The organism is Shewanella sediminis HAW-EB3 (assembly GCF_000018025.1).
Taxonomy (GTDB): domain Bacteria; phylum Pseudomonadota; class Gammaproteobacteria; order Enterobacterales; family Shewanellaceae; genus Shewanella; species Shewanella sediminis.
The window spans coordinates 3,690,973-3,806,315 of the sequence record NC_009831.1 but is presented as its reverse complement, the minus strand read 5'-3'; the positions used below and the strand labels follow the sequence as shown (position 1 = coordinate 3,806,315).

Genomic DNA, 115,343 nt, shown 5'->3' with positions numbered 1-115,343 from the left:
TGTCGAGATTGGTGATGATTGTTGGTTGAGCTCCCATGTGGTAGTTAAAGGGCCAACGGTTATCGGCAAAGGCAATAAAATTTTTCAGTTTGCCTCGGTAGGTGAAGATTGCCAAGATAAAAAGTATGCAGGCGAAGCTACGCGACTCATCATGGGTGATAATAATATCATTCGTGAATCGGTGACGATTCATCGTGGAACGACCCAAGATAAGGGTGAGACTCGTATAGGCTCAAACAATCTGTTTATGGCTTATGTGCATATCGCTCATGACTGTGTCGTTGGTAACAACGTCATCATGTCAAACAATGCGTCAATTGCCGGACATGTACATGTTGGTGATTGGGCTATTCTTGGTGGGTTAACGGGTGTGCATCAGTTTGTTCATATCGGAGCTCATGCGTTTACTGCGGGTTACTCTCTTATCCTTCAGGATGTTCCTCCGTTTGTGATGGCATCGGGTCAACCCGGGATCCCACGCGGTTTGAACAGCGAAGGTATGAAACGCCGCGGTTTCTCGAAAGAGAGCCAGATGGCGGTCCGTCGTGCCTATAAGACGCTATACCGTAAAGGCTTGACTGTCGATGAGGCTATCGCTGCCTTATCGGAAGAGTCAGATGATGAACAAGTAAAGTTTATGATTGATTTTGTCTCCAACTCCAGCCGCGGTATCATTCGCTAACAGTCGAATACCGGAGCCCGTTAAAAACGGGCTCTTTATTTTCCATCTCTTTTCTATGATTTAACCTAAGATCTGATCCTATGAGTGAAACTACACATCCCACTTTTGCCATGGTTGCCGGGGAGCTCTCCGGAGATATCTTAGGCGCAGGCTTAATTAAAGCATTGCAACACCAATATCCTGACGCACGTTTTGTCGGAATTGGTGGTCCACGTATGGAAGCGCTGGGTTTTGAGTCTATCTTCTCATTCGAAGAGCTTGCGGTAATGGGCATTGTTGAAGTGCTTTCTCGCTTACAGCGTCTGTTGAAAGTCCGTAAAACTTTGATCGATGAGATTTGCTCGATCGAACCTGCGTGTTTTATCGGTATCGATGCCCCGGATTTCAATATCGGATTAGAGTTAAAACTTAAAGCAAGAGGCATTAAAACGGTTCACTACGTTAGCCCCTCCGTTTGGGCCTGGCGTCCTAAACGTATCTTCAAGATAGCCAAGGCTACCGATATGGTGCTGTCACTGCTGCCTTTTGAAAAGGCATTTTATGACAAACATGATGTCCCATGTACATTTGTCGGTCATACATTAGCCGACGACATTCCATTGATTAGCGACAAGACCGCTGCCCGTAACTTGCTGGGCTTGGATGCTGATGCTGAGTATTTAGCCGTACTTCCCGGTTCCCGAGGTGGCGAGCTGAAGCAGCTGGCTGAGCCTTTCGTTAAGGCGGCGAGTCTGATTAAGAAGCGTTACCCGGATATTCGTTTCGTGACGCCATTGGTTAACCAAAAGCGCCGTGAACAATTTGAAGAGGCACTTAAACTCCATGCTCCCGATCTTGAGATCACCTTAGTCGAAGGTCACTCCCGGGAAGTGATGGCAGCCTCGGATTGTATCTTGCTCGCATCGGGTACCGCGACGTTAGAAGCTATGTTGGTTAAGCGTCCAATGGTTGTGGCGTATCGGGTGAGCCCTATCACCTATAAGATAGCCAAGGGCATGATGCAAATTGACCAATACTCCTTACCTAACCTGTTATCGGGTGAGACGCTGGTGACTGAGCTGATCCAAGAAAATTGCACCGAGTCTTTGATTGCCGACGCGATCTCTGAACAGTTGGACAGCGACTTCTCACCTTTGAAGGAAAAATTTATGCAGCTACACAAAGGGCTGAAGTGCAATGCCAGCGAACGTGCAGCTGAAGCCGTCATTAAGCTGATCCAATAGTCTTTAACCCTCGATATAAGTTGGTAACTATTTATGGCTGTATTCAAAGCTATCACTACCGAACAAGTTGAAATCTTAACTGCTGGACTCTATGCCGGGGTCGATGAAGTGGGCCGCGGCCCCTTGGTTGGTAATGTGGTTACCGCTGCGGTTATCTTGGATCCAACTAAGCCGATTACCGGCTTAAATGATTCAAAGAAACTCTCTGAAAAGAAGCGTGAAGCCTTGTTTACTGAGATCCACGAAAAAGCATTGGCTATCAGTATTGGCTACGCATCACCCGAAGAGATAGATGAGCTCAATATTTTACATGCGACCATGTTAGCCATGCAGCGAGCCGTTGCTGGTCTGGATATGGCACCGACAAGTGTTTTGGTGGATGGTAATCGTACTCCCGATTTTTCCCATGGGGAAGACACCGATAGGAATATTGAGAGTCATGCCATTATTAAAGGGGATGGGTTAGTTGCCGGTATCAGTGCCGCCTCTATCGTTGCCAAAGTGATCCGTGACAGAGAGATGGATCTACTCGATATGGAACACCCTCAGTATGGTTTTGCCAAGCATAAAGGGTATCCTACCAAGGCGCATTTCGAAGCATTAGCGTTACATGGCGTGTTGCCTGAACATAGAAAAAGCTTTCGTCCGGTCAAAGAGCGCCTCGCTAAAAATTAAGCGATTCTACAAATTGACTTTCTATATAACTGCAATTCATTTTTACTGTAACGAGTAAGCTAGCTTGGTGAGATTGACTCTGTTAATCTCACCTAAATCTGAGTTCTCCCCAATTTAAAAAGTAATAGGTACTATGTCTGATCCCCGTTTCGTGCATCTGCGTGTTCACAGTGACTTTTCTATGTCAGATGGTTTGGCGAAGGTTAAACCCATCATAGGGAAAGTAACAGAACTCGGCATGCCAGCTGTGGCACTGACCGATCAGACTAACCTGTGTGGCTTGGTCAAGTTCTATGGTGCCTGCCACGGAGCCGGGATCAAGCCGCTAATCGGCGCCGATTTTTGGGTCAAGGTGCCGGGATTTGATAAAGATCTGTGTTCTGTGACCGTTTTGGCTATGGATAACGATGGGTATTTGAACTTAACCTTACTTATCAGCGATGCCTATCTCAGAGGTCATATAGATGATAGAGCAGTCATAGACCATGGGTGGCTAGCTAAATACAGTAAAGGATTGATCTTGCTCTCCGGTGGCAGACTCGGGGATGTTGGGCGGGCACTGTTGAAAGGGAATCAGGCCCAAGTAGACTCATTAGTCGAGTTTTATCAGACACACTTTCCCGACCGATATTATCTGGAGTTATTGCGTACCGGTCGTCCCGATGAGGAGCGCTACCTGCATATGGCGGTAGAGCTTGCTACTGAGAAAGGTTTACCTGTCGTCGCCACTAATCAGGTGGTCTTTAATAGTCCTGATCTGTTCGAAGCTCATGAGATCCGTGTGGCTATCTCAGATGGTTTTACCCTGGCCGATCCTCGCCGTCCGAAGAAGTACAGCGCCGAGCAGTATTTCAAGAGCAGTGAGCAGATGTGTGAGTTGTTTGAAGACATTCCCGAAGCGATTGATAATACGGTTGAGATAGCTAAGCGCTGCAATGTTACCGTTCGGCTCGGCGAGTATTTCCTGCCTAACTTCCCTACAGGAGATCTGAGCATTGAAGACTTCCTGGTCGAAGTGTCTGAGAAGGGGCTCGAAGAGCGATTAGAGTTTCTCTTTCCCGACCCTGAGGTGAGGGCTGAGAAACGACCTGCGTATGATGAGCGTCTCGATGTCGAACTTAAGGTCGTTAACCAGATGGGGTTCCCCGGCTACTTCCTCATCGTGATGGAGTTTATTCAGTGGGGGAAAGATCAGGATATTCCTATCGGTCCGGGTCGTGGTTCCGGTGCCGGGTCCCTGGTTGCATATGCCCTCAAAATCACCGATCTCGATCCCTTGGAATATGAGCTGCTGTTCGAGCGATTCCTGAACCCGGAACGTGTTTCTATGCCGGATTTCGATATCGATTTCTGTATGGATAGGCGAGATGAGGTGATCGACCATGTGGCCGAACTCTACGGCCGAGATGCGGTATCTCAAATTATTACCTTCGGTACTATGGCCGCAAAAGCGGTTATTCGCGATGTAGGACGTGTCTTAGGTCACCCTTATGGTTTCGTTGACCGGATATCGAAAATGGTGCCAGCCGAGCCCGGAATGACTCTGGCGAAGGCGTTCGAGGTGGAACCTGCACTGCAGGAGTCATACGACGCCGATGAGGAGGTGAAAGACCTTATCGACATGTGCCGCACCTTAGAAGGTGTCACGCGTAACGCGGGTAAGCACGCCGGTGGTGTGGTGATCTCACCCACCACTATTACCGATTTTGCGCCAATTTATTGTGATGCCGAAGGTCTTAATCCGGTGACTCAGTTCGATAAGAACGACGTCGAGACCGCCGGTTTAGTTAAGTTCGACTTCTTGGGGCTGCGAACCCTGACGATTATCGATTGGGCGTTGCAGATGATCAATCCCAAACTGAAGAGGCTGGGCAAAGATCCTGTGCGTATCGAGTCGATTCCACTGGACGATCCTGCCAGCTTCAGGTTATTGCAGCGTTATGAGACGACGGCGGTATTCCAGCTTGAATCTCGTGGAATGAAAGACTTGATTAAGCGTCTTCAGCCGGATTGCTTCGAAGATATGATCGCACTGGTCGCCCTGTTCAGACCAGGACCGCTTCAATCGGGCATGGTAGATAACTTTATTGAGCGTAAGCATGGCCGTGAAGCCGTCTCTTATCCCGATGCTGAATATCAACATGAGTCGCTGCAATGGGTACTCGAGCCCACCTACGGCATTATCCTCTATCAAGAGCAGGTGATGCAGATTGCTCAGGTTCTCGCGGGATACTCACTGGGTGGGGCGGATATGCTTCGCCGTGCTATGGGTAAGAAAAAGCCCGAGGAGATGGCCAAGCAGCGTGGTACCTTCGAAGAGGGCGCGATTAATAATGGTATCGACGGTGAACTGTCGATGAAGATCTTCGATCTGGTGGAAAAATTCGCGGGTTACGGGTTTAACAAATCTCACTCTGCGGCTTATGCTTTGGTTTCCTACCAAACTCTCTGGCTGAAGACGCATTATCCGGCCGAATTTATGGCGGCGGTAATGTCTGCCGATATGGATAACACAGATAAGATCGTTATCTTAGTCGATGAGTGTGAGCGCATGGGCATGCCTCTGCTACCGCCTGATGTTAACAAGGGACTGCTAAAATTCAACGTCGATGATGAGGGGAAAATTGTCTACGGCATTGGCGCGATTAAAGGGGTGGGTGATGGGCCGGTAGAGTCAATTTTGTCGGCTCGAAAAGATGGTCCATTTAAAGACCTATTCGATTTTTGTGCTCGTGTGGATCTGAAAAAGCTCAATAAACGTATCATGGAAAAGCTGATCTGTGCCGGAGCCCTGGATAATCTGGGCCCTCACCGCGCCGCTATGCTAGCAACTTTACCCGAGGCGATTCGGGCGGCAGATCAAAATGCTAAGGCCGAAGCTATCGGTCAACATGATATGTTCGGTTTGCTCAATAGCGATCCTGAAGATGTGAAACAGCAATTTGTTGAATGTACCCCTTGGCCCGATAAGGTGTGGTTGGAAGGCGAGCGGGAGACATTAGGCCTGTATCTGACGGGCCACCCGATTAATCAGTACCTGAAAGAGTTAAAGCATTATACGTCGGGACGCCTTAAGGATGTGCATCCTACCGAGCGTGGCAAGACCATGAAGGCGGCGGGCTTAGTGGTTGCGACCCGTGTGATGATGACTAAACGTGGTTCTAAGATGGGGCTTGTGACGCTTGACGATAAGAGTGCTCGTTTAGAGGTGATGCTATTTACCGAGGCGTTCGAGAAGTTTAATCACCTGCTGGAGACCGACCGCATTTTAATCATCGAAGGTGAGGTGAGCTTCGACGATTTTTCCGGTGGGAACCGTATGACGGCCAGAAATATCATCGATATGGGTGAGGCCAGAAGCCATTTCGCCAAAGGTGTCGAGGTCGATATAGATGCAGAAGCTATCGATCTGCCCTGGTTGGAGACATTTAAAGAAGCCGTTGAGCCATGGAAAAATGGTGCCGTGCCCGTGGTCGTTAATTACGCGCAATCTCAAGCCAAGGCTCAGTTCAGGCTCGGTGAGAGTTGGCGGGTAAACCCGACCGATGAGTTGATGCTGGCGTTGGAGACCTTAACGGGGGCCGGTAAGGTGAGGATCCTTTTTTAAGATGAGTGATCGTACCCCTGTCCCGGAATTTGATGCCAGCAGTTTAATTGCCGACTGTGTCGCTAAGGCGTCTGTCGGTTCCGGCTCTCAGTTAGTGCTCGCTTACAGTGGCGGGGTCGATTCAGAGGTGTTGGCGCAAGGATTAGCCAGCTTTGCCAGGCACAACCCCCAATATCGTTATCTCTTGGTGCATGTTCATCATGGGTTGAGCTCAAATGCCGATGCTTGGGTTCGTCATTGTCAGTCACAGGCTGCTAAATATCAGTTACCTATCGAAATCAGACAGGTAAAGGTAAAAATGGGGCCCAGGCTCAGTATTGAGGCTCAGGCCCGTAGTGCCCGCTACGAGGCGATAACTTCCTTGATGGCACCGGGTGATGCCCTGTTAACCGCCCATCATTTAGATGATCAATTAGAGACCGTTTTGCTTGCACTCAAACGAGGACTGGGCCCTAAAGGCTTGTCGGCCATGGGCGAGGTGCAGGCATTCGATAACAACAAACAACTGCTCAGGCCGCTATTGTCTATTAGTCGCGAACAGATCGAGTCGTTGGCAACCAGTCAGGCGATCGCTCATATTGAAGATGAGAGTAATCAAGACACTAAGTATGACCGGAATTTTTTGCGTCTGGAGATCATCCCCAAGCTTAAGGCTCGCTGGAGTTCGATTGCCGTGACGGCGAGTCGAAGTGCCGCCTTATGTGCTCAGCAGCAAGCTGTTATCGATGAGGAGGTGAGTAAACGCTTACCTTCATATATTGTGCCAGTCAGCCAGGGAAATGGCACAGCTCTGGAACTCTCAGACTTAAGAGAACAAGGGGTTAATTGGCAGCTCTTGCTTCTCAGGGGCTATATCGAATATCTCGGCTTTGCGCCATTATCGCAAGTTCAACTGGAACAGGTGCTATATCAGTTACTCGATGCCAGAGTCGATGCTAAGGTCGAGCTCAGATTAGGTGATACCCTTGTCAGGCGCTTCAGGGGACGGGCTTATCTCTCCTCTGTTGAAGCTGAGCATGCTGAGCGAATAAACGCGCCGATACTCGAGTGGGATTTAACCCCCTTGCTATCACCCGATTGCGATGGGGCTGGGGGTGTCGTTCAAATAGAGAGTAGTGAAGCTGAGCTGCGCTTGTCAGTTTCAGAAATAAAATCGCTACAGGTTCGCATGTTATCTCAACTCGACAGGGTGCGTTTACCCAATGCTGATGAGAGGGTGACCGTTCGTTTCGCTATTGCGGGTAGTACGCGATGCTCTCCCCATAACAGGCAGAAGGGACGTGAGCTTAAGAAGTTATGGCAGGAGTCTGGCATTCCTCCTTGGGAGCGAGAGAAGGTGCCGTTTATCTTTTACAATAATGTGTTGGTCTGCGCCGTCGGTTATTGGATTGAGAAGGCGTTTGTGTGTCGGGATGCGAGTGCTGGTTTGAACTTTAAAATCGTAACTCGTAACTCAAGTTTCCCTTTTACTCACCATCAACCCTGAAACATTGTCGTCCGGCCGCCTTGGCTCTATATAGCGCCCTGTCGGCTCGTTCATACAGTGCCGATGGGACCTCACCGTTTATCCATTGAGAGACACCTAAACTGGTTTGGATCTCATGTTTTTCAAACAAAGGTAGCGATGACATAGAGGATAATATCCGTTCACATAAGATGCTGGCGGCCTGTTTGTCCCCGCGCACGACGACGACAAACTCATCCCCACCGATGCGAAATGCCTGATCGGTATTTCGGATAGCGCCGGTTAATAGTTGGCCAAATTCAGATAGCACGTTATCGCCAAATTGGTGGCCATAACGGTCGTTAAGCTTCTTGAAATTATCTAAATCAAGCACGATTAATGAGAGATCGTTACTATAGCGCTTGGCCGTTGCAATCGCTTTCTTCAGGCTCTCCATATAATAGTGACGATTACCTAGCTTGGTGAGAGAGTCGTACATGGCCTGCTGAGACATCTCATGGAACTGGGTTGCATTAAACAGTGGCAAGAGCACCAGAGTCTGCAGTAACTGTAATCGCTGTGCTTGTGACGGCGTTAACGGAGACTTCAAGCTGTATTGAAGAGTTGCCGCCTCACCGGAGCATTCCAGCTGTTGCTTAATAACTAGCCCATGAGGCCTTCCCCAACTAAACTGATAATGTTTGTAGTGGAGCTTTACACCATGCATAGGCAAATGTTGTCCCATGACTTTGCCGAAACAGGCAAAAACTGTCCTGGGATCTAAACTTTCGTGTAGTTGCTGAATAATTTCCACTAAATCGAGTTCAGTATTATCAACACCGTACAATTCAGGTTGATACTGATACTCTTCGGGATAAAACTCTGTCGCTAGGCCAAAGTCCATAATTAGTACTCCATCAATGCCAGTCTTGTTGAGGTTAAGAAACCTCTCAATTGAATGTTTACTAGCAATTAGTATGCCTAATATTTTGTTAATTAAATTTGTCTTTATTTGTCATTGAGTTAATCTTTCTGTAGTCAGTACTAAAAATGATGTGTCAGTTATTTGACTTGGAGCCAAAATTTAAATGGAACACAGTTTTCTTATTCAAATTCTTCTGATGCTTGTGGTGGCAATTATCTCGATTGCGCTGCTGAGACGGGCAGGATTGCCTGCTATCTTGGCCTACCTCCTCACGGGCGTTATCAGTGGTCCCTCTGGTTTCAACTGGTTTAGTCAACATCAGATGCAATCTGTTGCCGAGCTCGGCGTCGTGTTACTCATGTTCAGTTTAGGTCTGGAGTTTTCGCTTCCCAGATTATGGGCGATGAGACGCACCGTATTTGGTCTGGGTAGCGCCCAAGTTGTCGTGACAACGGTACTGGCCACCGGTATCTCATTTTTGGGGGGACTAACCTTAGTTGAATCTGTCGTGGTCGGCTCGGCCATCGCACTCTCTTCCACGGCTATCGTGCTTAAGTTACTTAATGAGCAAGGCTGGTTAAGGCGACGTCACGGTGAGCTTTCTGTCAGTGTCCTGTTATTTCAAGATCTTGCCGTTGTCCCGCTATTGATCCTATTGCCACTTCTGGCCTCTGGGGGAGAGGTGTTGTCGGCGAAAACCATAGCTTATGCCATGGTTGAAGGTGTCCTGGCCTTCGTTGCCTTGATGGCTTTCGGTAAGTGGGGCCTGCCGAGATTATTTGATGAAGTTGCCCGCTCACGCTCCAATGAGCTATTTATGCTCTCGACCCTGGTGGTTGCGTTGTTAACCGGAGCCTTGACTCAATGGCTGGGTTTGTCCATGGCGCTCGGTGCCTTTATGGCAGGTATGTTGCTGGGAGAAAGCCAGTATAAGCGGCAGCTTGAGGCGGATATCAGACCATTTCGTGATCTACTGATGGGGTTGTTTTTTATCTCAATTGGTATGTTGCTCGACTTCACGCTCGTTTTTCAGTTCTGGTGGCAGATCTTAATCTTGCTGGTGGCCGTGATTTTCGGCAAAGCCTTAGTGATTTTCGCTTTGTTAAGAGCCGCCCGTGAATCATTCCGAACCTCAATGTCGACGGCCTTGAGTCTGGCTCAGGTGGGGGAATTTAGTTTCGTGGTGTTGGCATTGGCGGTTAATTATCGACTTCTCGATATCGCCCTAAGCACTAAATTGGTTATGGTGGCGGTGCTGTCAATGGCGGTAGCTCCCTGGTTGGTGAGGCACAGCGTCGATGTCGCTCGTTACCTGCAGGGGGTTAGACCTAAAGCCGAGAAGCCGCCAGCCATTGAGCCGAATATAGAGCATGAAAACGATCTGGTATTAATCCTGGGCTATGGCCGCGTCGGGCAAACTATCGCCCGGTTCATGAAAACGGAAGCGGTACCATTCTTGGTACTTGATCTGGATCCCACCCGCGTATCTGAGGCGAGAAAAGCGGGGGAACCGGTTTATTTTGGCGATGTCTGTAATCGCAGCATTCTTAAACAGGCCAAAATCCGGGAGGCGAAGCTGATTGTATTGACCTTTAGTAATGGTCGAATCCTCGAGGAGGTGTTGCCCCTGTGTCGTCAACTGGCCCCGGATTCAAAAATATTGGTCAGAACCCGTGACGATACCGGGATGGAAGAGCTGGAGGCTGCGGGAGCCAGCCAGGTTATCCCCGAGACGCTTGAGGGCAGTTTAATGCTCGTTTCTCAGGTGCTGTATCAGTGCGGCGTTCCGCTGACCAGAATTTTAAAACGACTGGAATATGAGAGACGTAACCATTATCAGTATCTCCATGGTTTCTTTTCAGGAGCCGAGACCGACTTCACTCTTGAGCACCTGCACGCCGTTGCGCTGCCCAAGGGAGCAAACGCCGTAGGCTTGACCTTGGCCGACATTCCCTGGGAGAAACTTAGGGTCGAGCTCCGGGCCGTGAGGCGTTCAGGCTCAGAGGTTGAAAGCCCGGAGTTAGATTGGAAAATTCGTCCGGGTGATACCTTGATCATTCTCGGTAAACCGCGCCGAATAGAGAAGGCTGAGCATTTCTTGTTGCAAGGCTAGGGACTGAGGAATGGGCATGTTGCACAATGTCATCTTAATCTTGCTCGCCCCCCTGTTGGTATTACAGGGGCGATATGTTCGTCGGGTCACCCCAAAGCTACCGGAAGCCGCCGGTGGCCGCGGCGGTACTCTTGGTGAGGGGAGGCGACTTAGGGTGCTCGTGGTGGGCGATTCGGCTGCAGCCGGTGTCGGTGTCGATACTCAATCTCAAGCCTTGTCCGGCTGTCTGACGCGTGAGCTGGCCAGACAGTATCGGGTCGACTGGCTGCTTGTCGCTCAGTCCGGCAATAAAACTGAGGATCTTATCCATACGTTGAAGCAGTTGGACCCCAGCGAGTTTGATGTGGTGTTAATCTCTTTAGGGGTCAACGATGTGCTCAGTCCGTTATCGGTGAGCCGTTGGATAGAGCAACAAGAGAGTTTGATTGAGCTGCTAAAGACGCAATTTGCCGTGAAACACATTTTACTCACCCGCGTTCCCCCGATGAATCAGTTTCCGGCCCTGCCGCAGCCATTGAGATGGTGCTTGGGACAAAGGGCTAAGGCATTCAATACCCGTCTCGCTAAGCTAAGCCTGGGTGATGATGACTGCGAGCTGGTTAATATTGAACAGGCCTTAGAACGTCAGGATATGGCGGTGGATGGTTTTCATCCCGGTAGCAGGATATATCGGGTGTGGGGGGAGAACGCTGCGGGTTTGATCGTCCGGCGCGCCGAACTATAGCGCTGAACAGTTTTTGAGATCAGTTGCTGCTATCGGTTCACTACTGCAATCCATCGAGCTATCTATTCCAAACTAGCTATTCTGAACTAATTATCTATCTCAAAAAAGTCCCGGATCTCATCGATCTGACACATGGCATCCTGATAACCTAAATCGATAAGTGCACTGCAGTAAGCCTTTTCGAACAGCAGGTAAGAGACGATACTCGAATCGGTCTGTTGCTTAATCCCCAGGGGTCTCAGCATAGACTTAACCGCAAAGGGCATCTCATGATAATACTGGGATGCCAATTGACTGAGATCCTCACTGGGTTTAATCACTAAGGTTTCAATATTAGTCAGCGGGAGCTTCTCACAATCCTCTTTTGGGATGAGGGAGAGGGTGTTGTTGACCCGCTCGAGCCGCTCGAGATCGCTGTTAAGCGTATCTGAAAAGATGGTATCGAGTAGGTGGCCCGTAATCGTCGCGGTCTTGGGGTGATGCTCTAACTCTTGGGGCATCTGTTTATGAGGGCTCTCCAGATTGATCACCATGATTTTTTTTGCCCCTAAGTGAATAGGGCTGCTCAAGGGCGCGAGCTGGTGCACCGATCCATCTCCGTAATAACCCTGATTGAGCTTAATCGAAGGAAATATGAGTGGGATGGCACTGCTTGCCAGCAGATGCTCTGTATTAAGCTGGGTCCTCTCTCCTCTTCGTCTATCCCTGTGCCACTCCTTGATATCCCGGCTGGCTTGAAAAAAGGTGATCGATCGTGAGGTGTTATAGCAGGAAGTATCTATGCTCAGGGCATTAAGTGCACCGCTGGCAATATTTCTGTCTATTCGAATAAAATTGATCAGCTGATTGAGCTGCACTCGCAAGGGTTCGCTATTAAACAGGCTGCCCGCATTGGTGTTGACCCTATCTTCCTGAATACTCATCAGTAGCATCTTGCTTAAATGGGCCAAAATACCGGCCGCCGAGGAGCTGTAAACTTTACTTGTATGGAAGTTGCGCCATACCCATTCCAGTTTTCGAACGCCGAGGTGAAAGCAGGAAGCATGGGTCGCAATCGAGGTCCCGTTGATGGCCCCGGCTGACGTACCACAGATGATTTTAAATGGGATCCCATGATTTCTGGGGTAGAACTGTACTATAGCTTTAAGCACACCGACCTGATATGCCGCACGCGCACCACCACCGCCAAGAACTAATGCTGTTTTATCAGGCAAAGTAATCTCCTAATAGTCAATGCGTTGTGTTGAAAAACCGTTATGTTGAAAACTGTTATGTCGAAAACGTAGGAACCTCAATCCAGAATATGTGAGACTTTGTTAATGTACAAGTGGTTGTGGGAAATTTAATCAACTTCCAGGTAGTTGGATGCCTAACAACCACCTCTTCGAAGCCGTTATCGACGAGTCTTTTGACCCTAAATGGGTAGTAACGCCGACAAAACAGACCTGATTAGATATTCAGGACTAGTTAATAAGTCTATATCTCAGGCCTTTAACTTACTTTTATTTATCATCTTGGCTTACTTAAGTTGTTATAACAAAAGCCGTTTGTTTTTCTTTTTGCGAATATAACAACCCGTTGAGCCCGGTTGTTATTCTCAGGCGTTCCGTTAGACTGAATATCGCTCATTAACGAGGAGTTAACAATGTTACAGCCACTTAAAATAATAATAGCTGATGACCACCCACTGTTTCGCCAAGCCTTAATCAATATATTAGCGCCTAATTTCGATGATGTGATCCTCTTTGAGGCTGAAACCATTGTGGAGTTAGACACGTTATTATCCGAGCATGATGATGCGGATCTATTGTTACTCGATTTGAATATTCCTAAAGCCCATGGATTTAATACCTTGATCAGCATCCGAAACTGTTTTCCTCAGATGGGGGTGATCGTGATCTCGGGTCAGGAAGATAAAGTCACCGTGTCCAAGAGCATGTCTTTTGGCGCCGCAGGATTCATTCCCAAGTCGACAACGGCAGCGATGATGTTAGAGGCGATACAGAGCGTACTCGCCGGTAAGCAGTGGCTACCCGAAGGGTGCAGCAACTTCGATGCGGTAGAAGCCGATAGCATGAGCAGTAAGATCATGAGCCTCTCACCGCGTCAACATCGAATTTTAATGATGTTTGCCGATGGAATGTTAAATAAACAGATTGCTTACGATCTCGGGCTATCGGAAGCCACTATCAAGGCTCACGCCAGCGCGATATTCTTAAAGTTAGGGGTTCACACCCGTACTCAGGCGGTGATAGCCATGAGTCAACTTCAGCTGGATAAAGCCACTTTCTCGCTCGAAGCACAGTAGTTTTTGCGTAAGCTTTGAGCCAGTGTCGCACTCATTAATGCCCTCAATGCTATAGGCTTAATGATTTTGCGTAGGTAGCCATAACCCATAGCCTTCGTTTGCTGAACCACGGCCTCATCTATGGTTGCCGTGATCAAAATACCGGGCAGGGGCAGATCAGATAACCCTTGTAGCTCTGCCATCAGGGCGAGTCCATCCAGACTGTCATCGAGCTGATAGTCCACTAACATGATATCTATCTCACTGGCGTGCTTTTCAAATTTCCGCTTGGCCTGTTGCACTGAGTTTGCGCCGTAGACCTTACATTTCCAGCCACTGAGTAGCTCCGTCATGCCGGCGAGCACATTGGGGTCATTGTCGATACACAGCACATTGACGCCATGCAGAGTTAAGATGTCGGCTTCACTCTTCTCTATCTGCGCGGCAATCGGCGTGGCGATATCTAAGGTGAGACTAAAGATACTGCCTTGACCGAGACGAGAAGAGAGAGTCAGCTGCTGCTTTAATAGTGAGGTCAGTCCCTGAGCGATATTGAGGCCCAGACCCAGCCCGTTGACCCCCTGATGACCGGAGGGCTGCAGGCGGGTAAATTGTTCAAATATCACCGCTTGCTTATCAAGGGGGATCCCCGGTCCATTATCTACGACTTGAATCTTGAGTTTACTGCCATGTCGGCGGCAGCCCAGAAGAATTTTCCCCTCCCCGGCATACCTGAAAGCATTACTTATCAGATTTTGCAAAATTCGCCTTAACATCACCTTGTCGCTTGTGACCCAGAGCCTGGTATCGATATGACGGAACTCCACGTTAGCGCTCGCGGAAATTGCGGTGTATTCATCGACGATGGAGTCTAAAACCTCCTGAAGTGGAAAGCGCTCAATTTCAGGAACCAGGGTACCACTTTCGATGCGAGAAATTTCATTGAGATCCAGCAGTAACTCATTGGCCACTTTAAGGGAGTTATCGATGTAACCTATCTGCTGTTTCTGTTTTTCTGATAGCTGACTGCTCTGTACGAAGGCAGAGGAGAAGAGACGGGCCGCAGACAGAGGTTGCAACAGGTCGTGGCTGCAGGCCTTCAAATATTGACTCTTTTTCTGGTGGGCCTGCTCCACTTTTTGAATCGCATCGGCAAGCTCGGCATTGGTTTGTTCCAAGGTAAGGTTCGCCTTTTCCAGCTTCCTGGTGCGTTCATAGACCCGGGCTTCGAGATCCAGATTTTTCTCTTTCAGTAACTTTTCGGCTTCCCGGTACATGGTAATATCCGAGAATATCATCACAAAGCCGCCATCGGGAATGGGGTTGCCCTCGATACGAATAGTCTTGCCATCACCCTGGATCCGCTCGGTGCTATGGCGGCTACCTTGACGTAAAAACGTCAGTCGTCGTTCGACTTTCTGTTCGATATTCTTATTGAACTTGCCCCCATGACTCAGGTTGTATTGGATGAGCTGCTTCACCGGACAGCCGATATAGATGAGGTCATCCGGATAGTCGAACAGCTCCAGATAATGCTTATTCCAGGCAACCAATTTAAGATCGCTATCTATTACCGATATGCCTTCGCTGGCGTTTTCGATGGCGCTGTGAAGTACCGAGCGGCTGAACTCCATTCTATGGCTGGAGGCATCTTCGACAAGCTGTGCCACTTCGTTGATGGCGATATCTCGTCCATTGAGCGCACAGGAGATCACCAGACGGGCAGAAGCCGAGCCCATCACACTCGCCAGCATGTTTTCGGTATAAAAAATCAGTGCCTGATTATGACTGTTCCTGTCCGAGAGGAGTGATTCGTGCTGGCTGAAAAAATCCCTGAATCCCTGCTCGGCTCGCTCTTCACCCACAAAACGAGCGACCAGCAATTCGAGATCTTTAGGTTTTATATTTTTTTGGACCCCGGAGGGCAAATTATCGATATCCGGCCTCTGAATAAAGTGCTCGTTCTGCATCTGCTCATGCACGCTTTGGCGTGTGAGCAGTGAAACCAGCCACAGCATAAGGATGTTGACGAGTAGGCCTATCAGGGTTGCCATGGTCGTCATCGAATATTCGCTGCCGGCCAGTGGATGAGGGTAAAAGCCCAGCTGAGGGAGCATATTGAGTACAAGCCAGAGGCTGAAGCCACTGGAGATCCCTAAGATAGCGCCGACCAGCGTCACCCTTCGCCACAAAAAGGCGGCAAACAGGGTCGGTCCTATCTGGGCTATGGCACCAAATGCGACTTCTCCTAAGGAGGCAAGCGTGTCTGGTGGTGCCAGTAAAAACATGCCGTAACTTAAGAAGATGACAAGCAACACCAGCGCCTTACGTATACTCAACAGGTGCGAGCGAAAGCGGTGAAAGTTGGTACTTTGAATATTGCTGAATTTGAACAGGGTGGGGAACACCACTTCATTACTTAGCATGGTACTCAAGGCGATTGTGGAGATGATGACCATGGAGCTTGCCGCAGAGATAGCGCCCAGAAAGCTGAATAACCCCAGCCAGGCCTGACCATTGAAGGCCGGCAAAAACAGCACATAGGCATCACTCTTGAGTGAATCGCCATAGAGCAGGTTACCGGCCTGTCCCAGTGGGGTGGCAAAAAATGCGAATACTAAAATGTATATCGGGAAGGTCCATCTACTCCATATGGCATGTTTCTGCTCTTTCAATTCGACGATGAGTACCTGGAATTGCCGGGGCAGACAGAGAAATGCGGAGAGGACGATAAAGAGCAAGCCAAACATTGAGACCAGGTTCGGGTAATTAAACTCGGTTGATGCGGGTAAGCTCTCATTTGCTAAGTTCCAAATTTGCAGCGGAGAGTCGAACAGAAAAAATGAGACAAATATGCCGACAGTCAGGTAGGCGACAAGCTTGACGAAGGACTCGAAGGCGATCGCTAACATCATACCCGGGTGACGCTCGGTGACGTCGATGGCCCTAACCCCGAAGATGATGGTAAAACCTGCCAAAATAATACTCACCACGCCGCCTATCTGCCATGAAGACATGAGATGATCTTGCCGCAAGATCTCGTAGGAGTTAACGATGGCTTTCAGCTGCAGGGCAATATAGGGCAAGGTGCCAAACAGGGCGACCAGGGTCACGATGAAGGCCAGCAGTTGTGATTTTCCAAACCGGGCCGCGAGCAGATCGGCGATAGAGGTGATATTGAGTTTAAGGCTGACGCGGATCAGCCTCTGAATAAATGGCCAGGCAAAAATAAACAGCAGTATAGGGGCAATGTATACCGGCAGGTATGAAAATGAGTTACTCGCCGCCTGTCCGGCGGTCCCTAAAAACCCCCACGAGGTGCAATAGACTCCCAGAGAAAGCGCGTAGATAACCGTGTGTTGTCGATTGACCAGTCTGTCTCGGTATCTGTCACCGAGGAAAGCCATCAGAAAGAGTAAGCCGATATAGCTGATACTGATGGTGACTAACAGCCAGTTGGGAAACATACGCTTTAATGAGCCTTATTATGAGTTTCTGTCCATCGATACGAAGTCAAAAAACCTGTTTGTTATAAAATTTAACATATCATATTTCAACGGCTATTTATCGCTAATTAATATCGACTTAAGTATTAACCCCTTTGTCTTGCGACTTCCGTATTAAGACTGCTGCACTAATACCTATTCCCAATTGAGTCAATGCCGGGATTTCTTCATCTTGGCTGCAGACATTAAAGGGGATAGAAGATGCTAATTTCTAAAATTAAAAAAATTGCGATAGCGGGTTCCATGTGTGTTTGCGCAAGCTCTGCCTTGGCGGGATACGACTTCGAAGTGGGTGAAGATGGCAAGATTAGCTTCGGTGGTTACATCAAGGTTGATGCACGTTATGTCAGCGGTGATGTCGCCTATCGGGATTTTTGGATAGGTACGGGTACACCGCTGTCTGAGGACGCGTCGCAGTTCAGAATCTTTGCCAATGAGTCGCGATTCAATACTAAATATGTTCATGGGGATGTGACCGGCTTTATCGAGATGGATTTTCTCGGAGGCGGCGGTAACCAGGTGGTCTCGAACTCAGCCAACCCCCGTATTCGCCACGCTTTCATCAAATACAAAGGGATCACCGCAGGACAGACCTGGACCACCTTCATGAATACCAGTGCCATTCCTGAGAGCGCCGACTTTGCCGGCGCAACGGTAGGTTTGGCCTTCATTCGTCAGGGGCAGGTGCGTTTCGATGCAGGCAATTTCCAAGTCTCTATCGAAAACCCGGAGAGTGTCGGCGGCGATACCGCCAACGATGATCTGCCCGATGTTGTCGCCCGTTATAACCTAAAAGGTGATTGGGGCAACGTGTCGTTATCGGCACTGGGCCGTAGCCTCAATACGACAATGGGTAATACAGAAACGGCTTTAGGTGGATCGATAGCCGGACGTATTAAGACCTTTGGTAAAGATGATTTCAGATTTCAGCTCCATCTGGGCGAAGTGGGCCGTTATGTCGGCGTAGGTACCGCCTCAGATCTTATCGGAGAGGAGGTTGAAAGTACCACTTCTTACCTTGCCGCATACCGTCACTACTGGACAGATACTCTAAGAAGTACCGTCTTGTATGGCCGTGTTGAAACCGATATCGCCGATGCAGAGCGCACTCAATGGAGTGTCAACCTGTTCCAAAACCTGACTCCCCAACTTGCCGTCGGATTCGAAGTCGGCAACTTTGAAATGGGCGATAAGAATGTTGACTCTGATTATGCGCAGCTATCGATGAGATACGCACTCTAAACGCTCCATTTAGGGGTGGGGCAACCCACCTCTCTTTTTTTTAGATACATCGTTTTAAAAATGACTAGCGCAATTGCGAACGGGCTGACAAGAGTTAATTCATGTTTCTCATGCAATACGCGGCTAGTGCCAATCACCACTGTGACATCACTGTTGTGTCGTTAATGAATCGAACTGAAGTTCAAGGAGTACGGGTGTGACAGAAACTATCCTGAAAGTAGACCAGATATCTCTCGCATTTGGTGGTGTTAAGGCACTGACCGATGTGAGCTTCGATGTAAACAAAGGCGAAGTGTTTTCCATCATTGGCCCTAACGGGGCGGGAAAAACATCAATGTTGAATTGTATCTCCGGCCGTTATCGTCCCAATAAAGGGGCCATTCATTTTGATAATACCGATGTGACCAATTTAAGGCCCAATGACAGGGCCGACTTAGGTATCGGCCGCACCTTCCAGAACCTCGCCCTCTTCGGCCATATGTCGGTGTTGGACAATATCATGGTTGGCCGACATCACCTGATGAAGAATAACTGGTTAACCGGTCCCCTCTACTGGGCATCTCCGGCTCAAAGAGAGGAGCTGACTCATCGCCGTCAGGTAGAGGAGATCATCGACTTCCTGGATATCTCCCATGTGCGTAAGGCCGTGGCAGGCACACTCTCATATGGCCTTCGCAAACGCGTCGAGCTGGCCCGCGCCATCGCCCTAAAGCCCAAACTTATTTTGCTCGATGAACCTATGGCCGGAATGAACCTGGAAGAGAAGGAGGATATGGCGCGCTACATACTCGATCTCAATGAAGAGTTCGGTATCACTGTGGTCATGATTGAACATGATATGGGCGTGGTGATGGATATCTCTCATCAGGTCATGGTGTTGGATTTTGGTAAGAAACTGATCTGCGGCCTCCCCGATGAGGTGATGGCTGATGAACATGTGAGACAGGCTTACCTTGGATTAGAAGAGAACGAGCAGTTACAGGAGGTGGGCTAATGAATATGCCAAATGCAGCGTCATCCAATCGATTCGATATGGGCGATATGGATACCTTTCCTAAGATCCTCAGGCATAACGCCACACTCTGGCCCGATGATATTGCCATGCGGGAGAAAGAGTTTGGGATCTGGAGTGAATTTAGCTGGTTAGATTATCATAACCGAGTGAAGTGGATGACCCTGGCCCTGTCCTCTATGGGCATAGAGGCAAACAGCACCATCGCCCTGCTGGGAGACAACAGACCCGAGTGGGTATGGGGTGAAGTTGCGGCCCATGCCATGAGCTGTTTCTCTCTGGGGGTCTATCAGGACTCACTGCATGAAGAGGTGGCTTATCTTCTCAACCGAAGCAATGCCAGCGTGGTTATTGCCGAGGATGAAGAGCAGTGTGACAAGCTACTTGAGCTCGAAGATAGTATCCCCAGCGTCAAATGTATCGTCTATTGTGACCCACGAGGCATGCGCAAATATGATGACCCCCGCCTTATCAGTGTCGAAGAGATCTATGCATTAGGACAGCGAATCGACAGAGAGACGCCCAGGCTCTACGATGCATTCGTCGATGCGGGCAAGGCCGAGAATATCGCCATCTACTGCACCACCTCAGGTACCACTTCGAAGCCAAAAATTGTACTGCTTCAAGGCAGCAAGTTTATCGACCACTGCTGCTCATACCTGCGTGCCGACCCGCGTGCGCCGGGTGATAACTATGTTTCCGTATTGCCTCTGCCCTGGATCATGGAGCAGGTGTATGCGGTGGGTCAGGCATTGATCGCCAGGCAGATAGTCAACTTCGTAGAAGAGCAGGAGACCATGATGGCCGATCTGCGTGAAATCGGTCCCAGTTTTGTCCTGCTCGCCCCCAGAGTCTGGGAGGGAATATTGGCCGATGTGCAGGCGAGAATGATGGACTCTTCCCGTCTGAAGCAGGCGCTGTTTAATTTCGCCATGAACAGGGCGCAGAAAAGTTTACAGCAGGGCCGAAAGTCCCGTTTCGCCGACCTTCTGTTGATGAGGGCGCTGCGAGACAGACTCGGTTTCTCATTTTTAAAGTCTGCAGCAACTGGTGGCGCCGCCATGGGCCCGGATACTTTCCGGTTCTTCCAGAGTATCGGGGTACCACTGCGTCAACTCTATGGTCAGACCGAGATGTGTGGGGCCTACACGATACACATGGAAGGTGATGTGGATTATGACAGCGTCGGTGTCGCCTTCGACAGCGCCGAGGTTAAGGTTATCAACTGTGACAGCGAAGGGGTGGGCGAGGTGATCGCCAAAACCTTAGGTATGTTCAACGGTTACCTGGGTGATCAGGAGGCATTCGACGAAGATGTGAAACAGGGGTGGATGCATACAGGAGATGCGGGCTATTTCAAGCCATCGGGTCACCTTGTGGTTATCGACAGAATTAAAGATTTAGCTAAAACGAGCCAGGGTATTCAGTACTCTCCTCAATATATAGAGAATAAACTTAAGTTCTCCTCCTTTATCGGAGAGGCGGTGATCCTTGGCAAAGAGAGACCCTATCTGTCTGCCATCTTATGTATACGTTTCAGTATCGTCTCTAAATGGGCCGAGCAACGTGGCCTCGCCTTTACTAACTACACCAACCTGTCATCGCTGCCCGAGGTCTATGAAAAGCTGTCTGAGGAGATTGAGATAGTGAATCAGTCTCTGCCCGATGCCCAGAAGATCAGTAAATTTATCCTGCTCTATAAGGAACTCGATGCCGATGATGGCGAGTTAACCCGTACCCGCAAGGTCAGGCGTGGTGTGATAGCCGATAAATACGGCGACATCATCTCATCTATCTATAACGATAAACCTCATGTGGATATCGATACCGTGATCACCTTCCAGGATGGCAGTAAGTCCCGAATTCAGACCCAACTTAAGGTGGCAACGGTTATTGAGACCACAAGCGTATCCGAGACAGAAATAGAGCAAAGGAGAGCGTCATGAATTTTGAATTACTACTGCAACTCATCATCAACGGCCTGATTGTCGGCCTCTTGTATGGCGTTGTGGGTATGTGTTTTGTCTTGGTCTATAAATCGACACAGATTGTAAACTTCGCCCAGGGAGAGTTCCTGCTGGTGGGCGCCTGGGTGTGTTGGGCGTTCCTAATCTATATGGAGTTGCCGTTCGTGGTCGGCTTCCTGTTGACCCTCTGTTTTATGGCCCTGTTTGGTGTGCTACTGCAGATGATAGTCCTGCGTCCCATGATAGGCGAGCCGATTATCTCGGTCATCATGGTGACGATCGGCTTGTCGATATTCTTTCAGTCATTAACGAAATGGATATTTGGCGTTTCTCCGCAGAGTTACCCCAAGGTTTTCGATACTCACTCTATATCTCTCTTTGGCCTCAACGTTGAACTGGCCTATCTGATGAGTACTGTCATCGCACTGTGCATCATGGTGGGTTTCTTCTTCTTCTTTAAATACTCAAAGCATGGTCTGGCGATGCGGGCTACGGCGTTCGATCAGCAGGTTGCTCAGAGCCTGGGGATCTCCGTTAAGCAGGTCTTCGCCATGAGCTGGGGTATTGCGGCCACGGTTTCGGCAACGGCGGGCGTGGTGATAGGCATGGTTAATGGGGTCTCCGACTCATTGTCTGCCATCGGTATCAAGGTGTTCCCGGCGGTGATATTAGGCGGATTAGACTCCATCGTGGGCGCTATCGTGGGCGGTGTGATCATTGGCGTCTTAGAGAATGTTGCCGAGTTCTTCGATAGCCAGTACTTACACATAGGCAACATGTATGACATCGCGCCGTTTTACGTGCTGTTAGTGATCCTCTGGTTTAAACCCTATGGCCTGTTTGGTACCCGGGATATCGAGCGTATCTAGGCTCGTGTGAAGACATTCTCAGGTAAATTCAAGCTCGAAAGATAAACAGGCCCTAGCAGGCTGTAAATACAGTTCAAGGAGTTTTTTATGTCTAGTTTGGCAATGCGTCCATGCGGGGATTTCAGGACCAGTTACAAGAAAGACAACACGATTTTCGAAACCAAGACCATACGTTTGGTGGCCATCCTGGCCATCGCAGCCGCTTGTCTGGCACCGCTTGTCTTGGATGGTTACTTTTTAACCCTATTTATTCAGATCTCTTATCTGGGAATAGCGGCGCTGGGACTCAATATCTTGGTGGGTTTCACCGGACAGATCTCCTTGGGTCATGGTGCCTTCTTCGGCTTCGGCGCATTTGCATCGGCCTGGCTCAACACCAGCTTTAATATCCCGGTAGCCCTGTGTATCCCTATGGCGGGTTTCCTGACTATGGCGGTCGGCATGATGTTTGGCATGCCTGCTGCGCGTATTAAGGGGCTTTACCTGGCGATAGCTACATTGGCGGCTCAGTTTATTATCGAAGACTTTTTTGCTCGTGCCGAGTGGTTCTCCGGTGGTTCATCGGGCTCTATGGCGGCGCCGGTGAACCTCCTGGGGTTCGAGTTTGATACAGACCAAAGCTTTTACTATATCGCCCTGTTTGCCCTCGTCTTCATGTACATCTGGGGCTGTAACCTGATGCGCAGCCGTGATGGTCGTGCGTTTGTGGCGGTACGCGACCACTATCTTTCGGCCGAGATCATGGGGGTGAAGTTAAACAAGTATCGCCTGCTGTCATTCGGCATCTCCTCATTCTATGCCGGGATCGGCGGCGCGTTGTATGCGCACTATCTTGGCTATGTTTCGGCAGAAGGGTTCACCATTTTCATGTCGATACAGTTTCTGGCCATGATCATCATCGGTGGCCTGGGGTCAATCAAGGGAACTCTGATGGGGGTCATCTTCATGGTGTTACTGCCGGAGATGTTGGAGACAGGTGTCGGTCTGATGAAATACACCGACTGGGGCAACATCCCTATGGTGACCGATGGTCTGGCTTATATCAAGGAGATGGCGATCGGCCTGGTCATTATCCTGTTTCTTATTTTTGAGCCAGAGGGGCTTGCCCACCGCTGGGCGCAAATAAAGAACTATTGGAAATTCTATCCGTTCTCTTATTAAGAGCTAACCATTTTTTTATCAGCAATGAACATTAGGCAGGATCAGGCTCGAGGGGAGTGAGTAAGAGGGCTCCCCAAGAGGCTGCAGCAGTTCGTTTCAAGCAGTGTAAAAGCAAGCCGCAGAAGGACTTTGTTATGCAGTCGAAGCCATTTGCTAACGATTAACTCGTCACGACAAACGTCTAACTAAAAAAGTACCGGCTAACAGCCACTATATTGAAGGAATATGACATGTATAAAAAATTGATTATCGCCTCTTCTATCGCAAGCGGTGTGTTTGGCATCAGTAGTCAGGCCAATGCCGAAGAGACTATCTTCGTCGGTCATCTTGCCGATATGTCAGGCCCAACCGCTTTCGTGGGTAAACCCTATGCCGATGGTGTGAGAGACTCACTCGCCTACATCAACTCCCATGGAGGCATAAGCGGGACTAAGCTCGAATATGAGACGATAGATTATGCCTACAAGGTGCCTCAGGCTATCGCCTCATATAAGAAGTGGCAGTCACGTAAGAATATGGTCGCGATGCAGGGGTGGGGAACCGCCGATACCGAGGCACTTATCTCCTTTGCCGCTAAAGATCAGACGCCTGTCTTCTCCGCCTCTTATTCGGGTCACCTGACCGATCCTAAGGGGCTAAATCCCAACACCAAGAAACCTGCACCCTATAACTTCTTCTATGGGGCGTCCTACTCCGACTCCTGTCGTGGTCTGGTTCAGTGGGCCGCCAAAGACTGGCAGGCCAAAGGGGCCAAGGGCAAGCCAAAGTTTACCCATATTGGTGCTAATCACCCCTTCCCGAATGCGCCTAAGGCGGCTTGTGCCGAGTATGCGACCGAGCTTGGATTTGAAGTACAGCCAGCCGTCGTTATCTCCATGAAGCCCGGAGACTTTAAGGCGCAGTGCCTGAGCCTGAAAAGCTCGGGAACTAACTATGGCTATATCGGTAACTTAGGTGGCTCGGTACAGTCACTGATTAAATCCTGTAATACGGTCGGCACCGAGATCCAGTTTATGTCCAATATCTGGGGCGGTGACAAGCTGGTATTTAAAGCGGCAGGCGAGGGGATTAAAGATTATATCTTCCCGACCATGACGCCATTTTGGACCGATGAAGTGCCGGGTATGAAGCTGGTGCGTGAGATCTCGAAGATGTCTGACAGCTCAGGCAGTGAAGAGCGTCTGCACCATTACATTCGCGGGGTCTGCTCAACCTTCTTCATGAAAGAATCGATGGAGTGGGCCAAGGCAAACGGCGGTGTGACCGGTGAGAATGTTAAAAAAGGCATGTATGCCCAGAAAAACTGGGTACCTAAGGGACTCGAAGGAGTGTGTTTGGCAGCGACCTGGACTCCGGAAGATCACCGTGGCATCAACCAGGTGAATATCTATAAGGGGAATTTCAACGGCGGTGATATTCGCGTCGAGAAGGCCGATCAGGTGACCCTCGAACGTCGTGTTGACTGGTTAGGGTATTAATCTTTTTGGGCGTAACTTAGTTACGCCCCTCTTTTTTTAGGGGGTATGTATGACACAAGCAGCTCAGATCCAGCCATCGACACCCGTGTTATCCATTAATAATATCGAAGTTGTCTACGATGATGTTATTCAGGTGCTCAGAGGCGTGAGCATTGAGGTTCCAAAGGGCAAGATAGTCACCCTGTTAGGACCAAATGGCGCCGGAAAGTCCACTACGCTTAAGGCTATCTCCGGTTTACTGAAAACAGAAAATGGTGATGTTACCCGTGGCGATATTAGCTTCATGGGTCAACAGATAGATAAAAAAAATGCCGATGAGATCGTTCGTTCCGGCGTATTCCAGGTCATGGAAGGACGCCGTATCGTTGAAGATATGACGGTGATTGAAAACCTTAAATTAGGCGCCTATACCCGAAGTGATAATCAGATCAATCAGGATATCGAGATGGTATTCAGTTATTTTCCGCGCCTAAAGGAGCGGACGGGGCTGGCCGGATACCTCTCTGGCGGAGAGCAGCAGATGCTGGCTATTGGCCGTGCCTTGATGGCACGCCCTAAGATGATCTGTCTCGATGAGCCCTCAATGGGGTTATCACCTCTGTTGGTGAAGGAGGTGTTCGGGATCATAGATAAGATCAACAAGGAGCAGGGGATCACTATGCTGCTGGTGGAGCAAAATGCCAATTATGCCCTTAAGGCTGCCGACTACGGATATATCATGGAGTCCGGAAAAATCGTATTGGACGGCACCAGCGAGCAACTGCTGAGTAACGAAGATGTGAAAGAGTTCTACTTAGGTGGTGGTAACGATAAGAGAAAAAGTTTCAAAAATTTAAAGTCTTATAAGCGTCGTAAGCGCTGGTTGTAGCACTGGTTTTAACCTTGGTTTTATAAAAAGGATGATAAGAGGAAGGTGATATGAATAGCGTATATGATCCTAATGAGTTGCAGAGCCCAGCACAGCGAGAGTGTGATCTGCTCGCTCGTTTACCGACGTTTCTGGCTTATGCCAAACAGGAGTGTGACCACTATCGGCATATCCTTAATGATATCGATGTGACAGCTATTTCGAGTAGGCAGTCATTAACCTCTGTGCCTGTCACGAGAAAATCGGATCTGATTGGCCTGCAGGCTAAGAATATGCCCTTTGCCGGGCTCAATGCGTCAAGCTCGACGCCGAGTCGCATTTTTCAATCACCCGGCCCAATTTTTGAGCCCGAGCACGACAGCAAAGATTGGTGGCGTATGGGGGCCGCCTTCTATGGGGCGGGTTTTCGTGCGGGGGAGCGGGTGCAAAACTGCCTCTCTTATCATCTCAGTCCCGGTGGATTTATCATGGACTCGGGTGCCAAGGCCTGTGGCTGCAGCGTGATCCCCGCAGGTCCGGGGCAGACGGAGCTGCAGTTGGATATTATCGAGCAGCTCAGACCCGAAGGGTACAGTGGCACGCCCTCTTTTCTGAATATTTTACTGCAGAAGGGGAAAGAGCAGGGAAGAGATATCTCCTCGATGACTAAGGCGCTGGTGTCGGGTGAAGCATTGACACCGTCGCTGCAAGCCACATTCAAAGCGACCGGAATATCGGTAAGCCAGGCCTACGCTACCGCCGATATCGGTTTAATCGCCTATGAGACTTGCCCTGGCAGTGGATTGGTTGTCGCAGAAGATATACTGGTGGAGATTGTCAGGCCGGGTAGTCAGGAGCTGGTGGCAGATGGTGAGATTGGCGAAGTGGTGGTGACCAGCTTTAACCCGGATTATCCCCTTATTCGTTTCGCCACCGGCGATCTGTCATCAATCATGCCCGGAGCCGGCTCGTGCGGCAGAACCAATATGCGTATCAGAGGCTGGCAGGGACGCGCAGACCAGACCACTAAGGTTAAGGGGATGTTTATTCACCCCGAGCAGGTCGAACGGATCAGGCTATCTCATGGCGAGCTGGCTAAGGTGAGATTAGTGGTGACAAATATCGATGATAATGATCAGATGACGTTGCACTGTGAGGTGAGTGATGCCGGGCGCAGCGATGTTGATATGGCTCGAGTCGCTCAGACGATGAAGGCCATCACTAAGCTCACGGGTTATGTTGAGCTTGTCGCCCCTGGGAGTCTGAGCGATGACGGTATCGTGATTGAAGATCTGAGATAGCTCTTGGCGACCTGTGGTTATTTGAGCTAAATCCAGTCATAAAAAAACGCCCTCAGAAACCTGAGGGCGTTTTACTAATTCTTGTCTTCTGTCTTGCTTAAGTAAAGCTTCTTACTTAGCTGACTTAAGGAAGTCGATAATTTGATCGAATGGGATCTCTTGCTTCTCACCCGTGCGGCGGTTCTTATACTCGAACACACCGTTATCGATATTACGGTCGCCAATCACGACAACGTGCGGCAGACCGACAAGTTCCATATCGGCAAACATCACACCGGCACGCTCTTTACGGTCATCGAACAGTACTTCGAAACCTGCGTCCTGCATGTCTTGATAGAGCTTTTCAGCCATATCTTTAACACGATGAGACTTATGCATGTTCATCGGTAAGATACCCACTCTGAATGGAGCAATAGCATCCGGCCAGGTGATACCACGGTCATCGTGGTTCTGCTCAATCGCAGCGGCAACCATGCGGCTAACGCCCACGCCATAGCAACCCATCAACAGGGTTTGCGCCTTACCATTGTGGTCGAGAACGTTAGCGTTCATCGCCTCAGAGTAGTTTTTACCCAGCTGGAAGATATGACCCACTTCGATACCGCGAAGTAGAGCAATAGTACCTTGACCACAAGGACTGGCTTCGCCTTCGATGATGTTACGCAGATCGAATGCTTCAGCCTCTGGAAGATCGCGTTCCCAGTTGATGCCGAAGTAGTGCTTATCATCTTGGTTTGCACCTGCGCCGAAATCGCTCATCACTTTAACGCCGTGGTCGATATAGACAGGGATCTCGAGGCCAACAGGACCGATAGAACCAGGGCCTGCACCAACAGCCTTACGAATATCGGCTTCGTCTGCAAACTCAAACGGAGCCAGTACCGCAGGGATCTTCTCGGCCTTGACTTCGTTAAGCTCATGATCGCCACGAACAACGAGGGCGACCAGAGGTGTTTCTTCGGTTGCACCTTTAACGATAAGGGTCTTAACCGTCTTTTCGATGGCGATGCCGTGATGCTCAACCAACTCGGCGATGGTCTTAGCCTTTGGTGTGTTAACCAGGCTCATCTCAAGCGCAGGGGCTTGACGAGTCTCAGTTGGCATAGGCGCTTCGGCTTTTTCGATGTTGGCCGCGTAATCGCTCTCGGTAGAGTAGGCGATCAGGTCTTCGCCGCTGTTCGCCAGTACATGGAACTCGTGTGACATGCTGCCACCGATAGAACCCGTGTCTGCCATTACCGGGCGGAATGCTAAACCTAAGCGAGTCAGAATGTTGTTATATGCCTGGAACATTGTCTCGTAGGTCTCGTCCATGGTCTCTTGATCTAAGTGGAAAGAGTAAGCATCTTTCATCAAGAATTCACGTGAACGCATCACACCGAAACGTGGACGTACTTCATCGCGGAACTTAGTCTGGATCTGGAACAGATTCAGCGGCAACTGCTTATAAGAGTTAACCTCTTTACGCACGATATCCGTGATCACCTCTTCGTGAGTAGGGCCAAGAACGAAGTCACGGTTATGGCGATCCTGGAAACGAAGCAGCTCGGGACCAAATTTTTCGAAGCGACCCGTCTCAACCCAAAGATCAGCAGGCTGAACCATAGGCATCAGGATTTCAACAGAACCGGCTTTATTCATCTCTTCACGGACGATAGCTTCTACCTTGCGCAGCACACGAAGTCCTGTCGGCAACCAGCTGTAAAGGCCTGAAGCGTTACGACGGATCATGCCGGCACGTAACATTAATTGATGACTGATCACCTCTGCATCTGCAGGGGTCTCTTTTTGTGTTGAAAGCAGGTACTTGCTAACGCGCATTACCGATATCCAGTTGTTGAAATAAATAGGGCGACATTTTAGCATCTGTGGTGTTTCTGTCTACCAAGTTATCGGCCCTTGGAATGAAGGGGGGCATTTTTTTGGTTACTCTTGGTGTGTTGGGTATTGCGGAGTACGCTGAAGGTCGTACCTTCATTGTTATCTATCGCTTGCAGCGTGTGCCGTGCAGGGATGCACAAATGTCGTGAAGGCAGGATGCCGATGAACGACCTTATGTGTAAGTAACCTCTCAGAGCGTTGGTTCTTGATTTCAAAAAGAGTCATCCCTGGGCACTCTGCGATTTCAATCAACATCCTTGTTTAACTGCCAGTTCGGCATCCTTGCCTCTCGTTCGAAGAGCATCACCTTGTGATACCTCACCCTGAAATCGAAGCCCTCAAGCTCACTTACACCGATTATCTATGTTTCTTCGATTTCAGCTTTAAGGTGAGAAGTTGTGATTCTTACCAAATAAGACGTGATAAAAAGATGCTTAAATAAGTTACACAGTTCACATAAAGAAGGAGGTATTTTCTTCTCTGGTAACTCTTGTTGGGGGTTTTGAATTTCGTAAACTGATAATCCATTTACAACAAGCGCTTAGTGGTGTTGGTTAAGCCGTAATAACCAAGCAGACGGGAACGTTATCCTGCTGCTATTATTGAATAAGTTGTTAGTTGCAAAAGGAGTCTGCGCATGAGTCTATTTATCATTGTCTTTGGACTTTTGATTGTAATAGCTGGAACAATACTAACTATTAGTCCAAAGGTGATTATTGATTTTCTGGAGTCCAATAAAGAGAAGCTATGGATTCATATATTAGCTGTTGTCGTAAGAGTGATACTTGGTATCTGTTTAATATTGCAGTCAAATATATCCAAGTTTCCAATCATAGTTGAGATATTTGGTTGGCTTTCACTAACCGCAGCGATACTTATAACAGTAATTGGCCGTAGCAGCTTTCAACAGTTAATGAATTGGGTTATTACTAAGGTTAAACCATATGCTCGTTTGGGCGGATTAGTCTCCGCGGGATTTGGTGTTTTTCTTATTTATGCTTTTATCTAAAGTAAGAGTTTAGCAAGGTAACAAGATAATAAATAAGAATAAAAACAGTTCTATGTTTTCGTTCATCAACATTTTAGCAAACCATTTTTCTCCCATTATTAGGGCGTTGGTATGTTTAGACAAAATATGAGCGAAATCCCAGGTACAAAAGGTTACGGTAGATTTGTTAGTTGTTTTATCGAAAGTAGCCAGTCATTAAGCTTCAATGAAGCCTGCAAAGACTTCATTGACTTTTTGCCTCCCATCTCTGGGCTAGTTCTGGATGTAGGCGCGGGCGCAGGTCAAAATTCTGCAGCACTAGCAGAGTTAGGCTATTCGGTCGTGGCAGTTGAGCCAATGACTGAGTTTTTGGACGCTGCGCGTATTAAATATTCAGTTCTCCCAATAACATGGCTAAATGGTAGTTTGCCAATGATAGAGTGCCTGAGATCTGATCAAAGTAAATTTGATTTAATTCTCGTCATTGGAGTTTGGCATCATCTTAATGAAGCTGAGGGAGCACTGGCAATGAAACGGTTTGCATCTCTTCTGAACAGTGGTGGAATATGTGCTTTTTCACTTCGGAATGGTCCTCCCGGTATGGGGACGCACGTGTACCAAACAGATGCGAACCATACCGTAAAGCAAGCCAAAAAGTTGGGGTTGGAGTGTATCTTCATGTTGGAAGATCAGCCAAGCATCCTCAAGAACAAAGACGACGTAAAGTGGGCGCGTCTAGTGTCTCAGAAGTAGTAATGTCGATGTCTAACAATAAGGATTGGCCGCGCGCAGCCGCGACCTATCCCGAGTGTACTCTTTACCATTGAGAGTAGCCCGAAGTTGTACCTTCCGCTGTAAACCTCCCGTCTAATTTCTTAAGCCCTGTCTTTATACAAGTAGACTTATATTTCCAGCACTAGGCTGTGAGCATTGAGCTTGTCGGTCGACTCTCTTGTAAAGCATCGAGCTCCCTGTATTTCACAGAGCCGATGCTGCGCATCAACTGCTGGCTGCATGGGCTAAGGTATGAACTGCTATTTAATTAATGGGGAAGCCGGCACTTTTCCACTCGGGGAAGCCATCCTCGAGTCGTCGTGTTTGAAATCCCTTAGAACGCAAAAATTCTACTGCTTCAAAAGCCAGAATACAGTGTGCGCCGCGGCAGTAGGCGATAACCTCTTGGTTAGGTTCGATTACAGAAAACTGCTTCTTAAGCTCTTCGACTGTAAGGTTAATCGCTCCGGGTAAGTGCCCCGATGCGTACTCTACCGAAGGACGAACATCAATCACAGTGACGGAGCCTTCTGATGCCCTTTTTAACAGTTCTTCGCGGGGAATAGGCTCCATCTCATCTTTAGAGTATAAATAAGTATTAACTAATTCTTTTACCTCAGTAACATGGCTTTCCGCAACACGCTTCATGCTCGCCATCAGCTCTACAACACCATCTCCCTTCAAACGATAGAAGACGCGTTGGGCTTCTTTTCGAGAGGCAACTAACCCTGCGAGCCGCAGTTGCTGAAGGTGATGTGAAGTGTTGGCTACGCTCAACCCCATGACCTTTGCGAGATCATCGACGGAGTATTCACACTGGGCTAAAAACTCCAGCATCTCCAGGCGGTTTGGGTTACTCATAGCCTTGGCAATGACAGAAAACTGCTCATTGAGGGACTTCTTAAACTGGCTCATTTTATTTATCTCTTTAGTCATTGGCTTATTATATTCAAAAGAATACTTGAAGACAAAATTATTGAAGTGATAACCTTATTCAAAAGATCATTTGAATAAGGTTGCTATGAAAGCGCGTGAAAGTGGAATGCCAGAAGAAGATAGCTGGGCTAGCTTTTTTGAGGTGGACAAGGCTATAGAAAGGTTACTTCCCCAAGATACTCTTAACGGTGATTGGGTTGAATTTGGTTGTGGATACGGCACGTTTACATTGCCTGCAAGTCAACGTATTACCGGCACATTGAAGGCGCTGGATATCGAACCGGACATGATCCACAGAATAAACCAGTTAAGCGCGGAGCATTGCCTAAACAATATAGAGGCCGAAAAACGCGATTTTGTGCAGTTTGGCACTGGTTTATCCGATCAAACTCAATCAGGAGCCATGATCTATAACTTATTGCATCTGGACGACCCGGTCGATTTACTCAGGGAAGCGTATAGAACGTTAAAGGTGGGAGGTTGTCTCTCGGTGATCCATTGGAGAGGTGATATACCGACACCACGAGGTCCGGCCTTGGAGATCCGTCCCAGCCCGGAGCAGTGCTGCGAATGGATAGAGGCGGCAGGTTTTAAACATATTCAAGCGATTGATTTAGCTGATTGTTGCCCCTATCACTTCGGCTTGCTTGCATGGCGCTAATATAAAAAAATACAGGGAAACTATATGAAAAATCTTATCATCTTTAATCGTGAACCCTATGATTCTACCGATGTAACCTGGAATGGACTTCGGTTAGCCAACAAGTTAATTGAAGGGGGGGAGGAGTTGAGAATTTTTCTGATGAACGATGCCGTTGATATGGCTCGGGATGTCTGTAGGCCGCCAGAAAATTATGATCAAGATCTTGGACAAATGCTCAGGGAGTTAATTGTCAGTGGGGCGAGTGTAAAGGTTTGTGGCACCTGTATGGCGCGTTGTGGCATTTTTAAGAATCAACCCTATTTTGAGGGTGCAGAGCAATCAACAATGCAAGAGCTGTCTGATTGGGTTATAGATAGCGACAAGGTCATTAGCTTCTAAGCAACACCAGCTTATCGCATATTGATGAGCTGGTGTTGCCGAAACTAAATTTCACCTGATACCCGACAAGCCGACCTAAATCACTGTCGATTTCACCTCTCCATCGAGAAGTCGTGTGGTGATCGTATCGCCTGCCTGAGTGTCTTTGGAGCTCAGCAGTACCTTTCCGCTTTCATCTTGGGTGATACTGTAACCGCGACTCAGAGTGGCCAACGGACTGACGGTTTCCAGTTGATGGGCGCTGTTTTTAAGGCTCATCTCGACATCGTTGAGCTTCCCCTTTATGCCCTCATTTAAGCGCGCCGTAAGATAATCCAGGTGCTTCGACTCTAACGTTAACCTGTGCTGTGGGGACTGCTGATTAAGCCTGTAACTTAAACTCTGCTGCTGCAGCGTCGACTTGTGCAGTTTGTCGTTGAGTGCGGCGTTGAGGCGTATCTGTATCTCATCGAAGCTCTGCTGAAACTGCTCCAGTTTTCGCTTAGGATCTTGTCTGTGGAGTCTATTTTCCAGCGAGCGGCTGCGCTGCTCGGTTTTCAACTGGTAATGCTGCCAGCTCTGTTTAAGTCGTGCGATGAAGGTGGCGAGCTTTTCGGATTTATTCTCGGCATCCCCGGAGAGGAGCTCAGCGCCAGCAGACGGCGTTGGGGCTCTGACATCGGCAACATAGTCACTGATAGTCGTATCGACTTCGTGACCAACCGCAGAGACGATGGGAAGGGCGCTGTTGTATATCTCATGGGCAAGGTCTTCATTGTTGAAACACCAGAGATCTTCCAGCGAACCGCCACCTCGGGTCAGTAGCAGTACATCGACCTCCTGCCTTGCGTTGGCGGTTTGAATGGCCTTGCAGATGCTTTTAGAGGCCGAATCGCCTTGGACCTGAGTCGGGTAGATGACGACTTCGATACTGGAGTCTCGCCTTGCCAGTACATGGAGTACATCTTTTATTGCCGCGCCGGTCGCGGAGGTGATAACCCCAATTTTTTGAATATTTGTTGGCATTGGGCGCTTGGTGTCCGCCGCAAAGAGCCCTTCTGCGGCCAGCTTCATCTTGAGCGCTTCATATTGCTGCGCGAGCAGGCCATCTCCGGCGGGAAGCATGGACTCGATGATGAGCTGGTAGTCGCCTCTGGGTTCGTAGACGCTAATCGAGCCTTTTACCAATACCTGCTGGCCATTGACAGGCTTAAAGGTGACACTGCGGTTTCGGCCTTTGAACATGGCCGAACGGATCTGGGCAAAGTTGTCTTTGAGTGTCAGATACCAGTGCCCAGAACCGGGGGCGGCAAAGTTTGAAATTTCGGCATTGAGCCAAATTTTTCCCAATTCACCTTCGAGTAGTTGACGTACTTCGCCATTCAGGCGGGATACGGTATAAACGTTATTTTTTGGCATTTTCATACTAATTTGGCGTCTAATGGCACTTTTTTACCATTTTCCATTTACCAAGGTGAATATGCAAGGTATAATCCCGCCGCAATATTTCACCACCAATCCTACCTATATGGGGAGATGTTGCTAAATGCTACGTTTAAAGAAAGATGCGCTTACCTTTGATGATGTGTTACTTGTTCCTGCACATTCGACTGTACTCCCTAATACTGCCATTCTCAAGACTCGTCTGACCACTAAGATAGAGCTTAATACCCCAATTGTCTCTGCGGCTATGGATACCGTAACCGAAGGACGCCTGGCGATCGCTATCGCACAGGAAGGGGGTTTAGGCTTTATTCATAAGAATATGACGATTGAGCAGCAGGCCGAAGAAGTTCGTAAAGTTAAAAGCTATGAAGCCGGTATCGTTCAAAAGCCTGTAACTGTTACGCCTACAACGACACTCGCAGACCTTAAAGTGTTAACCCTGAAGAACGGTTTTGCCGGTTACCCTGTTGTTAACGAAGCCAATGAACTTGTCGGTATCATTACCGGTCGTGACGTTCGTTTCGTGACTGACTGGAGCCTTACCGTCGATGAGGTGATGACACCGAAAGATCGTCTGGTTACTGTACCTGAAGGAACTAAGTTAGATGAAGTTCAGGCACTGATGCATTCTCACCGTGTTGAGAAGGTTCTCGTTGTCGATGGTGATTTTAAGCTTAAGGGTTTGATTACCGTTAAGGATTTCCAAAAAGCCGAGCGTAAACCTAATGCATGTAAAGATGAGTTAGGCCGCCTGCGTGTCGGTGCTGCCGTTGGTGCCGGTGCGGGTAACGAAGAGCGTGTAGATGCCTTAGTTCAAGCGGGTGTTGATGTTCTGCTTATCGATTCCTCTCATGGTCACTCTGAAGGTGTTTTACAGCGTATACGCGATACTCGTGCTAAATATCCTGAACTACAGATTGTTGGCGGAAACGTTGCGACTGCAGAAGGTGCCTTAGCCCTAGTCGAAGCCGGTGTTAACGCTGTCAAGGTCGGAATTGGTCCTGGTTCTATCTGTACTACCCGTATCGTTACCGGTGTTGGTGTACCGCAAATTACTGCCGTTTCTGACGCCGCAGCTGCAATTAAGCACTTAGATATCCCTGTTATTGCCGATGGCGGAATTCGATTCTCTGGTGACTTGGCCAAGGCATTAGCCGCTGGTGCATCTTGCATCATGGCAGGTTCAATGTTCGCCGGTACCGATGAGGCGCCGGGTGAAACTGAGCTCCATAATGGTCGTGCCTATAAGTCATACCGCGGTATGGGTTCGTTAGGCGCAATGAATCAGAGTCAAGGTTCATCAGACCGTTACTTCCAGAGTGATAATGCGGCTGACAAGCTGGTACCCGAAGGTATCGAAGGTCGCGTCGCTTACAAAGGTAAACTTAAAGAGATCATTCATCAGCATATGGGCGGTCTGCGCTCTTGTATGGGCCTCACCGGCTGTGCAACTATTAAAGATATGAATGAAAAAGCAGAGTTTGTAAAAATTACCTCTGCGGGCATGGGTGAGTCGCATGTTCATGATGTGACCATCAGTAAAGAAGCTCCGAACTACAGTCCTGGTTCATAGAAACCGGTGATAATGGGCGACAGTGTGTCGCCCATTCTTTATCCCCCTTTTTATGCCAGTCTCAGGGGTTTTATCTAAACCTGAGATTGATACCAACAAATTAGATAGATGAAATAAAGGTTTCCCATGAGCAATATTCATGAGCATAAGATACTGATCCTGGACTTTGGATCTCAGTACACTCAGTTAATCGCCCGTCGTATCCGTGAAATCGGTGTTTATTGTGAGTTATGGGCTTGGGATGTTTCCGAAGCACAAATTAAAGGGTTCGCCCCTAACGGTATTATCTTAGCCGGCGGCCCTGAAAGCGTGACCGCCGATGAGTCACCTCGAGCACCTGAATATGTTTTCAATGCAGGCGTGCCTGTATTGGGGATCTGTTACGGCATGCAGACCATGTCAGAGCAGCTGGGTGGTAAGGTCATTGAAGGGATAGGTGAAGGCGAGTTCGGTTATGCCCAAATTGAAATTCAGGAACCCAGTGAGTTATTCAAGAGTATCGAAGATGCTATCAGCGAGTCTGGTAAGCCGCTACTCGATGTATGGATGAGCCACGGTGATAAGGTTTTAGATATTCCAGAGGGGTTCGTTACCGTCGCCAATACCGAGACTTGTCCTCATGCCGCAATGGCCAATGAAGATAAGAAGTTCTATGGCGTGCAGTTCCACCCTGAAGTGACACATACCCGTCAGGGTAAACGTATGTTGGAGCACTTCGCGCTGGACATCTGTGAGTGTGAAGCTAACTGGAAACCTACATCGATTATCGAAGATGCAGTTGAGCGTTTGAAGAAACAGATCGGCGATGATGAGGTTATCCTGGGTCTGTCTGGCGGCGTCGATTCATCGGTTGTGGCTATGTTGTTACACCGTGCTATCGGTGACAAGCTGACTTGCGTATTTGTCGACAATGGCTTGCTTCGTCTTAACGAAGCTGACCAGGTGATGGATATGTTTGGTGACCACTTCGGACTCAATATTGTTCATGTGAACGCTGAAAATCGTTTCCTAGATGCGATGAAGGGCGAAGCCGATCCTGAAGCTAAGCGCAAAATCATCGGTCATGTCTTCGTTGAGATCTTCGATGAAGAATCTAAGAAGTGCAAAAATGCTAAGTGGTTGGCGCAAGGTACCATCTACCCAGATGTGATTGAATCAGCCGGTAGTGCCACTGGTAAGGCACATGTCATTAAGTCACATCACAATGTGGGTGGCTTACCCGATGATATGGAGCTGGGTCTTGTTGAGCCACTTCGTGAGCTGTTTAAAGATGAGGTGCGTAAGATAGGTCTGGAATTAGGTCTGCCTTATGACATGCTCTACCGTCATCCGTTCCCCGGACCGGGTCTTGGTGTCCGTGTTCTTGGTGAAGTGAAGAAAGAGTACTGCGATCTGCTTCGTTTAGCCGATGCCATCTTTATCGAAGAGCTGCATAAAGCCGAGCTTTACCATAAAGTGAGTCAGGCATTTACGGTATTCTTACCTGTTCGCTCCGTTGGCGTCATGGGTGATGGCCGTAAATATGATTGGGTGGTTTCACTGCGCGCGGTTGAAACGATCGACTTCATGACGGCTCATTGGGCGCATCTGCCTTATGACTTCCTGGGTCGCGTATCGAACCGGATCATTAATGAAATTGATGGGATCTCCCGTGTTGTTTACGATATTTCAGGTAAGCCGCCTGCGACTATCGAATGGGAATAATTAATTTTAAGTAGTAGATTCATTAATTTTAAGTAGTAGATAGTGGGCTGACGTATCAATACGTCAGCCCTTTTTATTGAGCCATCTGTACGTAATCTCTGCCCGCAGCCTTTGCTTGATACAAGGCTGTATCGGCATGTTTGATCGCTTCGAATAGATAGAACTCCTCTGCAGAGTAGGTGCTTACACCGATGCTGACGGTAACCTTGATTGGGGTGGTATCATAACTAAAAGGGTGATGACCGATTTTATACTTGAGAGATAGTGCGAGATCTAAACACTCCTCCTTCGAATTGGCTCTGTGATAGACCAGAAATTCCTCTCCTCCCCAGCGCGCAATGATGCAATCATTTTGACTCTGTTGCTGCAAAAGACTCGAGATGTCACAGAGTAACTTGTCCCCTGCATCATGACCTAAGGTATCATTCACCCCCTTAAAGTGGTCTAAGTCCAGTATCATGACACAGTGTATCGGTTTGTCAGCTTCATGTTTGAAACTCCACTCCTTTGGGGAAGTATTGCCCGGCTCCTGAACGTCCTCTTTCCCATAAGCTTTAATTGCAGCTATGGCTGCGCGTCGATTGAGTAGGCCGGTTAGAGGGTCGATTCTCGACAGTTTCAATAAATATTTGATCTGGTTTTGATGATGCTGTGCCCATAAAGTGACTCCGACCAGTACGCTGATTAACCCGGCGGTTTCAAACAGGTCTTCGATAAGGGCGATTTGCGGTCGACCTAAATCATAAATGTCATCCAAAAAATTAAGCAGATTACCCAGGTAAAGCGCGCTTATGCCAAATAACAGAGGTGTGTAAATTTGTCGTTGGTCATTAGTGGATTCGATTAAAAACAGCATGACTAAGCAGATAATGACTCTGACAGCTTCCATGCCGGACTCGATAGTCATCACGTTATCAACTTGAGTCGTACCTTGGATAATAACCAGAGTCAGTATCGCTGAGAATACAAGTACAAACAATTGTCTACTATAGCGGGTAAGCATCGGGCTGCCATATGAGCGAATTTCTCTTATCAGTATAGTTAGAATTTATTCGTTCGATTGAATGGATATCATTGGTATAATGAGAGATAAGTTTTTTTGGAGAGTAAAGCTTGACTCAACTAGATAGAGATATCCATTTTATGGCACTCGCCATGCTGCAGGCTGCCGAAGCCGAGGCGAGGGGGGAAGTACCTGTGGGCGCCGTTCTGGTAAAGGACGATAAGGTGGTCGCGGTTGGCTCAAATGATTGCATTGGACAGCACGATCCCAGTGCGCATGCCGAGATGCAGTGTTTGCGTGAGGCTGGCAGGCTTGTTGAGAATTACCGCCTGCTCGATACGACCCTCTATGTGACGCTTGAGCCGTGCGCCATGTGCGCCGGAGCCATGGTGCATTCACGAGTCTCACGATTGGTTTTTGGTGCTAAAGATGAGAAGACCGGGGCAGCAGGCTCCGTTGTCGATCTGGTCAGGCACCCGAGATTTAACCATCAGCTGGAGGTAAACAATGGTGTACTCGAGCAGGAATGTAGTGAGCAGCTGAGTCAATTTTTCCGTCGGCGCCGCAAGGAGAAGAAAGAGCAGAAAAGGGAGCTGAAGCGGTTAGAAGCATTGAAAAATGATAGCAATGACCCGGCTAGCTAGCCCCTCGTGTTTGTGTGTTTGGCTTGAGTGCTTTACCTTTTAGCCGTCATTCTGAACTTGCTTCAGAATCCAGGGTTTTATGTTTGAGAGCTTTTGGGAGAGTGAGGCTGCGCGATCCGAGGCAGCCCGATTGGAGTATTTCACGATCCTTTTATTACCTTTCCCGGCTGAAGCCGATCCTACATGGCAGCGCATTAATTGTAGGAGCGGCTTTAGCCGCGAAGCCCGTAGCGTGTTTCAGAATCCATGGCTTTTAGGCTCAGCTCGATGGCTGAATAAATACGAAGAACTGCTTCTGTCTGTTCATCGTGCGAAGGTGTTTCGATTTGAGTAGTGTTCTGCGTCTCGACGACACCTTATTTATCAGTTTTCTTTTCATGACAATCATCCTTGTATTTATTGTTATTAGCTACTATTTATTGGGGCTGGGCACCCGATAGGTTCTCTTGCTTGCCTCCGATTTTCTCAGCGAGCTGAGACTCTTCGGCCGATGCTTTTTCATCTATCAAGAGTTGGTTCTGGTTATCTACCCAGACTAACGTATCATAATAGCGCCTGATACTATCGACATAGTGAACGGCCTCATTACCACGGGCATAGCCGTATCGGGTGCGTTGATAGTATTTACGTTTGTGAAGCAGGGGGAGGACCTCTTTCAGATCCCGCCAAGCGCTGGGATTCAGTCCCATCGATTGTGCCAGTTTACGCGCGTCTTCGACATGTCCATAGCCGATATTGTAGGAGGCTAAGGCAAACCACATTCGCTGATTTTCAGGGATAGAGTCGGGTAACCGGTTAAGAATATCATTGAGGTACTTCGCTCCTCCCTTGATACTCTGTATCGGGTCGAGTCGATTTTTTATACCAACCTGTTTTGCCGTCGGAAGTGTCAGCATCATCAAGCCTCTCACCCCGGTTGGCGAGCGGGCATTCGGATTCCAGTGAGATTCCTGATAAGCGGTGGCGGCAAGCTTTCGCCAGTCGATACCATTGGCATAATGTTGAAAACTTTCCTTATATTTCGGTAGCTTGTTATCGATAGCCCTGAGAAATGCACGGGTATCGACATAATCGAAGCGTTTGACATGGGCGAAATACTTTTCATTGAGGTGTGCAAGGGTGCCCGAGCGTTTCTCATAGTGCCAGAATGTGAGCAGATCACTCATGAGTTGATCGCTGTTTTTCGGTGGCAATAGCCAGACTATCGCCTGTTTCTCTTTAAGAATGGGGCCGGCCCTTAACTCTGGCAGGTAGCGCCTGTTGATCTCAAAGGTGCTCGAGTCGGCGATGGTATAGGTGATTTCGCCTCTGGCAATCATGGCCATTAGCTCTTCGCTGTCTTTCTCTTTCTCCTGCTCCCACACCAGTTCAGGATAGAGTTTTTGCAGTTGAGATAGAGTTTCAACAAAAGAGGAGTCGGTGATAACGGTAATGTTATCTTCCAGCGTCGAAACATCTTTAGGTATCGGGGTTCCTTGCTTATAGACCAAGACCTGATTAACCCGATACAGAGGTGGGCCTAAGCGGAATTTCTCCCGTCGAGTCGGGGTATCGGCAAGTCCTGCTGCAAGCAGATCGACTTCACCACTCTCGAGCGCTTGATAAAGCTCGCTGATATTGGAGTAAGGTTTCATCTTAAGTTCTAATTTAAGATATTCAGCAAATCGACTCGCCATCTCAAAATCGAATCCGGCCTCACCTTGCCCTGTAGTCACAAATATTTGTGCACCATAGAGGGTTCCAACATTAAGTGTGGTTTTCTTTATTGGTTCGGGTATCACCTTTGTTTGTTCCACACTTACCTTCTGGCAAGACGCCAGCAAGGTTATAGTGAGCAAGACAAACAAAAGTTTTTTCATAGCGAATTTTACGGACCTGTTTATTTATTCAGTGATTTTTATCGAGCAAGCCGGTGATTATATCATAATCAGTGCCAAGTGAATAAAAACTCCATTTTTGGCGGTGTTTGAGTGATTTAGGACGATATCTTGTGAAATGTTCTTTACTAATTATGGTCGATTTTATTGGATTGTTGGTATTAAGCTTAAAATTTTTAGCGCGACCTTTTTTGATTAACAGGAAACACTGTTTTCGATAGCGACTACGGATGATTTGTCATTCACATTTCCCTATAATAGCGCCAAATCTGACCCTGCAATTATAATATAAATCTATAAGGTGAAATGACGTGATGGAGATCATCCGCGGAGCCCCTGCTTTATCAGCGTTTAGAGTTCAAAAATTAATGGAAGCTTGCGATCATGCATCGCTTCCAGTTAGTGGAATTTATGCTGAGTATATTCATTTAGTCGATTTGTCTGAGTCATTAGATGAAAGTGAGACCCAGCAACTCGAGAAACTCCTCACTTATGGTCCCGCAATCGAAGCGCACGCACCACAAGGTTCACTTCATTTTGTTACCCCACGCCCGGGCACGATCTCACCTTGGTCATCCAAGGCTACCGATATTGCACACAACTGTGGCCTGGACAAGGTAAAGCGTTTAGAGCGTGGTGTTGCTTATTATGTCGAATCTGCAGCGCTTAACAGTGAGCAACAAAAGACGTTAAATTCACTCGTGCATGACCGTATGGTCGAAGTGATTTTGAGCAGTTTCGATAAGGCCCAGGTGCTGTTTGCCCGCACCGAGCCCGGTGAAGTAAAAAGCGTTAATATCTTAGGCGAAGGTCGCCGTGCACTGGAGTTGGCGAATACTGAACTCGGTCTCGCACTGGCGACCGATGAGATTGATTATCTGGTTGATAACTTTAATCGTTTAGGCCGTAATCCCAACGATGTCGAGTTGATGATGTTTGCTCAGGCGAACTCAGAGCATTGTCGTCACAAAATTTTCAATGCCGATTGGACAATCGATGGTGAGGTTCAACCAAAATCATTGTTCAAGATGATTAAGAACACCTTCGAAACCACGCCTGAAAACGTATTGTCGGCTTATAAAGATAACGCCGCGGTAATGACAGGCTCAACAGCAGGTCGATTCTTCCCGAAACAAGACGGTGTGTACGATTACCACAGCGAACCTATGCATATCTTGATGAAGGTGGAGACTCACAACCATCCTACCGCTATCAGCCCATATCCAGGTGCGGCAACAGGTTCGGGTGGCGAAATTCGAGATGAAGGTGCAACCGGCCGTGGTTCTAAGCCAAAAGCAGGTTTGACCGGCTTTAGCGTTTCAAACCTTAAGATCCCGGGGTTTGTACAGCCTTGGGAAGCCGATTACGGTAAACCTGATCGTATCGTTACTGCATTAGATATCATGACTGAAGGCCCACTCGGCGGTGCGGCATTTAATAACGAATTTGGCCGTCCGGCACTGGTGGGGTATTTCCGTACCTACGAGCAGGAAGTCTGCAGCCACAACGGTGTCGAAGTGCGCGGTTATCACAAGCCAATTATGCTTGCCGGTGGTTTAGGTAATATTCGCGAAGAGCATGTGCAAAAAGGCGAGATCACTGTTGGTGCTAAGCTAATTGTACTGGGTGGTCCTGCGATGAACATCGGTCTGGGCGGCGGTGCTGCCTCTTCGATGACATCGGGTGAGTCCAGTGAAGACTTAGATTTTGCTTCCGTTCAGCGTGAGAACCCTGAGATGGAGCGTCGCTGTCAGGAAGTGATCGACCGTTGTTGGCAGATGGGTGATGAAAACCCAATCCAGTTTATCCACGATGTCGGTGCGGGTGGACTATCTAATGCTTTCCCTGAACTCGTTAATGATGGTGAGCGTGGCGGTAAGTTTGAGCTACGTAAAGTCCCTTCAGATGAGCCAGGCATGAGCCCACTCGAGATCTGGTGTAACGAATCACAGGAACGTTATGTGATGTCAGTTGCGCCTGAAAACTTAGCAACATTTACCGCTATCTGTGAACGTGAACGTGCGCCGTTTGCGGTTGTTGGTGTAGCAACTGAAGAGAAAGAACTGCTCCTTAGTGATGAGCACTTTGAAAATCATCCAATCGATCTGCCTTTAGAGGTCTTATTAGGTAAAGCGCCTAAGATGAGCCGCGATGTTGTCAGCGCTAAGGCTAATTCGGCTGCGCTGGATCAGAGTGTGATTGAAGTGCAAGAAGCGGCGCATCGTATCTTGCGTCTACCGACGGTTGCTGAGAAAACATTCCTTATCACTATCGGTGACAGAACGGTAACGGGTCTGGTTAATCGCGATCAGATGGTCGGCCCTTGGCAGGTGCCAGTCGCCGATTGTGCGGTTACTGCGTCAAGCTATGATTCGTACGCTGGTGAAGCTATGTCCATCGGTGAGCGTACTCCGCTTGCGCTATTGGACTTTGGTGCCTCGGCACGTATGGCCGTTGCCGAGTCGATTATGAATATCGCAGGTACCGACATCGGTTCGTTCAAGCGTATCAAGTTGTCTGCTAACTGGATGTCACCTGCGGGTCACCCAGGTGAAGATGCCGGCCTCTATGAAGCAGTAAAAGCCATCGGTGAAGAGCTATGCCCAGAGTTGTCATTGACGATTCCTGTGGGTAAAGACTCTATGTCCATGAAGACGGCGTGGGAAGATAACGGTGAGCAAAAGACCGTGACCTCTCCGATGTCTCTGGTTATCACCGCATTTGGTGTGGTCCAGGATATTCGTAACACTGTGACTCCGGAGCTTCGCAGCGATAAAGGTGAGACAGATCTGCTACTCCTTGATTTAGGCCTTGGCCAAAACCGTCTTGGTGGCTCTTGTTTAGCACAGGTTTACAGTGAACTGGGTGATATTGCGCCGGATCTTGATAATGCTTCTACGCTGAAAGGTTTCTTCGAAGTCATCCAGCCATTGGTTGCTGACCAGTCAATTATCGCTTATCACGATAGAAGTGACGGCGGCCTCTATACCACATTGGTAGAGATGGCATTTGCGGGTCATACAGGACTGAATGTCGATATCAGCGCATTGAATGGTAACGATGTTGAGCGTCTGTTTAACGAAGAGCTTGGCGGTGTTATCCAGGTAAGCCGTGAAAAAGTCGACTCAATCGTTGCGAAATTTGAAGCTGTTGGTGTGCCGTGTCATAAGGTCGCAGAGCTTACATCTGCGGATCTGATCACTATTTGTGACGGTGAGCGTGAAGTATTAAGCGAGTCTCGCACTTCTCTGCGTACTATCTGGGCTGAAACAACCCATCGCATGCAGTCGTTGAGGGATAACCCTGAGTGTGCGCTGGAAGAGTTTAAGCTTAAGCAGGACACGACAGATCTGGGGCTAACCGTTGATTTAAGCTTCGATCCGAGTGAAGACCTTGCTGCGCCATATATCCTCAAAGGTGCTGCACCTAAGATGGCTATCTTGCGTGAGCAGGGCGTAAACTCACATATTGAGATGGCAGCGGCGTTTGACCGAGCCGGTTTTGAATCTCGAGACGTTCACATGAGTGACATCTTAAGCGGTCGTATTAGCCTGAAAGAGTTCCAGGGGCTGGTGGCTTGTGGTGGTTTCTCTTACGGTGACGTATTGGGAGCGGGTGAAGGTTGGGCTAAGTCTATTCTGTTCAACGAGCGTGCTCGTGAGCAGTTCAGTGGTTTTTTCGAGCGCAGTGATAGCTTCTCTCTTGGTGTGTGTAATGGCTGCCAGATGTTGTCTAATCTAAAAGAGATCATTCCGGGTACAGAGCTTTGGCCACATTTCGTGCGTAACCGCTCGGAGCGCTTCGAAGCTCGCTTTAGTCTGGTAGAAGTGCAGAAGAGTCCATCTTTGTTCTTTGAAGGCATGGAAGGTTCACGTATGCCTATCGCCGTTTCACATGGCGAGGGGCGTGCCGAGTTTGCATCACCCCAGGCATTAGCTGCAGCAGAAGCGTCAGGCACAATTGCATTGCGTTATGTTGATGGCAACGGCCAGATTGCGACACAGTATCCACAAAATCCAAACGGCTCGCCTAATGCAATTACCGCATTAAGTTCAACCGATGGACGAGTGACGATTATGATGCCGCATCCTGAACGTGTATTCAGAACCGTGGCTAACTCATGGCATCCGGATGAGTGGGGCGAAGATAGCCCTTGGATGAGAATGTTCAGAAACGTTCGTGTTAACGTAGGCTAATTTAACGTTTACTAAAGCCAAAATCATTAAAAAGAGCTTCGAAAATTTCGAAGCTCTTTTTTTTTGGAATTTTCATGGTGTAAATAACAATATTAAATAAGTGCTTACATCAATATTAGCAAATAATGGGATTCTAAAGTTGGAAAAATGAGTCATTCGGCATGCTATGGGGCTCAATAACAACAATTAGTGAGTTCACAGAAGTTAGAAAGAGGGCGGGGCTCCTTATCAGTGGTTTATTTTCTGGTAATACCGATAGGTATAAAGAGGGAGAGGACCTTGAAATGAAAAAGCCACCTGGCTTTTAGAGCTAGGTGGCCGTTTTGCGCTAACAAAACTTCAAGAGCAGTTGGGTAGCAATAAAGCCGGTTTATAGCTCTCTTGCAGTATAAAGTTCAACAAAAACACGCTGGTAGTTGCAAACTAGACGATCAAATAAGTTTTTCATATCGGTATCTCCACACAGTAATTAGATGATGTGAGCGGAGTTAGGCCTTGCCGGGCTACTTCACCGGGTTAACAAGCTGCCTCCTCAACACAGGACGTATAATATGCGGTATTGATTATCTTATCAAACTAGAAAAACTTGATTGTATGATTATAAAAACTAATCTGTTATTGTGTGGGCTTGTATCTGTACGCGATTATTTTTATTCTATACCGTATTAAATTAACAACTTATCCTTATTTGAAGGTTGATCGTAAATTGTTAAGGGTTAAGATAACTTATCTTTGATTTCATGTTTTCTTGTGTTTTTTGGTTTTGATACACAATATGGTTGAGTTGATTTAAAAATGCAAAAAACTTGGCGTAACGAAGACTCCTATCACGACTTTCTGCGTGGGTCAATGCTGCGCTGGGTGGAACTGTGTCCTTATCCACAAAATGCGCTTTGTCCAGAGTGATTGATTGATTTGAATCAATTTTGAATGGTATAAAATAGGGGTGAGAAAGGGCATGGGTTTGAGTTAAGTTTTTGATAAATAATATTTAGCTCACTTTTTAGATGTCTTATTTGTGTCTCTGTCACAAATAAAATAAATAGTGTGAAGTTCGTCGTAAAATCGTACCGGGTTTGGAATGTTTGTTTAATAACTCGGCTAATTAATAAAAAAATGATGTTTAGCCATTTATGTTGCTTAATTGCGTATAAATGTTACTAAAACAAAATTCCTAAATAGGCATTTATCATAATCGATGGGGATCTCATTATGATAGATGGATGCACCACCTAAGGAGTCACTAATGATTTTAGAAGAGGTTGTTGAGTTATCGCGCTTTCAGTTTGCGATGACTGCTATGTATCACTTCTTGTTTGTTCCCTTAACTTTGGGCTTAGCTTTCTTGCTGGCTATCATGGAGTCACTTTATGTGATGACGGATAAGCAGATCTATAAAGATATGACCAAGTTTTGGGGTAAGTTGTTTGGTATTAACTTTGCTCTGGGTGTGGCCACGGGCCTCGCCATGGAGTTCCAGTTTGGTACTAACTGGTCATATTATTCTCATTATGTCGGGGATATTTTTGGCGCGCCGCTAGCCATTGAAGGTTTGATGGCCTTCTTCCTTGAATCTACCTTAGTGGGCATGTTCTTCTTCGGATGGGACAGGTTCAGTAAGCGTCAGCATCTTGCGGTTACCTGGTTAGTCGCGTTAGGTTCAAACATGTCTGCATTGTGGATCTTGGTTGCTAACGGTTGGATGCAAAACCCGGTCGGTAGTGTATTCAACTACGAAACCATGCGCATGGAGATGACGAGTTGGGGAGATGTGTTATTTAACCCTGTTGCGCAAGTGAAGTTCGTTCATACCGTGGCGTCGGGTTATGTTGCCGGTGCCATGTTCGTCCTTGCAATCAGCTCATATTATATTATCAAGAAACGTGATCTACCGTTTGCACGTCGCTCGTTCGCGATTGCTGCAAGCTTTGGTATGGCATCGATTCTTTCTGTTATCGTCCTTGGGGATGAATCAGGCTATAAAGTGGGTGAGGCACAACGTGTTAAATTGGCTGCAATTGAAGCTGAATGGCACACGGAACCGGCTCCTGCAGCCTTCACTGCGGTAGGTTTCCCAAATCAAGAGACAATGGAAACTGATTTCGCCATTAAGATCCCATACGCTATGGGTATTATTGCGACCCGCTCTCTCGATGAGCAGGTAACAGGTATTCACGACCTTATCGAAGAACATGAAGTTCGTATTCGTAATGGTATGAAAGCTTACGCAATGTTGACTGAATTGCGTGCGGGTAATGTAACACCTGAACTACGTACAGCTTTCGATGAAGCAAAAGTTGATTTGGGTTATGGTCTGTTGCTGAAGCGCTATACCGATAAGGTTGTCGATGCGACTGAAGAACAGATTGTTGCAGCAGCTAAAGATTCGATACCTAGCGTTGCACCTATGTTCTGGTCGTTCAGAGTCATGGTCGGTGCTGGTATGGTGATGCTATTGGTATTCGCTGCAGCATTTTGGCAGAGCACGCGTCATCAAATCGATGAGAAACCTTGGGTCTTGAAAGCGGCGTTATTTAGCTTACCTCTTCCCTGGATTGCCATCGAGTGTGGTTGGTTTGTCGCCGAATATGGTCGTCAACCATGGACTATTTCAGAAGTCCTGCCGACCTTTATGTCAGCATCTAGCTTATCGGTAGGTGATCTTTGGTTCAGTATTATCTCTATCACCTTGTTCTATACCATTTTACTTGTGATTGAAGCTTACTTGATGATTAAGTTTGCTCGCCAAGGTCCAAGTTGTCTTAAGACTGGTAGATACCACTTTGAAAAGCTTGATGCCTAAGCGGGAGATCTGATTATGTTTGATTATGAAATGTTAAGATTGATCTGGTGGGCACTGATTGGTGTGCTATTCATCGGGTTTGCTGTAACTGATGGTTTCGATATGGGAGTTGGCGCACTTTTGCCTATCATAGGTAAAGATGACACCGAACGCCGTATCATGATCAACTCGATTGCTCCACATTGGGATGGTAACCAGGTTTGGTTAATTACTGCAGGTGGCGCACTGTTTGCTGCTTGGCCTATGGTTTACGGTGTATCGTTCTCAGGATTCTATGTCGCTATGATGTTGGTCTTGTTTGCATTATTCCTTCGTCCTGTTGGCTTCGATTACCGTTCAAAAATTGAAGATCCAAGATGGCGTAAGTCTTGGGATTGGGCGTTGTTTGTCGGTGGTTTTGTTCCTCCGCTGATCATTGGTGTTGCTTTTGGTAACCTATTGCAAGGTGTGCCGTTTAACTTTGACGAATACCTTCGTGCAACGTACCACGGTGGCTTCTTCGGTCTACTGAACCCGTTTGGATTACTGGCAGGTCTGGTGTGTGTCAGCATGTTTATGATGCAAGGTGCGACCTGGTTACAGATGAAGACTGAAGGTGAGTTGAGAGTTCGTGCTGCTAAGGCCGCTCAAGTATTATCAGCCTTGTTATTCGTCTTCTTTGGTGCAGCTGGTGTCTGGCTGGTTAATGGCATCGATGGTTATGTGATCACTTCAACCATAGATACTTATGGCATCTCAGATCCAACGCTTAAGACGGTTGCCGTCGAAGCGGGGGCATGGTTGGCTAACTACGACAAGTACCCTATTACTATGTTGTTCCCAGTCATTGGACTGGCTATGCCTATCTTAGTCCTGCTGTCGAGCCGTCTAAACCGTAGTGGTTTCGCCTTCTTCTTCAGTTCACTGGCGATTGCCGCCGTGATCTTAACTTGTGGTGCGGCTATGTTCCCATTTGTTATGCCATCTTCACTCGAGCCAAACGTGAGTTTGACTATGTGGGATGCGACTGCAAGTGAAATGTCGCTGACTGTTATGACTTGGGCTGCAATCATCTTCGTACCTATTGTACTTAGCTACACTGTGTACACTTATTTGAAGATGTTTGGTCGTCTATCTCGCAGCTTTATCGAGAATAACAAGACATCACTTTACTGATTAGGAGCCAACATCATGTGGTATTTTGCTTGGATTTTAGGTGTTTTGCTGGCTTGTTCTTTCGGTATTATCAATGCGTTATGGCTTGAAAATACTGAAAACATGGACAGAGAAGCAGATAAGCAAGACTAATGATAGTGTGATTTAGTTTTAGCTGAATAGCCCCGCAATGGTATTAACCTTGCGGGGCTTTTTTTGTGTCTCTTTTGTGTAGGAGCGTGCTTTAGCCGCGAAGTTCTTTCCTGCCTCATCGATAAAGCTAGATATACAGGGCGCTTTTGATTATGGCCGTTATAACTTCTCAAGCTCTCTGGCCGCATCGAGCGCCAATACAAGCTCTGCCTTGCGAGTCCGTGTAACCTCTTGCCAGTGAATGCCTTCTATCGCCCCCACAAGCGCATAGAGCATGTTCAGTCCGGGAGTTATACCAGCACGCTCCATCCTGACCATAATCGTGACCGGACCCGCTTTGATTAAGTCATCTCTCGTGTAGATGCCAATTTGATTAAGCCACTTTGCTGACCTAGGACCAAGTCCGGGAAGCTCTTCAACTTGCATATAGCGACTCCGATATAAATTGCTTGTCATTGGCCTATATTAACAGCATTGAGCGATGCAGCCCCATTGGAGCATTTACGACCCTTTGATTACTTTTCCCGGTTATTGTCTTTCCCGGCTGAAGCCGGTCCTACATGGCAGCGCATTAATTGTAGGAGCGGCTTTAGCCGCGAAGCTTGTTGCTGGTTCCAGAAGCCTGCTTGAATGTTCGAGGTTCGAGGTTTGAGCTGTCATTATGAACTCGTTTCAGAATTCATAGTTGTTCATGCTTGAGGGGGGAGGGAGGAGATGAGAGTTTGAGAGCCCAGATGCTTAACGCATTCAGGCCCTCTTAATAAAAATAGCTTGTTTACGCTTTAAATACGCTAATCTTCTGTTTTAGCTCTATGGCCAGATCCGATAAGCCCTGCGCTGCATCGACATTTTCACCGGCTCTCTGTTCACCTTCGCGGGCAAGCTCAGTTATCAGGTGTAGGTTACGGGTTATCTCATCGGCTACGGCACTTTGCTGCTCCGTTGCACTGGCGATACTGCTCGATGAGATGGCCAATTCACCGATACTCTCGGTGATCTGGTTCAGTTGAATGCCAGCTTCTTCCCCTTGAGTGGCTGATGCAATACCCAATTGATGGCTCTGTCCCATCTGTTCCGCCGTGGTCTTTACCTGAGACTGCAGTTGAGTGATGGTCAGGCCAATCTCATGAATCGATGTTTGAGTTCGCTGTGCCAACGTTCTGACCTCATCGGCGACGACGGCAAATCCACGCCCCTGTTCACCCGCTCGCGCCGCTTCAATTGCGGCATTCAGGGCAAGCAGGTTTGTCTGCTCGGCTATCCCATTGATCACTTCAGTGACCTGACTGATCGCTTCACTCTCTTTGGTCACGTTCTCGACGCTGACATGACTGTTATTGAGTTGATGACTGAGCTCTGCCAAGCCATTAACGACTTGAGTCAATTGGTCATGGCCTTGGCGTGAGGCGGTATCAACCTGCTGGCTCTTGTTGGCTCCCTCACTGGCATGGCTGGCAACATCACGAATGGAGGTCGACATCTCTTCGATTGCCGTGGCGATCTGGTCTGTCTGCGCCATCAATGACTGCGCCTCTTCGCCATTAAGCCTTGCGGTTTGCTGGGCTTCAGCGGCTTGGGTCTCTAGGGTGCTCACCGATTGCTGCAGCGCCATAATCAATTGTCTTAAACTATCGGCCATCTGAGAGGTACTGATGGTGATCATATCGACTTCATTCTTGCTGTTTGTATTGGGTCTGTTGAAGCTTTGTGAGAGATCGCCTTTTCCAAGCTGATCCAGCTGCTGTTGAAGCACTTTTAATGGGTGAAGTGTTTTCATTAGTACAATGAATAGCATTAAGGTGATTAAGATAATCCCTACTGCGGCCACAGAGACATTGATACTGAGTAATTTAAGACTCTCCTCATTAAGCTCGCTGACCTTAGCGAAGCCAACCAGTGCCCAATCCCAGCCGGGAATGTTGACACTATAGGCGTACATAGGTTCGTTGTTATTGTTGATGTATTCCCAGGACCCATCATTGGTTAATGCTTGCTCAATCGACAGGCCACCGAGCATCTGCTGAGTCATCTGTTCTCCCGAGTTGACACTGGGGTGGGCAACGACAGATTGATTACTCTTTCGCATGATCATGAAATAACCGGTTTCTTCAATCTTGAGTTTATTCATCGCCTGCTGGAGCTGAGTTAACGATTCTGTGATATCGAAGCCGATATAGAGGATACCGATAACTTCTCCCTGAACATCAGTGATCGGTCGATATACAGTCATGTAGTCTTTGCCGAATAACTTGGCGTAACCTTCATAAGCCTGACCACTCATTAATGCGGCATAACCCGGGTGGTTTTTACCCAGATAAGTGCCCAGAGCACGTTTGCCATCGGCTTTCTTCAAGGATGTCGAGATACGCAGGAAGTCATCGCCCTCTCGGACAAACACGGTTGCTGTACCGCCGGTGAGATTTGAGAAGCGATCAACTTTACTCTTCGAGGCGTTGATCTGCTCTTTTTCATGGGCGAGTGCGGGGGTTATCTTGCCTAATACTTTGACTGTTTTGTTTGGCTTTCTGAACTGGCCGGGATACATGGCGCGCAGGACATCGGCGCTGCGACGGGCAAGGGTCAATAGACTACCGTATTGCACCTCAATCAGATCTGATGTGCCATGCATCTGAGCCTGCATGGCGGTGACGGCTTTCTCTTCGAGTACATCGGCTGCGGTAAGGTATGAGATACTGCCGATAACTCCAAATACAATAACGGTTAATATCAGGGCTAATGTGCCTATCTGTTGTGAAATTGGCCAGTTTTTATAATTCATTTTTTGGTCCGCTTTTATTATGTTAAGCGATAATGTAAATCACATTAACTATCAATGATTTGATATAGGTCTAAAAGCGACATTAAATTGGGGGAAATACACATTTTCCATCAGTTTTTTTGCAAGTATGTGAGAAGAGTATGGAAGAGGTGAAGTAACTGGCACGTACGTACGCACTATATGTGCAGAACTATATGCACAGAACCATGAATATAAGAATGTGAGTGATGAAGCCCCCGAGCGAGCTTCATCACAGGTGTAAAGCTAGACCTCTATCTTAGCTTCTGTGCCCAATTGGGAAGGTGTTAACCGCTGTTTCTTTGCCGGTTTCATAATGAGTTGATACATGGTCGGCACCCAAACCAGCGAGAGCAATGTCGTCAGTAGTGTCCCGCCCGCAATGGCGATGGCAAAGGGGGGCCAAAAACCACCGCCGGCAATGATAAGGGGCAGGAAGCCACCAATTGTCGTGATAGTCGTGGAACCAATATGTCTGCCACAGCCGGAAACGACGCTGACAATTGATTCTATCTTGCCTGATCTCGCATCGGGCAGCTCTTCGAGTTCTGCCAGGATAACAATCGCCGCATTGATGGCCAGACCCATAAGTCCGAGCAGGCCGATGATCACGGTGAAACCAAATGGATAGCCAAAGGTATATACCGCCAACAGGCCAAGCCCCGCCGATTGAAGGGCACTGAAGAGAATGATGGCCGTTAATCTAAAGGAGTTAAAGGAGAGAACAACGGTGGCCAGCAGTAAGGTCACGACTAATACGACATTTGAAAGCAGGTTGCCCACGGCTTCGTTTCGTTTCGCACTCTCGCCACCCACCTCAATATGATAACCGGCGGGAAGCACCAGTTGATCTATGTTAACTTTGGCATCGTCGAGCACCTGTTGAGGCAGGACTCCACTGACCAGGTAAGCTTCGATGGTATTGACTCTGTGACCATCTCTGCGGGGGATTGCGCCGCGGCTGACTTCGATTCGGTTAGTGGACAGGGCTGAAAGGGGGATCTCAGAGCCCGAAGGCGAGACGAGATTGATTTCCGACAGTTTAGTTTGCTGCTCCCGCGTGCTGTCATGTAGTCGAACCCTGACTGGCAGAGATTCTGTCTGCTCCAGTATACTCCCGCCTTTAATGCCTGTGGTGGCCATCTGGATTTGGTTGGCTATCTCAGTTAAATTGAGTCCACTCATTAAGCTGGCATCTTCATTGATCTGGAACCACACCTTAGGTGCGCCGGCACTTAAGGTCGCTCGAGTATGAATAACATCGGCGGTATTGGATAAAATGCGTCTGACTTCATCTCCGATGAGCCTGAGTTGGTCTAAATTCGGGCCAAATACTCTCAACTCAACAGGCGCGTTGAAAGGGGGACCCTGTTCTAATTTTCTTACCAATATCTGCGCCTCGGGAAAAGCGAGATCCAGACTCTGTTGAAGCCGTGGAATTAATCGGTTTGCGGTATCAAAGTCTGTAACTTTAACCATAGCTTGGGCATAGTTACTGGCGCCTTGCTGTCGCTGTAACAGGTTGTAATAAAAAGAGGGGGTGTTACCACCTACGACCCAATCGATACGCTCGACTCCCGCTGTTTTTCGTAGCTGCTTATCAATCTCTTCAACGCGGCCTCGTGTGCTTTCTATACTCGCGTGCGGGGAGAGGTAAACCTCTATCTGGAACATGTCGCGATCCGATGGCGGAAAGAACTGTTCTGTCATCTGACCCGCAGCGATAAAACCTAAGATGGGGAAGATGCCGATTATGAGACCGGATAACAGCGGACGTTTCAGCGCGGTTCTTAAACTTAATTTAAACAGTTTGCTTACGAAGGGGAGGCGGATACCCGCCTGATACCATTGTTGCTGTTCACCTTCGACACCAAAGCGCCCGGCGAGGCCGGCAATCAAGGTGTGTGAAATAAGGTATGAACCCACCAAGGCGAACATCACAGAGATAGCGATTCCACCGACAAACTCACCGGCCGCCCCCGGCATCAATACGATAGGTGCGAAGGCGAGCATGGTGGTGATGGTCGAGCCCGCTAACGGTAACCAGAGGTGATGCAGCGTCTTACTCACCGCATCTAACCTTGTCATCCCCTGTTGTCTGCGCTGTGAAATGGCATCGACGATAACAATCGCATTATCGACCATGATACCGAGCGCCACCACTAAGCCAGTGACTGACATTTGATGGATTGGCAGACCGATATATTTCATGCAGGCGAGGGTAAAGAGGGCCGTGAGAGGCAGAGAAAGGGAGACGATTACCGCATTACGTAACCCCAGAGTCAGCATCAAGACAACTAATATGATGATGAAACCTAAGAGTAAGCTACCCACCAGATCGCCCAGACGCTCGCTGGTATAACTTTCTTGATCGAACAGCCATTGAATTTCGATGTTGGCCGGAATACTTGTTTGCAGTGCCTCAACTTCATCTCTGACCTTAGCTAACCAGAGATCGACGCGCGTGTTATTGAGCATGCGGGCCGCAACCATCACGCCTTGATCTTGCTCGATTAGGGCTATGGTACTTGCCGGGGTTTTGGCTTGCCTTGAGATGGTGGCAATATCCCCTAAGCGGATGATCTGTCCCTGTTCATCAATTTTAAGCGGGACTTGACGCACCCGGGATACCGAGTCTAACTCGCCGGATACTTCGATTAAGGCTCTGAAACTATTGTTATTGATTTCGCCGGCAGAGACTTTAGTGTCGGCATTGCCAAGAATTTGTGCCACTGCGGCCGGAGATAGCTTCAGGCGGTTAACTTTGTCTCCATCTAACTGGACTAAAATTTCTTCGGTAGGGGCGCCATAGAGTTTCACGAAATTGGTGCCGCTAAGCAGTCTTAATCTGCTCTGTAGCTCTTTAGCGTAGCGGTTAAGCATATCGGTGCGAGCTTCTCCGCCACCTTTCCACACGAGTCCCAGAATGGCAGTATTAGCATAGCCGACCTGATCGTCCAATATGGCGTTCTGAGCCGGCTGGGGTAACAAAGGTTTTGAGTCGGCAACGAGATCTCTCGCTCTTGACCAGACGGGATCGGTATCGATGACACTGTCCTTTAACTCGAGCTGTATCACAGATATTCCGGGGCGTGAGGTCGATTGCACCAGCTTGAGCTCTTCGAGCCGTCTCAGTTGATTTTCCAATACCTCGGTCACTAAGGCTTCGACGCGTTCGGCCGATGCGCCCGGATAGTGAGTGATCACTGATGAGAACCGATTGGTGATATCAGGATCTTCCATTCTCGGCAGGCTGGATATTGCGCCTAATCCGGCGACAATGAGTAGTGCAATGACTAAGCTTGCCAGACGTCCGTTTTCTACAAGTGCCTTTATCATTATCTACCTCGATGCCACAGTGGTGTTGCGCTTTACTTTTTGTCCCACAACAAGTTTATGCAGTCCCTGACTGATAAACTCTTCTCCACTTTTCACCGCCCCCCGAATATAAGCCTCATCATTTTTTGTATAGATAATTTCAACATCTCTGCGTTCTATGCTGAAACTCTCAGGTTTTTGTGCCGCTTCACCGGCTGTGATGACATACAGGTTCCACAGTCCCCTGATACCATCGGTCAGCGATGAGATCGGCACCCAATATCCTTCCTGTTCAATCTCATTCTCATAGGCCAGGTAGGTCAGCTCGCCATTAATGACACTCGCATCTTGAGGTAACGTTAGCCTTAATGGCACGGTGCGAGTGATAGGGTTAACTTCGGCTCCAATCCCCGCAATTTGAGCCGTGTAGTGGGTATCTGCGACCCTGAGTGAGATATCCTGTGCAGCCTTCAGGCTTTGAGCGACCTTAATCGGGACACCGACAAATGCTTGCGGATTGTTATTTTCAATGAGGGTAAATACCGGGGTGCCCAGTGCGATCACTTCACCTAAGTTGTTATTCCTTTTGCTTATCACGCCGCTAAATGGCGCAAGCAGTGACGATTTTTCGATTCTCAATGTATTGGCATAAATGGATGCCTTGAGTCTTTTTTGGGCCGCAAGCAAACTGGCCAGCTGGCCTTTGAGTTCATCGAGTTGTTGCTCAGAGGTGTAACCTTGCTGCTTTAATTTAAGGCTTCGGTTCAGTGTGTTAGTGGCCAGGTTAAGGTCGGCACTATTTTGTGACAAACTTGCGTCCAACTCCTGCTTCTCGGCTTCTAATAAGCGGGTATCCAGTTGGGCTAACAGCTGCCCCTCTTTTACCTGATCGCCGCTATCGACGGCAAGTCGCCTGATTTTTCCCGAAAGCTCGAATCCAATCCCCGTGGTGTTACCCGCTCGAATCGTACCCGTGAACTCTTGGGTATGCAGATATGAGGTTGAAGGAGTTAAGGTCATAGTTGTTACTGATTGCAACTCCGGCTGTGTTGCATGAGCAGTAACTTCCGCTTCGCATGCGCTGAGAAAGCTAACAAGCAAGAGACCTGTTAAGCCCTTTTTCCTGGAGTTGGTTCTGAAAATACTCATCCTGATACGCATTCCCTGGTTAATCATAAGTAACGAAATTGTTAAACTAGACTGCCTAGTCTATTTAGGGAGAACTAGACTGTCCAGTCTAGTTTGTGTTTAAATGTGTCTAAGTTATAGGTGTTATGTTACCAAGGGGTGAATGATGACCGCCGAACTCTCCTGTTTAAACTTGAGTCGTAGTGAACAAAAAAGGGCGCAGATCCTCGAGGCTGCGATAGAGCTATTTTGCGGGCATGGTTTTCCCAATACCAGTATGGATGAGGTTGCCAGAAAGGCCGGCGTCTCGAAGCAAACCGTGTATTCGCACTTCGGTTGTAAAGATGGCCTTTTCATTGCTTCTATCAAGTCTAAATGTGTTGTCAGCCAGTTAACCGATGAGCTGTTTGGTGATGCCAGTGAACCGGAAAGAACACTGACTAATTTTGGTGAATACTTCGGCAATATGATTGTGAGTCCTGAGGCGATAACCGTGTTTACTGCTTGTGTTGCACAAGCCGAAACACATCCTGAAATTTCTGCGCTGTTTTTCGATGCCGGTCCACAGCATCTGCTCGATATGTTATCTGGTTATCTGGAAGAGGTGGGTAAGCAGGGTTTATACCGTTTCGACAAGCCTCGTGATTGTGCGGTCCGACTCTGTTTGATGATGTTTGGTGAGATGCGAATGAAGCTGGAGCTGGGACTTCCTATTGACGATTTAATTGAAGGACGCTCTGGTTACACTCAAGAGTGTGTGGCAATGTTTTTAAGGGCTTATAGGGTTGCTAACTTTTAACCGAGGAAAATAGAAAGACTGATCGTGATTTTTCAGTCTAGTCTTAAACTTGATATCTCTTGAGCTCAAAGAAGTTACTCAGCCATAGGTCGTTAGAACGATGGGCATAAAACAATAAACAATAAACAATAAACAATAAAGCTTAAGGAGTAAGCATGGGAAACAGGTTTGATTTACGCGCGCCTTCATTACTACTTACTCTTCTTTTATCTCTGCTCTACTCGTTTCAAGCTTTCGCTGATAGACCAAAAGGTCATTATCCTTTCAGTATTAGCGCATCAAGGATAGGTACTGCCGAAGCCGATGTTGGTGGTGGACCGCAGTCACTTCAAAGGGAGTCATGGCTATTCGATGCCAAAGCAAACTATTCTGTGAACCGCCAATGGTCGTTAGGCGTTAACTTAGGTTATGCAGATCTGGACTATGACTGGGGGAACAGAGGTTCTACACTATTCGATGGTAACCTCAGCAGCTGGCAAAAGGTCCAACGATACAGTGCCGGGCTCTCTGTGAGTTACCGTCCTGATAAACATTGGATGTTTCTGTTGGCACCAAAGTTACAATATGCCTCTGCCGATACAGCGCCTGTCAGTGATGCAGCCAGTTATGGTGTGGTCGCATCCGCGATGTACCGATTTGATAATGGTAACTTATTGGGAGTAGGTGTGGCTTATCTGAATGATATTTCTGAGGTCAGAACCGTGCCATACCTTGCAGTTAATTGGCGGATAAATGAATCGTGGCGGTTAGGCAATCCATTTTCCGCTGGTTTTACAGGTCCTGCTGGTTTAGAGCTGAGTTATCGATTGAATCCAAGTATCGACTTTGGCTTGGGCAGTTCGAAGCGTACGCAACGATTCTTGGTTGAAGATGATGATGTTACCGTTGAAATCGATGAGTGGGTAAGCTTTCTTCGGGTAGGCTGGAAGCTTAATCGTTCGTTATCTTTCAATGCTTATGCTGGGTACTACTTCAATGGAGAGCTGGAGCTAAGCGAAGCACCAATGGATAGCGGGGAGCGTACAGAAGAGATTGATAATCAAACTGCGCTGGCGCTGGCGGTTGAATATAAGTTCTAAGAGTGTTTCAGAACCCGATGAAACAAAAAAGGTGTTGGTAAACCAACACCTTTATACTTCAGCCTGAAACAACTCATGCCAAATATTTTCAATACAAATATTTGGAGCAAGTGTTATTGGTAATTAAAGCCGGTGACTAAATTCCCAACATGGCTTTCTTCAGACTACTTTGAGCCGGGCTGAATCCGAGCCAGATCTTTAGCAACGCCACCCTGAATGCTTCGCCTCCTATAGTTGCCTGTGCTTCCCCATTCTTATAGGCGGTTACTCCCAAAGTCTTATCGGTCGCGAGAGTAAATTGATCACCCTCTTTAATCTCATCGCTGAACAGTGCCATGAAGGCGTCTATTTCAGTCTGAATTTCGGCCGTGTTGCCATCGGTCGCATCCTCGAAACCATCATTGATTGCATCACGCATTTTATCGCTGGTGATCATACCTGAGGTGATGTTTAACCGAACCGCTGAAGTCGGAGCATCGAGAATAGTGGTGATATTATCAGTCCTTGTTGGCAGGTACAGACTACCGACATAGAGATCGATAAAGAACTTACTGCGCACACCGGCACCATTAAGCTGAAGCTGCGTCGATTCGATCGCAATATGTTCGGCAACGTCAACACCCGATATCTCTTTGGCACTGGCTGAGCCGGTAAGTAACAGGCTGCCTGCTAGCAATAAGCTTGTGGATACTAAGCTTGTGAGGGACTTCATAAAACCTCTTATTTTATTATTCTTGATAGAATGCTGAGGAGCTAGGAGCTAGGAGCTAGGAGCTAGGAGCTAGGAGCTAGGAGCTAGGAGCTAGGAGCTAGGAGCCACGAGCTCCATCATTCCGGCGATCTTGTTGGCCGGAATCCAGATTTCATGCTAGTGAGCTTGTGAACGCAATGGTAACCCTTAGATTAGGTCCTGCGCTGCTGGCGTTGAACTAGCCTCGTTGGCCTAACTGATATTGACCATCTTGATGAATGAAAGCGGCCTGCTTCTGCTTTGGTGAGATAAGCAATGGACCGTCATCGAAGAAGAGGAAGCATTTCCAGTTTCGAACGAATACATCCCATCGAGTCTCGATCACCTGATACTTCTCGTAACAAAAATAGACAGTTGAATCGTCTTTCCAGTCAAAGAACTCGGCAAACATCTCTGGAAGCGCAGGATCTTCGCTATCCCAGGCTGACTGCCAATCATCGGGCTCGCCCCACACATCACCTTTAGCTGGCCAGTCACCTTTAGAAAACTGCTCAGAGTGGTTGCTACGATTGCTTACCCACTTCTTCCATACTTCCATCGAACCCATCTGATCCAGTGGTTTTATCTGAGCCTTATCTTCATCGGTCACAGGCAGATCTTTATGGTTAAAAATCCATTTACGTTTGTATTGCTCTAAAGGGATATAAGTATGTGACAAGCGGGGTCTCCGGGAATAACTTGGAAGCAGCGGTTGAAAATGCCGATTAATTATTAATGAATCGGCATTATACTGTTTAGCGGTGGCTTAGGGAAATAGATGTCAGTTTATGTGTCTTGACTCGCGTTAAGAGCAGTCTCGATACGGGACAGATAACTCAGCGCGACCTGATTATCAGGATCGGATTGAATAACATGACTAAAGGCATCGATAGCGGCTTGTATCTGGTCAATATCGAACATGAAGCTACCGAACTTAAGCCAAGTAGTGACATCAGAGGGGTACTTTTCAAGGTAGTCTAAATAGAGATTTATTGACTCTTGTAGTCTACCTTGTAACTTTAAAACATGAGCATGTTGTGGCATATATTCATCACTATAATCAGATATACGAGACATTGCTTTTTCAGCGATGTCTAACTCACCTAACTTTAGCGCTAATGTTGTGATTTTTTTTAACTCTATTTCAGATTGAAGTGCCTCATCTAATGCTAATAACACTTCTAGAGCTTGGCTCTCTTTTTTCTCAATTAATAATTGATGGGAATATGATAAATGGAAAAGTCGCTTAGCTTCATCGTCATTGTCGGCAAGTTTTTTTAGGTTAGTCGCCATCTTTACAAGACCTGTATGATCTTCATCTCTGATAAGTACGATAATTTTTTCAAATACATTTTCCATCGATGCAGTATCTTTAACTGTATCGATATACTTCTGGGGTACGATAGCCAGCTGTTCTAAATACTCATTTTTAACCGCTATTAACTGCTGTTTATATTCTTTTAGCAGCTCAGGCTGTTTTGATAATTTTTCATTTGATTCCCAATCTGGGTGAGTTTTAAGCCAGATGTTAACACGGCCATGTTGCTCTTCTTCTCGCCAAAACTCTACGAGTTTGATCAACTTTGCATCAGGGGATAGCTCATCAAGCCTATGGTCTAATCGAGTGCGGGTGTCGTCGACGAGTTCTAAAAGTTGTTTAGCTATCGATTTGAAGGCTTGATAGTAATCATGGGACATCTGGTGCAAATGTTCAGCATCCCAGTCATCCGTTTTCTTTGTCGTTAAAAAGTCTGAAAACTCGGAAAAACCATAGGTTTTGATCAATCGGGCGACGCCAGCGTATTTTTGGTTGAACTTTTTATCTATGGCCTCAATTCTTTTTGTATTTTTTTTTGTTTTATTTGTTGGTGATTTTGGCTCTTTTAACTGTTTGTTTAAATCTTGGGCTTCATCCGAGAGATGTATGATGTCATTTAATGTATCGTAGAATCTGCTGAACTCTTTTTGAGACAATAGATTATCTTGTTTCCTGTCTTCAATGCTTAAATCGGGAATTGATTCTAGTAATTGTGTGGCCGAGCAAGCATTTGAAGAAAGCTGGATTTGGTCAACATTTTGATGAGTAATACCTTTAATCTTGGCAGCATTGAGAGAAAGGTTCAGGAATTCTATTTCTGGATTGGCAGAAGCTTCTCCTGCTAAGGCATTCATGGCCAGTTTTAGTTGAACTACTGTTTCAGCTTTCTTACCTCCATAGGTCTCTATCCATTGCCCCATGATCCCTAGATTTGGACCTATTTTAGATTCCACTGAGCCTTGTGAGTGGGTGAAGCCCGTATCTGTGAAGCAGAGATCGACACCTGTTAATAAGATACGAGAAAATCCCATTTGGGTTGCTAAGTGTACAGAGGCATTGGTAACCGTAGGGCCCATGGTATCTATATTGTCAGTGTACTCTAACTGCCAAGGGTATTTGTAGTCCATAAATAGGTTTTTCCCTTGCCACTGACCTAGGAGCCTTGAATTCACATGGAATGAATTCACAAAAAGACTGGAGTCGGCGAGAGCCATCATGTCTCTATTCACTTCAAAACTAAAGTCATAGGGATCCACTGAGACGATGATGTGGGGAGGTATCCCTTCTTTTGCTAATTTACCAGCGATTCGAGATACAGCAATGATAAACAGGTTTTGATGATTATTCTTTATCCAGTCGATATTGTCATCGAGTGATGGTCCTCCTGCGACAACCAAGCAGGTTTTTCCATTAAATTTATTACTCAATAGTGATGCGGGTTGTACATTTTCAGAAATGTTCTTAAATTGTTGTTTATAATAAACTTTTTGAGATGAGTTTTGGTTTTGTTCTAAATCTTCAGCCTCTAGCATTTTAATTATTTGTCGGTTAAATATGCTGTATTCTGGGAGATGGCTTGAGGTTGCGGCCAAGCTTCTATGGTGTTTTACGTTATTTTTAAGTATGTAGATGCCATAGGCTACAGATGGAAAGTTATCTTGAAACTCTTCCAAACTATAAATGAATAATTTGTCTGATAGACTCTTAGGGATATCGATGTTTAGCAGTTCGAGCACTGCATCTAGCTCAACAAAGATAAAAATACTTCCTTTAGGCACTCCTTGCTCTAACAAGTAGTTAACTAATAGCCCTGAATCCATTCCAACGACGATATTTAGTGTATCCTCTTTGGCGAAGTCGTTTTTGAATTTTTTATCATATTGCGTTTTAGAATCAATAGTATCAAACATATGCCTATTGACACTCGGCAGATAATATTCATCAAACGGACTAATTGAAAAAGTATTTTGTATGTTGGATTCAGTTAATAGCATCAGTTCCTCATTAAACATTACTAGGGAAGGTAAATGTCAATTTAATGTCTAAAATAACGCATGCAGCGCTGCTCTTTCGCTATATAGCGGCTATTGTTATATTGCTTTAATCTTATAAGTAAAGTATTGATATTACGAGTAGTCTTGTTTAAATAACCGGTTGTCTTAGCTGCTTTATAATTTTCGCAGGTTGTCCTGCAACGACCGTGAAAGGAGGGACGTCTTTAGTTACCACTGAGCCCGCTCCAACAACACTGTTTTGGCCAATTGTAACACCTGGTAAAATGATGGCGTTGGCACCTAACCAGGCTCCTTTGCTGATTAGCACAGGCTGAATAGGTTTATGACCCTGTGAAAAAATCGGTTGTTCGGGATCGGTAAACTCATGATTAGCTGTATAGATATGAACTCCCGAACCGATTAAGACTAAGTCTTCGATGGTGATGTTGACAGATTTAGAACCATGGCCTGATCCAAAAAGCATAGTACCAGGTCTCAGGACTACTTCATTGCCTATGCTGATATGGTCACAGCAGATCGCATAGCTTCCCGGTCTCATAGCACTATTGTGACCAAATTTTGCAAATTTTTTCTTACACAACCAAGTACCGAGTCGCTTGGAGTGCAGCAGAAAGTGAGTCAGAGGTATATCTGGACCTATTCGTTTAACCTTGAGCCAATATCTAAGTTTCTGGATCATAATTTATACCGTAAACCCATCATCAATGATTATATTTTGCCCGGTGATATATTTCGCTTGCTCTGAAAGTAAAAAGATAACTGAACCCGTCATATCGTCTGGTGAGAGCATTCCATGACCATGAGTCTCATTTTTATATGCGGCGAGAAACTCCTCAGGCTGGTTATCTAAAATCCCGCCAGGGCTTATACTGTTGACTCTAAAACGGCTGTCTTTAACAAAAGCCGTCACATATTTGTTGAGGTGTAACAGAGCTGATTTTATGGCGGCATACTCGACAGGCATGGTCATAGGTGTGCCGTCATAGAGTGAAAACTTTGGTGCGACAACGCCATAAATGGATGAGATATTGACAACAGACATGGGTGCTTGCTGTTTAAGGAATTGTGTGGCGCATTGCTGCATAAACAGAAAAGAGGAGCCTAAGTGCAGCGAGACGTTTTCGTTAAAGCTGTCCAAGGATACTTCTAAGAATGAATTCCCATATTGTTTGTTTCTGGGGTATGTGCAATTCACAGCGCCATGAAGTTCAGTCTGTGTTGAAAAAAACGCTTTCATGGCTTGCTCATCTGTAGAGTCCAGCTCGATTAAAGTCAGTAATTCGCTCTTAATGTCCATTAACATTTCTAATTTATCCGACATCGCAGAAACTGAGATATCAGTCGCTATAACATTTGCACCTTTGGTAACAAGTGAAGAGGTTATTTGAGAACCGAGTAGTCCGCCTGCTCCAGTGATTAGAATCGTTTTACCTTTTAACATACCTGTCCTTTACTGCTTAAAATTGCTTCAGCCAGTTTAAAGTCGTATATATCATCAATATCAATAGCTCTATCTTTAGGTACTATTGTATGAGCCACCCGTCCAGCAAAAAGGCTAGTTTCCCTGAGAACATAGTTTGGGGTCGATACATAAACTACAGTTGTAATATCGTAGACTTCAGGTGCATCTTGCCGACGGTATATAGCACCACCGGCATCGGTATTGACGAGCTCAATATAGCCTGAACCAGTCTCTTTTATCATATTAAAGTATGGGCTACGGCTAGCCGGGGTTGTAGATATGCATATATCTGCTTTACTGTCATTTAGCTTAACTATAGCCGACTCCACGTCTTCGACACTTCTTAGGGGACTGGTTGCCGGCAAACTAATAAATTGGTCGAATTTACCATATTTTTCAGTGACCCAGGTTACAGCATGTTGCCATGCCAACCACTCTGGAGAGGTATCGTCTGCTAATTGGGCAGGTCTTGGGATAACCTCTGCTCCAGCCGCTAAACCTATACTGGCAATCTCATCATCATCAGTTGATATAAACACTTTATCTATATCGGCGACCTTGAGTGCTGTTTCGATTGAATAGAGAATGAGTGGTTTACCGAGTAACTTTCGGATGTTTTTCCTGGGAAGACCTTTAGAACCTCCACGAGCAAAGATAAATGCATATTGCTTCATTGAACGACTCCCCATACCGCTTCATGCTTAATTTGAGCGATAAGTTTTACAGTCTGGTTAGCGTCTTCCAAAGATAACGTTGAGTTTTTTCCACGCTGAATATTGGCAATAAACTCAGTCACCATATTTAAGTACATTTGGTTTTTGTCCCATTCAGGTTCCGAACATAGGATTTGTGTGCCTTCACTACAGTGATGAGTGATAGTATTCGCTAATAAGTCCCAATGTAGTCGGCCTTTTGAGCCAATAAATGTGCACTCTCTTTGGGGCTGCTTTTGGATGAAATCCATGTGGAGAGAACAAATGGTCCCTTTCTGGTTGGTCAATACAAGATCGGCAATCTCTTCAACTTCTAACTTCAGTTCCTTTGTACTTCTAAGTTGAGCATATTCGAGCTCTAAAGGGCCTAATAACCAGTGTAAGTAATCCAGCTCATGACTTAATTCGAGTAGAGCACCACCACCGAGTGATTCATTGGCTGAGACTGAATCTGCATAGTGTTTATTGGGTCGCCAATCGGGCAGATACTGCCCTACACTGGCCGTGAAGTTGTATATTTCTCCGATAAAATTTTGCGATAAAAGCTGTTTCATCTCAATTGCAGAGCTTAAATATCTTAAACAGTAACCCACCATGACTTGGGCCGAATACTCTTGAGTGAGCTCAAGCAAGCGTTGGGAACTTTGAGGTTCTGATGCGATTGGCTTTTCAATCAATACCGGGATACGACGCTTAATAAACTCACTGGCATGATGCTCATGGAATGGCGCTGGGGAGGCGACAATGACAAGTTCAGGTTTACTTTCTATGACCGACATAAGATTGGTAAGTAACACATCGGCAAATTCGATTTTTTCGCTTGGTCTCCTGCCACTGGCAGATAATGCGATAATCGTCGCTTCAGGATAAATAAGCTTAAGGTTTTGTCTATGGCGCTTAGCGATATTGCCCAGACCAATTACTGCAATTGTTTTCATCGTTCTAAACCAAAGGCGCAGATATCAACCTGGGCTTGTTTAAAGTCATCCATACGGCCAATATCGAGCCAGTATTCATGGAGTGGGAACATAAGAACTTCCCCCTTATCTGCTATTTTCTGTTCAAGAAGTGTTGGCATATCAATATAGGTGTTAGCGGAAACACTTTTTATAATATCTTGGTTGATAACATAAATCCCCGCATTGACAAAAAAGCGTTGTACAGGCTTTTCGACCATATCTGTGATGCGATTTCCACTACCACTGATCACGCCGTAGGGGATTTGATAGTCATATTCTCTGACACACATGGTGGCGTCGGCATCATTATCCTCATGGAATTTGAGTAAAAGTTGAAAATCCACTTTAGTTAAAATATCGCCGTTCATGACTATCGCGGGTAACTGGGGAATATCGGTTGGCAGTAGCCCTACCGCTCCACCTGTACCTAAGGGAGTCTCTTCATGAAGATAGGATATCTTCACGTTCCATTGGCTGCCATCGCCGAAATGCTCCTTTATCTGCTCAGGCATATAATGGGTAGAGATATAGAAATTTGAGAAGCCCGCTTGGATAAAGTTAAACAGCGCAATTTCCAGTATTGGCTTGTTTCCAACCTTGAGCATAGGCTTAGGGCACTTATCTGTAAGAGGTTTTAGGCGCGTACCAAAGCCTCCAGCCATGATAAGTACTGGGTTTGCATGATTAGTTTGTTGTTGGGCACTCTTTAAGGTTTCGAGTCCCACAAGAATATGGTCTTTAACGAGTGGGATAGATAATATACTGTGCTGTTGCATGAGTTGAAGCAGTTTCTTCTTAGACGTTGAAGGAGAAGCTGTTCTGGGGTTCCTGTTCATTACTTCAGTCACGAGTGCATCGAGTGACAGGTTATTGAGTAGACCGCGACGAATATCACCATCAGTGATAACACCTAAAAGGTGCTTGTCGTGATCGGTGACTAATGCGACTTGTAATGCTTGTGAGTTAATCAACTCCAGAGCATCACGGAGTGTCTTTTCTGGTGATATTGTCACTTTGCTCAATATTTGACTCATATTATGACCTTATCTCTATCTTGCTTCTGTAACCATAAGCGATGGAATTATCAGGCATATCTTTTGTAACCGTAGCGCCGGCAGCAACGACACTATGCTTGCCAATCGAAACACTTTGGATGACATTGGCGCCAGTCCCAATATGGACATGTGCACCCGTGTGAACCCCGCCACATATCGTCGCACCTGGCGCTATGTGGTTATGTATGCCGATATGGCAGTTGTGTTCGACGATTGCCCCCGAGTTGACAATGCTGTTGCTCCCAATCATTGCACCAGTTTGAATTATCGCGCCGGTTAACACTTGTGCTCCGGCGGCAATACTCGAATATGGAGATACTATTGCATCCCGGGAGATCACTGTCTCGAATTGGTAGCCGAGTTGACTAAAATAGTCAAAAATCTCATTGCGTAAATTTTGATTTGGTAATGAGCCTAAACCATTAACTAATTTAACCTCATCCGGAGAGAATTGTAAAATATCATCATCAGAATCAAAATGTTGAATGTTTTTGAAGAGTGGGCTGTTGCCTTTATCCGGGCTAATCGCTGCCAGTAAAGTGTATTCTTGCTGAAGTAAGATATCGGCGAGAACACTAGCGTGACCTCCTGAGCCGATCATGATTATCGGCTTAATCAAAAATCACCTCCCCGGCGGCGTAATCTCTACTCGCTTTAGTGTCGAGTCGTTGCCAATATTGATAAGGACTGGTGCCTGTGCCAGGCCTTTTTACCGCGAGATTATTGGTCGAGAAATTCTCGCCTTTTTGAATGGCTCGAGTCGTAACTAAGCTTTTTCTGACAACTTTAAGATTTTTTAATTCGGAAAGTTGTGGTGTCTTAATACCACTTCCCATAGCGAGTTCGACGGTGCGAATAGCTGCCACCATCTCCGTTAGCTCCTTTGGTTCTATGGAAGCCTTATGATCGGGGCCCGGCATCTCTTTGTCTAAGGTAAAATGCTTTTCAATGACACACGCGCCGCGAGCGGTTGCGGCGATGGGAATGGTGATCCCTTGACTGTGATCTGAATATCCGACATCAAGACAGAAAGCCGACGCTAAGGTGTCCATCGCCTTGAGGTTTATCTCATTAAATGGTGCGGGGTATTCGGTGGTGCAATGTAGTAACTTCAGCTTAGTTTTTAGTGCTTCTTGTCCCTCGACCGAGGCATAGGCGGTCTGAAAGGCCTCAATACCTGGCTTGGTATCGGGCGTCGCTGTTAAACCGAATGCGATAACCCCCAGTGCAGATTCGATGTCGGCTAAGGTTGACATGCCCGTGGATAAAATCAGATCGCAGCCTGTACGGGCATGCTCGAGAACAAAGGGGGCATTGGTGATCTCTCCCGATGCAATTTTCAATGTTTTAAGCTGAAGTTTGTTTACTAGAAAGCTCAAACTTTCAGAGTCAAATGCCGTAGATAAAAACTGGATTCCAAGTTTTTGACAGTGATCTATCAGGCGTCGATGGGCTTCATAGCTTAGCTCTAAACGGCTCAACATCGAAAGCTGAGATTCGACTTTGTTTGTATTTGTAACCTGATAATCGGCTTGCTCAGCGGTTGCGGTGACTAAGTTTTTTGCTTTAAAAGTTTGAAACTTTACGATGTCGGCCCCAGCCTTATAGGCTGCATCGATCAGGGCAATCGCAATCTCTTCACTGCCATTGTGATTAACACCGGCTTCGGCAATAACTAAAGTCATACTAGTTTTCAACCTTAATATCGTAAAATGATTTTATCGGCTTACGGCTCATTTCTGTGAGAATTTTTATAATGGCTTGACTGGCCTTGCCCTGGCCATAGGGGTTAGAGACCGGGGTCTGTTGAAGCACCGGCAATTGATCAATTGCCTGGGTTATCGCCTCGGTTATAGAAGCGGTATCAGGCTGACAGTTGATCACACTATCGGCGGTAAGACGCCCCTGTTGCCGGCAACCAATATTGACTGTTGGCACATTAAATGAGGGGACTTCAATAATACCACTCGAAGAGTTGCCTATAACGGCTGTCGCATTGTTAACCGCACTTAAATACCTGACTTGTCCCAGAGAGGGAATGGCCAGCACTCTTCCCTGAGAGTTACCTGCATACTCTTCAAGCCTGGTAATAATGCCTCTGCCACCATTGTCTGCATTGGGGTAAGTGATAATGACCTGGTGAGAGCCAAACTGGTTCAGACTCGTCAATAATGCATTAAATGTGTCTTCAGCGGGTTCATCATCGAGTGTGACAGGATGATAAGTGACTAAAAAATAGGGAGCCGTTAAATCAAAACCTAATGACTCAGATAACTCCTTTTTTGTCATGAGCTTACTACGATGAATATGATCCAGACCTATAGCGCCCACATGGTGAACTCTGTCAGGGGATTCACCCATCTGGATCACACGTTGCCGATATGTCTCGGTAGATGTGCAATGAACCAGACTCAGTTTCGTTATTGCATGTCTAATCGCATCATCATAGGCGCCCTCGGTAATTTCACCACCGTGGATATGCAATATCGCAATGCCCATAATGGTTGCCGTTTGTGCCATTGAGAGCGCTTCAAACCGATCACCCAAAATGACGAGTACATCGGGTCTTAGTCTATCGAGTGCCTCTGCATACCCAATGACCCCTAAGCCCATACTCTTGGCTGTGCCAATTGCCGAATTAGAGGAGAGTAACATTTCAATTTTTTCATCAATATGAAATCCATCTTTCTCTATCTTTTCAAACGTATTACCAAACTCAGGTGACAGGTGACTACCCGAAACGATAAGTTGAAGAGTCAGCTCCTCAGCGGCCTGAATGTCAGAGATTAGCCAATACAGTAATCCGTAGTCAGCTCGGGTTCCTGTGAACACAGCTATTTTTCTAGGCATGGGTTAATCCTATTGTCGCTGGAGAGCTAGGTAGATTGATAAGACGAGATTCGATTAATTCAGAGTTTGTTAACGAGCCGCGCACCGCATCTTTAAACATAGGGAGGCGATGCATGAGCTGCCACACTGGTCGTGTCATCACACCATTATCATTTGTCGACTTAAGTAGTCTGTCACGACTCTGTGTATCGGGACAAATGACCGCATTAAGCCAATAGTTAGACTTGGCATAACTAGGCTCATGAACAAACTGCAGCTCGCTATTGCTAAAGAAAGTCTGATAGTGCTTTGCCAGTGCTCGCTTCTGTTCGATAAACAGGGGAAGGCTTTCCATCTGAGCACAGCCAAGTGCAGCATTCAGGTTTGGCATTCGGTAGTTAAAACCTGGTTCATCATGGTAAAATTCAAAAGGGTGGGGCACCTTAGCGGTCGTTGTTATATGCTTGGCTCGCTCGCCACTGCTTTGACTATTTGCAAGTAACATCCCGCCACCACCTGTGGTGATAATTTTGTTGCCGTTGAAACTCAGTGCAGCGAAATCTCCCACCGTGCCCGTATGCTTTCCTTTATAGAATGACCCTAGGCTTTCGGCTGCATCTTCGATTAAAACCAGATTCCATCGATGGCAAATGACGGCTAATTCATCCAGCTCCACTGGATGACCGAAAGTATGCATAGGCAGCAGGGCTCTAATAATTTGCCCCGTCTCCTTGTGGGTACACAAGCCATGCTCATCGATAACCCCATATTCTTCCAGATACGCTTGAACGGCGTGGGGAGATAAGCCTAAACTTGTTTTTGCAATGTCGACAAAAATTGGGGCTGCGCCCATGTGGTATAAGGTATTACAGGTAGCCACAAAAGTGAGGGCTTGAGTGATAACCAGATCCCCACTTGTTACCCCTGCCATGTACAAGGCGGTATGCAAGGCGCTGGAGCCACTGGAAGTGGCAACCGCTTTAGGTGAACCGGTAAAAGATTCAATCTTGTGTTCGAAATCGATGACAAACTTGCCAACACTCGACACAAAGGTACTGGCTATTGTCTCCGCGACATACGCCTGTTCATTGCCTGGGAATGTCGGGGCATGCAGAGGAATAAACTCATTGGTTTGATAGGTTTCTCGAATAAACTCTATTAATGATTTCATTATTCTGGAGACCTCTGAGGTGCCGTTAACTTACATTTTTTCATCGAGAGACTTCCCGGTTTCTTTATGGCCGAACTCAGGCAACATTTGATGAAAAAGCTCAACTAACTGCTTCTTGCTCCATGATTTGTAGGACTTCATCGATTGAATCGTTTTTTCAAACAGTTCGATCAACCCTGGATCGTATTCAAGATCATTTTTAATAATCCCCAGTTCTGCATATCGGGTCATATCGAGGGTTTCATTGTCGGTATAAAACTCCTCAATATTTTTCTCTCCGCTGGTATCACTGACAGTGAAGTAGCATGGCCACAGACCCTTAGCGGGTAGGGTGGATACCAGTTGCCTGGCCTCCTCTTCGCTACTGCAAATATAAGCTTCATAGCCTCGAGCTAAAAGATACCTTTTAGCTATGTCAGCAAAGGATATAAGGTGTTGAGATTCATCAAGCTTAGGAAAGAAGATATCTCTATTCTCGCCAAAAATACAGGACATTAAACAGAGCTCACCGGACTCTTTTGGTGTGACAAAATAACGCTTAATGTCAGTTGGCGCGACTATGGGTTGATGTTTCAAGATGCGCTGATTAAAACTGTGTAGCAAAGAGCCATCAGAGAATGCCACATTGGCGAAACGTGCGGTGGATATAGTAATATTTTGACTACGACGCATCAGGAACATCTCCATGATACGTTTAGATGCCCCCATCATATTGACCGGATTTGCGGCCTTGTCGGTGGAGACACAAAAATACTTCTTAACGCCACTGTCTATCGACTGTTCTATGGTCTTGTCTGTATTGAAAATATTAACATTGATCATACGCATCAAGGTGAAGGGATCTTTCTCGCTTCTTACATGTTTCAGCGCTGAAAGATTCAGTACGTAATCATACAGGCCATCTTGATTTATAAACGCGTCATATTCTATAGAGTCTATATCAAGGGCAAAGGTTTGAAAGTCACCTTGGATATACCCAAAAGAGCTGCGTATATCTCTAACTAGTTCAGTTAAATTATTTTCACTAATATCGACCACGTGAAGCTTCAACGGGGAACGCTTAAAGATCTCTTTAACGACGGCCTGACCAATTGAGCCGGCACCACCCAGAACCAGAAAACGCGACCGACATACTTCGCCGGCCAACAGGCTTTCATGTTGGCTAATGTCTGATGAAAAAAGTGCTTTCTCTCTTCCAATCAATTTCAGGGTGTCAGTCATTGGGCTACCAGTTGGTCTCATCTATTAAATTTATCCATCTTGTCGGTTATCACAATCGAACATAGTGATATCTAAAGTCTATATTATTTTCACTGAAAATATTTTTAATATGCTGAGAATTAATGCAAAAAATGAACCAAATCAATTACTGAGCTTAAATGATTATAAAATCCATCTTCTTGAGAGGGGTTTTTAAAAAATGTAGTGAATTCAATAAGAGATATCGATTGGATCGTTAGCGTATCAGATCGTGAAAAGGCTATTTTAAGCCATGTTAAATCGATTTTAGTCAGGAGTGGGTAATCTTACTGGCAGGAAATTGGCACTTAAGTGTTTTGAAAGCAGGGATAAAGTGGGTTTAAAGTTCGATGAGCTGAGCCTGTTGAGAATGTAGGTAATAAAGTAGCCATACGTATCTGCGTTGAATATTTATTGAATTGCATAAGAAAAAGGCTTCTTATGGTCTCCCCACAGGGACTCGAACCCCGATCGATCGCTTAGGAGGCGACTGCTCTATCCTGTTGAGCTATAGGGAGACGGAAGTGATTATACTGGTTTTATTCCAGATGAAAAGAGGGATGAAAAGGCTTTAAATTTAGTTGCTTGTTTCTTATTCAAATATACAGATAAATAATCTGATCGCGAGTGCACACATTTACTACTTCTGCTTACCAGCTTTACTCGCTGGTTATAGTTAGTGTGGCTGCACCCGCGAGCATCTTTTGGTTACATCTTTATCGCAATATCATTTATTTGTACATTGAAGGAGGCTTTCTGTCCGACTAATACGGCGGTGGCGGTATCTTCGGTGACCTGATCAATTTCTACCGTCGCGCGGCTCTTTCCGGCAACTGCTCTCATCTTATCGAATCGGTCGGGGAAGTTTTGTTGCAGGATAAGCTGGAATGAATCACCTACATGTATTCCGTGGCGTCGTCCCAGGTTTATGATCAGCCTGTCATGTTGTTTGGCGACGACCTGTCCCAGAATAGGGCGACAGCTTAAGCTGGTATCGATATCTTCGATGGCCTGAGCTAACACCTTGTCGATGGTTTTTCCGTAGGTCGATTGCCAAAATCTTTGGTGATTAGAGGGAACGGTTTCCTGACGGTCGAACTCCCAGGGGGCGGAGGTATTGTAGCTCTCACTCCAGATCTTCTCACCACTGATCCCATGATAGAGTGAAAGACGAATTTGAAACTGGCGGTTCGGGTCGCTGCTCCACAACCCAAGCATATGACTCTCTGCGGGATCGGTTGAAATATCGATGATTTCGGGCAGTAACACATATTGACTGTCTGTTATCTCACTCAGCCAGCTGGGCAGACGGTATCCCCGAATGTCGACTAATGCCTGCTCTATGTCTAAGCGTTCGTTGGCATGAATATGGGGAAAGCTGGTTTGAGAACTCTGAGTTAGTGCGTCTCCAATTCGTTGAGATAGTGCCTTTTCAAAAAATCCGATATTACCGTAGCGTAGCTGCGTTCTGTCTTTAATGAGTGACTGCGGGACTAATATGGCTGCCTTAAGAGATTGACTGTCACACTGCATCTCATTGGTGCCGGAGGAAATGATATCAACTCTGACCATGACGGTGAGCTTATCGTCTTCTATCAGTTCATTGACTAACTCAACTTTAGCCGCTTCCGATTGGTTTTGAATTGAAAAGCTATCTTCCACAAGCTGACCATTTTTGACCTGTTTAGTGCTGGTGAAGTTGGCACCACTGTTAAGAGTGGCATAGGTTAGAGCCTGATGAATTGCATCCTCCCGAGCTTTGGGGACATTACCGTTGACTATATTCGCTTCGCCTTTTACTACGACCCAGGCGCCGAATGCGAGCTGAGAGTACAGGGATACTAAGGTGAGAAGGAGCAAGGAAATTCGTTTCATCTATTGGTCCACTTCTTTGTTGTCGATATCGGTAGTTGACTATGGTTATCTGACTATTGCTATCTAACTATGGTTATCTAACCGGGAATCGACATAAAAATGACAGTTCAACCGCCGTCACTTAACTATTATCTACATTAACCAATATCAAGCAATATCTATGCCTTATCTTGATGAGGCAGCGGCTAAAGGACGTGAGGGTGAAGCTGTATGTCTCAATGTTTTTGAAATAGTGCTGAAAGTTTCTGAATTATTTCGATTAACCTAAGTTCAATATTGATTGAACTTAGGAAAAACGCTTTGATGACTTTGGTATAAGTTAATCGGTATTAGTTAATTGAAGTTGGTTGATTGACTAGCGGCATGAGTTTTTCTGCGAGCCAGGAGTAGTACTTCTCATTTCCATGTATCCAATCATGATTACCATCATCGTATATTATGTCAGAGATATAACTTTGCGGATCTGAAATCTCTTTATCGAAGGTCGTGGCAGCATTAAAAAATCTGATACCAAATTCATTCCAGATATACTCCATGGCATCAAAGTAGGAATAGATGATGTTAGACATCGATTTCGACTCTTCAAAGTACTGACTGAAAGGGGGATCGGAAACAACAATCACGTTGTGACCTTGATTGTGAAGCTTAAGTAGTATTGAGAGTTGCTCAGTTAGATCTTCATTGAAGTAATCGACAAACTCCTGTGTTGAGACTTCCGATTTTCCTTCCGGGTAGGTCATGTTCAGCCAAGTCGCAAACCTGGAAATGTTCTGATGAGTCTGCATTCCTAGGTTAGTAATAATGGTCGAGTTAGTGGGAGCTTCACTGTGTTCGTGACCGGATAAATTAGCGAAGATCACCGACCATAACTTTCTCGATGCCGCATTTTCCAGCGGTACAAAGTATTCGGTATCGCATAGTGCAAACTTCTTTTGAGAGAAGCCTGAACCATTCATTACCATGCCACCACAATGTCGAACATCCATGTCTATAAGCGACTTAGAAAGCTTAGCCATATGGCTATCACCAAACAGGGTGAGGTCTGACAGGGGCTGCTCTATTGGGTTATCTTGTAGCTTACTTGCGGCTTCGAGCATCTCTTCATCGCAGACGACTTCATCATTATCCGATGAGATCACCTCAATCTTTTGCTGTGGATCTTGAGCCAGAGTCGACTCAGTTTGTGCCCCCAGGACTGAGCCGAAATGGCGCATCACATAGTTAACGGCTTTGGGGGTAACAGATCTTAGGTTACTCTCAAATCTGAAATCTCCAGCGCAGGGGACGGTAATGATCTCGTAAGAGGGGAAGTAATGGAAATCAGTTCTATTATCACACATGAAGCCGGCGACTGTTCGAAGAATGGATTTTGAATGCTGGTTAGCGACCATGATATGTTTACCTGTGGCCGTTGCAGTTAATGGTACGGGGGAGACGGTTAAAATTATTTTTATACCAGGATTAATTGTCTTTAGACGGGTCGATATTTTTTCAAGGTCGGTGCGGATCTCTTCATAGCTAAAGTTATGGAAACTGTAGCGGGAGTCGTCGAAGACACCGGATATGATGCCGGGACAGCTCGGGTAAAAAACATTGCTGCAATCTTTCCACGCCTCGGTTAAACCTAGTGTAAAAATTAGTACATCTGTGACGGCTATTGTTTCGAGCATCTCAGTAGCAGCAGCTATTCTGGCTGCAACGAGATCGGCTTGGGAGTTGAAACCGTCAGGGTTAAAGTTGGGTCTTAACAGGTCATAATATTTATCAGCGTCGGAGTAGATTGCACAGCTTTTATCAAAACCTGACTCTGTTTCAGCAATATCAAACCATTGTAGAAGACATCTTGGTGTGTATAGATTACCGAAAGCAAAGCTGGATACCTGATTGGTTTCAATTTTGCTCTGATTAAATGAGTAACCTCCCGCATTTAGCCACTTGCCCACATGCTGTGCGAAACAAGAACCGATGGATGAAATTCTCGGGTTGTCGATGCCTAAATCGATTTGATGCAATTGGGTGAATGTCTCTTGGCCAAGCTTAATGCTCGCAACGCCAGTGCGCCAAAAAAAAGTTTCGCCTTTATCACTGTAGGGGGTAGAGCCAGATCTCTTCATAATACAATCTCTCCGTATCTTTCAAATAGATGTCAGGGGGATTAGGTGCTGACCTTGGTTGGCATACCACCGACGTTTAACTGACAGTTTATTTACATTTTAAATGATAAAGCAATATGCATGCCTGCGAGAAAAAAAAGATAACCAAGTTAAAGTTACGCTTAATCAAGCCGATGAACATGCTAATACTCTATTGAATAAATAACCGTGGTGGCTGGGGCATAGCAGCCTCACCTTTGGCGTGATATTTGCTTCATTTTGTATAAGCTTCTATGAGAGAGTATTCATTTCGGGCTCGCTAGTTTTACTCTTTGCGATCTCATAGCATTTTTATTGGTTAAGTTTAGGATGTTGCTATGCGTATAGTTCTACTTCTATCATCTGTTTTATTGCTTAGCGCTTGTGCTCAGAGTGGAAGCTCAGATATGGAACCGCTTGCCAGCGGCAATCAGTTGCCGCAGAGTTCGGCAATTAATCATATGTCTCAACAGATAGTGAATGAGTTGGTAAGACAAAATGATGAACTGAGATCAAATCAGCCACTCCTTGTCGCTACACCAGTGTTATTGGAAGATCTTAAGCGGACAAATGCTATAGGTCTACAGCTTCAGCAAGGCTTTATCTCTGCGCTGCATGATAATCAATTTAGCCTGGTCGATATCAATGTCGGTGATAATATCAGGGTCACACCTGAAGGGGATTTCTTACTGACCCGGGATTGGAAGCAATTGCCCTCGGGTATCGCCGTCGAGCACGTTCTTGTATCAACCATGAGCCCCAATACTTTGGGCGTCGTAGTTAACTCAAGAATTGTCAACGTCACGAATAATCGTGTTGTCTCAGCATCTCAGGGGAGCTTCTCCGTCAAGGACCTTCCCGGGTATCTGAAGTACTCTGAAAAGGTGGTCTCACAAGAGGGGCTGTTATATCGAGATAGCAGTGTTGGTGTGCAAGAGGTTCAAGTGAAAGGTGATACAAAATGAAGATTTGGCTGATGTTAATTCTAGTGCTCATCACGGGCTGTTCATCTAAAGACAGGTATATCGAGTGGGAAACCCAGCCGCCGGAGAGTTTTCCTAAGTTGACTGCAATAGGGTATGCACCTTTAGATACTCAACCGGCAGACGCCCAATCACAAAAAGTATTAATGGCGATGCAAGCCTCAAAAATCGCCGCTTACAGGGAGTTAGCCGAGCAGGTATATGGTCAGCAGCTCTCAGCTTCGAGTAGGGTCAATGATTGGATGCTGACCGATGACAGTATTCAGGCATCGGTTACTGGGGTGATACGAGGTGCTAAGGTGGTAAAAAGCTATCCTGCCGGTGACCACTATGTGACTGAGCTTGAGTTAGACTTCGCTCAGGTATGGGCGCTTTATCAACAGCAAAACAGACCGCAGAAGATAAAAGAGATCACCTATTTTTAAATTAGCTACGCTACGGGCTACGGTACGGGCACGAGCTTCCTATCTCCGTCATCCCCGCAATGTCTTTGAGCGGGCAATTTATTCTTAAAAGAACTAAGCAAAAAGAACGAAGCTAAAGCTTCGGGCTCCTGCCTGCTCAGGAGTGACGACTATAGCTTCGAGATGAGCTACGAGTTAGGAACGACTATCTAGGGAACGATTTAAGGGGAGGGGGCTTTGCTTTGGGCTCGCGGAGATTTCTTAGCTTTATCTTTAGCTCGCCGCTGCTTTTACGCTTTTAAGTTATTACCTAATGTCGATATGGTTGAGGTCTTACCTTTACCGTTATAGGTAAGGCTGGATGCATTTCTGCTAACTTGAAGGGCCTGTGACAGGCGGTTGATACTGGCGATATTCAGTTCGATTAAACTGGTGTTTTCAATGTTCAATTGTTGGCATTCAGCAAGCAGTTCCTTGGCGGAATTTACTTTTGCAGATAATACGCTATCACTGATCAGCAATGATTTTTCTGGATGAGTGGATAGGTTCACATCATTAGCTTTGAGATCATCGAGTAACTTAGCTTTGGCCGTGGCCAATGAGAGTAAAAGGTCTGCACTCTGTTCGATGAGCGCACTTTTCTCTTGTGTTATCGTTACTTTCAGCTCTTCTAGCAGCTTATGCTGCAGCTCGATGATGTTAGTTATCTGACTCATAGATATATTAATTGAGATCCTTTAGTTCATTTTCGAACTGAGCAATATTGGTTGCGAGTTTTTCAGGATCGATTTTATAACGTCCTTCCGCAATGGCGAGTTTTATCTCTTGAACTTTTTTCTGATCAACTTCAGGAATACCGGCAAGCTTTGCCTGAGTGCTCTGTAGCTGCTGAGCCTGAGAAGTGATGGAGACTGAATCACTCTTAGGTGGTGTGCTCGTTGAAGTAGCCGCAGTGCTCTGACTCGCCTGACTACCACTTTTGGCAACATCGGCATTAGCTTTGGCTTTACCCACGTGAGTGTGTGTTGACGTATTTACTTGTTTAATATCAATAGCCATCTTAGGCTCCAACAATAAAAAAATGGAAGAACATACACGTATATCGGCAGTGTTCACCAGAGCTTTAGTTTTTTATATTATATCTTGAGGTAGCTTAAGTTTAGGCTACATCCTAACTTCAACCTCTCCAACACCTGTGACTTTAGCATCTAGGCTTTTGTTGGAATAACTGTTCTTAATGCGAATTCTATCACCTAAATTGCCATCACGCAGTGCTTCTCCCACTGTTTTTATTTCGAAATTCTTTGAACGGGCAAAAATCGAGACCGTATCACCTTTGCAGACAAAACAGAGGTTGTTGATAAAGATGGGTTGGTTGGGAGGGATCCTCCTCTTGACGCGTGTACCAACCACATCCTCAATTTTATCGAACTGTTGCCCTCTTAAGCTCGTTTGCTCTACATATTGAATCGCGACATCACCACTGGATATCAGATCATCGGGTCCCAGGGTCTCCCGGGAAACGACTACCGGATAGAGCACATCGACTCGAACGGATAGAAATATTTGCCAGGGATACTGAAGTTGTGGACTGTTACAGCTTATCTTTACCGTATTATTTCGTTTGATAGCTCTGTTGCTTGCCAGTTCTGCTTTAACGGGTGGCAGGCATAGAGGCGGCTTCAATCGGGAGTCCAAGCTTTGGGGCGTAATGTTGACTTTTGCGTGCTCTGCAACGTTAATTTTTTCTTCGATAACTGCTATAGCTAAGTTCGAAATGGTCGATAGAGAAGGAACACTTGCTTCTTGTGAGCTAAAAGCATGTGTTGATTGGAATAAAATGATTAAATAGACCACATATTTTACTTTCATAATGAATAGACTAGCTTGATTAGCTAGATTACACCTATACTTTCTTAGTGACCGGAACTTTGTACTTCTCATCTTGTGAGAGAAGGTGTCAGAAACTTGACAATTATATGGTCAGGTTGTGAGATGTATTTTATAAAGCAATTAGTATGCCTATACTCAGAAACTAGTGGGTAATGGGTGAGCATCCAAAAGTCGACAAGGCAAGAGTACTATGTCAAACATTCTTGAATCAGTTAATAAACGCACGCAGTTAGTCGGGCAAAACCGTTTAGAGCTTTTATTATTTAAACTAAACGGTCGTCAAAGATTCGGTATCAACGTATTTAAAGTCAAAGAGGTGTTGCAATGCCCGCCTCTTACAAGCTTGCCTAAGTTAAATAGTACTGTGAAAGGTGTGGCGCATATTCGTGGTAACACTATCTCAGTCATAGACTTGAGTGCTGCAACTGGTGGTCGTCCTATCGAGAATACCGAAGGTTGCTTCATCATTATCGCGGAATATAACCGCAGTGTGCAGGGTTTTTTGGTTAGCTCTGTGGAGCGGATCATCAATATGAACTGGGAAGCCATTTTGCCACCGCCACAAGGTGCCGGCAGGTATTCCTACTTAACCGCTGTGACAGAAATAGAGGGAGAGTTAGTCGAGATCCTCGATGTTGAAAAAATTCTCGATGAGATATCTCCGGTTAAAACCGAGATTAGTCAAGAGACCGATGAAGCCATAACCATCGACCGGGAACAACATTTCCATATTATGGTTATTGATGACTCGGCTGTGGCTCGCAAGCAGATCATCAGGGCACTCTCGTCATTGGGCTTACAAATTGATACGGCTATCGATGGTCGGGATGCGCTCGATAAACTCAATAAAATCGCTGCAGAGATGGATAATGTAGCGACTGAAATCCCATTGATCATTTCAGATATTGAGATGCCTGAAATGGACGGCTACACTTTAACTGCAGAGATAAGGGATAACCCTAAGTTAAAAGATATTAAAGTGGTATTGCACACATCATTAAGCGGCGTATTTAATCAAGCTATGGTTCAGAAAGTAGGAGCTAATGATTTTATTGCGAAATTTAACCCAGATGAACTTGCAGCAGCAGTGAACAAGCATTTGAGTCTATAATGATTCTCTATAGGGTGCAGTGACTTGATATTAAGCTTGTTTCTTTTATCTGGCTCATGTATAACGCTGCGCTCTATATAAGATAATGCAACACTGTTATAGCCTGTTTTATTGATATTAGGATATCAAGGTGCCGAATAAATCACTTGCTGAAAATGAGTACACACAATTTAGACTATTTCTGGAACAACACAGTGGAATTGTGCTGGGCGATAATAAGCAGTATTTAGTACGAAGTCGCTTAGCACCTTTGATGGGGAAATATAACCTTCCTTCACTATCTGAAGTTGTTAAACATTCGATGAAGCCGAGCGAACGTCAACTTCGTGCTTCAGTTATTGATGCAATGACAACAAATGAAACTCTGTGGTTTAGGGACAGATATCCATTTGAGTTATTATCAAATACCTTATTGCCGGAATATTCACGATTAGGACGACCACTGAAAATATGGTCTGCTGCCTGTTCATCTGGCCAGGAACCCTATTCTTTGGCGATGACAATTCTCGAGTATCAACAGAAAAAACCTGGAACCCTGCCAGGTAGTGCATCCATTTTGGCAACAGACTTGTCTCCTTCAATGCTTGAAAGATGTAAAAATGCCGAGTATGACAATTTAGCCTTAGGGCGAGGTTTATCTGAGGATCGAAAGCGTCAGTTTTTTTCAGCGACCGATGCCGGAACGATGGTCGTAAAGGATAATGTAAAACGCTTTGTGAACTTCAGAGCGCATAATTTGCTTGAGAGTTATACCTTATTAGGCAAGTTTGACATTATTTTTTGCCGCAACGTACTCATCTATTTTGCCCCTGAGGCAAAGGCAAAGATTTTGCGGCAATTTGCTGCCGCTTTGAACCCAAAAGGTATCCTTTTTCTTGGTGCTTCTGAGTCAATTGCCGGTCTGACAGAAGAATATGACATGGTTCGCTGTAACCCAGGCATCTATTACCAGAAGAAGACTTAACGGAAGGACGGCACAGCGTGCCTTATAGACGGCTTCGCCTATGGGGACGCTCGCAAGCTCACTAGTCAGACGCCAACAAGTTGGCTATTTTCAAAATCGTAAAAGGCAACCAAGTGCCTTCCTCTAATTCTTTCATTTTGCTCCTCGCAAGCCTGCCTGCGATCTCGTAGCCTGCTTATTAGCGTTCCCGTAGAGTCTCACACCTCTTTTTGCTTTTTGTGGCATGACTATTGCTTTGTTTTAAGCATCAGGCTCAGGAGGCAGTTTTATGGCGATTAATTTTGATAAAGCATTGGGTGTTCACCAATATACATTGGGGATCCGCTCTCAACGTGCTCAAGTTATCTCTTCAAATATTGCTAATGCTGACACTCCTCACTATAAAGCACGAGATCTTGATTTCGATAAGGCGATGCAAGCCGCGACGAGCCGTCAAAATGGATTGTCGATGAGCCGCAGTGATGTTAAGCACTTCGATCTAACTGCTTTGTCCGGGCAAAATACGGCTTATAGAGTCCCCAACCAGCCTGATACTGGTGATGGTAATACTGTTGATATTCAACAAGAACAGTCAGAATTTATGCAAAATGCACTCGAATATCAGATGTCACTCGGTTTTTTAGACAGTAAGTTTTCGGGCCTTAAGAAGGCACTGAGAGGAGATTAATTATGAGTTTATTTGATATCTTTAATGTTGCTGGCTCGGGTATGTCTGCTCAATCTGTCAGATTGAATACAACAGCGAGTAATATTGCCAATGCCGATGCAGTCTCTAGCAGTGTCGATGAAACTTACCGTGCCCGCCATCCGATTTTTGAGGCTGAGATGGCTAAGGCTAGCCATCAGCAACAATCTTCTCAAGCGGTTGCCGTTAAAGGCATAGTTGAAAGCGATGCTCCCTTGCAAAAAGAATACTCCCCCGATCACCCAATGGCTGATGGTGATGGGTTTATCTACAAACCTAATGTAAACGTGATGGAAGAGATGGCTAACATGATCTCAGCTTCGCGTTCGTATCAAATGAATGTACAGGTTGCTGAAGCGGCGAAATCAATGCTTCAACAGACCCTTAGAATTGGCAAATAGCAGGAGGTAACAAGTGAGCCTCATTAACCCACTTAGTAGTGCAGGTGCTCAACCTATAGCTGGTCAGACGCAAAACTCTGTGGCACCAGCGCAGCAGGCGACCCCTTCGGCCGCTCAAGCTGCAACGACGCAATCGACTGCGGATTCCACGACGGGAAACCCCTTTATCGATAGCATAAGGTTGCCAGAGGAATCATCGATTCCAGAGCCCAATAGTCAAGAGTTAACTCAAGAAGATTTCTTCTCATTGTTGAGCCAACAACTTTCGATGCAGGATCCCTTTAAGCCTGTAGACAATGACCAGATGATCTCGCAAATGGCCTCATTCTCGACTGTTGACGGTATTAAGAACCTCAACGATGAGATTGTTAACCTGAACTCGGTGATGACCTCGAGTCAGGCACTGCAAGCGTCGGGCTTAGTGGGGCAAAAAGTGCTTATCCCGTCGGATACAGGCTATATTTCAGCGGAAGATCCTTCTATTAACGGCATTATTAGTACTCCGGAAGCGATCGATACAATTACGGTGCGAGTCGAAGATGATAAGGGCCAGCTCGTTAAATCCTTCACCATCGATGGCAGCGCCGGGGGAAATATCGATGTTAGTTGGGATGGATTGGGCGCGAATGGTGAGCCAGTGGCTTCGGGTAATTACTCCATCAAGGCCAGTGGCCGCATCGATGGCTCAAGTGAAGAACTTCCGGTTTCAACCTATGCCCACGTAACGAGTGTCTCCTTGGGCACGGCGAGTACCGGCTCGATTCTTAATCTGCGTGGTGTGGGCGGTATTAAGCTTGGTGATGTGTTGGCCGTTGCTGAATCTGGCAGTGTCAATAAACCCGTTGTTGATGCAGAAACGTAAGTCATCTAAGTACTTAGTTTGAGTACTTAGTTTAAGTACCTAGTTTAAATTTCTATTTAAACTAGGTAAAGATTTTATACCTGGCGCAATATTTGCTCTATTAACGTCAGGTAAGCAGTTAACTAAAAGACTGTGGGTGAATAGATAAGTCGCCAACAGTAATGAATCAAAATTGAGGTGAATTATGTCTTTTAACATCGCATTGAGTGGTATCGCTGCAGCGCAGAAAGATTTGAATACCACGGCAAATAATATTGCTAACGTCAATAGTATCGGCTTTAAAGAGTCCAGAGCTGAATTTGCAGATGTGTATGCAAACTCAATTTTTGCTAACAGTAAGACTGGCGTAGGTGGCGGCGCAACCACCAGTCACGTGGCGCAGCAGTTCCATCAGGGAAGTTTGCAATTTACCAATAATGCGCTGGATATGGCGATCAATGGCGGCGGCTTCTTTGTCACCTCATCGGGTTTTAGCTCTCAAGACTTAAGCTATACCCGAGCCGGTGCGTTTAAAGTTGACTCTAATAGCTACCTTGTAGACTCTCAAGGGAATTTTCTGCAAGCGTTCGAGGTGGATAAAGACGGAAACTCAACCTCTGTCAGTTTAACCGAGACCAAGCCTGTCAGGATCCCCGACACCGCTGGTAGCCCCAAGAAAACTGAGAACGTCGGTATACAGATGAACCTCAATGCCGGGGATGGAACTAAAGATCCCGCTCTATTCGATCCCTCTGATCGTGATACCTATAACAACTCTACCGCGGTCACAATGTATGACTCATTAGGTGAACCGCATGTGATGACCACTTATTTCGTTCGACCCAATAACGCTGCATATAATCTGGAAAGCAACTGGGTTGCCTTCTATGCGGTAGATGGAAAGCAGGTGGATATAGCTGGTCCTGTTGTTAATTATGATACCGATACTAGTGGCAATGGTACTGTTGATGGTAATGCACCAGCGCAAGCGACGCTTGGTAACTGGAAAGGTTCTGTGATCAAGTTTAACGAATTAGGTTCTCATACGACGACCGACCCCGCAACGATTATCACAGAGACCTTAGGTAATGGCGGCGCCGATGTTCTGGGTCCTGGCACCGATGGTTCACAAGCCTTGACCATAGACTTTGATAATCCGACTCAATATGCATCGGCCTTCGAAGTGACCGAGTTAACCCAGGATGGCACCACGGTTGGCCGTTTAACGAATGTCGAGGTCGGCGCCGATGGTCTGATCAACGCCAGTTACAGTAATGGTGCGACGGTAGCGCTGGCAAGGGTGGCCTTGGCGCGTTTTGCTAATGAGCAGGGACTGACGCAGGTGGGTAATACCTCATGGAAAGCCAGCCTCGACTCAGGCGCTGCGCTCGCCGGTGAGGCAAATAGCGGTACCTTCGGTAGTATTCGTTCATCGGCACTGGAACAGTCGAATGTCGATCTGACCACCGAACTTGTGGATCTTATCTCTGCTCAACGAAACTTCCAGGCGAACTCGAGAACGCTTGAGGTGAATAACACCCTGCAGCAGACCGTGTTGCAGATCAGGTAACTTACTCTCCTCTATGATAAAGGCGTTGCCGCTGGCAACGCCTTGCCGCTTTACCTTTTTATTCCTTTCATGACTACCCCCTAAAACCTTGTTTCATCTGTTACAAGCTATCAAGTTCAAAGTTAACTCATCTGAACAATCTGGCATGATGTTTGCTTTTATTATTTTAATAGATAGTAATAGCAGAAAGATTGACGGAGGCGCTGGTGGATAAATTACTTTACGTCGCTATGAGCGGCGCTAAGCAGAACATGAATTCGCTGGCGGTTCGGGCAAATAACCTGGCAAATGCCAATACCGACGGCTTTAAATCCGATATGGCTCAAGCTCGCTCCATGCAAGCTTTTGGTGAAGGATTGCCGACACGCGTGTTCGCGATGACTGAGAGTCCGTCGGCAAACTTTGCATCCGGCCCCATTAAAACGACAGGCAGAGATCTCGATGTTGCCGTTAAAGGCGACGGTTGGATTGCCGTTCAGGCGGGTGATGGCGGTGAAGCCTATACCCGTTCGGGGAGTTTGAGTTTCGATACCACAGGTCTGCTCCGTAACGATCGCGGTAATCCGGTGATGGGCGATTCAGGTCCCATCGTTTTGCCACTGCCTATAGAAAAGATTGAGATTGCTCAGGACGGTATCATCTCTGTCAGGCCTCAGGGCGCAACGGCAGAAGTGATTGAAGAGGTGGGCCGCATCAAGCTCGTCAATCCGGGTAATCAAAATATGATGAGAGGCTCAGATGGCCTGTTTAGATTGATGTCGGGAGAGAATGCCCCCGCCGATCCTTTTGTTGGTGTCGAAAGTGGCGCAGTAGAAGGAAGTAACGTCAATGCCGTCGATGAGATGGTTAACCTCATCGATATACAGCGTCAATTTGAGATGCAAGTCAAAATGATGAAAACAGCCGAAGAGATGGATAAAGCCTCCTCTTCATTAATGCGTGTTAGTTAGGAGTCAATATTATGCATCCCGCGTTATGGATAAGTAAGACTGGGTTAGACGCTCAGCAAACAGATATCTCGGTGATTTCTAACAATGTTGCTAACGCAAGCACTGTTGGTTACAAAAAGAGTCGAGCCGTCTTCGAAGACCTTTTATATCAAACGGTTAATCAGGCTGGAGGCGTGAGCGCTTCCAATACTAAACTGCCAAATGGTTTAAATATCGGTGCGGGTACCAAAGTTGTCGCCACGCAGAAGGTATTTACTCAGGGCAATATGCTTACCACGGATAACTCGATGGATCTTATGGTCGAAGGACCTGGATTCTTCGAAATTCAGCTTCCCGATGGCACCGCCGCTTATACCCGAAATGGTCAGTTTACCCTGGATGATACCGGACAGATCGTAACACCGGGTTCAGGTTATGTGGTTCAACCGGCGATCACCATTCCGGAAAATGCCACAGGTATTACCGTGTCGGCCGAAGGTGAAGTGTCGGTTAAAACGCCTGGCACTGCCGAGAGTCAGGTGGTTGGCCAGCTGAGCATGACCGATTTTATTAATCCAAGTGGTCTGGATCCCATGGGGCAAAACCTGTACACGGAAACCGGAGCCAGCGGCACACCTATTCAGGGCACTGCATCACTCGATGGTATGGGGGCAATACGCCAGGGCGCGTTGGAAACCTCAAATGTAAATGTGACTGAAGAGTTAGTTAACCTGATTGAGAGTCAGCGTATCTACGAGATGAACTCAAAAGTGATATCGGCAGTCGACCAGATGCTCTCTTATGTGAACCAGAATCTGTAGAGGCATAGTTATGAGTAAGTTATCTGTTTTGCTTGCTGCAACCATTATACTTTCACCGGTACTGACGGGCTGTAGCTCAACGGGTGAGAAGCCGATTGCGGACGACCCATATTATTCGCCGGTCTATCCTGAAGCGCCGCCGACTAAGATAGCCGCGACGGGCTCTATGTATCAGGACAGTCAGGCATCCAGCCTTTATTCTGATATCAAGGCACTTAAGGTCGGTGACATCATCACTGTCATGTTGCAGGAGTCGACACAGGCGAAGAAGAGCGCCAGTAATGAGATCAAGAAGGGGACTGATTTAACACTCGATCCCATCTATGCGGGCGGGAAAAACATCTCTATCGGTGGTCAGCCTATCGATCTCAGATACAAAGACAGCATGAATACCAAGCGCGAGTCGGATGCCGATCAGAGTAATAGCCTCTCCGGCAGTATCTCTGCCAATGTGATGCAGGTGCTGAATAACGGTAACTTAGTTATTCGCGGAGAGAAGTGGATCAGCATCAATAACGGTGATGAATTTGTTCGAATTACCGGCATCGTTCGCTCTCAGGATATTAGACCGGACAACACCATCGATTCACAGCGTGTCGCTAATGCCCGCATTCAATATAGTGGTACAGGTACCTTTGCCGATGTTCAGAAAGTGGGTTGGCTCAGTTCATTCTTTATGGGCAGCTGGTGGCCTTTCTAAGGAGTCATTGTCATGAAAATTAAGTTGTTTTCTATATTCCTTTTACTGCTTGTCTGCGGCACGAGCCAGGCCCAACGCATCAAAGATATTGCCAATGTGCAAGGCGTGCGAAGTAACCAGTTAATCGGTTATGGCTTGGTTGTTGGTTTACCCGGCACGGGTGAGAAGACCCGCTATACAGAGCAAACATTCAAAACCATGCTGAAAAACTTCGGCATTAATCTACCCGATAATTTCAGGCCGAAAATTAAGAATGTTGCCGTTGTGGCGGTCAGCGCCGTAATGCCGGCTTTTATTAAGCCGGGTCAAACTCTTGACGTTACCGTATCCAGCCTGGGTGAGGCTAAGAGTCTGCGTGGGGGCATGTTACTGCAAACTTTCATGAAGGGGGTCGACGGTAACGTTTATGCGATCGCTCAGGGAAGCATGGTGGTGAGTGGATTCAGTGCAGAGGGGCTGGATGGCTCTAAAGTCATTCAAAATACCCCAACCGTTGGACGTATTCCAAATGGGGCCATGGTGGAAAGAACCGTCACAACCCCATTTTCGACAGGTGATCACTTAACCTTTAACCTTCGTCGCGCCGATTTTTCAACGGCCAAACGTTTAGCCGATGCCATTAACGAACTACTCGGTCCTGGAATGGCAAGGCCGCTGGATGCCGCTTCTGTGCAGGTGAGTGCCCCAAGAGATGTCTCTCAGCGGGTCTCATTTCTGGCAACCCTTGAGAATATTCAAGTAGAGCCTGCGTCTGAGTCTGCAAAAGTGATTGTTAACTCCCGTACCGGTACCATAGTTGTGGGTAAAGATGTTCGCTTACTACCCGCGGCTGTTACCCATGGTGGACTCACAGTCACCATTGCCGAAGCTACACAGGTATCACAGCCAAATCCGCTAGCGGGCGGTCAAACGGTCGTGACATCAAACAGCACTATCGATGCCAGCGAAGAAGATAGTCGTATGTTTATGTTTAACCCAGGCACCTCCTTAGATGAGCTGGTCAGGGCGGTAAACCTCGTCGGCGCAGCGCCTTCCGATGTGCTTGCGATTCTTGAAGCGTTAAAAGTGGCCGGTGCTCTGCATGGCGAGCTGATCATTATCTGATTTTTGTCAGGGCCCATTCAATGCCTTCATATAAGAGAGTTCAGTTTTCTGTCTGAACTCTCTTTGATGCCTCTCCCTCCTTACATTGTCTAATTTTCCCGGCTAAATATCCGTTATGTGTTGAATTGGTACGCAGTTTGCAGCGTAGGGTTACTATCGTCTGAATATTGTCGGAATCTCTGGAACATTTATGGAAAAGCTGTCGAACTCATCTCACTTTTTGGATATCGGAGGTCTGGACTCTCTTAGATCGAAGGCCCAGAAAGATGATAAGGGGGCGCTTAAAGAGGTGGCTCAGCAGTTTGAAGGGATATTTGTTCAGATGTTGATGAAAAGTATGCGCGATGCCAATGCGGTATTTGAATCTGATAGTCCGATGAACAGCCAGTACACCAAGTTTTATGAGCAGATGCACGATCAACAGATGTCTGTGAACCTATCGGATAAAGGCATGCTGGGACTGGCAGATCTTATGGTTCAGCAACTTTCACCGGAAACCAGCAAGGTCACTCCGGCTTCGGTGCTTCGTGGTGATATTGAACAGGGTGGGATGGCTCAAGGAATGGTGATGAGTCGTGCGGTCAGAACTGAGGCTACTCCTATTAATCCACCTGCGGATAGTCAGCTTGTTGACGCTAAACCAAATAGTCCGCTTGAAAGCATATTAACAGGCAAGAGTTTGCCGTCTGAAGTGACAAAGGCGGGAATGACGTTTAGCGGTCCTGAAGATTTTGTTGCCAAGCTTTATCCTCACGCTGAAAAAGCCGCAGCCACATTGGGTACCAAACCTGAAGTGCTTATTGCGCAATCGGCATTAGAGACTGGTTGGGGACAGAAGATGGTAAAACGTGCGGGTGGAGATTCGAGTAATAACCTTTTCAATATCAAGGCTGATAAACGCTGGCAGGGAAGTAAGGCTATGGTCAGTACTCTTGAGTTTGAGCAAGGGGTTGCCGTCCAGCAAAAAGCCGACTTCAGAGTCTATGACGATATTAAGCAGAGCTTCGATGATTTTGTCTCTTTCGTGTCGGAAGGTCCAAGATACCAGGAGGCCATGAAGAAGGCAGCAAGTCCAAATGAATTTATTCGAGCGCTTCAGGATGCGGGCTATGCAACCGATCCTCAATATGCCGATAAAGTGATAAAGGTGATGAAATCCATTAGTCAGGATCTCAAGGCATCGATACCGGGAGTACAACCATGAAAGTAATATTTGGTTTGCATATGGCAATGGAATCGGTGCGCTGCGTTGCTTTTAATTTTGATGGGAGTCTCTGCTGATGTCGATGAATCTTCTTAATATTGCCCGTACCGGGGTTTTAGCTTCGCAATCACAACTGGCGGTGACCAGTAATAACATTGCTAATGCCAATACTCAGGGGTATCACAGGCAGGTTGCCGAGCAGTCTAGTCTCGAATCACAACGTGCGGGGAGTGAGTTCTATGGTTCCGGAACTTATATCTCAGACGTAAAGCGTATCTACAACGACTATGCCGCGCGTGAACTACGCATCGGACAGACGAGTGCCAGTGAAGCCCAAACGACACATACCAAGATGAGTGAGCTCGATCAGCTCTTCTCTCAGATCGGCAAGGCGGTGCCACAAGGACTCAATGATTTCTTCGCCGGCCTTAACAGCCTGTCAGATCTTCCCGATGATATAGGCATAAGGGGAAGCGTACTGGGCTCTGCCGGACAACTGGCCACAAGCCTTAATCAGATGCAGTCTCATCTCGATGGTCAGATGAAGCAGACCAATGATCAGATCGTCGGCATTACCGACCGAATCAATGAGATCAGTAAAGAGCTTGGCCATATCAATCAGGAGTTGATGAAGTCTCAGGGTGAGGATGCGCAGCTTCTCGATAAACAAGATGCGTTGATCCAAGAGTTGAGCCAATACTCAGAAGTTAACGTCATCCCGCTCGATACGGGGGCCAAGAGTGTCATGCTGGGCGGAGCTGTGATGTTGGTTTCCGGCGAAGTTTCTATGGCAATTGGCACTACACCCGGAGACCCTTTCGGCAGAGAGTCACAAATTACCGCCTCGATAGGAACTCACAGCCAAGTTATCGATGGTTCAAAACTGGGTGGACAGATTGGCGCGCTATTCGAGTTTCGTGACGAGACATTAGTCAAGGCGCAGCAGGAGCTTGGTCAACTATCTCTGGGGGTTGCCGATGCATTTAACCAAGCCCAGAAAGAGGGTTTCGATCTAAACGGCGAAGTGGGCAAAGATATCTTTAAAGACATTAACGATCCCACTATGTCTGTCGGAAGAGTCGGAGCGTTAAGCTCAAATACAGGTACTGCGTCGCTTCGGGTCAATATCGATGACTCGGGACAGTTATCTGGTAATAGTTACGAGCTATCTTACACCGCTCCGGCAACTTATGAACTCACAGATACCTTAACCGGCAATGTCACACCGTTGACGCTAAACGGTACCCAGCTTGATGGCGCCGGCGGCTTCACTATTCATATCGACTCCGGCGCATTGGCAGATGGGGACAAATTTGAAATAAGACCCGCTGCAGGGGCCGCCGCAGGGATCGGTGTAGTGATGACAGATCCTGAAGGTATTGCCGCTGCTGCACCTAAGATTACTCCCGATGCGGCAAACTCCGGTAATACCGAAATAGAGATGGTGAGTATCGATAACAGAGGAGCTGCGGGATTCCCTCTCACGGGCTCTGAACTCACTTTCGAAATTAATACAGCCGCGAATACGTTCGAAGTTTTCGATGCTACCGGTGCCTCTCTTGGTGCGGCGGCAGCATTTGTTCCACCTTCAATTAGCGCCTATGGCTTTACCTTCGATGTGACATCGACGGCGGCGGCAACGGACAGGTTTACTTTCGACCTCTCATTTGCTCCGGGCGACAACACCAACTCGGTGGCCATGTCTAAATTGAGTGAAACTAAATTGATGAACGGCGGCACATCGACGCTGACTGATGTTTATGAAGGTACCAAGTTGAGTGTTGGTGGAAAAACAAAGGCCGCCGAAGTTGCTATGGGCTCTGCTCAAGCTGTTTATTCTCAGGCGTACAGCAGAGTGCAGAGTGAGTCTGGTGTCAACATAGATGAAGAGGCGGCCAATTTACTCCGCTTTCAACAAGCCTATCAGGCATCGGCTCGGATTATGACGACGGCTTCTGAAATTTTCGACACGCTATTTAACTCGACTCGATAGGGAGAGCGAAATGACTTTTTTAACTTCCAGATTAGTTCAGCGAGATAGGGGTTCGATATGAGAATTTCAACTGCACAGATGTTTAACCAAGGTATCACCAGTGTCTTGGATAGGCAGTCTGCGACCAGCAAGATTTTAGATCAACTATCGAGCGGGAAAAAAGTCAATACTGCCGGTGATGACCCTGTTGCCGCGGTTGGTATCGATAACCTTAATCAACAGAATGCCCTCGTCGATCAGTTTGTTAAGAACATCGAATATGCAACCAACCATTTGGCGATAACTGAAAGCAAGCTAGGTACGGCAGAGAAGCTCGTGGGTTCATCCAGAGAGCTGGTGATTCGTGCAGTCAACGGCGGACTTGCCGACTCCGAGCGGCAAATGATTGCCGATGAACTGCGCGGAACCCTGGATGAGCTGCTCAGTGTTGCCAATACCAAAGATGAGTCGGGCAATTATATGTTTTCCGGAAACGAAACCGGTACTCAAGCATTTGCGTTCGATGCAACCGGAAACATAGTTTATAGCGGCGACAATGGTGTCAGGCAATCGGTTGTTGCATCGGGGGTCACCATAGGGACCAATATTCCGGGTGACAGTGCATTTATGAATGCGCCCAGTGGTATGGGAGATTATAGCGCCAATTATCTGGCGACCCAAGCAGGTGATTTCAAAGTAGAAAGCGCCAAAATAACCAACCCGGCTGTTCATGTAGAGCAAACTTATACTTTTACTATGGTGGGAGCGGACTTAGAGATACGAGATGCCACCAACACCTTAGTACAGACAGAAGTCAATTTCGATTCAAGCAACCCCATTGTTTATAACGGTTTAGAAGTGAAACTCGACGGTATGCCTGCTGCCGGAGACAGTTTTAGTATTTCTCCAGCTGCCAATGTGAGTATCTTCGACACCATAAATGAGGCGATCACTCTGCTGGAATCACCGAATAAAATAAATACTCCTCAGGGGATGGCTGAGTTGGCACAGGTATTGAATAACATTGACAGTGGTGTCAATCAAATAAGTATTGAACGGGGAGTAGCAGGTAATAACCTCAAGAGCCTCGAGAGCCACAATATGACTCATGTGGAAGAGAAAGTTGTCAATAGTTCGGCTTTATCTATGTTGGAAGATTTAGATTATGCCTCGGCAATTACCGAGTATGAGAAGCAACAGTTAGCGTTGAATGCGGTGTCGAACGTGTTCAGCAAAGTAGGGTCAGTTTCATTGTTTGACTACATTTAAACTTTATAACGAGTTTTTTAGCCAAGGTCTAAGTCTTGGCAGTACAACCAAGAAGAGGAAATTAACATGGCTATTACGGTAAATACCAATGTGACTTCACTGAAGGCACAGAAAAACCTGAATGTTTCTAGTGGTGCTTTGGCGACTTCGATGGAGCGATTATCGAGTGGTCTGAGAATTAACAGCGCTAAAGATGATGCTGCAGGTCTGGCAATCTCAAACCGTCTTAATTCGCAAGTACGTGGTCTTGAAGTGGGTATGCGTAACGCTAACGATGCTATCTCTATCGCACAGATCGCAGAAGGCGCGATGCAAGAGCAGACAAACATGCTGCAGCGTATGCGTGATTTGACTATTCAGGCGGAGAACGGTGCTAATAGTGTCGATGATATTGCAGCGCTGAAAGCGGAAATGGATCAGCTTGTCACTGAAATTGACTTGATCGGTACGAGTACAGCGTTTGGTAATACTAAACTATTAACCGGAGGCTTCTCTGCGGGGAAAAACTTCCAGGTTGGTCATCAAGATGGTGAAGATATTAAAGTTACCGTCAAGAAAACAGATAAAGCATCACTATCTGTGAACGCAGTCGTCATTGCTACTTCAGCTAACCGAGCTTCTGCCTTAGGTGCTATCGATAAAGCGATTAAGACCATCGATACCCAACGTGCTGATTTAGGTGCGATTCAAAATCGTGTAGCTCATAATATCAGTAACAGTGCTAACACTCAGGCTAACGTCGCCGATGCCAAGAGTCGTATTGTCGATGTAGATTTCGCCAAAGAAACTGCCACAATGACTAAAAATCAGGTTCTTCAACAGACTGGCTCTACTATGCTTGCTCAGGCAAACCAACTTCCTCAAGTTGCACTATCTTTACTCGGGTAACCATGGATATCGCTATTAAAGTGGCTCAATTTAACTTCGTGTCGAGCCACTTTAAGCTTTATTTCTTCACTTGTTAGTTAGTTTGTAATTGAATTCAAAGGTTTTTTAAAAAATTGCTGTTTTTTTGATAAAAATAACTAAAGATAAAAACTCCTCTGCCGTTAAATATACTGTAACCAATTAGCTCCGCCTGGCTTAAAGCAGACAGGCAAGTTCTTAAGTCAGGTATAAAGAGGAATCAATCATGGCTATTACAGTAAATACGAACGTCACATCACTAAAGGCTCAGAAAAACCTGAATACATCTAGTGGTAATCTAGCTACCTCAATGGAGCGTCTATCGAGTGGTTTGCGTATTAACAGCGCAAAAGATGATGCCGCCGGTCTTGCAATTTCTAACCGTTTGAACAGTCAGGTTCGAGGCCTCGAAGTCGGTATGCGTAACGCAAACGACGCTATCTCTATCGCTCAAATTGCCGAAGGTGCGATGCAAGAGCAGACAAACATGCTGCAGCGTATGCGTGACTTGACGGTTCAAGCCGAGAACGGTGCAAATAGCGCAGATGATATTGCGGCACTTAAAGCGGAAATGGATCAATTAGTCAATGAGATTGATGCAATTGGTACGACGACTGCGTTCGGTAACACAAAGCTTATGACTGGTACCTTCTCAGCTGGTAAAAATTTCCAGGTAGGTCATCAGGACGGCGAAGATATTAAAGTTACCGTCAAGAAAACAGATAAAGCATCACTATCTGTGAACGCAGTAGTCATTGCGACTTCAGCTAACCGAGCCTCAGCTCTAGGCGCTATCGATAAAGCGATTAAGACGATTGATACCCAACGTGCTGATTTAGGTGCGATTCAAAACCGTCTGTCTCACAACATCAGTAACAGTGCGAACACTCAGGCTAACGTAGCCGATGCTAAGAGTCGTATCGTAGATGTGGATTTCGCCAAAGAAACGTCTGCTATGACTAAGAACCAGGTACTACAGCAAACAGGTTCAGCTATGTTAGCTCAGGCTAACCAGTTACCTCAAGTAGCACTTTCATTACTATAAATAGTAATGTAACAGGGTTATAGTTAATAAGTAGAAAGGGAGGTTCGGCGACGGATCTCCCTTTAATGGTTTAGGGATAAACTAGGCAAGTTAGGAGGGGTATGGTCATGGATATCAATTTTGCAAGCTCATCCAGCGCGGCAGCGACTAAGATAGAGATAGGGACTGGAGCTGCTAAAGCGGGAGTCGTAGAAGGTGCAGAGCTTGAGCCGAACACTATAATTAAGGCTGTAGAGGAAGTGGAAAAAAGTGCTTCTGAAGAACCCAAGTTAGATGAAAAAGAGTTACAGAGTTTAGTCGAAGACTTGTCCAGTATGATGTCAGTTATGCGTAAAGGGTTAGCATTTAAAATCGATAAAGATTCTGGCACAAATGTTGTAAGTGTTATGGACATCGAGTCCGGTGATCTGATTAGACAGATCCCGAACGAAGAAGCGTTAAAATTGGCGCGGAAGTTGACTGAAGTCACAGGTCTCCTTATGAAGACAGAAGCCTGATTCTTCAATTAAAAGTTAGTTAGCAGTAACAGAATATTTGTAAGAGGTTTTTATGGCATTAACGGCAACGGGAATAGGTTCAGGGCTCGATATTAACACTATTGTCGGTGTTCTTGTTGATGCAGAGAAAATCCCGAAAGAAGCAATGTTCGATAAAACTGAAAAGACGATCGATGCAAAAGTATCGGCGATAGGCACATTAAAGAGCGCCTTATCGACATTTCAGGATGCACTGGAAAAGCTTCAGGATGGTGGTAGTTTAAACCAGAGAACCGTTTCTACCGGTGAGAGTAGCTATCTGACAGCAACTGCAGATAAGACGTCACAATCCGGCAGTTATAATGTGAAGGTTGAGCAATTAGCTCAGCAGCATAAGGTTGCCGGCATCAATGTTGCCGACCCAAGCTTACCTGTTGGGGAAGGAAGTCTAGATCTGACGGTAAACGGTGAGAACTTTTCCGTGACTGTCGGTGCGACCGATTCACTCGAAGATATCGCTAAAAATATCAATAGTGCAACCGATAATGTCGGCGTTACGGCGACAATTATTACCAGTGATGCAGGTAGCAGGCTGGTATTAAGTTCTGATACCGAAGGTACTGATAGCCAGATAAGCGTGGTAGCAAACGACACTGTGGGTACCGGTCTGAATGATATGTTCGGCGGGGCTAACCTTACTGAGCTACAAGTTGCTAAAAATTCGATAGTTCATGTAGATGGTCAGCAACTGACTTCACAGACCAATGAAGTTAAAGGCGCGATTACCGGCGTTACTCTGAGCCTTACAGATGCCGACTTGAATGAAACAACGGTGGTTAAGGTTGAGCTGGATAAAGACGCCGTTAAAGATAATGTGCAAGGCTTTGTCGATGCATATAACAGCTTAATCGACACGGTGGATAAGCTATCGTCCTATGATGCTGATAAAAAAGAGGCCGCTGCGCTGCAGGGAGACTCTATGATCCGCTCAATTGAATCTCAATTGCGGAGTATGATCAGTTCAAGGGTCGATGTCGGAGGCGAGACTGTAGCGCTCTATGATATCGGCATCGAAGCAGACCGTTATGGAAAGTTATCTGTAGATAGTGACAAGCTTGATACCGCGATTGAAGAGAATATGACGGGTATAGAAGGCCTGTTTTCGACAAAAGATACCGGTCTTGCAAACCGTTTGGACACCTTGGTTGAAAGTTATGTAAAACCGACGACAGGTTTGATTGACAGCAGAAACAACGCTTATACCAGTGATAAACAACGTCTGGATGATCAACGTGAGGCCTTTACTCTTAAGATGGAGCAGCTCGAGGCCAGATTGATGAAGCAGTTTAATGCGATGGATTTGATTGTCGGTAACTTAAACCAGCAGTCTGCCGGGATTGTTGGTGGCTTAAACTCACTGCCTGGTGTGGTTAGAAGTCAAAGTTAAGTAATATCGTTTTAAACGGGAGGTCTCTTGCAAGTTCTACCAGAGCTGGAAAAATTAAATAAGTCTGTATCGGAAACCTTGATTGAGTTGGAAAAAATTCCAGCGGAAAACGAAACGGCTGATGAGTTGGTGTTAAATTTGCAAGAGTTAGTTGAACAGCGTCAACTTTTACTCGATGAGCTGCTAACTTCTCCAAAAGATGAAGATAGACCTGTGCTGGAAAGCCAATTAGCGTTAACGCAGCAATTTGAGCAGCAAGCTAAGCGAGTGTTACTACACAGGCAAGAGCTTTTGCATCTTGGAAGAAAAAGTAAACGCCAAATTAATGTTTACAAATCAATAGGTGCCAAATAGGTAGGTATATATGAGAAAGTCACTGCAATCATATCGAAAAGTGTCAGTTGAGAGTGAAATCTCCGTTGCGTCCCCCCACCGAATCATTCAGATGATGTTTGAAGGTGCACTGCAGCGTTTAGCACAGAGCCGATATGCGATTGAGAATAATGATACCGCCAACAAAGGGATCTATATTGGTAAGGCGATAGGCATTATCACCGGACTAAATAACAGTTTAAATATGGAAGAAGGTGGAGATATTCCCACTAATTTAAGTGCACTTTATGACTTTATGCTACGTCGAATTTCTGATGCGAATCTGAATAATGATGTTCAAGCGATCGATGATGTTTCTGATATTCTGAGAACGATTAAAGAGGGGTGGGACGCGATTCCGCCGGAACAGCACCATATGGCATCACACACCGAAGCCGTATAAATTCAAAATAGGTTTAAGGGGAGGGAACCCCAAAAAAATCGTCAAAAGTCAATTAATTGACAATCGGATCTGGATTCGTTGAATATTTCAGCTAAAATCAATGGAGTGCAGCTAAAATCAATTCAGGTTTGCATTAAATGCATCAGGGACTTGCTAATAGCTTGCTGATAATACACTATTCCTCACGGTAGTGATTTTGTTCAGTTTGTATTGGAAACACTACACAGCTTTTTAAGCAACAAACACTAATAATTAATGCGAATAATAACGAGCGCTTTACGGCTTTTTTAATGATGCAAACAGATCAACGAATTCTACTTGTCGGTAACCAGTCAGAGCGAATTAATCGCTTGTCGTGCGTATTTGAGTTTTTGGGTGAGCAAGTTGAGCTAGTCGCAGTCGATAAGCTTGAGCTGCGAATTCAAAACACTCGATTCAGAGCCTTGGTTATTTCAGCCGAAACTCAATCTAAAGAGTTACTTAAATCTCTTGCCGGGACATTACCCTGGCAGCCTATATTGTTGCTCGGAGACTTAACGGGCGTTACAGCATCTAATATTTTGGGTCATATTGAGGAACCCCTCAATTATCCTCAGTTGACCGAGCTGCTACATTTCTGTCAGGTCTTCGGCCAGGCTAAACGTCCGGATATTCCCACCAGTGTCAATCAGACTAAGTTATTCAGGAGTATGGTTGGGCGAAGTGATGGTATTGCTCAGGTTCGTCACTTAATTAGTCAAGTTGCCAGCTCTGATGCTACGGTATTGGTGTTAGGTCAGTCCGGTACAGGTAAAGAGGTGGTAGCCCGTAATATCCACTACATATCTGAACGTCGCGATGGCCCATTTATCCCGGTCAATTGTGGCGCAATTCCTGCGGAGCTTCTGGAAAGTGAGTTGTTCGGTCATGAGAAGGGATCGTTTACCGGTGCGATTAGTGCCCGTAAAGGACGCTTCGAATTAGCAGAGAAAGGCACTCTCTTCCTGGATGAGATCGGTGATATGCCTCTGCAGATGCAAGTGAAACTCTTGCGTGTGTTACAGGAGAAGGTATTTGAACGGGTAGGGGGTTCAAAGTCAATTACTACCGACGTTCGTGTTGTCGCTGCGACTCATAGAGATCTGGAAGATATGATCACTAACGGTGAGTTTCGTGAAGATCTCTATTATCGATTAAATGTTTTCCCTATCGAAATGCCTGCCCTGTGCGAGAGAAAAGATGATATACCTCTCTTGCTTCAGGAGTTAGTCAGTCGTGTTTATAACGAAGGGCGTGGTAAGGTTCGTTTTACCCAAAGAGCGATAGAGTCTCTGAAGGAGCACGCCTGGTCAGGTAACGTAAGAGAACTCTCGAATTTAGTTGAGCGCCTTACTATTCTTTACCCAGGCGGCTTGGTCGATGTTAATGATCTTCCTGTTAAATATCGTCACATAGATGTACCTGAATATTGTGTCGAGGTGAGTGAAGAGGAGCTAGAGCGTGATGCGTTGGCTTCGATATTCAGTAATGATGAACCGGTCGATATTCCTGAAACACGTTTTCCAAGCGAGCTACCCCCGGAAGGCGTTAATCTCAAAGACCTTCTCGCTGAGCTTGAGATAGATATGATTAGGCAAGCGTTAGAACAACAAGATAATGTCGTTGCCAGAGCGGCTGAAATGTTAGGTATCAGACGCACGACTCTCGTCGAAAAGATGAGAAAATATGGCATGGGTAAAGATTGAAAATAAGTTCCTAGATCCTGGAAACTAGGTCCTAGATTTAAATTAAAGAAGCCAGCTAATTCTCTATGAGGGTTAGCTGGTTTTTGTTTTCTAAGCGCTTAATACGCTTTAAAGACATTTCCCATATCCTTATGGGTCAGCTGAGGAAGTGTCGACTGTTCTATGGAACATTATCGACCAGTGGCTTTCTTTTCGTGATCCTTAGGAACTATCACCTAGAAACTATTACCTTTTTTATATATGGCACAATTCATGCAAAACCTCCGTTAGCAGCAATTTTTTGACGGAGTGGATATGTCCGTAAGTCCTCAGATTCAACTTGATACATTAAATCAGCACTCGCCTCGATGGTTGGAAACAGCACCTGCTGCCAATATGTCCAATCGAATGGAACGCATCCTTCAGGCTATGCCTTCCGGAGTCGTGATCATTAATGGTGATGGATTAGTCACGGATGCTAATCCAGTGGCCGTTGAACTCTTGGGGTTACCATTAGAGGGCTTAAGGTGGATTCAGGTCATTAACCGTGCCTTTTCTCCACAAGATGACGATGGTCATGAAGTTTCACTTCGCAATGGTCGCAGAGTTAAGCTCGCGATAACCCCGTTGACGCCAGAACCAGGCCAGCTAATAGTACTGACTGATCTGACTGAAACCCGTCTGCTGCAAAAGAATTTATCACATCTTCAGCGCCTTTCTGCACTAGGAAAGATGGTGGCAACTCTTGCTCATCAAGTGCGTACGCCATTGACTGCAGCCTTGCTATACGCCTCAAATTTAGCCAGCCCCAGAATATCTGAATCTGCAAGAAGCCGTTTTCAGAAGAAGCTCGTCGATAGGCTAAATGAGCTTGAACATCAGGTGAACGATATGTTGCTGATGGCAAAGGGACGTCAACAAGAGCAAGGTGAAGCTGAGACTGTCGATTCGATTATGGGAAGTGTGCTGGCGAATTGCGAACCCATTGCAAAGCAACATTCATGTAAGCTTGAATTTATCGATGAATCCAGTGGTGAGTTTCTTGCCAATGCCAGCGCATTAAGCTCGGCTATCAATAACCTTGTGGTTAACAGCATAGAAGCGGGCGCGACCCGGGTCGAGCTGAAAGGGCGAGAATCGGCTCACGAACTTCAGATCGACGTCACCGACAATGGCAAAGGCTTAGATAAGGCGATGCAGAAGAAAGTGATGGAACCTTTTTTTACGACTAAACCACAGGGAACAGGGCTTGGTCTTGCTGTTGTTCAGTCGGTGGTGGCTAATCATGGCGGAAAGATTGATTTTAGGTGCGAGAAAGGAATGGGTTGCAGAGCTTCCTTACACTTTCCCAAGTTACAACAAATGACAGATAAAGAAGATCTTTTACAGGAAGGTTTATCTAAACAAGCTGAGGAGTCATCTCATGTCTGAAGGAAAAATACTCTTGGTTGAGGATGACCACTCGCTCAGGGAAGCCCTATTAGATACGCTATTACTGGCACAATATGAATGCACCGATGTTAGTTCTGCTGAAGAGGCCATCATTAAGCTGAAAGGTGAATCATTCGATATGGTGATAAGCGATGTGCAGATGGAGGGGATTGGAGGCATAGGTTTGCTCAATTACCTTCATCAACATACACAAATACCAGTGCTGTTAATGACGGCTTATGCCACCATAGATAATGCGGTTAATGCGATTAAATTGGGCGCTGTCGATTATCTGGCAAAACCCTTCGCTCCCGAGGTGCTATTAAACCAGGTTTCTCGTTATATGAAGCCTAAACTGGTTCAGGATCAACCCATTGTCGCCGATGACAAGAGTCTTGCGTTACTCAGTTTAGCTCAAAAGGTAGCAGCATCCGATGCTTCGGTGATGATTATGGGACCGAGTGGTTCAGGAAAAGAGGTGTTGGCGCGCTATATTCATCAAAACAGCAGTCGTGTCGAGGGTCCGTTTGTGGCAATTAATTGTGCCGCGATTCCTGAGAACATGCTCGAAGCCACTCTTTTTGGCTATGAGAAAGGTGCCTTTACCGGTGCCTATCAGGCTTGCCCCGGAAAATTTGAACAGGCGCAGGGAGGGACTCTGCTGCTGGATGAAATCTCAGAGATGGAGCTAGGACTACAGGCCAAGCTTTTGCGTGTACTTCAAGAGCGTGAGGTTGAGCGACTCGGGGGGCGTAAGAATATCAAACTGGATGTCAGAGTGCTCGCGACGTCGAATCGTGATCTTAAGTCTCTGGCGAGCTCAGGGGAGTTTCGTGAGGATCTATATTACCGAATCAATGTCTTTCCACTGACATGGCCGGCGTTAAATCAAAGGCCGGCTGATATCTTGCCGCTAGCCAGACACTTACTGTTAAGGCACGCCACGTCATCGGGATTGGCCCAAGTACCTGAGCTCGATGAAAGTGCTTCGAGGCGCTTATTGACACACCGCTGGCCCGGCAATGTCAGAGAGTTAGATAATGTGATCCAACGAGCATTGATACTTCAAAGCGGCGCGGATATCGGCGTTAATGACATCATTATTGACTCGCAAGATGGGATACTTAATCAGGACAGATCAGATATCGTGCAAAATATTGAACCTAAGCCTGCCGAACTCGATGGGCTCGGGGATGAGCTAAAGGCCCAAGAGCACGTCATTATTCTCGAGACGCTGACTCAATGTCAGGGAAGCCGTAAGCTTGTCGCCGAAAAACTGGGGATAAGTGCCAGAACCCTCAGATATAAGATGGCTAAAATGCGGGATATGGGAATACAGATCCCGGCTTAAAAGCTGAGAAGGACGCCCTGCAGGCTACTAGGACGCTCGCAGGCTCACTGCTAGGACGGACTTCGTCCTAATAGGTTCTAGGAAATGCAAGCGCACAAGCTTGTATCGGTTTGATTTTAAGTTTATTTGTCCAACCCATAACCTAGGAGGAGCAGCGCGACGCCCTCGAAGTGACGAAGTCACGTCCTAGCAGCGTAGCGTTCTTCTTAGCCCCCCCTTCCTTTGTCTAACTTGGCAAACTTATTGCATCATCATAACTATCTGTAATTTTCGTCAACTATTCGTCACTTTGTATTCAAGAAGGACGGCGATAGGGAGCATGTTATGCAAATAGGTGCCAATTCATTACTGCAAGAGATGCAGTCACTAAGCGGTGAAATTCCTGCTGGCGGCATTAATACCCAAATTACCAGACAGGTTAATAATACCTCAGGCAGTAATTTTGGTGAGCTCCTTTCTCAAGCCGTGGGCAGTGTGGGTGAACTTCAAGCCAACTCAGCGTCTATGGCTAGTCGGCTGGATATGGGTGATACAAGTGTGACTCTATCCGATACCGTCATCGCCAGAGAAAAAGCGAGTGTTGCTTTTGAAGCTACGGTTCAAGTCAGAAACAAGTTTGTCGAAGCTTATAAACAAATTATGAGTATGCCTGTATAATTTCGGTCAATCGAAATTTGAGTTAATACTAAAAAATTATGGATAGAACAAGCAGGTATCTATTGTGAGTACTGATATGGTTGTAGGTACAAATTCCACATTGGCAAGCGATGGCATTGCAGGTGGTGTACAAGAAGAAAACAAGTCTGGCGGTGTTGGCTCTTTTGGTGGAGTCGATATGTTACGACAGGTGACCATGATCCTTGCACTTGCAATCTGTCTTGCGCTTGCTGTATTTGTCATGTTGTGGGCACAGGAACCCGAATACAGACCTTTGGGTAAAATGTCTACTCAAGAGATGATCCAAGTTTTGGATGTACTCGATAAGAATAAGATCAAGTATGAGATAGATGTCGATGTGGTGAAGGTACCCGAAGACAAGTATCAAGATGTAAAGTTGATGCTGACTCGCGAAGGTGTTGATAGCGCAGCCAGTAGCAGCGATTACCTGAGCCAAGACAGCGGGTTTGGCGTCAGCCAAAGAATGGAGCAAGCCAGACTCAAACATAGCCAAGAGTTAAACTTGGCCAGAGCCATCGAAGAATTAAGAAACGTGACCCGCGCAAAAGTGATTTTAGCGATTCCTAAAGAGAATGTTTTTGCACGTAATCGCTCTAAGCCAAGTGCTACGGTTGTGATCAATGCTCGTCGTGGAAGTCTTGGTCAGGAAGAAGTTGATTCAATTGTTGATATTGTGGCATCTGCAGTTCAAGGACTAGAGCCCACACGTGTGACTGTGACAGACTCTAATGGCAGATTACTTAACTCCGGCAGTCAGGATGCGGTCTCGGCTCGAGCTCGCCGCGAGCAAGAGTTGGTTCAACAAAAAGAGTCAGAATATCGAAACAAAGTAGAATCGATACTGATGCCAATCTTGGGGCCAGAGAACTTTACCTCTCAAGTCGATGTTAGCATGGACTTTACTTCCGTTGAGCAGACGGCTAAGCGATATAACCCTGATCTGCCAGCGCTTCGTAGTGAGATGACAGTCGAGAATAATTCGAACGGTGCAACCACGGGGGGCATTCCAGGAGCCTTGTCTAACCAACCCCCTATGGAAGCCAATATTCCACAAGAGGCGTTAAATAATCAGGCCGACGCCGAGTCTAATTCATCTTCTGGCTCATCTCATAGGGAAGCGACGAGAAACTTCGAACTCGATACGACTATCAGCCATACAAGACAGCAGATTGGTGTGGTGAGACGAGTCAGTGTATCTGTCGCCGTCGATTTTAAATCCGGCAGTGCCGGCGAAGATGGTCAAGTCAGTCGTGTGCCAAGAACCGAACAGGAATTATCAAATATCCGTCGCCTGCTCGAAGGTGCGGTGGGCTTCACTACCCAGCGTGGTGACATAATCGAAGTCGTTACCGTTCCCTTCATGGATCAGCTGATTGAAGACGTCCCCGCCCCCGAATTGTGGGAGCAACCCTGGTTTTGGCGTGCAATTAAGTTAGCCCTGGGTGGCATTGTTATCTTGGTGCTTATTCTTGCGGTTGTCAGACCTATGTTAAAACGACTCATCTATCCCGATAGTGTTAAATTGCCTGATGAGCCTAGATTTGGTGATGAACTGGCCGAGATTGAAGATCAATATGCTTCAGATACATTAGGTATGTTGAACAGACCAGAAGCAGAATACAGTTACGCCGACGATGGTTCAATTTTGATACCAGATCTTCACAAAGATGATGATATGATTAAAGCAATTAGGGCACTGGTAGCAAATGAGCCTGAACTGTCGACACAAGTCGTAAAGGGTTGGTTACAAGACAATGAGCAATGATAACGAGAATGAAGTTAAGTCCAAAGGCGGCAAGTTTAGTGTCGATGATCTTACTGGTACCGAAAAAACAGCCATCTTATTGCTGAGCTTAAGCGAAGCCGATGCGGCTTCAATTTTGAAACATCTTGAACCTAAACAAGTTCAGAAAGTGGGCATGGCAATGGCCGCGATGCAAGATTTTGGTCAGGAAAAAGTCATTGGTGTCCATCAGCTATTTTTGGATGAAGTTCAGAAGTACTCCTCAATTGGTTTTAATAGTGAGGAGTTCGTCCGAAAGGCGCTGACAGCGGCATTGGGTGAAGACAAAGCCGGTAACCTGATTGAACAGATCATCATGGGCAGCGGCGCTAAAGGCCTCGAATCGCTTAAGTGGATGGATGCACGCCAAGTTGCCACCATCATCCAGAATGAGCACCCCCAGATCCAAACCATTGTTCTCTCGTATCTGGAACCCGATCAGGCCGCCGAGATTTTTGCTCAGTCGCCGGAAAATACCCGTCTAGATCTGATGATGCGAATAGCGAATTTAGAAGAGGTGCAACCGGCCGCGCTACAAGAGTTGAACGATATTATGGAGAAACAGTTTGCAGGCCAAGGCGGTGCTCAAGCTGCCAAGATGGGTGGATTGAAAGCGGCTGCTAACATCATGAACTATCTCGATACCGGTGTTGAGAGCCAGCTGATGGAGACCATGAGAGAGTCAGATGAAGAGATGGCTCAGCAGATACAAGATCTGATGTTTGTCTTCGAGAATCTCATCGATGTTGATGACATAGGTATTCAGACTCTTCTGCGTGAAATCCAGCAGGATGTGTTAATGAAGGCGCTTAAAGGTGCAGACGATCCGCTTAAAGATAAGATTTTAGGCAACATGTCTAAGCGCGCCGCAGAGCTACTGCGCGATGATCTTGAGGCTATGGGGCCAATCAGAATTAGTGAAGTAGAAGTGGCTCAAAAAGAGATCCTCTCTATCGCACGACGTCTGAGTGACAGCGGGGAAATTATGTTAGGTGGCAGTGGTGGTGAAGAGTTCTTATAATGAAACCAAATAGCCCCGATAAGCCCAAAGATGAGAATAAACCAGAGTCTGAAATGGACTTCAGTCATTGGCAAATTCCCGATGTGACCCAAGCCGTCCCTGATGATGTATCAAATCTGTTCGGACGCAAGGCTGTTCACCATGAACACGTCGAAGAAACTGACGCCTTTTCTCCTCCCACGCTCAGTGAAATTGAAGATATCCGAAAACAAGCAGAGCAGGATGGGTTCACAGAAGGTAAAGATGAAGGCTACCAAGCGGGCATAGAAAGTGGTCGTTTGGAAGGGATGAAACAGGGACATAGTGAAGGGTTTGAGCAAGGCCGGGAGCAAGGCTATCAGGATGGCGTCGAACAAGCTAAAGTGTTAATCAATCGGTTTGAATCCTTACTGTCTCAATTTGAAAAACCGATGCAGCTGCTTGACAACGAAATAGAACATGAGCTCGTTCAATTGACGATGAAGCTGTCGAAAGCCGTGGTTGGACACGAACTAAAAACCCACCCTGAACATATTCTTTCGGCATTAAGGTTGGGGGTCGACTCTTTACCGATAAAGGAGCAAGGCATTAATATTCGTCTGCACCCTGATGATTATCAGCTCGTTCAAGACTTGTATAGCGTTAACCAGTTAGAGAAAAATCGTTGGGAGCTGGAAGCCGATCCTAGTTTGAGCCCAGGCGACTGTGTCATTAATAGCCAGCGAAGTAGCGTAGATATGCGTCTTGATACTCGGATTAATTCGGTTCTTGATGAGTTAGAGGGTCACCAGCAACATCTGGCTCAAACTATTGAACGGCAAAAACAGGAGTTAGACTCTGTGGCTAAGTCTGTTGTTCCCTCTTCGGCAGCGCTGCCAGACAATAATTCAAATAACTCAGAGCAACAAATACAGCCAGATAGCAACCCGCAGCAGGTCAGCATGGATAAGCAAGGTAACACTGATGCGGTGTCAGGTGAGGATTCCAGAGATGAGCCTCCTTCCGGAGACTCGAATGAGCAATAAGTATCAGTGGGTGGAGACTTACCCGATAATGACTCGAGTTCATTCTATCCACCTTCATACTTTTCACCTATAGCCAGTAGCTTAACAACCCCAGTATTCAATGAATAGGCGAAGAACATCATGCGCAGCCGCCAAAACCAACTACTCAGCAAAATTAAGCATCAATCAATCAAGGTTCATCCCTTCGTCGCAGAGGCGAGCGGTCAGTTGGTCCGCGTTGTGGGTCTCACGCTCGAGGCCACCGGATGTCGTGCACCTATAGGAAGCCTGTGTAGTATTGAAACCTTAGCCGGTGAGCTGGTTGCCGAGGTGATAGGCTTCGATGGTGAACTGCTTTATCTGATGCCAATCGAAGAGCTACGAGGTGTATTGCCAGGGGCTAAAGTCACTCCTTTAGGAGAACAAACGGGTCTGAATGTGGGGATGTCACTGCTTGGCAGAGTACTCGATGGTAGTGGTCACCCTCTCGATGGGCTAGGCCGGTTACAAACCGAACAAAGAGCCCCGAGGCATTCACAAGTGATTAACCCGTTATCGCGAAGGGCCATCACAGAGCCGCTGGATGTAGGGGTAAGGGCTATCAATGCCATGCTCACCGTGGGCAAGGGGCAACGTATGGGGCTTTTTGCCGGCTCGGGTGTGGGTAAGAGTGTGCTACTTGGCATGATGACGAGAGGGACGACTGCCGATGTGATTGTTGTCGGCCTGGTAGGAGAGCGTGGACGAGAAGTTAAAGAGTTTATTGAAGAAATTCTAGGTGAAGAGGGGCGTGCCCGTTCGGTTGTTGTTGCAGCGCCAGCAGATACGTCACCCTTGATGCGCCTACGGGCCTGCGAAACATCCACAAGAATAGCCGAATATTTCAGAGACCTTGGTTATAACGTACTTTTACTGATGGACAGCCTGACTCGTTATGCTCAGGCGCAGCGTGAGATTGCTCTAGCCGTCGGTGAGCCGCCGGCGACCAAGGGATATCCGCCATCGGTTTTTGCCAAATTACCTAAACTGGTCGAACGAGCCGGAAATGGCGGGCCAGGTCAAGGCTCTATCACTGCGTTTTATACGGTACTGACAGAAGGCGATGATCTGCAAGATCCCATTGCCGATGCAGCCAGGGCGATTCTCGATGGCCATATTGTGTTGTCCCGTAGTTTAGCCGACTCCGGCCATTATCCAGCGATCGATATTGAAGCCTCAATCAGTCGTGTCGCCCCTATGGTGATAAGCCCTGAGCACTTAGAGTCGATGCGTTGTGTCAAGCAAGTCTATTCCTTGTTCCAGCAGAATAAAGACCTCATCTCTATCGGTGCCTATACTCAAGGAAGTGACCCGAGAATAGATAATGCTATCCGCTTGCAACCGGCGATGAATGCCTTTCTAAGACAGACAATGAAAGAGGCGCTCAGCTTCGATAGCAGTGCGCTAATGCTCTCTCAATTGGGCGCACAGTGTAAGGTATGAATGAGTTTCTAGGTCCTAGGCTCTAGGACCTAGAGTCTATAACCTTCTCTTATTCCAGGAATATTAATGGCTAAGCATGATCCTTTAGACACCGTTTTAAAGCTGGCAACAGAAGCCGAAGAGCAAGCCGCACTTCAGTTGCAGTCAGCCCAGTTGGCACTTCAGAAATGTCAGAGTCAGTTGGGAGCGTTGAGAAATTATCGATTAGACTATATGAAACAGATGGAAACTAATCATGGTAAGACGATCAGTGCCAGTTATTATCATCAATTCCATCAGTTTGTTCGCCAGATCGATGATGCCATTGTCAAACAGATAGCATCGGTTACCGAAGCCGATACTCAGAGGCTTCATCGACAACAGTATTGGCAGGAGAAGCAGCAAAAGCGCAAGGCGGTCGAACTCTTGCTCGCCCATAAAGCCGAGAAGGCGCAACAGGCAGAGTTAAGACGGGAGCAGAAACTAACTGATGAGTTTGCTTCACAACAGTTTTATCGAAAGCGTTCCCGCTAGCGCCGTTACTCGCATTTTTTCAATACAGACTTGCATGCATTGGCACCTTAATTGCTTGTAATCTTTATGCAATTATAGATTGACCGATTTCGGTCGATAATTTGACGCTATGTAAAGCTCCATATGTTAATTGGACTATAGCGGCTGTTGGAGGCTTCATGCAGAAAATGACAAATGTACTTTTACCTAATGCTGAGATAACTGCTGAGAGTAACGCCTCTGCCGGCATTAAGAAAAGTGCCCATTCAGAAAGTCGACTATCTGAACCCCAATCCTCTGAAACTAAATCCTCTGAAAAGAATGACTTTTATGCTGCGCTGGAGCAGGCAAGTAATCAAGTCGATAAGTCCTCTGCAAAATCGAATAAGACAAAAGAGATGCATATCGATGCTCTTGGTAATGAGGACAAGCCTTCACTGAGCAAGGAGCAGCTTGATGCTGCTGAAGGGGATACCACCGATGTAGATCATGTATTAGGTCAGCTGACCCTTGCCAGCGAGCTTGATAATACCGATAGCTTGGGCTTTAGCGGTAAACTCTTGCCGCTCAATGCCGATCCGGCATCTAATTCTCAGTCACAAGAGTCAGAGCTTGCCTTTAACTTCAATAAGTTTGGAAATAATACAACTCAGGAGTCAGAGCTGACGACCGAGCTTGTCCAGGGGGAGTCACAGGAGTCAGAACTCGCCCTTAAAACTGGTGGCACAGATGAAACCGGCCTCGAGTCCACCGATACTATCGGTCAGGAGATGATGGAACTGCTGATGGCTAAAACGGGATTGTCAAAAGAGGAGTTGCAGGCCCTGCCTGCTGAAAAATTAACAGAGCTGGCAGCATTAGCTAAAGCCGGTGCGACGAATTTTCAACAAGTTCTCGATGGCAATGTCACCGGGGCTTCGAGCCAAGCATCATTGACTAGCTCAGGCAATGTACAAGGGACTGGCAATGTTCAGGGCGCTGCCAATGTCAAGGGAGCTACAGCGGGAAGTCCTGCCAGTGAAGGGGCATCATTAGATAGAAATGCAAGCTCCGTTGCTATGGGAGCCAATGGGCTAAGTCAAGCAGGTATAAATGAAGCGGGAGCTGAGTTCAAGGGGAATCAGGCTGTAAAATCCGACCCATTAACGGCTTTAAATGGTGGTGCTCAATCCAGCGCCCCTAAAGAGGGGGAGCTAAAACTAAGTGGTGTAAATCTTGGCGATACTAAGCCAGTTGAAGCTAAGTCAGTCGAAGTTAAGCCGATTGAACTCAAGTCTAACGATGCTAAGTTGAGTAATATCCTCGGCGAAAAGTCCATTCTCGAAGTCGATAAAAACCTTCAGGTTAACAACAAGAGTGCGGGACTTGCCCCAGATGCTGCCGCGCAACAGTTGAAAGGAGCCGAGCTCTCGGTGCAGTTAACACCGATAAAAGGTGCAATGGAACTTTCGCCCGCTCAAAGTGAGCCTGTGGCAGATATAAAGACCTTTCAGACAACAGCGCCAACTCCGACCTCCCCGACGAGCCGAGGTGAAGTCCCTCAATTTCAGTTATCGTTGAGACAGAATAACGAGCAACAAAATATGATGCAGGAGATGATCCAACGTTTCTCTCCTGTCATGAAACAGCAATTGATGACTATGGTGAGCCAAGGCGTACATCATGCGGAGATCAGACTCGACCCGGCAGAATTAGGACAGATGATGGTGAGGATCCAGGTTCAGGGCGACCAGACGCAGGTGCAATTCCAGGTGACCCAGCATCAAACGCGAGATCTGATTGAACAGGCGATCCCCAGATTAAGAGATCTGCTTTCTGAACAGGGCATGCAATTAACTGACAGTCACGTTTCTCAGGGGGATACAGGTCAAGGGGAGCGTGGAGAGAATGGAAGTGATGAAAACCAAGGTCGTTATGGCAATGAGATGGATGAAATTGCAGCAGAAGAGTCACTATTAAGCATAAATCAGACAACAAGTTATAGTTCAGGTATAGATTATTATGCATAAGCAGGTAACCTATAGCGCTAGAAAAGCAGTTATTGAAAATTAAGTGCTGTCGGGACAAGATAGAAGGCATCACAACACACCAATAACAGGCTTAGTTACGTCTTTAGAAGGGAAATCAGATGGCTGAAGAAGAATCATTAGAGTTAGAAGAGAACCAAGAGCCTAAAAGTAAGAAAAAATTGGTGATCTTTGGTGCCATAGGTCTGGTACTGGTACTTCTTATTGGTGGTGGACTCTGGTTTTTTCTTGGGTCGAGTGACACCGCGGAGACTGTCGATACCGAGGAGGTTGCCACTGAGACCGGTGAACCTGTCAATAGTGGCGAAGCTTACTATGTAGGTATGCCCAGACCATTTTTGTTTAACCTTCCCGGGGCGAACCGCTCAAGATTGGTTGAAATTAAAGTTCAGTTAATGGTGCGTGGAAGCGAAGATGATCTCTTGATTAAAAAGCACATTCCATTAATTGAAGATGCGTTACTTACTACGTTTAGTAGCGCCGATGTTCAGAAGTTGAGTTCACTTGCCGGTAAGGACGAAATGCGTCAGATGGCCCTGCTCAATGTTCAAAATACCCTGCAACCGGTAACCGGAAGAAAAGTCGTTGAAAAAGTCCTGTTTACCGGTTTTGTTATGCAGTAATTCGAAAACATATCCTATTTAAAAGTTAAAAAGGCACTATTGTGAGTGATCTATTAAGCCAAGACGAAATTGATGCGTTACTGCATGGTGTAGATGACGTAGAAGAAGATGAGGTAGACGAGGGGCTTGATGCCCGCTCCTATGACTTCTCTTCGCAAGATCGTATTGTCCGTGGACGTATGCCTACGCTGGAGATCGTGAATGAGCGTTTTGCTCGCCATTTACGGATCAGCATGTTCAACATGATGCGCCGAGCCGCCGAAGTGTCCATTAACGGTGTCCAAATGCTTAAGTTTGGCGAATATGTCCATACTCTATTTGTTCCTACCAGTCTCAATATGGTGCGTTTTAGCCCCCTGAAAGGGACGGCACTGATCACCATGGAAGCAAGATTAGTCTTTATCTTAGTGGATAACTTTTTTGGTGGAGATGGACGCTTTCACGCTAAAATTGAAGGTCGTGAATTCACCCCAACTGAACGACGTATCGTGCAGTTACTGCTAAAGATTATCTTCGAAGATTATAAAGATGCCTGGGCACCTGTGATGGATGTCGAGTTCGATTATCTGGACTCTGAGGTCAACCCGGCTATGGCTAATATTGTTAGCCCTACCGAAGTGGTTGTCGTCAGTTCATTCCATATCGAAGTCGATGGCGGGGGAGGGGATTTTCATATCACCATGCCTTATTCAATGATTGAACCTATCCGTGAACTGCTTGATGCCGGTGTACAAAGTGACACTCAAGATACCGATATGCGTTGGTCGCAGGCATTAAAGGATGAGATTATGGATGTAGATGTAGGCATAGATGCAACCATTGTAGAGCATCAGGTTACGTTAAAAGATGTGATGGAATTTAAACAAGGGGACGTGATCACCGTTGAATTGCCGGAACATATCGTTATGAGGGTCGAAGATCTGCCGACTTACCGATGCAAACTAGGTACTGCGCGTGATAATTTAGCTTTGAGAATATGTGAAACCATTCCGAGACCGGAAACGGCTAAGAATGAGCTGCAACTGGTCACTCGCAAGGCGAAGGTCAGAGAAGCGAAAGAGTTATAAGTTAATAGTCACGAGCAGAAGGTTCTAGGTTCTAGGTTCTAAATTCGACCCTCGAACCTCGACACTAAGCATTAAGAGATATTAAAAATATTTAAGGTAAAAAAGATGAGTACTGAAGATACAGGTGATGATTGGGCTGAAGCGATGGCAGAGCAGGCAATAGAAGAGGCGCAGGCTGTCGAACTCGACGAGTTAACCGATACCGCTGCGGCGCTTTCTGAAGAAGATGTCGCCAAGCTCGATTCAATTATGGATATTCCTGTGACTATCTCGATGGAGGTGGGTCGTAGTTTTATCAGTATCCGGAATTTATTGCAGCTCAACCAAGGCTCAGTGGTCGAATTAGATCGTGTCGCGGGGGAGCCGTTAGACGTGATGGTCAACGGAACATTAATCGCTCACGGAGAGGTGGTTGTTGTGAACGATAAATTTGGTATTCGTTTGACTGACGTGATCAGCCAGACTGAACGAATTAAAAAGCTTAAATAAAGGCTGATATGATTATCTCAATGTTGGCGGCGGGTGCCGCTACGACTACGGCAGCAGCCTCGGCGGTAGAGAAAGACTCGGCAATGGCTACTTTAGCGAACATGTTGGGTGGTTTAATTGTCGTACTTATCCTGATCTTCGTTTTGGCTTATATCGTGAGGCGGTTTAATTTAGTCCCCGCAAGCAGCAATGTGCTTAAAGTGGTTGCTGCAACGTCGTTAGGGCAGAGAGAGAAGGTGGTATTAGTCGAGGTCGATGGTCAGCAATATCTACTGGGCGTGACTCCTCAACAGGTTAATTTAATAGATAAGCTGGAAACTGTGGTAAATACTGAGATGGATTCATTTGCCAGTCGATTACTTCAAGCAAAGTCAAAACAATCATGAAACGGATCCTGATTTTTATTGCGTTTAGCCTATTACTTATTTCGCCGGAGGCCTTCTCTCAAGGAGGCGTTCTACCCGCCGTAACTGTGACAACTGGCCCACAGGGCGAGACGCAATACTCTGTGACTATGCAGATACTCTTGTTGATGACCTCACTGAGTTTTCTGCCTGCCATGGTTATCATGTTAACCTCGTTCACGAGAATCATCGTAGTCCTGTCTATTCTTCGTCAGGCGATTGGTCTTCAGCAAGCACCGTCTAATCAGGTGTTGATCGGAATGAGTCTGTTCCTCACTTTCTTCATTATGTCTCCCGTTTTCGATAAAGTTTACGATGATGCGGTCAAGCCCTATATGGAAGAGAGCATGGGCATCGAGGAGGCCTTTAATAAGGGTAAGGAGCCGATAAAGACATTCATGTTGGCGCAGACCCGCGTGACCGATCTCGATACCTTCATTCAGATCTCCGGCTATCAGAATATTAACTCTCCGGAAGAAGCGCCGATGAGTGTGATCATTCCCTCATTTATCACCAGCGAATTAAAAACGGCCTTCCAGATTGGGTTTATGCTGTTCGTCCCATTTCTCGTTCTGGATTTAGTGGTCGCCAGTATCTTGATGGCCATGGGTATGATGATGCTCTCACCTATGATTGTCTCACTTCCTTTTAAAATTATGTTGTTTGTTCTCGTCGATGGTTGGAGCCTTGTGATGGGGACTCTAGCTAATAGTTTTGGGACCTAGGAGTCCTTATGAATCCTGAATCACTGGTCGATATATTCCGAGAAGCGTTAACCGTTATCGTGACAATTGTCTCCTTGATCATTGTTCCTGGTCTTATCATAGGTCTCGTTGTTGCCGTTTTTCAGGCGGCAACCTCAATTAATGAGCAGACGTTGAGTTTCTTACCACGTTTGCTTACTACCTTGTTTGCACTAATGTTTCTTGGCCATACACTGATACAAACGATGATGGAGTTCTTCATTCAGATGGTAAATATGATCCCGCAGGTTATCGGGTGATGGACATTTACCAGCAGGTGTTTATCTTTGACTGTATAAAGCGCCCTGGCTGATGGAAATTTTAATCGGCACCATCATGGATACCATAGCGTCATACATGTGGCCGCTATTTCGGGTATCGAGCATGTTGATGGTGATGGCTGTTTTTGGGGCGAATACCACACCAGTCCGTGTTCGTCTGCTCCTGTCTATGGCGATCACATTTGCTATTGCTCCTGTATTACCTCCCGTAGAAAATATTGAACTTTTCGCCTTATCTTCGGTGTTTGTGACCGCACAGCAAATCTTAATCGGCGTTGCCATGGGGTTTGTCACCTTGTTGGTCATGCAGACATTTGTGTTGACGGGACAAATTATCGGTATGCAAACGAGCCTGGGTTTCGCCTCCATGGTTGACCCCTCATCGGGTCAACAAACCCCGGTTATCGGTAACTTCTTTCTACTGCTAACGACAATGATTTTTTTAAGTGTCGATGGGCACTTAGTCTTGATCAGAATGTTAGTGGTGAGTTTCGAGACGATCCCCATCTCCGATCAGGGGCTAAGTATTACCAGCTATAAGCTGCTAGCCGAGTGGGGAGCCTATATGTTTGGTGCCGCGCTCACGATGTCAATCACAGCAATCGTGGCACTTCTATTGATTAACTTATCTTTCGGTGTCATGACCCGAGCGTCGCCTCAACTTAACATCTTCGCGATTGGTTTTCCCGTGACTATGGTCAGTGGCTTGATCATCTTATGGTTAACCCTGACTCCGATTATGGAGCATTTCGGTGAGGTCTGGCGTGCCGCTCAGTTATTGCTTTGTGATGTGTTACTGCTTCAATGTAATGTCGATGGTCTTTTTTAATCATGCAAACGATAAAGCCCGGGAGTTAACCTATGGCTGAGAACGACAGCAGTCAAGAGAAAACCGAGGAGGCGACCCCCAGGCGCCGGGAGCAATCCCGGGAGAAAGGTCAGGTTGCTCGCTCGAAGGAGTTAGGAACTTCAGCTGTCTTGATGGCTGCCGCTGTCGGTTTCGCTATGACTGGGCCAAGTATAGCCAAGGCTCTCTATAATATTATGGAGATGCTCTTTACCCTGGACAGAACGCAGATCTTTGATACCAATGCGTTGTTTTTAATCTGGCCTGTCATAGGTCAGCAGCTCGCATTCCCTATGCTGAGCTTTATTGCAATACTCACCCTTATGGCATTCTTGGGCAATATTGTCCTTGGCGGTATCACCTTCTCCACTAAGGCATTTATGCCTAAAACAGATAAGATGAATCCGATCAATGGTTTCAAACGAATGTTTGGTGTTCAAGCGCTCGTCGAATTGACCAAAGGTATCGCAAAATTTTCGGTAGTCGCATTATCAGCCTATTTTCTTCTAAGCTACTATTTTAATGATATTCTGGCACTCTCACGGGATCACCTCCCCGGCAACGTTTACCATGCATTAGATCTCCTGATCTGGATGTTCATTATTCTCTGCTCCTCCACAATA

The 115,343-nt window shown here is 46.6% G+C and carries 98 protein-coding genes and 1 tRNA gene (2 of these 99 only partly in view); 68 read left to right on the top strand and 31 right to left on the bottom strand.

Annotated features, from left to right (window positions below):
- The 5 genes from lpxA to tilS all read left to right on the top strand — a co-directional run.
- Window positions 1–682 carry the 3' portion of an acyl-ACP--UDP-N-acetylglucosamine O-acyltransferase gene (gene lpxA, locus SSED_RS16495; protein WP_012143483.1) on the top strand. It extends 86 nt beyond the left edge of the window, so only the last 682 of its 768 coding nucleotides appear in the window; the start codon falls outside the window, past its left edge; its stop codon occupies window positions 680–682.
- 80 nt (window positions 683–762) lie between these two features.
- Complete coding sequence (gene lpxB, locus SSED_RS16490; RefSeq protein WP_012143482.1) at window positions 763–1,905, top strand: lipid-A-disaccharide synthase; 1,143 nt, start codon at window positions 763–765, stop codon at window positions 1,903–1,905.
- Between the two features lie 33 nt (window positions 1,906–1,938).
- On the top strand, window positions 1,939–2,580 hold the full coding sequence (gene rnhB, locus SSED_RS16485; protein WP_012143481.1) for a ribonuclease HII: 642 nt from the start codon (window positions 1,939–1,941) through the stop codon (window positions 2,578–2,580).
- A gap of 133 nt (window positions 2,581–2,713) precedes the next feature.
- Window positions 2,714–6,187 carry a DNA polymerase III subunit alpha gene (dnaE, locus tag SSED_RS16480; protein ID WP_012143480.1) on the top strand — a complete coding sequence of 1,158 codons (3,474 nt, stop codon included), beginning with the start codon at window positions 2,714–2,716 and terminating at the stop codon, window positions 6,185–6,187.
- A 1-nt stretch (window position 6,188) separates the two neighbouring features.
- On the top strand, window positions 6,189–7,673 hold the full coding sequence (gene tilS, locus SSED_RS16475) for a tRNA lysidine(34) synthetase TilS (protein ID WP_012143479.1): 1,485 nt from the start codon (window positions 6,189–6,191) through the stop codon (window positions 7,671–7,673).
- On the opposite strand, the gene dgcS is transcribed toward tilS, so the two are convergent.
- Window positions 7,654–8,535 carry a diguanylate cyclase DgcS gene (dgcS, locus tag SSED_RS16470; RefSeq protein WP_012143478.1) on the bottom strand — a complete coding sequence of 294 codons (882 nt, stop codon included), beginning with the start codon at window positions 8,533–8,535 and terminating at the stop codon, window positions 7,654–7,656. The two genes, tilS and dgcS, sit on opposite strands and share 20 nt — an antisense overlap.
- A gap of 184 nt (window positions 8,536–8,719) precedes the next feature.
- On the opposite strand from dgcS, the gene SSED_RS16465 reads away from it, so the two are divergent.
- Window positions 8,720–10,669 carry a monovalent cation:proton antiporter family protein gene (locus SSED_RS16465; RefSeq protein ID WP_012143477.1) on the top strand — a complete coding sequence of 650 codons (1,950 nt, stop codon included), beginning with the start codon at window positions 8,720–8,722 and terminating at the stop codon, window positions 10,667–10,669.
- 16 nt (window positions 10,670–10,685) lie between these two features.
- Complete coding sequence (locus SSED_RS16460) at window positions 10,686–11,393, top strand: SGNH/GDSL hydrolase family protein (protein WP_041422237.1); 708 nt, start codon at window positions 10,686–10,688, stop codon at window positions 11,391–11,393.
- An 86-nt stretch (window positions 11,394–11,479) separates the two neighbouring features.
- Here SSED_RS16460 and SSED_RS16455 read toward each other — a convergent pair whose 3' ends face one another.
- Complete coding sequence (locus SSED_RS16455; protein WP_012143475.1) at window positions 11,480–12,607, bottom strand: patatin-like phospholipase family protein; 1,128 nt, start codon at window positions 12,605–12,607, stop codon at window positions 11,480–11,482.
- Between the two features lie 431 nt (window positions 12,608–13,038).
- Between SSED_RS16455 and SSED_RS16450 the strand changes: the two genes are divergently transcribed.
- On the top strand, window positions 13,039–13,701 hold the full coding sequence (locus tag SSED_RS16450; protein WP_012143474.1) for a response regulator: 663 nt from the start codon (window positions 13,039–13,041) through the stop codon (window positions 13,699–13,701).
- On the opposite strand, the gene SSED_RS16445 is transcribed toward SSED_RS16450, so the two are convergent.
- Entirely contained in the window at window positions 13,662–17,147 is a 3,486-nt protein-coding gene (locus SSED_RS16445; RefSeq protein ID WP_012143473.1) for a hybrid sensor histidine kinase/response regulator, read from the bottom strand. The two genes, SSED_RS16450 and SSED_RS16445, sit on opposite strands and share 40 nt — an antisense overlap.
- Before the next feature lie 240 nt (window positions 17,148–17,387).
- Here SSED_RS16445 and SSED_RS16440 point away from each other — a divergent pair, with 240 nt between their 5' ends.
- The 8 genes from SSED_RS16440 (at window position 17,388) to SSED_RS16405 (ending at window position 27,063) form a co-directional block, all read left to right on the top strand.
- Window positions 17,388–18,428: a DcaP family trimeric outer membrane transporter gene (locus SSED_RS16440; RefSeq protein WP_012143472.1), complete on the top strand. Its 1,041-nt coding sequence runs from the start codon at window positions 17,388–17,390 to the stop codon at window positions 18,426–18,428.
- Window positions 18,429–18,624: 196 nt separating this feature from the next.
- Window positions 18,625–19,422, top strand: a complete 798-nt coding sequence (locus SSED_RS16435; protein ID WP_012143471.1) for an ABC transporter ATP-binding protein — start codon at window positions 18,625–18,627, stop codon at window positions 19,420–19,422.
- Window positions 19,422–21,386: a long-chain fatty acid--CoA ligase gene (locus tag SSED_RS16430; protein WP_012143470.1), complete on the top strand. Its 1,965-nt coding sequence runs from the start codon at window positions 19,422–19,424 to the stop codon at window positions 21,384–21,386. The genes SSED_RS16435 and SSED_RS16430 overlap by 1 nt, the downstream gene beginning before the upstream one ends.
- Complete coding sequence (locus SSED_RS16425) at window positions 21,383–22,276, top strand: branched-chain amino acid ABC transporter permease (protein WP_012143469.1); 894 nt, start codon at window positions 21,383–21,385, stop codon at window positions 22,274–22,276. Before SSED_RS16430 ends, SSED_RS16425 begins: the two co-directional genes overlap by 4 nt.
- Before the next feature lie 87 nt (window positions 22,277–22,363).
- Window positions 22,364–23,437 (top strand): branched-chain amino acid ABC transporter permease, encoded by a 1,074-nt coding sequence (locus tag SSED_RS16420; protein ID WP_012143468.1) that lies wholly within the window; start codon window positions 22,364–22,366, stop codon window positions 23,435–23,437.
- 230 nt (window positions 23,438–23,667) lie between these two features.
- The gene (locus SSED_RS16415) at window positions 23,668–24,915 is read left to right on the top strand and encodes an ABC transporter substrate-binding protein (RefSeq protein ID WP_012143467.1); all 1,248 of its coding nucleotides are present in this window, start codon (window positions 23,668–23,670) and stop codon (window positions 24,913–24,915) included.
- Between the two features lie 49 nt (window positions 24,916–24,964).
- Window positions 24,965–25,783 (top strand): ABC transporter ATP-binding protein, encoded by an 819-nt coding sequence (locus SSED_RS16410; protein ID WP_012143466.1) that lies wholly within the window; start codon window positions 24,965–24,967, stop codon window positions 25,781–25,783.
- A gap of 50 nt (window positions 25,784–25,833) precedes the next feature.
- Window positions 25,834–27,063, top strand: coding sequence for a phenylacetate--CoA ligase family protein (locus SSED_RS16405; RefSeq protein ID WP_012143465.1), 1,230 nt, complete (start codon window positions 25,834–25,836; stop codon window positions 27,061–27,063).
- 111 nt (window positions 27,064–27,174) lie between these two features.
- Here the strand turns inward: SSED_RS16405 and SSED_RS16400 are convergent, their stop codons facing one another.
- Window positions 27,175–28,884 (bottom strand): proline--tRNA ligase, encoded by a 1,710-nt coding sequence (locus tag SSED_RS16400; RefSeq protein WP_041421749.1) that lies wholly within the window; start codon window positions 28,882–28,884, stop codon window positions 27,175–27,177.
- A 697-nt stretch (window positions 28,885–29,581) separates the two neighbouring features.
- Between SSED_RS16400 and SSED_RS16395 the strand changes: the two genes are divergently transcribed.
- Window positions 29,582–29,953, top strand: a complete 372-nt coding sequence (locus SSED_RS16395; protein WP_041421748.1) for a hypothetical protein — start codon at window positions 29,582–29,584, stop codon at window positions 29,951–29,953.
- A gap of 111 nt (window positions 29,954–30,064) precedes the next feature.
- On the top strand, window positions 30,065–30,685 hold the full coding sequence (locus SSED_RS16390; RefSeq protein WP_223295919.1) for a class I SAM-dependent methyltransferase: 621 nt from the start codon (window positions 30,065–30,067) through the stop codon (window positions 30,683–30,685).
- Window positions 30,686–30,970: 285 nt separating this feature from the next.
- On the opposite strand, the gene SSED_RS16385 is transcribed toward SSED_RS16390, so the two are convergent.
- The gene (locus SSED_RS16385; RefSeq protein ID WP_041421747.1) at window positions 30,971–31,621 is read right to left on the bottom strand and encodes an ArsR/SmtB family transcription factor; all 651 of its coding nucleotides are present in this window, start codon (window positions 31,619–31,621) and stop codon (window positions 30,971–30,973) included.
- A gap of 106 nt (window positions 31,622–31,727) precedes the next feature.
- Between SSED_RS16385 and SSED_RS16380 the strand changes: the two genes are divergently transcribed.
- Together SSED_RS16380 and SSED_RS16375 are read left to right on the top strand one after the other, a co-directional pair.
- Window positions 31,728–32,303, top strand: a complete 576-nt coding sequence (locus SSED_RS16380) for a class I SAM-dependent methyltransferase (protein ID WP_012143461.1) — start codon at window positions 31,728–31,730, stop codon at window positions 32,301–32,303.
- A gap of 24 nt (window positions 32,304–32,327) precedes the next feature.
- Window positions 32,328–32,684 carry a DsrE/DsrF/TusD sulfur relay family protein gene (locus SSED_RS16375; RefSeq protein ID WP_012143460.1) on the top strand — a complete coding sequence of 119 codons (357 nt, stop codon included), beginning with the start codon at window positions 32,328–32,330 and terminating at the stop codon, window positions 32,682–32,684.
- A 75-nt stretch (window positions 32,685–32,759) separates the two neighbouring features.
- Here the strand turns inward: SSED_RS16375 and xseA are convergent, their stop codons facing one another.
- On the bottom strand, window positions 32,760–34,088 hold the full coding sequence (gene xseA, locus SSED_RS16370) for an exodeoxyribonuclease VII large subunit (RefSeq protein ID WP_012143459.1): 1,329 nt from the start codon (window positions 34,086–34,088) through the stop codon (window positions 32,760–32,762).
- 121 nt (window positions 34,089–34,209) lie between these two features.
- On the opposite strand from xseA, the gene guaB reads away from it, so the two are divergent.
- On the top strand, window positions 34,210–35,682 hold the full coding sequence (gene guaB, locus SSED_RS16365) for an IMP dehydrogenase (RefSeq protein WP_012143458.1): 1,473 nt from the start codon (window positions 34,210–34,212) through the stop codon (window positions 35,680–35,682).
- A 126-nt stretch (window positions 35,683–35,808) separates the two neighbouring features.
- Window positions 35,809–37,386, top strand: a complete 1,578-nt coding sequence (guaA, locus tag SSED_RS16360) for a glutamine-hydrolyzing GMP synthase (protein ID WP_012143457.1) — start codon at window positions 35,809–35,811, stop codon at window positions 37,384–37,386.
- Window positions 37,387–37,459: 73 nt separating this feature from the next.
- On the opposite strand, the gene SSED_RS23725 is transcribed toward guaA, so the two are convergent.
- Window positions 37,460–38,365 carry a GGDEF domain-containing protein gene (locus SSED_RS23725; RefSeq protein ID WP_190273164.1) on the bottom strand — a complete coding sequence of 302 codons (906 nt, stop codon included), beginning with the start codon at window positions 38,363–38,365 and terminating at the stop codon, window positions 37,460–37,462.
- Window positions 38,366–38,499: 134 nt separating this feature from the next.
- Between SSED_RS23725 and tadA the strand changes: the two genes are divergently transcribed.
- A complete protein-coding gene (tadA, locus tag SSED_RS16350; RefSeq protein WP_012143455.1) occupies window positions 38,500–39,033 on the top strand; it encodes a tRNA adenosine(34) deaminase TadA in 534 nt (177 codons plus the stop codon).
- A gap of 416 nt (window positions 39,034–39,449) precedes the next feature.
- Here tadA and mltF read toward each other — a convergent pair whose 3' ends face one another.
- Window positions 39,450–40,892, bottom strand: coding sequence for a membrane-bound lytic murein transglycosylase MltF (gene mltF, locus SSED_RS16340; protein WP_012143454.1), 1,443 nt, complete (start codon window positions 40,890–40,892; stop codon window positions 39,450–39,452).
- Window positions 40,893–41,224: 332 nt separating this feature from the next.
- On the opposite strand from mltF, the gene purL reads away from it, so the two are divergent.
- From purL to cydX, 4 genes are all read left to right on the top strand, one after another.
- Window positions 41,225–45,106 (top strand): phosphoribosylformylglycinamidine synthase, encoded by a 3,882-nt coding sequence (gene purL / locus SSED_RS16335; protein ID WP_012143453.1) that lies wholly within the window; start codon window positions 41,225–41,227, stop codon window positions 45,104–45,106.
- A gap of 1,246 nt (window positions 45,107–46,352) precedes the next feature.
- A complete protein-coding gene (locus SSED_RS16330) occupies window positions 46,353–47,909 on the top strand; it encodes a cytochrome ubiquinol oxidase subunit I (protein WP_012143452.1) in 1,557 nt (518 codons plus the stop codon).
- A gap of 15 nt (window positions 47,910–47,924) precedes the next feature.
- Window positions 47,925–49,064: a cytochrome d ubiquinol oxidase subunit II gene (gene cydB / locus SSED_RS16325; RefSeq protein ID WP_012143451.1), complete on the top strand. Its 1,140-nt coding sequence runs from the start codon at window positions 47,925–47,927 to the stop codon at window positions 49,062–49,064.
- A 15-nt stretch (window positions 49,065–49,079) separates the two neighbouring features.
- Entirely contained in the window at window positions 49,080–49,196 is a 117-nt protein-coding gene (gene cydX, locus SSED_RS24155; RefSeq protein ID WP_012143450.1) for a cytochrome bd-I oxidase subunit CydX, read from the top strand.
- A 159-nt stretch (window positions 49,197–49,355) separates the two neighbouring features.
- Here cydX and SSED_RS16315 read toward each other — a convergent pair whose 3' ends face one another.
- The 4 genes from SSED_RS16315 to SSED_RS16300 form a co-directional block, all read right to left on the bottom strand.
- Window positions 49,356–49,622, bottom strand: a complete 267-nt coding sequence (locus SSED_RS16315; RefSeq protein ID WP_041421743.1) for a TfoX/Sxy family protein — start codon at window positions 49,620–49,622, stop codon at window positions 49,356–49,358.
- A 349-nt stretch (window positions 49,623–49,971) separates the two neighbouring features.
- A complete protein-coding gene (locus tag SSED_RS16310) occupies window positions 49,972–51,975 on the bottom strand; it encodes a methyl-accepting chemotaxis protein (protein WP_012143448.1) in 2,004 nt (667 codons plus the stop codon).
- 264 nt (window positions 51,976–52,239) lie between these two features.
- Window positions 52,240–55,332 carry an efflux RND transporter permease subunit gene (locus tag SSED_RS16305; RefSeq protein WP_012143447.1) on the bottom strand — a complete coding sequence of 1,031 codons (3,093 nt, stop codon included), beginning with the start codon at window positions 55,330–55,332 and terminating at the stop codon, window positions 52,240–52,242.
- Window positions 55,333–55,335: 3 nt separating this feature from the next.
- A complete protein-coding gene (locus SSED_RS16300; protein ID WP_012143446.1) occupies window positions 55,336–56,460 on the bottom strand; it encodes an efflux RND transporter periplasmic adaptor subunit in 1,125 nt (374 codons plus the stop codon).
- Window positions 56,461–56,605: 145 nt separating this feature from the next.
- Here SSED_RS16300 and SSED_RS16295 point away from each other — a divergent pair, with 145 nt between their 5' ends.
- Both SSED_RS16295 and SSED_RS16290 read left to right on the top strand, forming a co-directional pair.
- On the top strand, window positions 56,606–57,238 hold the full coding sequence (locus SSED_RS16295; RefSeq protein ID WP_012143445.1) for a TetR/AcrR family transcriptional regulator: 633 nt from the start codon (window positions 56,606–56,608) through the stop codon (window positions 57,236–57,238).
- Window positions 57,239–57,393: 155 nt separating this feature from the next.
- On the top strand, window positions 57,394–58,317 hold the full coding sequence (locus SSED_RS16290; RefSeq protein ID WP_012143444.1) for a DUF6268 family outer membrane beta-barrel protein: 924 nt from the start codon (window positions 57,394–57,396) through the stop codon (window positions 58,315–58,317).
- Window positions 58,318–58,453: 136 nt separating this feature from the next.
- Here the strand turns inward: SSED_RS16290 and SSED_RS16285 are convergent, their stop codons facing one another.
- The 16 genes from SSED_RS16285 to SSED_RS16210 form a co-directional block, all read right to left on the bottom strand.
- Window positions 58,454–59,029 (bottom strand): chalcone isomerase family protein, encoded by a 576-nt coding sequence (locus SSED_RS16285; protein WP_012143443.1) that lies wholly within the window; start codon window positions 59,027–59,029, stop codon window positions 58,454–58,456.
- 217 nt (window positions 59,030–59,246) lie between these two features.
- A complete protein-coding gene (locus SSED_RS16280; protein ID WP_012143442.1) occupies window positions 59,247–59,726 on the bottom strand; it encodes a DUF2947 domain-containing protein in 480 nt (159 codons plus the stop codon).
- Window positions 59,727–59,833: 107 nt separating this feature from the next.
- Window positions 59,834–62,359 carry a 6-hydroxymethylpterin diphosphokinase MptE-like protein gene (locus SSED_RS16275; RefSeq protein ID WP_012143441.1) on the bottom strand — a complete coding sequence of 842 codons (2,526 nt, stop codon included), beginning with the start codon at window positions 62,357–62,359 and terminating at the stop codon, window positions 59,834–59,836.
- 148 nt (window positions 62,360–62,507) lie between these two features.
- The gene (locus SSED_RS16270; protein WP_012143440.1) at window positions 62,508–63,059 is read right to left on the bottom strand and encodes an acyltransferase; all 552 of its coding nucleotides are present in this window, start codon (window positions 63,057–63,059) and stop codon (window positions 62,508–62,510) included.
- Between the two features lie 3 nt (window positions 63,060–63,062).
- The gene (locus tag SSED_RS16265; RefSeq protein ID WP_012143439.1) at window positions 63,063–63,821 is read right to left on the bottom strand and encodes an oxidoreductase; all 759 of its coding nucleotides are present in this window, start codon (window positions 63,819–63,821) and stop codon (window positions 63,063–63,065) included.
- Window positions 63,815–64,516, bottom strand: coding sequence for an acylneuraminate cytidylyltransferase family protein (locus SSED_RS16260; protein WP_012143438.1), 702 nt, complete (start codon window positions 64,514–64,516; stop codon window positions 63,815–63,817). The genes SSED_RS16265 and SSED_RS16260 overlap by 7 nt, the downstream gene beginning before the upstream one ends.
- Window positions 64,513–65,493, bottom strand: coding sequence for a Gfo/Idh/MocA family protein (locus tag SSED_RS16255; RefSeq protein ID WP_012143437.1), 981 nt, complete (start codon window positions 65,491–65,493; stop codon window positions 64,513–64,515). Before SSED_RS16255 ends, SSED_RS16260 begins: the two co-directional genes overlap by 4 nt.
- A complete protein-coding gene (locus tag SSED_RS16250) occupies window positions 65,490–66,548 on the bottom strand; it encodes a nucleotidyltransferase family protein (protein WP_012143436.1) in 1,059 nt (352 codons plus the stop codon). The genes SSED_RS16255 and SSED_RS16250 overlap by 4 nt, the downstream gene beginning before the upstream one ends.
- A 1-nt stretch (window position 66,549) precedes the next feature.
- Window positions 66,550–67,188 (bottom strand): acetyltransferase, encoded by a 639-nt coding sequence (locus SSED_RS16245; protein WP_150104353.1) that lies wholly within the window; start codon window positions 67,186–67,188, stop codon window positions 66,550–66,552.
- Window positions 67,181–68,254 carry an N-acetylneuraminate synthase gene (neuB, locus tag SSED_RS16240; RefSeq protein WP_012143434.1) on the bottom strand — a complete coding sequence of 358 codons (1,074 nt, stop codon included), beginning with the start codon at window positions 68,252–68,254 and terminating at the stop codon, window positions 67,181–67,183. The genes SSED_RS16245 and neuB overlap by 8 nt, the downstream gene beginning before the upstream one ends.
- A 1-nt stretch (window position 68,255) precedes the next feature.
- On the bottom strand, window positions 68,256–69,419 hold the full coding sequence (gene neuC, locus SSED_RS16235) for a UDP-N-acetylglucosamine 2-epimerase (protein WP_012143433.1): 1,164 nt from the start codon (window positions 69,417–69,419) through the stop codon (window positions 68,256–68,258).
- The gene (locus SSED_RS16230; RefSeq protein WP_012143432.1) at window positions 69,412–70,569 is read right to left on the bottom strand and encodes a LegC family aminotransferase; all 1,158 of its coding nucleotides are present in this window, start codon (window positions 70,567–70,569) and stop codon (window positions 69,412–69,414) included. The genes neuC and SSED_RS16230 overlap by 8 nt, the downstream gene beginning before the upstream one ends.
- Window positions 70,570–70,599: 30 nt before the next feature.
- Window positions 70,600–71,790 carry a UDP-N-acetylglucosamine 4,6-dehydratase gene (locus tag SSED_RS16225; protein WP_041421741.1) on the bottom strand — a complete coding sequence of 397 codons (1,191 nt, stop codon included), beginning with the start codon at window positions 71,788–71,790 and terminating at the stop codon, window positions 70,600–70,602.
- A 460-nt stretch (window positions 71,791–72,250) separates the two neighbouring features.
- Window positions 72,251–72,326: transfer RNA gene (locus tag SSED_RS16220), tRNA-Arg, on the bottom strand.
- Window positions 72,327–72,516: 190 nt separating this feature from the next.
- Window positions 72,517–73,683: a flagellar assembly protein FlgT gene (locus SSED_RS16215; protein WP_012143430.1), complete on the bottom strand. Its 1,167-nt coding sequence runs from the start codon at window positions 73,681–73,683 to the stop codon at window positions 72,517–72,519.
- 329 nt (window positions 73,684–74,012) lie between these two features.
- Window positions 74,013–75,797, bottom strand: a complete 1,785-nt coding sequence (locus SSED_RS16210) for a GSCFA domain-containing protein (protein ID WP_012143429.1) — start codon at window positions 75,795–75,797, stop codon at window positions 74,013–74,015.
- Between the two features lie 356 nt (window positions 75,798–76,153).
- On the opposite strand from SSED_RS16210, the gene SSED_RS16205 reads away from it, so the two are divergent.
- Window positions 76,154–76,780 (top strand): FlgO family outer membrane protein, encoded by a 627-nt coding sequence (locus SSED_RS16205; RefSeq protein ID WP_012143428.1) that lies wholly within the window; start codon window positions 76,154–76,156, stop codon window positions 76,778–76,780.
- Window positions 76,777–77,223: an LPP20 family lipoprotein gene (locus SSED_RS16200; protein WP_012143427.1), complete on the top strand. Its 447-nt coding sequence runs from the start codon at window positions 76,777–76,779 to the stop codon at window positions 77,221–77,223. The genes SSED_RS16205 and SSED_RS16200 overlap by 4 nt, the downstream gene beginning before the upstream one ends.
- 269 nt (window positions 77,224–77,492) lie before the next feature.
- Here SSED_RS16200 and SSED_RS16195 read toward each other — a convergent pair whose 3' ends face one another.
- The 3 genes from SSED_RS16195 to flgA form a co-directional block, all read right to left on the bottom strand.
- Window positions 77,493–77,918, bottom strand: coding sequence for a flagella synthesis protein FlgN (locus tag SSED_RS16195; protein ID WP_012143426.1), 426 nt, complete (start codon window positions 77,916–77,918; stop codon window positions 77,493–77,495).
- A gap of 7 nt (window positions 77,919–77,925) precedes the next feature.
- Entirely contained in the window at window positions 77,926–78,261 is a 336-nt protein-coding gene (flgM, locus tag SSED_RS16190; RefSeq protein ID WP_012143425.1) for a flagellar biosynthesis anti-sigma factor FlgM, read from the bottom strand.
- A gap of 105 nt (window positions 78,262–78,366) precedes the next feature.
- Window positions 78,367–79,074 (bottom strand): flagellar basal body P-ring formation chaperone FlgA, encoded by a 708-nt coding sequence (gene flgA, locus SSED_RS16185; RefSeq protein ID WP_041421740.1) that lies wholly within the window; start codon window positions 79,072–79,074, stop codon window positions 78,367–78,369.
- Between the two features lie 211 nt (window positions 79,075–79,285).
- Here flgA and SSED_RS16180 point away from each other — a divergent pair, with 211 nt between their 5' ends.
- The 37 genes from SSED_RS16180 to flhB all read left to right on the top strand — a co-directional run.
- The gene (locus SSED_RS16180) at window positions 79,286–80,206 is read left to right on the top strand and encodes a chemotaxis protein CheV (RefSeq protein WP_012143423.1); all 921 of its coding nucleotides are present in this window, start codon (window positions 79,286–79,288) and stop codon (window positions 80,204–80,206) included.
- Window positions 80,207–80,330: 124 nt separating this feature from the next.
- Complete coding sequence (locus SSED_RS16175) at window positions 80,331–81,170, top strand: CheR family methyltransferase (RefSeq protein WP_190273224.1); 840 nt, start codon at window positions 80,331–80,333, stop codon at window positions 81,168–81,170.
- A 268-nt stretch (window positions 81,171–81,438) separates the two neighbouring features.
- On the top strand, window positions 81,439–81,837 hold the full coding sequence (gene flgB, locus SSED_RS16170) for a flagellar basal body rod protein FlgB (protein ID WP_012143421.1): 399 nt from the start codon (window positions 81,439–81,441) through the stop codon (window positions 81,835–81,837).
- A gap of 2 nt (window positions 81,838–81,839) precedes the next feature.
- On the top strand, window positions 81,840–82,256 hold the full coding sequence (gene flgC / locus SSED_RS16165; protein WP_012143420.1) for a flagellar basal body rod protein FlgC: 417 nt from the start codon (window positions 81,840–81,842) through the stop codon (window positions 82,254–82,256).
- 13 nt (window positions 82,257–82,269) lie between these two features.
- Window positions 82,270–83,118 (top strand): flagellar hook assembly protein FlgD, encoded by an 849-nt coding sequence (flgD, locus tag SSED_RS16160; RefSeq protein ID WP_012143419.1) that lies wholly within the window; start codon window positions 82,270–82,272, stop codon window positions 83,116–83,118.
- A 184-nt stretch (window positions 83,119–83,302) separates the two neighbouring features.
- Complete coding sequence (gene flgE, locus SSED_RS16155; RefSeq protein WP_012143418.1) at window positions 83,303–84,667, top strand: flagellar hook protein FlgE; 1,365 nt, start codon at window positions 83,303–83,305, stop codon at window positions 84,665–84,667.
- Window positions 84,668–84,873: 206 nt separating this feature from the next.
- A complete protein-coding gene (gene flgF / locus SSED_RS16150) occupies window positions 84,874–85,617 on the top strand; it encodes a flagellar basal-body rod protein FlgF (protein WP_012143417.1) in 744 nt (247 codons plus the stop codon).
- 11 nt (window positions 85,618–85,628) lie between these two features.
- The gene (gene flgG, locus SSED_RS16145; protein WP_012143416.1) at window positions 85,629–86,417 is read left to right on the top strand and encodes a flagellar basal-body rod protein FlgG; all 789 of its coding nucleotides are present in this window, start codon (window positions 85,629–85,631) and stop codon (window positions 86,415–86,417) included.
- A gap of 10 nt (window positions 86,418–86,427) precedes the next feature.
- The gene (flgH, locus tag SSED_RS16140; RefSeq protein WP_012143415.1) at window positions 86,428–87,117 is read left to right on the top strand and encodes a flagellar basal body L-ring protein FlgH; all 690 of its coding nucleotides are present in this window, start codon (window positions 86,428–86,430) and stop codon (window positions 87,115–87,117) included.
- Between the two features lie 12 nt (window positions 87,118–87,129).
- On the top strand, window positions 87,130–88,221 hold the full coding sequence (locus SSED_RS16135) for a flagellar basal body P-ring protein FlgI (RefSeq protein ID WP_012143414.1): 1,092 nt from the start codon (window positions 87,130–87,132) through the stop codon (window positions 88,219–88,221).
- Between the two features lie 190 nt (window positions 88,222–88,411).
- Complete coding sequence (gene flgJ, locus SSED_RS16130; protein WP_012143413.1) at window positions 88,412–89,425, top strand: flagellar assembly peptidoglycan hydrolase FlgJ; 1,014 nt, start codon at window positions 88,412–88,414, stop codon at window positions 89,423–89,425.
- Between the two features lie 76 nt (window positions 89,426–89,501).
- On the top strand, window positions 89,502–91,418 hold the full coding sequence (gene flgK / locus SSED_RS16125; protein WP_012143412.1) for a flagellar hook-associated protein FlgK: 1,917 nt from the start codon (window positions 89,502–89,504) through the stop codon (window positions 91,416–91,418).
- Between the two features lie 57 nt (window positions 91,419–91,475).
- Complete coding sequence (gene flgL / locus SSED_RS16120; RefSeq protein ID WP_012143411.1) at window positions 91,476–92,666, top strand: flagellar hook-associated protein FlgL; 1,191 nt, start codon at window positions 91,476–91,478, stop codon at window positions 92,664–92,666.
- A gap of 66 nt (window positions 92,667–92,732) precedes the next feature.
- A complete protein-coding gene (locus SSED_RS16115) occupies window positions 92,733–93,554 on the top strand; it encodes a flagellin N-terminal helical domain-containing protein (protein ID WP_012143410.1) in 822 nt (273 codons plus the stop codon).
- 244 nt (window positions 93,555–93,798) lie between these two features.
- Complete coding sequence (locus SSED_RS16110; RefSeq protein ID WP_012143409.1) at window positions 93,799–94,617, top strand: flagellin N-terminal helical domain-containing protein; 819 nt, start codon at window positions 93,799–93,801, stop codon at window positions 94,615–94,617.
- 107 nt (window positions 94,618–94,724) lie between these two features.
- A complete protein-coding gene (locus SSED_RS16105) occupies window positions 94,725–95,114 on the top strand; it encodes a flagellar protein FlaG (protein WP_012143408.1) in 390 nt (129 codons plus the stop codon).
- A gap of 52 nt (window positions 95,115–95,166) precedes the next feature.
- Window positions 95,167–96,540 carry a flagellar filament capping protein FliD gene (gene fliD, locus SSED_RS16100; RefSeq protein ID WP_012143407.1) on the top strand — a complete coding sequence of 458 codons (1,374 nt, stop codon included), beginning with the start codon at window positions 95,167–95,169 and terminating at the stop codon, window positions 96,538–96,540.
- 27 nt (window positions 96,541–96,567) lie between these two features.
- The gene (locus SSED_RS16095; protein WP_012143406.1) at window positions 96,568–96,894 is read left to right on the top strand and encodes a hypothetical protein; all 327 of its coding nucleotides are present in this window, start codon (window positions 96,568–96,570) and stop codon (window positions 96,892–96,894) included.
- A gap of 10 nt (window positions 96,895–96,904) precedes the next feature.
- Window positions 96,905–97,315 (top strand): flagellar export chaperone FliS, encoded by a 411-nt coding sequence (fliS, locus tag SSED_RS16090; protein ID WP_012143405.1) that lies wholly within the window; start codon window positions 96,905–96,907, stop codon window positions 97,313–97,315.
- 290 nt (window positions 97,316–97,605) lie between these two features.
- Entirely contained in the window at window positions 97,606–99,039 is a 1,434-nt protein-coding gene (locus SSED_RS16085; protein WP_012143404.1) for a sigma-54 dependent transcriptional regulator, read from the top strand.
- A gap of 294 nt (window positions 99,040–99,333) precedes the next feature.
- Window positions 99,334–100,449, top strand: coding sequence for a sensor histidine kinase (locus tag SSED_RS16080; protein WP_012143403.1), 1,116 nt, complete (start codon window positions 99,334–99,336; stop codon window positions 100,447–100,449).
- Window positions 100,442–101,800 (top strand): sigma-54-dependent transcriptional regulator, encoded by a 1,359-nt coding sequence (locus SSED_RS16075; RefSeq protein WP_012143402.1) that lies wholly within the window; start codon window positions 100,442–100,444, stop codon window positions 101,798–101,800. The genes SSED_RS16080 and SSED_RS16075 overlap by 8 nt, the downstream gene beginning before the upstream one ends.
- Before the next feature lie 324 nt (window positions 101,801–102,124).
- The gene (fliE, locus tag SSED_RS16070; RefSeq protein WP_012143401.1) at window positions 102,125–102,457 is read left to right on the top strand and encodes a flagellar hook-basal body complex protein FliE; all 333 of its coding nucleotides are present in this window, start codon (window positions 102,125–102,127) and stop codon (window positions 102,455–102,457) included.
- 76 nt (window positions 102,458–102,533) lie between these two features.
- A complete protein-coding gene (gene fliF / locus SSED_RS16065; RefSeq protein WP_012143400.1) occupies window positions 102,534–104,243 on the top strand; it encodes a flagellar basal-body MS-ring/collar protein FliF in 1,710 nt (569 codons plus the stop codon).
- Window positions 104,233–105,282, top strand: coding sequence for a flagellar motor switch protein FliG (fliG, locus tag SSED_RS16060; RefSeq protein WP_012143399.1), 1,050 nt, complete (start codon window positions 104,233–104,235; stop codon window positions 105,280–105,282). Before fliF ends, fliG begins: the two co-directional genes overlap by 11 nt.
- On the top strand, window positions 105,282–106,286 hold the full coding sequence (fliH, locus tag SSED_RS16055) for a flagellar assembly protein FliH (protein ID WP_012143398.1): 1,005 nt from the start codon (window positions 105,282–105,284) through the stop codon (window positions 106,284–106,286). The genes fliG and fliH overlap by 1 nt, the downstream gene beginning before the upstream one ends.
- A gap of 120 nt (window positions 106,287–106,406) precedes the next feature.
- Window positions 106,407–107,747 carry a flagellar protein export ATPase FliI gene (gene fliI, locus SSED_RS16050; RefSeq protein ID WP_012143397.1) on the top strand — a complete coding sequence of 447 codons (1,341 nt, stop codon included), beginning with the start codon at window positions 106,407–106,409 and terminating at the stop codon, window positions 107,745–107,747.
- Window positions 107,748–107,813: 66 nt separating this feature from the next.
- Entirely contained in the window at window positions 107,814–108,260 is a 447-nt protein-coding gene (gene fliJ / locus SSED_RS16045) for a flagellar export protein FliJ (protein ID WP_012143396.1), read from the top strand.
- A gap of 158 nt (window positions 108,261–108,418) precedes the next feature.
- Window positions 108,419–110,248, top strand: coding sequence for a flagellar hook-length control protein FliK (locus SSED_RS23720; protein ID WP_012143395.1), 1,830 nt, complete (start codon window positions 108,419–108,421; stop codon window positions 110,246–110,248).
- A 119-nt stretch (window positions 110,249–110,367) separates the two neighbouring features.
- The gene (gene fliL / locus SSED_RS16035; RefSeq protein ID WP_012143394.1) at window positions 110,368–110,889 is read left to right on the top strand and encodes a flagellar basal body-associated protein FliL; all 522 of its coding nucleotides are present in this window, start codon (window positions 110,368–110,370) and stop codon (window positions 110,887–110,889) included.
- A 41-nt stretch (window positions 110,890–110,930) separates the two neighbouring features.
- Entirely contained in the window at window positions 110,931–111,956 is a 1,026-nt protein-coding gene (gene fliM / locus SSED_RS16030) for a flagellar motor switch protein FliM (RefSeq protein WP_012143393.1), read from the top strand.
- Between the two features lie 105 nt (window positions 111,957–112,061).
- Window positions 112,062–112,445: a flagellar motor switch protein FliN gene (gene fliN / locus SSED_RS16025; RefSeq protein ID WP_012143392.1), complete on the top strand. Its 384-nt coding sequence runs from the start codon at window positions 112,062–112,064 to the stop codon at window positions 112,443–112,445.
- Between the two features lie 8 nt (window positions 112,446–112,453).
- Window positions 112,454–112,831, top strand: coding sequence for a flagellar biosynthetic protein FliO (fliO, locus tag SSED_RS16020; protein ID WP_012143391.1), 378 nt, complete (start codon window positions 112,454–112,456; stop codon window positions 112,829–112,831).
- Window positions 112,825–113,574, top strand: a complete 750-nt coding sequence (fliP, locus tag SSED_RS16015; RefSeq protein WP_041421739.1) for a flagellar type III secretion system pore protein FliP — start codon at window positions 112,825–112,827, stop codon at window positions 113,572–113,574. The genes fliO and fliP overlap by 7 nt, the downstream gene beginning before the upstream one ends.
- 8 nt (window positions 113,575–113,582) lie before the next feature.
- On the top strand, window positions 113,583–113,852 hold the full coding sequence (locus tag SSED_RS16010) for a flagellar biosynthetic protein FliQ (protein WP_012143389.1): 270 nt from the start codon (window positions 113,583–113,585) through the stop codon (window positions 113,850–113,852).
- A 52-nt stretch (window positions 113,853–113,904) separates the two neighbouring features.
- On the top strand, window positions 113,905–114,702 hold the full coding sequence (fliR, locus tag SSED_RS16005) for a flagellar biosynthetic protein FliR (RefSeq protein WP_012143388.1): 798 nt from the start codon (window positions 113,905–113,907) through the stop codon (window positions 114,700–114,702).
- 32 nt (window positions 114,703–114,734) lie between these two features.
- Window positions 114,735–115,343: the 5' portion of a flagellar biosynthesis protein FlhB gene (gene flhB / locus SSED_RS16000; protein WP_012143387.1), read on the top strand. It continues 525 nt past the right edge of the window; the window shows 609 of its 1,134 coding nt (coding positions 1–609); the start codon lies at window positions 114,735–114,737; its stop codon lies beyond the right edge, outside the window.

Excerpts from the sequence above, each read along its gene's own strand:
- SSED_RS16270 (WP_012143440.1), bottom strand. The coding sequence starts at position 63,059 with ATGATCCAGAAACTTAGATATTGGCTCAAGGTTAAACGAATAGGTCCA.
- SSED_RS16285 (WP_012143443.1), bottom strand. The coding sequence starts at position 59,029 with ATGAAGTCCCTCACAAGCTTAGTATCCACAAGCTTATTGCTAGCAGGC.
- flgJ (WP_012143413.1), top strand. The coding sequence starts at position 88,412 with ATGGAAAAGCTGTCGAACTCATCTCACTTTTTGGATATCGGAGGTCTG.
- SSED_RS16195 (WP_012143426.1), bottom strand. The coding sequence starts at position 77,918 with ATGAGTCAGATAACTAACATCATCGAGCTGCAGCATAAGCTGCTAGAA.
- flgL (WP_012143411.1), top strand. The coding sequence starts at position 91,476 with ATGAGAATTTCAACTGCACAGATGTTTAACCAAGGTATCACCAGTGTC.
- SSED_RS16400 (WP_041421749.1), bottom strand. The coding sequence starts at position 28,884 with ATGCGCGTTAGCAAGTACCTGCTTTCAACACAAAAAGAGACCCCTGCA.
- fliJ (WP_012143396.1), top strand. The coding sequence starts at position 107,814 with ATGGCTAAGCATGATCCTTTAGACACCGTTTTAAAGCTGGCAACAGAA.
- SSED_RS16290 (WP_012143444.1), top strand. The coding sequence starts at position 57,394 with ATGGGAAACAGGTTTGATTTACGCGCGCCTTCATTACTACTTACTCTT.
- rnhB (WP_012143481.1), top strand. The coding sequence starts at position 1,939 with ATGGCTGTATTCAAAGCTATCACTACCGAACAAGTTGAAATCTTAACT.
- SSED_RS16330 (WP_012143452.1), top strand. The coding sequence starts at position 46,353 with ATGATTTTAGAAGAGGTTGTTGAGTTATCGCGCTTTCAGTTTGCGATG.
- fliE (WP_012143401.1), top strand. The coding sequence starts at position 102,125 with ATGCAAATAGGTGCCAATTCATTACTGCAAGAGATGCAGTCACTAAGC.
- SSED_RS16445 (WP_012143473.1), bottom strand. The coding sequence starts at position 17,147 with ATGTTTCCCAACTGGCTGTTAGTCACCATCAGTATCAGCTATATCGGC.
- SSED_RS16460 (WP_041422237.1), top strand. The coding sequence starts at position 10,686 with ATGTTGCACAATGTCATCTTAATCTTGCTCGCCCCCCTGTTGGTATTA.
- cydX (WP_012143450.1), top strand. The coding sequence starts at position 49,080 with ATGTGGTATTTTGCTTGGATTTTAGGTGTTTTGCTGGCTTGTTCTTTC.
- SSED_RS16300 (WP_012143446.1), bottom strand. The coding sequence starts at position 56,460 with ATGAGTATTTTCAGAACCAACTCCAGGAAAAAGGGCTTAACAGGTCTC.
- SSED_RS23720 (WP_012143395.1), top strand. The coding sequence starts at position 108,419 with ATGCAGAAAATGACAAATGTACTTTTACCTAATGCTGAGATAACTGCT.
- SSED_RS16440 (WP_012143472.1), top strand. The coding sequence starts at position 17,388 with ATGCTAATTTCTAAAATTAAAAAAATTGCGATAGCGGGTTCCATGTGT.
- SSED_RS16425 (WP_012143469.1), top strand. The coding sequence starts at position 21,383 with ATGAATTTTGAATTACTACTGCAACTCATCATCAACGGCCTGATTGTC.
- mltF (WP_012143454.1), bottom strand. The coding sequence starts at position 40,892 with ATGAAAAAACTTTTGTTTGTCTTGCTCACTATAACCTTGCTGGCGTCT.
- dnaE (WP_012143480.1), top strand. The coding sequence starts at position 2,714 with ATGTCTGATCCCCGTTTCGTGCATCTGCGTGTTCACAGTGACTTTTCT.
- fliS (WP_012143405.1), top strand. The coding sequence starts at position 96,905 with ATGAGAAAGTCACTGCAATCATATCGAAAAGTGTCAGTTGAGAGTGAA.
- SSED_RS16105 (WP_012143408.1), top strand. The coding sequence starts at position 94,725 with ATGGATATCAATTTTGCAAGCTCATCCAGCGCGGCAGCGACTAAGATA.
- SSED_RS16375 (WP_012143460.1), top strand. The coding sequence starts at position 32,328 with ATGAAAAATCTTATCATCTTTAATCGTGAACCCTATGATTCTACCGAT.
- fliN (WP_012143392.1), top strand. The coding sequence starts at position 112,062 with ATGAGTACTGAAGATACAGGTGATGATTGGGCTGAAGCGATGGCAGAG.
- tilS (WP_012143479.1), top strand. The coding sequence starts at position 6,189 with ATGAGTGATCGTACCCCTGTCCCGGAATTTGATGCCAGCAGTTTAATT.
- SSED_RS16200 (WP_012143427.1), top strand. The coding sequence starts at position 76,777 with ATGAAGATTTGGCTGATGTTAATTCTAGTGCTCATCACGGGCTGTTCA.
- SSED_RS16465 (WP_012143477.1), top strand. The coding sequence starts at position 8,720 with ATGGAACACAGTTTTCTTATTCAAATTCTTCTGATGCTTGTGGTGGCA.
- SSED_RS16295 (WP_012143445.1), top strand. The coding sequence starts at position 56,606 with ATGACCGCCGAACTCTCCTGTTTAAACTTGAGTCGTAGTGAACAAAAA.
- fliF (WP_012143400.1), top strand. The coding sequence starts at position 102,534 with ATGGTTGTAGGTACAAATTCCACATTGGCAAGCGATGGCATTGCAGGT.
- flgG (WP_012143416.1), top strand. The coding sequence starts at position 85,629 with ATGCATCCCGCGTTATGGATAAGTAAGACTGGGTTAGACGCTCAGCAA.
- xseA (WP_012143459.1), bottom strand. The coding sequence starts at position 34,088 with ATGAAAATGCCAAAAAATAACGTTTATACCGTATCCCGCCTGAATGGC.
- flgB (WP_012143421.1), top strand. The coding sequence starts at position 81,439 with ATGGCGATTAATTTTGATAAAGCATTGGGTGTTCACCAATATACATTG.
- fliO (WP_012143391.1), top strand. The coding sequence starts at position 112,454 with ATGATTATCTCAATGTTGGCGGCGGGTGCCGCTACGACTACGGCAGCA.
- SSED_RS16085 (WP_012143404.1), top strand. The coding sequence starts at position 97,606 with ATGATGCAAACAGATCAACGAATTCTACTTGTCGGTAACCAGTCAGAG.
- flgM (WP_012143425.1), bottom strand. The coding sequence starts at position 78,261 with ATGGCTATTGATATTAAACAAGTAAATACGTCAACACACACTCACGTG.
- SSED_RS16255 (WP_012143437.1), bottom strand. The coding sequence starts at position 65,493 with ATGAAAACAATTGCAGTAATTGGTCTGGGCAATATCGCTAAGCGCCAT.
- SSED_RS16225 (WP_041421741.1), bottom strand. The coding sequence starts at position 71,790 with ATGACTGACACCCTGAAATTGATTGGAAGAGAGAAAGCACTTTTTTCA.
- purL (WP_012143453.1), top strand. The coding sequence starts at position 41,225 with ATGGAGATCATCCGCGGAGCCCCTGCTTTATCAGCGTTTAGAGTTCAA.
- flgC (WP_012143420.1), top strand. The coding sequence starts at position 81,840 with ATGAGTTTATTTGATATCTTTAATGTTGCTGGCTCGGGTATGTCTGCT.
- SSED_RS16075 (WP_012143402.1), top strand. The coding sequence starts at position 100,442 with ATGTCTGAAGGAAAAATACTCTTGGTTGAGGATGACCACTCGCTCAGG.
- SSED_RS16215 (WP_012143430.1), bottom strand. The coding sequence starts at position 73,683 with ATGAAACGAATTTCCTTGCTCCTTCTCACCTTAGTATCCCTGTACTCT.
- neuC (WP_012143433.1), bottom strand. The coding sequence starts at position 69,419 with ATGCCTAGAAAAATAGCTGTGTTCACAGGAACCCGAGCTGACTACGGA.
- guaB (WP_012143458.1), top strand. The coding sequence starts at position 34,210 with ATGCTACGTTTAAAGAAAGATGCGCTTACCTTTGATGATGTGTTACTT.
- dgcS (WP_012143478.1), bottom strand. The coding sequence starts at position 8,535 with ATGGACTTTGGCCTAGCGACAGAGTTTTATCCCGAAGAGTATCAGTAT.
- SSED_RS16180 (WP_012143423.1), top strand. The coding sequence starts at position 79,286 with ATGTCAAACATTCTTGAATCAGTTAATAAACGCACGCAGTTAGTCGGG.
- flgE (WP_012143418.1), top strand. The coding sequence starts at position 83,303 with ATGTCTTTTAACATCGCATTGAGTGGTATCGCTGCAGCGCAGAAAGAT.
- SSED_RS16430 (WP_012143470.1), top strand. The coding sequence starts at position 19,422 with ATGAATATGCCAAATGCAGCGTCATCCAATCGATTCGATATGGGCGAT.
- SSED_RS16115 (WP_012143410.1), top strand. The coding sequence starts at position 92,733 with ATGGCTATTACGGTAAATACCAATGTGACTTCACTGAAGGCACAGAAA.
- fliH (WP_012143398.1), top strand. The coding sequence starts at position 105,282 with ATGAAACCAAATAGCCCCGATAAGCCCAAAGATGAGAATAAACCAGAG.
- fliD (WP_012143407.1), top strand. The coding sequence starts at position 95,167 with ATGGCATTAACGGCAACGGGAATAGGTTCAGGGCTCGATATTAACACT.
- SSED_RS16265 (WP_012143439.1), bottom strand. The coding sequence starts at position 63,821 with ATGTTAAAAGGTAAAACGATTCTAATCACTGGAGCAGGCGGACTACTC.
- SSED_RS16390 (WP_223295919.1), top strand. The coding sequence starts at position 30,065 with ATGTTTAGACAAAATATGAGCGAAATCCCAGGTACAAAAGGTTACGGT.
- SSED_RS16410 (WP_012143466.1), top strand. The coding sequence starts at position 24,965 with ATGACACAAGCAGCTCAGATCCAGCCATCGACACCCGTGTTATCCATT.
- SSED_RS16230 (WP_012143432.1), bottom strand. The coding sequence starts at position 70,569 with ATGAAATCATTAATAGAGTTTATTCGAGAAACCTATCAAACCAATGAG.
- fliG (WP_012143399.1), top strand. The coding sequence starts at position 104,233 with ATGAGCAATGATAACGAGAATGAAGTTAAGTCCAAAGGCGGCAAGTTT.
- fliL (WP_012143394.1), top strand. The coding sequence starts at position 110,368 with ATGGCTGAAGAAGAATCATTAGAGTTAGAAGAGAACCAAGAGCCTAAA.
- fliR (WP_012143388.1), top strand. The coding sequence starts at position 113,905 with ATGGAAATTTTAATCGGCACCATCATGGATACCATAGCGTCATACATG.
- flgK (WP_012143412.1), top strand. The coding sequence starts at position 89,502 with ATGTCGATGAATCTTCTTAATATTGCCCGTACCGGGGTTTTAGCTTCG.
- SSED_RS16260 (WP_012143438.1), bottom strand. The coding sequence starts at position 64,516 with ATGAAGCAATATGCATTTATCTTTGCTCGTGGAGGTTCTAAAGGTCTT.
- flgA (WP_041421740.1), bottom strand. The coding sequence starts at position 79,074 with ATGAAAGTAAAATATGTGGTCTATTTAATCATTTTATTCCAATCAACA.
- SSED_RS16250 (WP_012143436.1), bottom strand. The coding sequence starts at position 66,548 with ATGAGTCAAATATTGAGCAAAGTGACAATATCACCAGAAAAGACACTC.
- SSED_RS16420 (WP_012143468.1), top strand. The coding sequence starts at position 22,364 with ATGTCTAGTTTGGCAATGCGTCCATGCGGGGATTTCAGGACCAGTTAC.
- SSED_RS16385 (WP_041421747.1), bottom strand. The coding sequence starts at position 31,621 with ATGAGCCAGTTTAAGAAGTCCCTCAATGAGCAGTTTTCTGTCATTGCC.
- SSED_RS16080 (WP_012143403.1), top strand. The coding sequence starts at position 99,334 with ATGTCCGTAAGTCCTCAGATTCAACTTGATACATTAAATCAGCACTCG.
- guaA (WP_012143457.1), top strand. The coding sequence starts at position 35,809 with ATGAGCAATATTCATGAGCATAAGATACTGATCCTGGACTTTGGATCT.
- SSED_RS16380 (WP_012143461.1), top strand. The coding sequence starts at position 31,728 with ATGAAAGCGCGTGAAAGTGGAATGCCAGAAGAAGATAGCTGGGCTAGC.
- SSED_RS16210 (WP_012143429.1), bottom strand. The coding sequence starts at position 75,797 with ATGAAGAGATCTGGCTCTACCCCCTACAGTGATAAAGGCGAAACTTTT.
- SSED_RS16010 (WP_012143389.1), top strand. The coding sequence starts at position 113,583 with ATGAATCCTGAATCACTGGTCGATATATTCCGAGAAGCGTTAACCGTT.
- SSED_RS16405 (WP_012143465.1), top strand. The coding sequence starts at position 25,834 with ATGAATAGCGTATATGATCCTAATGAGTTGCAGAGCCCAGCACAGCGA.
- flgH (WP_012143415.1), top strand. The coding sequence starts at position 86,428 with ATGAGTAAGTTATCTGTTTTGCTTGCTGCAACCATTATACTTTCACCG.
- SSED_RS16205 (WP_012143428.1), top strand. The coding sequence starts at position 76,154 with ATGCGTATAGTTCTACTTCTATCATCTGTTTTATTGCTTAGCGCTTGT.
- SSED_RS16315 (WP_041421743.1), bottom strand. The coding sequence starts at position 49,622 with ATGCAAGTTGAAGAGCTTCCCGGACTTGGTCCTAGGTCAGCAAAGTGG.
- SSED_RS16310 (WP_012143448.1), bottom strand. The coding sequence starts at position 51,975 with ATGAATTATAAAAACTGGCCAATTTCACAACAGATAGGCACATTAGCC.
- SSED_RS16135 (WP_012143414.1), top strand. The coding sequence starts at position 87,130 with ATGAAAATTAAGTTGTTTTCTATATTCCTTTTACTGCTTGTCTGCGGC.
- lpxB (WP_012143482.1), top strand. The coding sequence starts at position 763 with ATGAGTGAAACTACACATCCCACTTTTGCCATGGTTGCCGGGGAGCTC.
- SSED_RS16305 (WP_012143447.1), bottom strand. The coding sequence starts at position 55,332 with ATGATAAAGGCACTTGTAGAAAACGGACGTCTGGCAAGCTTAGTCATT.
- SSED_RS16415 (WP_012143467.1), top strand. The coding sequence starts at position 23,668 with ATGTATAAAAAATTGATTATCGCCTCTTCTATCGCAAGCGGTGTGTTT.
- neuB (WP_012143434.1), bottom strand. The coding sequence starts at position 68,254 with ATGACTTTAGTTATTGCCGAAGCCGGTGTTAATCACAATGGCAGTGAA.
- SSED_RS16450 (WP_012143474.1), top strand. The coding sequence starts at position 13,039 with ATGTTACAGCCACTTAAAATAATAATAGCTGATGACCACCCACTGTTT.
- SSED_RS16275 (WP_012143441.1), bottom strand. The coding sequence starts at position 62,359 with ATGCTATTAACTGAATCCAACATACAAAATACTTTTTCAATTAGTCCG.
- SSED_RS16395 (WP_041421748.1), top strand. The coding sequence starts at position 29,582 with ATGAGTCTATTTATCATTGTCTTTGGACTTTTGATTGTAATAGCTGGA.
- SSED_RS16110 (WP_012143409.1), top strand. The coding sequence starts at position 93,799 with ATGGCTATTACAGTAAATACGAACGTCACATCACTAAAGGCTCAGAAA.
- fliI (WP_012143397.1), top strand. The coding sequence starts at position 106,407 with ATGCGCAGCCGCCAAAACCAACTACTCAGCAAAATTAAGCATCAATCA.
- cydB (WP_012143451.1), top strand. The coding sequence starts at position 47,925 with ATGTTTGATTATGAAATGTTAAGATTGATCTGGTGGGCACTGATTGGT.